Consider the following 110,934-nt stretch of genomic DNA (forward strand, 5'->3'; position numbering starts at 1 on the left):
GACGAGGCGCCGCGATCCCGCCGGATGACGATCGCACTGTCCGATGTGGAACTGCACGTCGTGCACACCGCGCTGGTGCTGGCGCCGCGGATCGTGACTTCCGAGGAGGCGTTCCACATTCGGACAGGGGCCTTCAAGGAACAGATGTCGTCCTTGGCCGACGGCCTCATCGCCGGCCTGCACGCCGCCGAGGTCGGATAGCCACGGCCACGGCGTCCGTTGTGAGGAACATGATCGTCTTGCGACGCCCGGAACTTGACGCCACCGGTCATCCGGACCGCTCGTCCCGGATTCGCCGCGGCTCGGTGAGACGGTCGGCAGATCGACGGGCACTCGCCAGCGGAGCGTCGTCCCGTCGCACCTTCAACCCTGGAATCGTGGAGCGTGGGTGTGATCGGAAAATAGAAACAAACAAAGTGTCGGACGACGAAATCTTCTGTCGAGTCGTGCGCGTTTCCGGGTCTGACGTTGCAGCGATCAAAACCGATATTCGGCGCCCGTTGTCGGCGGTCCGTCACCTGTTCGGGCCAACCGTCGTTGACGGTCGCAGGCGAGTCGGGAAAGCTGGCTCGAAGCCATAGAAGGAAAGGGGGGTGGTGTGGACCCGGTTTCGATGATCGTCGCTGCGCTGGTCGGCGGAGCGTCCGAGGTGGCTGGTCAAGCCGTGAAGGACGCCTACCAAGGACTCAAGGCCTTGCTGACGCACAAGTTCGCGGGCCGGCCGACCGCGGAAGTGGCGCTGGCCGAGCACGAGAAACAGCCGGAGATCTGGCGGGAACCGCTGAAGGATCAGCTGACCGCGACCGCAGCCGACCAGGACGAGGCGATAGTCGACGCGGCCCGGAAGGTGCTGGAACTGGTGGAGTCGGCAACCGGCGGCGGAGGTAAGTACAACACCACCATCGGCGACAACGCGCAAGGTGTGATCGTCGGTGACAAGGCCAAGCAGAAGAACTACTTCGGACCTGCGCCGGAATAGCCATCCAGTGGCCAGACTGACTACGGACCTGCTCGCCGAAGTTGCCACAGCAGTCTACGCCAGGTTGGGGCCGGTCCCGGACGGCGCCGGCACGGATCGCTTGTCTTTCGAAGTCGCGCTGGCTCGTGCTGCCAACGCGTTCGCCCGCAACCATCCGCGGCTGGCACCCGCGCTGCTGGACCCGGAGTTTCTGACCGGTCAGGCCGTACCCGTGTTCGCGGACAGCCTGCGCCAGCACGCTACCCCGGACCCTGTCGCGCTCGCGGCGGCGTGGCCGGATGACGACGATCCCGGCCGAAAGGTCCGGGCGGCGGCCGACTTTCTCCGCTGGCTGGACGCCGAACTGCGGTCCGAGCCGGCACCGGGCGACCTGCCTGACGTCCTGGCGCAAGCCCAGAAGTACGACGTCACGATCGAGCGCGCGCAAGGCATCGCCATCGGCGACAACGCGAGGGTCCACAACGTCTTCAACACCTACTTCGACAGCGACTACGCCACCCTGGCGGAGTACTACCTGCCGCCGGAGGAAGTGTTCGAACGCGTCCAGGTGTCGGAGTTCGTGGGCCGGGCGAACCTGCTCGCGGATCTCGACGAATTCCTCGACACAGCAGACCGTGGCGTCTGGTTGCTGGTCGGCGAGGCGGGAGTGGGCAAGTCGACGTTCCTCGCCCACCTGGTCAGTGAGCGAGGGTATCTGCATTTCTTCGCCGAACAGGCGCCGGGCGCAACGAATGTGAATCGCGCTGTTCATTCGTTGGCGGCCCAGCTGATCAGCCGATTCCGGATCGCCCCGTACGCCCAGCGGGACACCGTCCCCGGCCTGCTGGCCGCCTATCCGGACTTCCTGCGCAGGCTGCTGTCGGCCGCCGCGGCCGAGCTGGTGCACGGAGAACGCCTGGTCATTGTGCTTGATGCGCTGGACGAAGCCGGCGAAGTCCCCGGTCAGAACGTCCTCGGCCTGCCCCGTCACCTGCCCCAAGGTGTCTACCTGGTGCTGTCGCAGCGGGACGAGAACGTCCCGCTGGTCATCGAGCCGGCGCCCCGGCGTGTCGACCTGCGTGCCCATGACGCCGCCAACCAGGACGACATGGTCGTATACCTGCGTCGGCAGAGTCGTGTACCGGCCATCGCCCAGCAACTGCGTGCCCGCAACTACACCACGGACGAGTTCATCCGGGTGCTGCTCGAGAACAGCGCCGGCAACTGGATCTACCTGCACTACGTGCTCCAGGAAATCATCGATGGCCAACGTGCCCCGCTCGACCTGGACGCACTGCCGGACGACCTGGCGACCTACTACATCGCCAACTGGGCGCGCTGGCGGGATACCCCGGAATGGGACACCATCTACGCGCCTCTGCTCGTGACGCTGGGAGCAGCCTTCGAGCCGCTTCCCCTGTCGACGCTGAAGCAGTGGTCGGGTGTGGACGCCGGCGACTACTTGCTGCGTCGTGTCCTACGGGACAAGTGGGGTGCGTTCGTCTACGAGGTCGCGGGTAGCGAGCGCCGATATCGCCTGTACCACGCAAGCCTGAACGACTTCCTGGCCGGCGAGCTCGTGCCGGACAAGTACTCTCCCTACGCCGAGAACCTCCTTACCGAACTGGCGGAGCGGACAGTTCAGGCTCACACGGACGTGGTGGCGGAGCTGAGATCGCGATGTGGCGGGAATTGGCCGGATCTTGCGAGCAACGACTATGCTCGCCGCTTCCTCACCGCGCACCTACGCCTCTCGGGCGATCTGGACGCCCTGTTCGAACTCGTGCAGAGCGTCGCGTGGTACGAGATGCAGATGTCAGCCGATTCCAGCGGCATCGCCTTCATCAACGACGTGGATCAAGCGTGGATCGCGGCAGAGTCGCACAACCACTCCGCCCTCGCCGACGGTCACCCGGCTCCTCTGGTCGCCGACGAGATTCGATGCGCCTTGGCAGCCGCGCGCACCGGCGACATATCGGCCAACATCCCGGTTTCCCTGTTGGTCGCTCTGGTCGCCGGTGGTTCTTGGTCTCCCGCGCAAGCTCTCGCGGCAGCGAATCTGCAGCCGGACGATACTCAGCGCCGCCAGTCGCTCGCGGAACTCGTGACTTGCTTCGGGGAGTGCGGCTTCTTCTCCGACGCTCTCGAAACGGTCACCTTGATCGACGACGTGTCGGAGCAAGCTCGTTTGCTGGCCGAAATCACGCCCCATCTGCCGCCGACGTCAATGCGCCAAGCTCTGGCCACCGCATTGCGCATACCCAACGGAGCCTACATCGCGAGAGCTCTCGAGGCGCTTGCCCCGCGGTTGTCTTCGCCACTTCTTCACGAAGCCAGAGAACGCGCCGCGCTCATCGATGAGCCCCTCGACCGGCAGTGGGCGCTTGGCGCGCTGCTCCCCCTCTTGCCGGAGAGCGAGCAGGCCGACGCGTGGCTGGAAGTGCTGACCGCGGTTCGGCAGATAGCAGGGCCGTCCACCCGGTGCCGGATGTTCGCCGCGATGGCGGCCCATCTGGATGAGGCACGAAAGGCCGCGGAATTGTCGGACCTTCTCGCCATGACCGGGAACGTAGCCGATCCGCATGAGCAGGCGTCCTGCTGGCTGGCTCTGCTGCCGATGCTGCCCGAACCGGAGCGCATGGCGGTGCGCGACAACGTCATCCTGCTCACCGAACGGATCCAGGAGGCCCGCGAACGAATCAGCACGGCGCTGGCGGCCATCGCGGAAATGGCCGACGACCGGCGTGCGCCCGTTCTCGCCGACCTCGTCGACCTCGTCGAGGCGGAGGCCGACGGCTCGGAACGACGTGACCTGCTGAACACCCTTGCCCATTACACCGGGTGGTACCACATCGAACTGCCGCTTTCCCTGCGGGTACGGGTTTTCCGTGCGGCAGCGAGTATCTCGGATAACTCCCACCGGCTGGAAGCATTCGGTGACGTGCTCGATGCGGGACTCGCTCCACCGCTCGACGAGCCCATCCTGTGGGACCTCGTCCGGTCCGTGGTAGAGGAGATGAGCGCGGAATTCTATGTCGTATTCGAAGCCATCAAACTGCTTCAGCGGCTTGCCCCGCTGATGTCGGAGGCGATGTATGCGGAGTTGCTTTCCAGCGCCAAGTCCATCGCCTCACCATACAATCGCCGAGAGGTACTTGACGCGGTCAGCGCTCATGTGCCCCCGTCAGTCCACCACATCTGGCGGGAACTGACCCGTTCCGAGGAGCAGGACCAGCCCGCCACGCCGCCGGAGCCTGATGACGCTTCCACGCCAGTGGAACGTCATCCCGTCTCACCCACCGACATGTTGACCGCCATCTGGAGCACCCAAGCCGACGACGGGTACCACCTGGCCGCGGTACGTGCCGTCGCACCCCACGCGCCATCGGAGATGCTGCCGAGGATCATCGACACAGCGATGCGTCTGCAGAATCCCGGCCTTCGCGCCCGGGCCTTGGCGTCCCTGGCCGGCCGCCACCTCCCCGAGGAGGTCACCCGTCAGGCGCTGTCGCTGGCTTCCTGCGTCGGCGGGGACTACTACAGGGCGAGCGTATTGGTGTCCCTGGTTCCAGTCCTGCCTCCGGATTCGCTGGCGGACGCCGTCACTGTCGCAACGGCAATCGAGCATCCCTACAACCGCGTCCGCTCCCTGACCCACCTGGCTCGCCGTCTTGCCGGCCCTCTCCGGCATGAGCTGATCGAACACTGCGTGTCGTTCGTGATGACCAGCAGGTATCTCCTGCAGCGAGCCGAAGTGCTGGCTTTGCTTGCTCCGAGCCTCGACGATCGGCATCGACGGGATCTGTGCGAGCATGTATTGGCGGCCATCGACTCGACAGATGAACGCCGTTCCCGGCCGGACGCGCTCGGTTACCTCCTCCCGTTGCTCCCCGACTCCCTGATGCCTCGGGTATCGGCGATCGCCACGGCCACCTCCGACGTCGAGGAACGCATCCGGATGGTCGCGGTGCTGGCCGACCGGCTCCCAGCGGTTGAACGCGAAGACCGGCTCGCCGACGCGCTGGCCGAGGTGCTGGCAACGGCAGACGCGTTCCGCCGCGTGCAAAATTTCACCGCGATCCTGCCTCACCTGCCGGAACGGCTGAAAACATCAGACCATCTCGAGATGATCTTTGCCGACGCTCAGGAGCTGGCCACCGCCGGCATTTTCCTCGAAGGCATCAACCTGGCGGAGATCGTGCCTCACGTGGACTGGTCTTACCAGCTGCAACTGCTCCCCGAGGCACTTGCCGACGTCGCTCGGCTGGCAAAGCTCGACACCGAACGCGAGCGCGGGTTCCACCGCCTCTTGCCCATCATGACAACGCTGCCGCCTGCTGACCTGTATCCGCTGTGGAACAACACCCTCCTCGTCTGCGCACGTGGCTCGGCTGCGAGCCTGGTGCAAGACATCAGCTCACTGTGGCCGGTGCTCAGTTTGCTCGGCGGTCAAGACGCTCCGGCAGCGGTTGCACAGGTCATCCTTGACAATCTCTGACCTTTTCGCGTCTACGGCCAAGGGTGGTTCAGGTTCCCGCAGGCGATCGGAGTAACCGCCGTCGAAGTCGGTAGGGGTGGGATTCTCCGGGGCTGCGCATCGCTGGTGGCAAATCGCTTTTCTGGCCGGGGTGCTCTTCTTCGGCTTGGCCGCGTTCGGCGGTGCGGCCTGGTTGTCTACGCGCGAGGGACCGGCGGCGCGCCCTCTGGCCGACGACCACGGGCTCTGGCTGCCGGCGGCGACCGAGCGTGACAGTCAGGGGATGGTCGACTGTCCGCGCGGTGCTGGGGGGACGAGCGACCCCCGGACGCCGGCCGGGCCGAAGCGGCGAACTGACGCTGACGACCGCGAGGCGAGCCAGGGCGGGCCGTCCGGGAACGGCCCGCCCCGTGAACTCAGCCGTGCGCCGCGGTGGCCGGCGGCATCAGTTTCGGGTACTCCTTCTGGAACTTCTCGATCATCGTGGCGGACGGGATGATCCGGTTCGGGTTCGCCTGGCTCGTCGCCTGCTTCTCGCCCCAGGCGCCCGCGGCCTTGCGCTGGTCCGGGGTGCCGTGGCTGTGGTAGCAGTCGCCGATGGAGGCGTCCAGGTAGGTGACCTCCTGCTGGGTGCGGGCGTTCCACGCGAAGCCCTTGGCGTGCGCGACGAAGTAGCCGCCGTAGGCGTCGGGGCCCATCTCGGACGACTCGTTGCGCGGGTAGTTCTCGTGGGCGAAGTCGACCTGGTGGCCGTACTCGTGCCCGACCACGGACTCCACCGAGACGTCGTCGAACCCGAGGACGTCGACGGTGTCGAGCAGGCCGTCGCCGAGCGCGACGCGCTTGCCGCCGAGGCTGCCGGCCGGAGCGGAGAACGCGTTCAGGGTGAGCAGCGGGTTGCGGCCGCCCTGCATCGCCGGGACTTCGTAGAGCACCTTGGTGGCGAGCGCGGCGGCGGTCTTCACCTTCGTCGGCGCGAGACCGAGGCCGAAGGTCTGCGCCATCTTCGCCTGGCTGCCCAGATCGGTGCCCTTCCAGGCGACGAGCTGGATGTTCCAGCTCTCGATGTCCCAGAAGCCACGCAGTTTGTCGATCGTGGCCGTGGCCCGCGGCGTGTACTGACCGTCGGTGCCGAAGACCTGCGGGGTCTTGTCGGACGCGACGCCTTGGACGTAGAGCTGGCTCAGCCCGGACAGCGCGTCGAGCGCCTTGCCTTCGACCGGGGTGAGCTGGGCCGCGAGCTTGTTCGCGTACGTCAGCAGCGAACCCGCGGTGCAGCCCGGGATCGGGCCGTCCGCGGCCTGGCTCTGCGGGCCGATCCGCGGAATGGGTGACTCGATGAGCCGGTCGACCCCGCGCAGCGCGTCCGCGGGCAGGCCGTTGTAGAGATCGATGACGTATTGGTAGAGCTGTGCGACGTCCTGCTCGACGCCGGTCGGTTCGGCCGCGGCGGCCGGAACGGCCGTGGCGAGCGCCAGAGCGGCCGCGGTGCCCGCCGCCGCGAGTGTCCTGCCGAGAAATCTTGTCCGTTCGGGCAAAGCCGGTTCCCCTCTTTCCGTTTCAAGATCACCAAGCACCGCCACAGTAGGGCGGTGTTTGGCGGCGAAACCGGCGCCGGATCAAGAACCCCGGAATGGCTCACGTCTTTCGAAGGGTTCCGGGGCTGCGGACCTCGGCCGAAAGTACTAGACGCCCGGTTTCGAAGACCTGGCGCACGACGCCGATCCACCACACGAACGTCAGCGCGATGACCGTCGGATTCTTCAGGAACAGCAGAACGGCCAAATAGGTCTGGCGGGCGGACTCGGGCAGCAGTTTCGCCAGGACGTCTTCGGCCAGGACCTCGAAGACCAGGAAGGCCGCGCCCAGGAACGCGCCCTGCCACAACAAGCTGCGCCAGTGGTTCCGCGCGAACGTCCGGCCGGCGCTCAGCCGGAGGGTCCGGCCGCGCACGGCGATCCGCCAGATCGCGACGACCAGCGCGACCCGGGCGGCCAGCACGACGACCTCGGAGGCGAGGGCGACGCCGTGGGGGATCCGCGCGGTCCAGTTGACGACGATCAGGCGCTGGATCGACGCGACCGACGACAGCCCGAGGATCAGCCCGGGGTGCTCGGTGTAGCACCGCCAGGTCCATCTCGGGACCTCGAGCGCCAGCTTCAGTTCACTCATGCCGTAACTCCTTCATTGGGTGAATAATTTAGTTCAGTGTACTGAAATATCGAGCGAGGTAAAGTGACGGTATGGAAGGTCGGGACGCCGGACGTGAGCTGAGCACCGCGGTGGTGGCGTTCCACGAGGCGGTGGGAGCGAGCCTGGGCGTGACCGCGGTCGATCAGCGCGCCCTGGCGCTGATCGCGGGCGCCGGGTCGCTGTCGGCGGGCGAGCTGGCCACGGAGATCGGCTTGACCCCGGGCGCGGTGACGGGCGTGGTCGACCGCCTCGAGCGCGCGGGCTTGGCCCGCCGGGCCCCGGACCCGGCCGATCGCCGCCGCCTCGTGATCACGGCGGTGCCCGGAGCGTTCGGCCGGGTGTTCGCCGGTCTCGACGCGGCGATGGCGAAGCTGATGGCCGGTTATTCGCCGGACGAGCAGGCGATGATCGCGGACTGGGTCACGAACACGGTCGGCATCCTGCGTGAACAGACCCGCCTGCTGGCGAAGCGGTAGCCGGCGCCGGTCACCTCACCCAGCGGCGGAACCCACCTTCGGCGTTGATGACCTGGCCGGTGATCCACGCGCTGTCGTCCGAGGCCAGCCAGCGGACCACGCGGGCCACCTCGGCCGGGGTGCCCCACCGTCCGGCCGGCAGGGCGCGGCCGACGCGTTCGGTGAGGTCCGGGCTCGCCCATCCGGTGTCGACCGGGCCGGGGTTGAGCGCGTTGACCGTGATCCCGCGATCGATCAGCGCGTCGGACAGGCTGAGCGTCATCTGGTGGATCGCGCCCTTGCTGATCGCGTACGGCAGTTCCTGGCTCATCGGGGCCAGGTGCTGACCGGAGGTGAACAGGATGATCCGGCCGCCCGGGCGCTGGTCGTCGTGGGCGGCGGCGAACGCCTGGGCCAGCAGCACGCTCGCGCGGGCGTTCACCGCCCAGGTCAGGTCCAGCTCGGCGGCCGTCACCTCGGCGAGGCTTTGCTCCGAGCTCCGGGCGTGGTTGGCGACCACCACGTCGAGCGCGCCGAACGCATCCACCGCGGCGGCCACCACCTGCCCGGGCGCCTGCGGGTCCGCGAAATCGGCGGCGACGTGCCGCAGCCGGTCGCCTTCGCCGCCCAGGAGCTCCACGATTCCGGCGTCGCCCGCGGGATCGGGGCCCCACGGCTGTTCCGCGTCGTGCGGGGACCAGGCCTGCACGAGTACCGAGGCCCCGGCCGCCAGGAGTTGCTCGGCCACGGCGAAGCCGATCCCGGCCCGGCGGCTGACGCCGGTCACCACCGCGACCCGGCCCTCGAGCGACGCACTCACGCCGTGCACCTTATCCACACGAGACGCCGCAGCCGGTCGGCGTGGAAAACTTCCTCCGGACCCGTGTCGATCCGCGAGCCGCCCGTTCGACCTGAAGGCGCACGGGCCCCGAAGCGGCCCGCCGGACGAGGAGGCTCAAATGGCGAAGTACCTGCTGATCATGCGGGGCACCGACGCGTCGAACGCGGCCATGATGGCGAACATCGACGAGATGATGGCCACCAGCCGTCAGTTCATCGAGGACCTGTTCAAGGCCGGTGTCTACGTGGCCGCCGAAGGGCTCGACGATCCCGCCAAGGGCGTGGTCGTCGACTTCAGCGGGGACACGCCCGTGGTCACGGACGGGCCCTACGGCGAAACCAAGGAACTCTTCGGGGGTTTCTTCCTGATCGACGTCGCCTCCAAGGAAGAGGCCGTCGAGTGGGCGACGCGGGTGCCCGCCGCGCCCGGGGCGAAGGTCGAGGTGCGGCGGGTGCCCGGCAGCGACGAGACCCCGAACTGATGGGCACCCCCGACGTCGAAGCCGTCTGGCGGATCGAGTCGGCGCGGATCGTGGCCGCGCTGACCCGGTTCACCGGGGATTTCGGGCTGGCCGAGGACGCCGCCCAGGAAGCGGTGGCCGAGGCGCTCGTCTCGTGGCCGCGCACGCCGCCCGCCGATCCGGCCGGCTGGCTGATGGCCACCGCGCGGCGGCGAGCGATCGACACCATCCGCCGCCGGGTAGCCTTGCGGGACAAGTACGCCGAGCTGGCGGCCGGCGAGGTCGTCCACGAAGAGATCGATCCGGACCGGATCGACGACGACGTGCTCGCCCTGATGTTCGTCAGCTGCCACCCGGTGCTCTCGCCCGAGGCCCGCGTCGCCCTGACGCTGCGGGTCGTCGCCGGCCTGTCCAGCCAGGAGATCGCCCGGGCGTTCCTGGTCTCCGTGCCGACCGTGCAGGCCCGCATCACCCGCGGCAAGAAGACGATCGCCGCGGCCGGGGTGCCGTTCGAGCTGCCGCCGCCCGCCGAACGCCGGGACCGGCTGGGCGGCGTGCTCAGCGTCCTCTACGTCATCTTCACCGAGGGAGCCACGGCCACGTCGGGCACCCAGCTCGTCCGGCCCGACGTGGCGTACGAGGCGATCCGGCTGGCCCGGACGCTCGCCGCGCTGCTGCCGGACGAGCCGGAGGTGCACGGCCTGCTCGCGCTGTTCGAGCTGACCGCCGCGCGCTTCCCGGCCCGGACCACCCCGGACGGCTCGCCGGTCCTGCTCGAGGACCAGGACCGGCGGCGGTGGGACGTCTCGGCGATCCACCGCGGGCTGGCCGCGCTGGCCAAGGCCTCCGCGGGCGGCCTCGGGCCGTACGGCCTGCAGGCCGCGATCGCCGCCACGCACGCGGCGGCGCCCTCGGTCGAGGCGACCGACTGGGACAAGATCGTGGTGCTCTACGAGGCACTGGCCCGGGTCGCGCCCTCGCCGATCGTCGAGCTCAACCGGGCGGTGGCCATCGCCATGTCCTCGGGGCCCGCGGAGGCGCTGGCGATCGTGGACGACCTCGTCGTCTCCGACCGGCTCTCCGGTTCGCACCTCGTCCCGACCGTGCGCGGCGAGCTGCTGACCCGCCTCGGCCGTCGCCCGGAGGCGCGCGCCGAGCTGGAGCTCGCGGCGCGGTTGTGCGCCAACGAGCGGGAACGTTCGGTCCTGCTGCGGAAGGTGGCCGAGCTGGACTGAGCGCCTCAGGTGCGGGGGCCCTCGCGCAGCACGCCCCGGACGTGGTCGGCGGACAGCGATTCGGGGTCGAAGCCGGTCAAGATCCACGTCGCGCCCGCTGCCGCGTACGGAGACGTGTCCTCACCGGGCTCGACCTCCGCGACGTAATCGAACGGCCCGTGTCCCTCGCGCAACGCCTCGACCTGGGCCACGGCTTCGGCGAAGCGGTCGGCGGAGCCGAGGTTCACCGGGAAGTAGCCGTCGAGGCGCGCGGCCCGGCGCATCGGGCGGAGCTTGCCGGGGAAACCCGCCGCCCAGACCGGGATCCGGCGCACCGGCGTGGGCAGGAACCGGATGCCGTCCACCGTGTAGTGCTCGCCGTGGTGCCGTACGACGTCGCCGGACCAGGCGGCGGCGAGGATCTCCAGTGCTTCGTCGAGCATGCGCGCCCGCACCCGGTCGTCGCACTCCTCGCCGGTGCGGGAGAACTCCTCGCCGAACCGGTCGCCGCCGAGGCCGACGCCGAGGGTGAGCCGGCCGCCGCCGAGGCGGTCGAGGGTGGCGGTCTCGCGGGCGAGCTTGGCGGGGCGGCGGCGGGTGATCGCGCTGACCATCGGCCCGAAGCGCAGCTCCGACGTCGTGGCGGCGATCGCGGCCAGGGTGATCCACGGATCGGCCACCGCGGTCACCGGCTCGCGCCAGCGGAGGTGGTCCCACACGAAGAGACCGTGCCAGCCGGCCTCCTCGGCTTCGGCGGCGAGGCGGGCGACGAGCGCCGGGTCGGCCAGGGCGTCGAAGAGCGGGAGCCAAAGCGCGTGCTGTGGGGTCATGCCGGTAACGCTACGGACCGGTTCCCATCGGGAAAAGCAATGAAAACTGCTCAACTCGATAAGGGTTGCCGATGTTCGGTCGTGTAGCGGAACCCGCGCAGGGTCACGGTTCCGCCGAGGACGCGCACGCCGATCATGCGGCCGGTGAAGCCGGCCGCGACCTCGGTGGAGAGGTACCGGCCGTCGAAGGAGCCCAGGACTTCCGCCCGGCCGCCGGCGTCCAGGACGGCGAGCTCGACGAGGTCCGGCTCGGTGATCTCCCGGAACGGGCCCGAAACCGGCGGCTCGAGCGCGCGGATCCGCAGGGACACCACGGAACCGGCCGCGACGGAGGTGACGGTCTGGACCGCCGGACCGATCGCCACCGTCGCCGTCACCGTGGTGCCGTCCGCTGTGAGGCCGTACCAGTGGCGGTCGTCGATGCGGACGACGAAGGCCGCCGTGCCGCGGGAAACGTCGAGGTCCGCCACCGCGGTCCAGTACTCGTCCAGGGCCCGGGTCAGCAAGAATCCACTGAGGACCAGTCCGTCCGGACCGGCCTGGTGCACGACGGGACTCGCGCCCGGAGCCACCCAGCGCGGGTGCAGCTCGGCGAAGCCGTCCGTGAAGCTGTTGTCCGCCGGGGCAACCGTGAACCGGGTTTCGTCGACGACGGGCCAGCCGTCCACCCAGTCCACCCCGGCCAGGAACGTCTCGCGGCCGTTGACGTGGAACTGCGGTGTCTTGCCGCGCGGCCGGACGCCCAGGTAGACCATCGCCCAGCTGCCGTCGGCGCACTCGACCAGGTCGGCGTGCCCCGTGTTCTGCACCGGGTGCGTGGTGCTGCGGTGGGTCAGGATCGGGTTCGCCGGCCCGGGCTCGTACGGGCCCTCCAGCGTGCGGGCGCGCGCGATGGTGACGGCGTGGCCGCGTTCGGTGCCGCCTTCGGCGAGCAGCAGGTACCACCAGCCGTCGACCCGGTACAGGTGCGGGCCCTCCGGTGCGGCGAGGCCGGTGCCGTTCCACAGGAGCCGCGGCTCGGCGAGCATCGCTCCGGTTCCGACGTCGATCGGGACGCTCGCGATGCCCGGCAGGTCCGGCCGGAACGAGGCCCACGTGAGGTGGCAGCCGCCGTCGTCGTCCCAGCAGAGGTCCGGGTCGATGCCGGTGGTGCCGGGCACGTGGACCGGGTCCGACCAGGGGCCGGCCGGGTCCTCCGCCGTCACGATCAGGTGGCCGCGGCCGTCGAGGACGTTCGTGGTGACCAGGTGGAACCGGCCGTCGTGGTGGCGCAGGGTCGGCGCGTAGATCCCCGTGTTCGCGGCGCCGTCGGACGGCGGCAGCTGGCTCGGCCGGGTCAGTGCGTGCCCGACGAGCTCCCAGGAGACGAGGTCCGTGCTGCGCCGGATCGGGACGCCCGGCACGTACTCGAAGCTCGAATTCGCCAGGTAGTACCGGTCGCCGACCCGGCAGATCGACGGGTCGGGGTGGAATCCCGGAACGATCGGGACCGTCATCGGTGGCTCCTCACGGGTGCCCGCCGCCGTCCGCGGCGGGCACCCGCGCGGGTCAGGCGGTGCAGGTCTTGTTGCGGTTGATGCAGTTGACGACCTGGTTCATGATGCTCTGCGACATCACGTTCGCGAAGTCGTCGTGGTCGGACAACGGGTTGTGCTCCTCGGACGGGAACGAGTCCACTTTGTACTGCTTCTTGACCTGGACGTCGTGCGGGATGTCGTAGACCAGCGTGATCCGCAGCTCCGGCACCGCCTTGAACCCGGCGGCGCAACGCCCGGCCGCGTCCGGGAACACGATGTGCGTGCGGTGGTTGGCGCTGTCGGTGTTCTTGCCGTCCCAGCAGCTCGGGAAGTCGTGGATCCGCTCGACCTTGCTGCCCTGCGGGCAGATCGGGTACTTGTCGGTCAGCCGGTTTTCGAAGCCGGTGCAGGTCCACGCGGCCCGGGTGTTCTTCGTGCCGTTGATGGACGGCTTGGCGTCACCGGACAGCGCGCGCAGGAACTTCGGCATCGCGACGACCTTGCCGGCCGCGCTGCCGCGGAAGGTGATGCCGACCTTCGCCGGGCGCTGGATCTGGCCGTCGTTGTCCGGCAGCTCGTTGTTGGCGTCCGGGCCGGGCAGCGGCGGTGTCGCCGTTGCGCCACCGTTGTTGCCGCCCTGGCCGAGCGTGCAGGGGGCGAGCGCGTCGAGGCCCTGCGGCTTGGCCGCGGTGCGGCCGATCGCGATGGCCATGCGGTCGATGGTGGCGACGCGCTTGTCCTTGAGCGGGCCGAGGATGGCGTTCTGGACGAAGTTGGGGCCGCCCTGGCCCTGGGTGCTGACCAGGCGCTGGTTCGCCTCCTGGAGCTGGGTGTTCAGCAGCTGCAGGTTGCGGTCCACTTCGGCCTTGGCCGACGCCGGGACGGCGGGGAGCTTGCTCGCGACGTCCGGGCAGGTGATCTGCTGCGCCGCGCCGCCGGGGGCGCCGCCGCCGTTGCTCGCGGGGTTGCCGCCGGTGCCCGCCTGCTCCTTCAGCGTGCAGGGGGCGAGCGCGTCGAGGCCCTGCGGCTTGGCCGCGGTGCGGCCGATCGCGATCGCGATGCGGTCGATGGTGGCGACGCGCTTGTCCTTGAGCGGGCCGAGGATGGCGTTCTGGACGAAGTTGGGGCCGCCCTGGCCGCGTGTGCTGACCAGCCGCCTGTTGGCCTCGTCGATCTGCGTGTCCAGCAGGTCGAGATTGCGGTTGACCTCGGCCATCGCCGAGTCGGGGACGTCGGGCAGCCGGCTGGCGACGTCCGGGCAGGTGATCGCCGGGGAAGCGGCGTCCTGGGCGGCCTGGTCGCGGTCGCCGTCCGCGGGCTTCGCGGGCGGGTTCTTTTCTTCGTCCTCGGTGTCGATACGGACAACCGGCCAGAAATAGGCCGATTTGTCGCCGTTTTTGCACGTGGTACCGGCGGCTTCGAGGCTCTTGTTGTTCGAGTCCGCGTTCGACGAGAGGTTGCCGACGTAGTCGTGCAGGTGCTGGGCCCCGTTGCGGACCCCGGGCTGCGCGACGAAGTTGTCCGGGTTGAAGTGCTGGTTCTCGTTGCGGCCGCAGTCCACGGTGAAGGTGCCGGTGGACGCCCCGCGCGCCTTCGCGGGCTCCCGGTTGTTCGGCGGGACCTTGAGGATGTCGATGTAGAGCGACGGGTCGGCCGGGTCGGCGCTGGCCTGGCCGGGGGTGCCGAACGTCGTCGACACCGCGATGCCGCCGGCGGCGACGGCCAGCGCGAGGACACCGGTGGCGATCTTGGTGCGTCGGGAGATGCGGTGCTTTCCCGCGTTTCCGGGCATGAAGGGACTCCGATGGGTTCAAAGGGGAGAGAATCCACTGGCCCGACACCAGTGGCACGGTTCTCTGTTAGCGATAACAATGTCCACCTTGTGAAGAGCCAACCGATTCTTTCCGGGGACTCAACCGGGGGCGGGCACGGCGTAATCGTGACCCGCGGGCGCCCCGTTGTCCAGTGCTTTGTCGCGTGAGGAAAGAGTTCGGAAATGTGGTGAACCGCGGTGAACCGGGAGCCGTGTACCCAGGTGAGGCGTGGAGTGCGAGGTCAGCTGTCCAGCATGGTCAGGCTCGGTGTCTCGCCTGGTCCGACCGGGAAGTAGGCGAGGAAGGTGACGCCGTCGCCCTGGGGGTCGAACCGGGCGATCCACGCCGATTCGGGCTCGTGGAAGACGTCGCCGGGGGTCAGCACGGTTTCCGGCTCGCCCTCGATCTGGAAAACGGCGGACCCCGTTTCGATGCTGCCGAACACCGGTCCGTTGTGGACGTGGAGGCCGAGGTGCTCGCCCGGGGCGATGGTGATCCGGCGGATTTCGACGTGATCGATGACGCGCGGTGCCGGGAGCTGCTGGTCCAGCAGGAGCGTGCGGGTGAAGGCCGGGACGGTGGCGGGCTCGCCCTCGCCCGCCGGCTCGCCGATCTCGGTGGGGGTGCCGTCGGCGGGCAGTTCCTCGATCGCCAGGTGCGTCAGCGGCGTCGTGTCGGTGGCGCCGTGCCAGTGCCACTCCCCGGCGGCGACGCGGACCGTGTCGCCCGGCCGGATCAGCCGGGCCGGGCCGCCGCGGCGCTGGACGTAGCCGGTCCCGTCGGTGACGACCAGGACCTGGCCGAGCGGGTGCCGGTGCCAGTGCGTGCGAGCGCCGGGGGCGAACTGAACGCGGTCGACCCGGGTGCGGGACGGGCCTTCGGGGACGGCGAGCGAGGTGATCCACGCGCTGCCGGTGACCGCGTCGGCGGGGGCGGGGGTGCCGGCGGCCGGAACGTGACGGACGTCCACTTCGGTCCTCCTGGGGGTCAGTGGGCGGCGAGCAGGGCGAGCACGCCGGAAACGGCCTGGTCGAACGGTTCGGGGGAGCCGGCGGCGCGGGCGAGCACGTACCCGCCCTGCAGGACGGCGACGATCGTGGCGGCCAGCGCGGCGGTGTCCAGTGACGCGGGCAGTTCGCCGGAGTCGCGGCCCTCGTCGAGGACCTCGGCCAGCCGGGCGCGCACCAGCGTGAGGGTCTCGTCGACCGGCGCCCGCAGATCCGGGTCGGCGACGATGTCCGGGTCCTGCGTGAGCCGGCCGATGGGGCAGCCCTTGAGCACCTCGCGCTCGCGCCGCAGGTAGGCGGTGATGCGCTCGACGGCGGTGCCGGGCGTGCGCAGCTGCGCGTCGGCGGCGGCCAGCAGTTCCTCGGCACTGCGCCGCACGGCGGCCAGCGCGAGCTCCTTCTTGCCGGCGAAGTGGTGGTACATGCTGCCCTGGCCGGCGCCGGCGCGCTGCTGGATGGCCTTGGGGCTGGTGCCGACGTAGCCGCGTTCCCACAGCAGCTCGCGGGCGCTGTCGACGAGCTGGTCCCGGGTTCCCATGGGCCCCGACTGTACATACTAGTAGGTACAGAAGCAACGCTGTCACAAACTCCCGCTGGGCGGTGTCTTGAGGCCGATCAGGAATGGAGAACGTCATGGACCTAGCACTGGGGATCGCCGCCGGTCTGCTCGCCGTCGTGGGCTTGACCGGAGGCGTCACCAAAGTGTTCGTAGCCAAGGAGAAACTGGCGGGCATCCGTGGCGGCGAATGGACCGCCGGCGCCGCTCCCGGGTTCGTCAAGAGTCTCGGAGTGCTCGAGCTGCTCGCCGCGCTCGGCCTGGTCCTGCCCGCGGTGACCGGGATCGCGCCGGTGCTGGTGCCGATGACCGCCGCCTGCTGGGTCCTGCTGATGGTGGGTGCGATGATCACCCACGTCCGGCACGGCAGTGCCGGCTTCGTCGTGGTGAACCTGGCCTACCTGGCCGTCGCGGCGTTCGTCGCCTGGGGCCGGTTCCCGGGATGAGGGGAGCAGACGTGATGACCGAGGCCTTCGTCGCCCACCGGAACCTGCTGTTCACCGTCGCCTACGAGATGCTCGGCTCGGCGGCCGACGCGGAGGACGTTCTTCAGGAGACGTGGCTGCGCTGGGCCGAGGTCGACCTCGCCGAGGTGCGTGACGAGCGCGCGTACCTGGTCCGCATCACGACCCGGCTGGCGCTCAACCGCCTGCGCACGATGCAGCGCCGCAAGGAGGCGTACGTCGGGCCGTGGCTGCCGGAGCCGCTGCTGACGACGCCGGACGTGGCAGAGGACGTCGAGCTCGCGGAAAGCGTGTCGATGGCGTTGATGCTGGTGTTGGAGACGCTGGCGCCGACCGAGCGCGCGGTGTTCGTGCTGCGCGAGGTGTTCGACGTGGGCTACGACGAAATCGCCGAGGCGGTGGGGAAGAGCCCGGCGGCGGTCCGGCAGATCGCGCACCGCGCGCGCCGCCACGTGGACGCGCGCCGCCCGCGCGAGGTGGTGTCGGCACGCGAGACGAGGGCGGTGCTGGAGTCGTTTCAGCGGGCGATCGAGGGCCGAGACCTGCAGGGGCTGCTCGATCTCCTCGCGCCGAACGTGGTCCTGCTGAGCGACGGCGGCGGCGTGAAGCAGGCGGCCCTGCGCCCGGTTTCGGGCGCGGGCAAGGTGGGCCGCTTCATCATCGGAGGTATCGGCAAGACGGAGATCGAACTGACCGGCCTCCCGGTAACGGTGAACGGGAACCCGGCCCTGGCCATGCACGTGGACGGCGCGTTCGACGGAATCATGGCGATCCGCGTGGAGGGCGGCCGGATCAGCGGGCTTTATTTCGTGAGGAACCCGGAGAAGCTGACCCGGGTGGCCGCCGAGACACCGTTGACCCTGCGGTGACGGGAGCGCCGGCTGTTCACAAGGAGGGAGCTGGGTGGTCATCCCGTCGCCTGAGGCCGTGAAAATCGCTTTGAGCCGGGCCCGCAACCCACCGCGCAGAGCGGGCCGACGACGCAAGCTTGCGGGCCCGGCTCAAAGTGATAGGCCTCGATTCAGGCGACGGGATGGCCACCCCGCGGCCCACCTCCCCAGGGTGGGCTGACAGCGGTAGTCGGTGGTCATCCCGGAGCCTGCCTGTCCGGCGAGGACGCTTTTCTTTTCTGCCGTGGTTTGGGCGGGTCCGACCTCCCCCGCCCCTCCGGTGGGAGTGTCAGTCGTCGCCCGGGTGTGTCAAGGCGGGAAAGCGTGCCTTGACACACCCGGTCGCCGACTGAAGGGATGGCTGGGATGAGGGGCGGGGGAGGTCTGGTGACGTCGTTGGCCGGGTTGCGCTCCCGGCCGCCGGTCCGCGTGTGGTTATGCCGTGGCCGGCTCGCGCTCCCGGCCGCCACTCCGCAGCGCCCCAGCCCGGCTCGCGCCCCCGGCCGGCGGTTCGCGTGTGGTTATGCCCTGGCTGCCTTGCGCTCCCGGCCGCCGGTTGGCAAGTGGCCTAGGACGGCACCCGCGCGCCCGGCCGCCGGTTCGCACGTGGCCCGTGGACAACCGCCGGCCGACGCAGCGGAGGGCGCCGAACTTGTCGGTGCCCTCCGCTGGCGTGGAAATCGCGGCCCCTGCTCAGGCCAGCCGCTTGTCCCAGTCGGTGAAAGCGTCCACCAGATCCGCCGGCGCGCCGGAATCCCGCAGGCGCTCGGCTTCCGCCTCGATGTAGTACCGGTACAGCGGCACCAGCCCCGCCGCCAGTTCCGGCTCCACCTCGGCCGGCTCCAGTGGGTGACCCGCGCGGACCTTGCGGGCCAAGCTCACCAGCGATGCCGCCGGGGCGTCCGGCTGGCGCAGGTACCAGTCGATCGCTTCGTCGTTGTTCGCCGCCCGGCCGGTCGGGGTTGTTCCCGAATACAGGAACCTGACCGGGAACAGCACCGCCTTCGTGAACCACACCTTGTCCACCAGCAGCCGCTTCGGCGACCGGAACTCGGCCGTCACCTCGTCCGTCGCCAGCACCGCGATCGCGAAGCGCGCGCTCTCCAGCAGCAGCTCCGACGCCTCCGGGCGGGCCACCTCCGCGCGGACGTCCTCGCCCACCAGCACCCGGCCGTCGTCGGCCAGCTGCAAGCGGTCCAGTGCCGGGAAGCGGCCGTCGTCGCGGCCTTCGCGCAACGCCGGCAACGATGCCCAGAACACCGAAAGCTTGCGGTGCAACGGGCTTCGCTGCTGCAGCTTCTCTGTTGTGCTCTGGACCGAAGCGGGGTCGCCGGCGTCGGTGAGGACCAGAGCCAGGTCGATGTCGCTTGCGGCCGCGGAATAGCCACCGTAGGCCAGGCTTCCCAGCAGGTACGCGCCGATCAGGCGCTCTCCCAACGCTTCCTGGTAGGCCTGAGCGGCTTCGACGGCGATTTCGCGGGCCGCGTCGGCCGGTTCGGTGGTCGTCATGCGGCCACCGTATCGCGGACGGCGCACTCCGCGATGCGGTCGGAAACCACGCCGATCACCTGCCACGCCCGGTCCAGCACGGTGATCGCCGCCTCCGGGGTCCAGTCCGCGCGCCGGCGCAGGACTTCGTAGCCCATCTCGAGGTGCTCGACGTCCGCTTCGTCGTGCAGCTCGAAGTATTCGTCGTCGGGGAACGCCTTCGTGCCCGCCTGGCTGAACACCAGGCTGCCCGCCTCGAGGGCCAGGTGCGCCAGGACGGCGCGCTGCACGCCGGGCAGGATCGCGAACTGGTCGACGAACCAGGACGCGCCCATCTCGATGACCGGGTCCCAGACCAGTTCCCGGTCGTCCGCGCGGCTGCGGGCCAGGATCTTGTCGTGGCCGACCTCTTCGGCCTGGTGCTCGCACGCGAGCGCGCGCAGCTCCGGGTCGCTCTCGAAGGTCACCCGGGCGCTGATCATCCGCTGGAAGGCGTTCGACCACGGCTGCAGGTACGTGAGCACCGCCTTCTTCGTCTCCGCCGTGGTGCTCTCGTCGGTCAGCAGCCGGATCAGGGCCGACCCCTCGTACTCCCGCTGCCGCTGTTCGTTGTGGCGGGCGACCCGCTCGACGTCCTGCTCGGTCACGATCTGCTCCTTCTGCTGGGCTATCCGAGATCGACGGGCGAAAGGGGGGAGGGGGGCGGCCGGTCGAAGACCGGGAACCGGAAGTACGTGGTCACGTCGCCGTGCCGGCCCGCGGCGCGGAAGCTCACCAGTTCCAGCACCCGTGCTCCGGGGCCACTCAACGGCCCGGGGGCGAGCGCGGCGGCGAGCGTGCGGAACGGGCCGGGGTCGACGCCTTGGTCGTGCAGCAGCTCGGCCGTGCGCTCCACGGCTTCGCCGTCGTCCGGCGTGAGTGCGGGCAGCCGCAGGTACGTCGTGGACTCGGCGGCACGGTCCACGCCGGACCGGAACGCCAGGCAGCTCAACGCCGCCTCGCCGGCGTTGCCGTCCTGGCCGGCCAGCGTCCGGTAAGCGGCGCGGGCCTGGGCGGAGTCGTGGTGCAGGGCCACCGCGGCGACGCGCTCGACCTCGGCGAGGCCGGCGTCGTGGTTGCGGTAGTAGATCTTCACGCGGGCTTGCGCTTCGTCGGTCAGGTCGACGGCGAAGAACTCGATTTCGCGGTTGCCTTCGACAGTTTCGACACGACGTCGGGTGTCGGCCCAGGCCTCGCCGAGGCCGAGCCGCGCCATCGCCTCGGCCACCGCGGCCTCGCGCTGGGCGTGCGGCCACGAATACAGCCCGAAGTACGTCTTGTGCACCACTCCGGACGGGGGCCGCCAGGCGATCGAATGCCACAGCGGCGCCGGCGACGGCCGGCCCGCGCGCGGGGTGAACGTCTCGTGGACGTGGTCGAGGCGGCGGGTGCGGAAAACGCTGTCACCAGGCCAAACCACGTCGTGGCCGAGGCTGTCGAACAGCACTCGCAGCTCCGGCCGCGCACCGGACCAGTTGACCGACATCTCGGCCGGGAACCCGTCGTCCGCCACATAGGACGGCGGGTCGGGAGCCGGCCCGATCCGCTCGTGCGCCCACGGCGGCAGCAGCGCCCGCAGCATCCGGGTGGTCCGGACGGACTGCTCCAAGGGGACGTCCAGCGCTTCGCACGCGGTGGACCACAGCCCACCCAGAAAGTCACCGAAGAGACGACCCTGAGCCGGATAGTTTTCCCTTATATATTCAGGAAACTCCGGCACGCGACTCGTCACGAGCGGATGCTATCAGTTGGATGCTTGCTCAACTAAAAGTCTGCACCCGGGTGGTCCAGTCAATTGCGCCATGTGGGTACGCCGGTGCCCGCCGCGGCCACGGAGGGCCACAACGGACACCGGCGCTGTCCAGTCAGGACAAAACCGGACAACGCGCAGGTCTCAGACCCGCGCGGGCACCACGGTCATCGCGTGCTTGACGAGCCGGATCAGCGCGAGCTTGCTGGAGTCACGGTCGCGTGCGTCACACATGACGATCGGCACACGATCCGGGACCACCAGCGCCTCACGGATCTCGTCGGCGGTGTAGCGCGGCGCGTTGTCGAAGCAGTTCACCGCGACGACGAACGGGATCTTCCGGCGCTCGAAGAAGTCGATCGCGGCGAAGCTGGTCTCCAGCCGCCGGGTGTCGACCAGCACCACCGTCCCGATCGCCCCGCGGGCCAGGTCGTCCCACATGAACCAGAAGCGCGCCTGGCCCGGCGTTCCGAACAGGTACAGCACGTGCCGCGGCGAGATGGTGATCCGGCCGAAGTCGAGCGCGACCGTCGTGGTCGTCTTGCGCTCGACGCCGGACAGGTCGTCGACGCCGGCGCTCGCCTCGGTGAGCACCTCTTCGGTGGTCAGCGGCGGGATCTCGCTGACCGAACCGACCATCGTGGTCTTCCCGGCACCGAAACCGCCGGCGATGATGATCTTGACCGGGGTGGGGACCAGCTCGGCCCCGGTGCCGTCAGTACTTGATGAGGCCATCGAGAACCGCCTGGAGTGTTTCGAGGTCCGGCGACTGTGCCGGGTTATGGGTGGGCGAGCGCGTGATGACGAGGCCGCGTTCGATCAGGTCGCCGACGAGCACCCGCACGACCCCCAGCGGGATCTTGACGTAGACGGCGATCTCGGCGACCGACACCGGGTGGCGGCACAGCTGCACGATCGCCACGTGCTCCGGGCCCAGCCCGGTCGGCTCCTGCTCCGAGCGCAGGGTCATCACCTGCGTGGACAGGTCCAGCCGCGCGGTGCCGGCCGGCGTCCGGCCGCTCGTGATCGTGTAGGGCCGGACCAGCGGCCCGGCGGCTTCGTCGTACCAGCCGTCTTCGGCACTCATGTGGCCTCCCGCAGCACCGACGCCGCTTCTCGCGGCGCGGACGCCATGTAGTCGCCGACGCGCTTGACGAGCCGGCTCATCTCGTAGGCGATCATCTCGACGTCGACGTTGTCCGCGGCCAGCACGGCGAGGCACGCCCCCTGGCCCGCCGCGGAGACGAACAGGTAACCGCGCTCCATTTCGATCATGTTCTGCAGCACCGGGCCGCGGTTGAACTGCTTGCTCACCCCCTTGGCGAGGCTCTGCAGGCTGGAGGCGATGGCCGAAAGCTGGTCCGAGTCGTCCTTGCTCATCCCGGCCGACTTGCCGATCAGCAGCCCGTCGGCGGACAGCACGATGGCGTTCTGCGCGCCGACCACGCGGTTCACCATATCGTCGAGCAGCCAGTTGAGATCGGGTTTGGGGCTCCCGTACTCGTTCATTCGACTTCAGACCCTGACTTTCCTGTGTGGACTTGACGTGTGTGTGGCCGGGGATTACGAGTCGTCGTCCGGTCCGCCGCGCCCGCGGCGGGTGCCCTTGTGGAACGCCGCGAGCGTGCGCGCGGTGCCTTCGCCCGGCGCCACGACTTCGTCCTCGCTGTCGTCGGGTTCGTTCTCGAGCTGGGCGACGAGGTTCTGCTGCGGCTCCCGCCGGGGCAGCCGGGGCCGGTCGTCGGTCGGCTTCACGTCTGTCGCCGGGGTGATCGGCGCCGGCTCCGGCGCCGCCGCCGGCACGGAGGGCAGCGGGTCGGGCGGGGTGAGGGCGCGTGCCGGGTACGGCCTCGGCTTGGTGTCTCGCTTCATCGGGATCTGGCCGCTGAACGAGCTGGGCGTGTCCATCGTGCGGAGCGGGCTTTCTGCTGCCTGCGGTGCCGGGGCGCCCACCGGCGCGAGGACCGCGGTGGTCTCGGCCGGCGAGGATTCCACGGCCGCGGCCGGGTCCCCGTCCTCGCCGGCCAGGTGCTGGGTGGGGATCAGGACGGTGGCGCGCAGGCCGCCGTAGCGGGACGGGTCGAAGGTGACGGTGATCCCGAGCCGGGCCGCCAGGCGCGCGACCACGAAGAGGCCGAGGCTGGAGTCGGCCCGCAGCGCCATCGCGTCGAACTCGGGGGCTTCGGCCATCATCGCGTTCGCCCACTCGCGGACGCCGTCCTTCATGCCGAGCCCCTGGTCCGAGACGTCGACGACGACGCCGCGCGCGACCATCCGGCTGGTCACCTCGACCGGCGAGCCGGGTGGCGAGAACGACGTCGCGTTGTCGACCAGCTCGGCGACGAGGTGGATCGTGTCGGCCACCGCGGCCCCGACGATCGCGACGTCGGGCACCTGCTCGACCTGGACCCGCGCGTACTGCTCGGTTTCCGAGACGGCCGCGCGCAGGACCTCCATCAGCGGCACCGGCTTGCGCCAGCGGCGGCCGGGCTGCTTGCCGCCGAGGATGATCAGGTTCTCGGTGGTGCGGCGGGCGCGGGCGGCGAGGTGGTCGAGCTGGAACAGCGACGCCAGCTGCGTCGAGTCGTCCTCGCGCGCTTCCATCTCGTCGAGGATCTGCAGCTGCTGGTGGACCAGGACCTGGTTGCGGTGCGCGATGCCGAGGAACACGTTGTGCACACCGCTGCGGGCCTTGGCCTCGCTCGCCGCGGCGTTGACGGCGGTCAGCTGGGCGACGTTGAACGCCTCGGCCACCTGCCCGATCTCGTCGCGGCCGTGGTCGAGCCGGGGGAGTTCTTCCTTCAGGTCGACGGGTTCGCCGCTCTTCAGCCGCTCCACGATGTCCGGCAGCCGGTTGCGGGCGAGGTCGAGGGAGTCGTTGCGCAGCCGCGCGAGACGGGTCATCAGGGCGCGGTCGACGAGCGAGCGGGACACCCGCACCGCGACGATGATCGCCGCCAGCGAGGCGAGCAGGGCGACGATGGAGCCGATGATGACGTTGCGCAGCTGGGCGTCACCGGCGTCGATCGCGGCCGCGGAAACCTTGTCCGCCTGGGTGATCGCGAGGTCGTTCAGGCCCTGGGCGACCTGGTTCGTCGCGTTCTGCCAGTCCGTTTCGGACACCGGCACGGAGTTCTGCTCGCCCGCCGACCACGGGCCGTGCTTGACGAGCGCTTCTTCGGCCGTCGCCAGCTGGCGCCAGGCCGTGCTGGTGGTCAGCGCCTGGTACTTCTGGCGGACGCCCGGGTCGAGGAACGGCGCCACCTGTTCCAGCTGTGTCCGGTAGAGCCCCGACAGCTGGGCGAACTGGGCGAAGTCGCCGGGCGCGAACGTCCCGGCGGAGTAGGCCGTCGAGACCAGCGACGTCTCGCGCGACATCATGTCGCCGGCGCGGAACACCGAGGTCGCCGTGATGCCGCCGGTCGCGGCCTCGGCGTCGGGGACGACCCGGGCCTGGGTGTCGAAGAGGTTGGACGCGGTGTCCATCACGCCGTTGTAGTAGGCGTTGACCTGACCGCGGTCGATGCTGCGGAAGCTGATCTGCGAGCGCAGCACGGGCAGCTGGTCGAACTGGGCCTTCAGGGCGTTCACCTTGGACGCGATCTCGTCCGGCGCGTTGGAGATCGTCGCGGCGAACGCGTCCTTCAGCGCGACGAGCTTTTCGTCGGTGGCCTTCTGCTGCTGCTGGAGCCGGGCCGGGCCGAGCGCGGGGTCGTCCAGGTACTGCAGCGCCGTCTGGCGTTCCTTCTGGAACTCGGCCAGCGCGGTGGCGGCGGGGATGGAGACCTCACGCACGGAGGCCGCGACCAACCGGACGTAAACGCCGTTGAAGAGGAAGTAGGACGAGACCGCGATCCACAGCACCAGCAGCGTCACGCTGGGAATGAGAACGGTCCTGGTCAGCCTTTTGCGGATCGACTTGTCGTACGGCTTGTCCGACTCGTCCCGGGGGTCTTTGTTCAGCACGGCGGTTCACGAACTCCTGAGTGACGGTCGGCGAGGAATGGGGACCCGGACGAGGAAGCGGACACGACGATGGGATACAGCTGCCGCCGTCACCTCGTCTTCGCCTCACCCTCCGTGTTGCCGCGGAATCGATCAGGGTCCGTTTTTTACCACGAACCCCTGACACCCGGTCGGTGCGACCCGGCTTGCGGACACTCGTCCGGCTGGTGGCGAACGGTGTTTACTGTCTGCTCCGGAGCGATTACCGGCATTTCCTCTGGTTATGGCGCTGCGAGCTAATTCGGGCTCTCGATCACTGGGCCGAACGGGTGAAACTGAATTCCGCCGGTTCGCCGTCTGCGGTGCTTCGCGGCCGAGGAAGAAAGGGAACGGGAGGTGCCTGGAAGTGCCCGCCGGGGCGCCGTCCGCACCGTCGGGCGCAGGCGAGCGCGACGCTGCGTAGCTTTACATCTGATCAGTGCTTGTCAAGCTACCTCGACATCGGCTACCTTCATGTCCACTCAGCGCCAAGGAGGGTGTGATGAGCGAAGCGACCGGAACCCTGCCCGCCGGCTCGACCGAGGTGTGGCGCGACCGCAAGCGGTACCTGTGGCTGATCGGCCTCGTCGTGCCCTCCTTGGCGTTCCTCGCCATCGGGCTGCACGCCGCCACCGGGTGGGGCGGCTGGTTCTGGATCGGGCCGGTCGTGATCCTGGTGATCGTCCCCCTGATCGACCTCGTCGCCGGGCTCGACCGGAGCAACCCGCCCGACGACGTCATCGCCCGGCTGGAGAACGACCGCTACTACCGCTGGATCACCTTCGCCTTCCTGCCCGTCCAGTACCTCGGCTTCGCGGCCGCGTTCTGGCTGATCGCGCGCGGCGACCTCACCGTGGCGGACAAGATCGGCCTCGCCGTGTCGATCGGGTGCGTCGGCGGGATCGGCATCAACACCGCGCACGAACTGGGCCACAAGAAGGAAAGCCACGAGCGCTGGCTGTCGAAGATCGCGCTGGCGCAGAGCTGGTACGGCCACTTCTACATCGAGCACAACCGCGGCCACCACGTCCGCGTGGCGACCCCGGAAGACCCGGCGAGCAGCCGCGTCGGCGAAAGCTTCTACCGCTTCTGGCCGCGGACGGTCTTCGGCTCGCTGAAGTCGGCGTGGCGCCTGGAGCGCAAGCGCTACGCCCGGCGCAACCGCCACCCGTACCGGCTCGGCAACGACGTCGTCAACGCCTGGCTGATGTCCGCGGTCCTGTGGGCGGCGCTGGTCGCCTGGCTCGGCACCGGTGTCCTGCCCTACCTGGTGATCCAGGCCGTCGTCGGGTTTTCGCTGCTGGAGGTCGTCAACTACATGGAGCACTACGGGATGCTGCGGCAGCGCGTCGGCGCGCCCGGGCGGCGCCGGTACGAGCGCGTCGATCCCAGCCACAGCTGGAACTCCAACAACATCGCCACGAACGTCCTGCTCTACCACCTGCAGCGGCACAGCGACCACCACGCCAACCCGACCCGGCGCTATCAGACGCTGCGCGACTTCGCCGAGTCGCCGGTGCTGCCCACCGGGTACGCCGGGATGATCGTGCTCGCGCTGATCCCGCCGCTGTGGCGCCGGGTGATGGACCCGCGCGTGCTCGCCCACTTCGACGGCGACATCTCGCGCGCCAACATCCAGCCCGGCAAGCGGGCGAAAGTCCTGGCCCGGTACGGAACCCGCGTCACGGCGGCCGCCCCCGAGCTCGCCGACACCCGCGGCGACGCCACCGAAGGCGGCAGGTGTCCCGGCTGCGGGTACGTCTACGACGAGCAGCGTGGCGACCCGCGGGAAGGCTTCCCGGCCGGCACGCCGTGGGCGGCGATCCCGGACTCCTGGTGCTGCCCGGACTGCGGCGTGCGCGAGAAGGTGGACTTCGTCGCACCGGGACGGGTGGACCGGGCCGGGGCCTAGAATGCCGATCATGAGCAGGGCGGTCCAGGTGCCGGCCGAAGGTGGGCAGCACCGGCGGCCGATCATCGCCGCGGCGATCGAGCTGACGGCGCGCTCCGGCTGGCAGGCCGTCACGATGGCGCGGCTGGCCGAGCTGGCCGGGGTCAGCCGCCAGACCGTGTACAACGAGATCGGGTCCAAGCCCGCGCTGGCCGAAGCGATGGTCGCGCACGAGCTCGACCGGTTCCTCTCGGTCGTCCGTGCGGCCTTCGACCGCCACCCGGACGACCTGGTCGAGGCGATCTACGACGCCGTCCGCGCGGTCCTCGAACTCGCCGACGACAACACCCTGCTGCGCGCGATCGTCTCGGCGACGCACGGCACCGCCCCCGAACTCCTCCCACTGCTGACCACCGACTCGGGCGCGCTGCTCGCCCAGGCGAAGGCGGTGGTGGCCGGCCGCGTGGCGGCCTACCACCCACCGCTGGCCGGCGACCAGGTCGACGTGGTGATCGACCTGATCGTCCGCACGGTCCTCAGCCACGTGATGCAGCCGTCGGACACGCCGGCCCGCACGGCCGACGGCTTGGCCTGGGTGGCCGCGCGTGTCCTCGGCGTGACGGCGAATCCGCCGCTGCGGCACACCTAACGCAGGCCGTGCCGGTCCAGCCAGCCCGCGACTTCCGCGGCGATCTCCTTCGGCCGGTCCTCCTGGGCGTGGTGCCCGGCCTCCCCGCACGCGACGACGTCGAGCGCGGCGATGTGCTCCGAACACCACTGCGCCATCTTCTCGCCGATGAGCAGCGTCGGTGAGCCCTCGAAGGTCAGGAGCAGCTTCGGTGTGGCGTCGCTGCCCGCGAGCCACTCGTCGTAGGCCTCGATGCGCTCGACGAGCTCGGCCGGGTCGCCGCCGAGGGGCAGCTGGCGGGCCCACGCCAGCACCGGGCGACGGCTTTCGGGGGTCGGGAACGGGGCGAGGAATGCCGCCAGGTCGTCGTCGGCGACCGGGGTGCGCACTCCGCCGGTGTACGCCTGGCGGATGAACAGGTCCTGCGTCAGCACCATGTCCTCGCCGACACCGGGGGTGCGGATCTTCCGCGAGCGCTCGGCGGCCTGCGGGGTCAGGTCGTCCCAGGCCATCGGCTTGACGATGGTTTCGAAGAACGCGAGCCCGCGGACGCGGCCGGGGTGCCGGGCGGCGAAGTCGAAGGCGAGCGCGCCGCCCCAGTCGTGTCCGACGAGGACGACGTCGTCCAGGCCGAGAGCGTCGAACCACCGGTCGAGGTGGCCGGCGTGGTCGGCGAAGGTGTAGGCGATGTCCGGCTTGGGCGAGCGGCCCATGCCGATGAGGTCGGGGGCCAGCAGCCGTCCGCCGCCGACGTGCGGAAGGACGTTGCGCCAGCTGTGCGACGAGCCGGGGTTGCCGTGCAGGAAGACGATCGGCGCGCCGGTGCCCGTTTCTTCGTGGTGCAGCATGGTTTCAGGACTCCAATGGGGTTTCGAGGAGGAGGGTGAGCTCGCGGGCCAGCGCCGCGGTGCGGTCGCCGTGCCGGCCGCCGAGCGGGGCGAGGAGCCGGTCGAGCAGCTCGCCTACGGTGGCGATCGCCGGTTCGGTCACCTCGCGCCCGCGGGCGGTGAGGCGCAGCCGGACGGTCCGGGTGTCGGCCGGGTCACGGGTGCGCTCGACGAAACCGTCGGCGTCGAGCGTGCGGGCGAGCTTGGAGACGTAGAGCGCTTCCAAGCCGGTGTGGTCGGCCAGTTCGCGCTGGCTCGGGCTCGTTCCGGCCCGCTCCAGGCCGGACAGCGAGGAGAGGAAGACGTACTGCGCGTGCGTCAGCCCGAGGGGAGCGAGGGCGCGGTCGACGGCGACCCGCCACTTCGTGGAAAGCCGCCAGACGAGGTGGCCGGGAGTGCTCATGCCAGATAGCGTACATGGCTACTAAATACATGGCTACTATTTTTGGCGTCGCTGGTCCGGACCTGTGCCGGACCGGTCAGCCGGCGAGCTCGCGGATGCGCTCCATCGCCCGCCGGACCTCGGCGAAGCCGGTGGTGAGCGGGCTCAGCCCGATGCGGATGCCGTCCGGGCGGCGGAAGTCGATGAGCACGCCGTGCTCGATGAGGACGCGGGAAAGCCGTTCGGCGTCCGGGTGGCGGAGGGTGACGTGCCCGGCGCGGCGGTCGTCGTCGCGCGGTGAGGCGACCGTGAAGCCGAGCGGGACGAGCCAGGCGTCGGCGAGGGCGAGCACCCACCGGCCCAGTGCCACTGCCTTGGCCCGCACGCGGTCGAGGCCCGCTTCCGCCAGCAGCGCCACGCCTTCCTGGACGCCCACCATGCCGAGCACCGGCGGGGTGCCGGAGAGCGCCCGCCGGATGCCCGGTGCGGGGACGTACTCCGCGGCCATGCCGAAGGTGTCGGCGGCGCCCATCCAGCCGGTGATGGGCTGGCCGAACGCGGCGTGGTGGCGCGCGTTGACGTAGAGGAACGCGGGCGCGCCGGGCCCGGCGTTGAGGAACTTGTAGGTGCAGCCGACGGCGAAGTCGGCGCCGGCCGCGTCGAGTGCGACCGGGATCGAGCCGACGCTGTGGCAGAGGTCCCAGACGACGAGCCCGCCGCGCTCGTGCACCAGCCGCGTGACGGCGGCGAGGTCGGTGATCGCCGCCGTCCGGTAGTCCACATGGGACAGGGTGACGACCGCGGTCCGTGGCCCGGCGATCGCGGCGACGTCGTCGCTCTCGGCCCACCGGACGGTGAGCCCGAGCTCGGCGGCGACGCTCTCGACGAGGAACCGGTCGGTGGGGAAGTTCGCGGTGTCGGTGACGATCTCGTCCCGGCCCGGCCGCAGCGCGACGGCGGCCCGGAGCGTCTTGTAGAGGCACACGGACGTCGAGTCGGCGACGATGGTCTGCCCCGGTGCGGCGCCGAGCGCGACGCGGCCGAGCTCGTCCCCGATCTCTTCGGGCAGCGTGAGCCAGCGTTCGTCCCAGGACCGGATCAGCCGGCCACCCCACTCGTGGGTGACGAGCTCCTGCAGCCGCTCCGCGGTGGCGCGCAAGGGGCGGCCCAGGGAGTTCCCGTCGAGGTAGGCGACGACGCCGGGATCGCCGATCGGGACGAACCGCTCGCGGAACGCGGCGAGCTCGTCTTCGGCGTCGAGGCGGTCCGCGGCCTCGGCCGAGAGGTCGGCGGCGGTCAGCGGTTCTGTTCCTTCACCCGCACGGCTTCCTTGCGGACCTCGGCCTGGGTGGCGCGCTCGCGGACCAGCCAGTCGGGGTTTTCCGCCTTCAGGGCGTCGATCTGCTCGGTGGTGAGCGGCTCGGTGATGCCGCCGCGGGTGAGGCCGCCGATGGAGACGCCCAGCTTCGCCGCGACCACCGGGCGGGGGTGCGGGCCCGTGCGGCGCAGTTCCCGCAGCCACTCCGGCGGGTCGGCCTGCAGCGCGTTCAGCTCGTCGCGCGTCACGACGCCCTCCCGGAACTCCGCGGGGGTGGCTTCGAGGTACACACCCAGCTTCTTCGCCGCCGTCGCGGGCTTCATCGTCTGGGTGGTCTTGTGCGACGTCATGCCGTCCAGGGTAGCCAGCGTCACTCCCGGTAACCTGACCCGGTGACCTCTTTCAAGCTCGCGTACGTCCCGGGAGCGACCCCCGCCAAGTGGGTGCGGACCTGGGGCGAGCGGGTGCCGGAGGTGCCGCTGACCCTGGTCCCGGTGGAGGCCGCCGACGCGACCGGCCTGCTGCGCGCCCGGGACGCCGACGCGGCGCTGCTGCGGTCGCCGATCGACCGGGACGGCCTGCACGCGATCCCGCTCTACACCGAGACGACGGTCGTCGTGGTGCCGAAAGACCACTTGATCGCGGCGGCGGACGAAGTGTCCACTGAGGACTTGGCGGACGAGGTCGTGCTGCACCCGGTCGACGACACGCTTTCGTGGGAGACGTGGCCGGGACGTCCGGCGGTCTCCCGGCCCGAGACGACGGCGGACGCCATCGAGCTGGTCGCGGCCGGCGTCGGGGTGCTCGTCGTCCCGCAGTCGCTCGCCCGGCTGCACCACCGCCGGGACCTCACCTACCGGCCGGTCGGGGACGCGCCGCAGTCGAGCGTCGCGCTGTCGTGGCTGGAGGAGGAGACGACGGACCTGATGGAGCAGTTCATCGGGATCGTCCGCGGCCGGACGGTGAACAGCACACGCGGGCGCCCGCAGGCGCCCGCCGAGCGCAAGCGCCCGGAACGCAAGCCCGCCGCGGCCAAGCCGGCGCGGCGGGGTGGCGGGGCCGCGGGGAAGCGGCGCCGGCGGGGCTGAGCCGCTACGACGTCGTGCAGACGCAGTTGCCGTCGGCGCGGTCGGGCAGGTCCGGGTCGTCGAACCAGTGGCCGCCCTCGCCGAGGTAGCGGAACTGCAGGACCGTTCCCGGCGTCACGTCGACCGACGCCGAGCGGCGGCCGTTGGAGCGCGGCGTGAGGTGGTGCCGCCCTGGCGTCCAGTCGTTGAACGAGCCCACGACGCTCACCCGGCCGGGCGGCGCGCCGATCGGCAGGCTGAAGGTGACGCGCTGGGTGCCGGCCCGGCTCTTGCTGATCTTGATCACTCGTCGGGGGCCTTTCACGGGAAGGGTTCGGGAGGGCGTGCTCGGCACTGAGCGCCGACATGATCGCACAGCTGTGACGATTCGGTCACGCCCAGTGCCCGATTGGGTTACGGGGCCGCTCAACGGCCCGCCACTGACCGGGTGATGCTGGGGTGAACCATGATCATCCGGGGGTTGCTTCCCCGTGGCGGTGGGAAACTGACAGCCGTGACCGTCGCCGCTGATCGTCAAGTCAAGGACCCGTGTGCCTGGCTCAGCGCCGTCACCCACGAGCTCGCCGACGCCCACCCGGCCGACACGCGAGCGGTGCTCATGACGGTGTGGGACGGGCTGGTCGCCGCCCGCCTGGTCGGGCTGTACGCCGCGGCCGCTTCGCCCCGCTGGCGGGCGAGACAGCGTCACGCCGAAGCCGTCGAGTTCGATCTCGCCGTGCAGCTGGCGCGCAACTGCACCGTCGGCACCGGCCTGGCCATCCCGGCCCGGCTCCCCGGAGCCGCGGTCGCCTGGCCCGCCGAACGCGCCGACGCGGCGATCGCGGCGGTGGTTTCCTTCTGCGGCACGGCGGAAGCGATGCTGCGCCGCGCGGGCGAGCTGACGCCGGTGTGGGAGGACAGCCTCCTCGGGCCGGTCGCGCTGACCCGCTGGCTGGCGGACTGCTGGACGGGCCGCCACACCGGCGGCTGCCCCCTGCAGCTCCCGGTGCCCCCGCCGCCGTGGTGGCGCTGAGGGGCGGCCATCGGTGGTCGCCAGGGCTCCGGCGGCCGGCCGCCCGGTTGCCGTGGGGGCGCCAAGAGGCGGCCGCTCGCTGCTGCGGGGCCGCTGAGGTCGGCCGCCGGCTGTCGCGGGGCCGTTAGTGGACTGCCGCCGGCTGTTGCGGGGCGCCGAGGTCGCGAATGAGTCATTCGCGACCTCTGGTGCCGCGAATGAGTCATTCGCGACGTTCGGTGCCGCGGGTATGTCGCGGCGAGGTGCCGGCGGGCGTGTCCGTCAGGTGAAGTCTGGTGCCGGCGAGAGGAGGCCGAGGGTGACCGACCCGTGTTCGAGACTCCCGGAGGCGACCCGCGCTGCGGTGCGCGCGCTCCTGCTGGCCGAGCTGACGGCAGCCGGCCACCGCGCCCGCGCGGCGGGCTGCACCCCCGAAACCCTGACCGCCGTGTTCGAAGCCCGCCGCCGTTCGCTCGAAGACGGCTGACGGCTTTCCCGGGAGCGGGGTCAGCGGCCCAGGATGGCCAGGGCCGTCGTCACGATCCCCTCCACTCGCTCCCGGTCCGCCAACGCCACCGCCAGCCAGTCGTCGTGGGGTGTGCCCTGTGGGGCCTGCTCGCCGAACACCGCGCGGACCACCGCCGGCACCGCCGAGGCCGCCGCCTCGCCACGGTCCAACCGGAGTTCGATCGCCCGCAGCGCCCGCTCGGCCAGGTCCGCGAGCCGGGCGTCCGCCAGCTCGTGCGGAGCGACCAGCTCCAGCGGTGGCGACTCCGCCGGCATCGGGGCGACCGGAGCCTGCTTGTGCCCCAGTGGCCTCTCGACGTGCTCCGCGTGCCACGCCGGGCGGGTGCGCATCGCGGCCAGGACCCGGTCCACCTCGCGGTCGAGCGTGTCGCGGGCGGGCGGGGGCTCGCCCGTCACCTCCGTCCGCCGGGCCGCCCAGCCGTCCAGGGGCCACAGTTCCGCTCCCGCCGTGGCTGGGACGCCGACCCAGACCAGGATCTGCACCGCCAGCTCGCACAGCCACGGGTCGTCGCCGAGGGCACCGGCCAGCCACGCCGGGAGGCGCGGCCGCTGCAACGCCCCGATTTCGCCGCGGCGGCGCCGGTGCGCGTCGACCGTGGCCGGGGTGAGGCGGGTGGCCAGCCAGCCTTCGAGGTTGTCGATCGGGCCGGTCGCGCGCCGCAGGGCGTGGTCGACCACCGCCTCGACGTCGTCGTGGAAGCGGTCGAGGCAGTCGGGCCGCAGCCACTCGAGGCCGCGGGCGCAGTCGGCGTGGCGGCGCCGGTGTTCCAGCGGCTTGGTGATCCGCGTGAAGACCAGCGGCCACGCCACCGTGTAGACCCCGCCGCGCAGCCGGGCCAGTGCGCGGGGCCGGGCGTCCGCCGCCGAGCCGGCGAGCAGGCCGTCGCGGGCCAGCCGCCGGACGCCGGCGACGTCGGCCGGTCCGGTAGTGTCCAGCACCCTTCCTCCCCGATGCCGACGCCGGAAGTCGACGGGGAAATGGTCGGGCAGCCGCGGAGGCGGAAAAGGCCGCGAGCGGGCCGAAATCGCGGGGAACTGGCCAATCCCTGGCCACCGGGGAATCACCTGATCGGCGCAGCAGCGGCCGCCGATCGCCGCGAAGTGCCCGTGGTTCAATGGAAATCCCATGGCACACGAGGACGGGCTGCTCCGGGAACTCACCACGTTGCGGCGCGGCTGGGGATTGGAGGCCGACCGGTTGCGCAGCCGGCTCGGGCCGCTCGTTTCCGGCTGGTGTGAAATCCACCGGACGACGAGCGACCGCGATGCGCGCCGCGTTCTGCGGGAAGCGATTTCGGCCGCGATCGCGGAATTCCCGGCCGACGACAAACTGGCGGTGAACGTCGCGCTCGGCATCGCCCCCGGCGCCCAGCACGCCCTGCTGAGCGACCGGATCGGCGTCCTCGCGGATCAGCTGCGCGTCTCGGAACGCACGGCCCGCCGCCGCGTCGACCGGTCGTTCGCCCGGCTCGCCGCGGAGATCGAAGCCGGCGCGCGGCCGGGCAACGGCGTCCCCGACCCGGACGACGGCTGGTTCGTCAAGCGGCTCAAGGTGCTCGTCCGGCTCGACACCGGCGAGCCGGAGGTCACCGAGGAACGGCTGATCGTGGCAACCCGTGACGCGCTCGCCCGGATCTCCGCGCAGTTCACCGTGCCCCGCACCGAAGACGGCCGGGACGGCGAGCGCGACGTCGCCGCGGACGCCCGGCACGGCGTCCGGATCAGCGAAGGCACCCGCGACGGCCAGCGGCACTTTCGCTGGCTGCTGGACCTGCCGCGGGCCCTGTGCCGCGGCGACAGCCACACGTATTCGCTGGTGTACCGCATCCGGGACGGCCTGCCGATCCGGCCGTCGTACGTGTTCGTGCCGCTGGTGACGTGCGAATCGTTCGAGGTCCGCGTGCGCTTCGACCCGCGGAATCCGCCGCGGGTGGTGTGGCGGCTGGACCGCGTCCCGCCGTCGGTGCTCGCCGACCCGCCGCAGCCGGGCGAGCCGCTGCCGCTGGACGGCGCCTGCGAGGTCGCGCAGGAGTTCGCCGCGCCGCAGCTGGGGTACGCCTACGGGCTGCGCTGGCTACCCCGCCAAGATATTCCTTGACCTGAATATTCTTCTGTGTGAATACTGGGTCCCATGGACCGGATCGCTGCAGCACTGGGGGACGCCGCCCGGTGGCGCATCGTCGAACTGCTCGCCGAGCGCCCCCGCTCGGTGGGCGAACTCGCCGAGCTGACCGGGCTGCGGCAACCGCAGACCACCAAGCACCTCCAGACTCTCGCCCGGGCCGGCCTGGTCACCGTCTTCCCGCTCGGCCAGCGCCGCGTCCACGCCCTCGAAGCCGGGCCCCTGGCCGCCTTCGCGGGGCGGCTGCGGGAGCTGGCCGACGCGACCGAGGCGCACGCGGACGAGCGGGACGCCGTGGCGCGGTACCGCGCGGCCGTCGAGGTGGAGACGGCGGCCGCGGACCGGGACCGGTGGGCGGACGGGCGCGCGTTCGCGTTCGACCGCCTGCTGCCCGCGCCGGCCGCCGACGTCTGGCGGCACTGGACGGACGCGGACCTGCTGGCGAGCTGGTGGGTTCCGCCGTCGATGACGGTCACCGCCTGCACCCTCGAGCCGCGGCCGGGCGGCCGGGTGGTGCTCGGTTACCGCGACGCCGACGGCGAGTACCGCGCCGAAGGCCGGGTGCGGGTCGCGGACGAACCCGGCCGCCTCGGCTTCGACCTCGCGGTGACCGGCCCCGCCTCCTTCACCGGCCACTACGACCTCGAGCTCCACCCGGACCCGGCCGGCACCCGGCTGCGGCTGGACCTGCGCATCACCGCCACGACGGTCGAGGCCGTCCCCTTCATCGCCGGCATCGAAACCGGCTGGGGCCAGATGCTCGACCACCTCACCGACGTGCTCACCGAACGAAAGGACCGAACACCGTGACCGAGCCGACCGGCCGCCGGGTGACCGCCAACCTCAGCCTCACCCTCGACGGGCGCTACCACGGCCCCGCCGGGCCCGCCGACATGGGCGCGATCCTCCCGTACGCCACCACCGAAGTCGCGCGGCGCCACCTCGGCCGCATCTGGGAAAGCGCGACGACGGCGGTGCTGGGCCGGCGCAATGCGGAGGGGTTCCTCGGGTTCTGGCCCACCGTCGCCGCCGACGAAACCGCCGACCCGCGCGACCGCGGCTACGCGAAATGGCTGGTGGACGCGGAAAAGGTGGTCTTCTCGACCACGCTGTCCGACGCCCCGTGGGAGCGCACCCGGCTGGTGAACGCCCCGGCCGCGGACGTCGTCGCCGAGCTGAAGGCCACCGGCGGCGGCGACATCCTGGTCAACAGCAGCGCGAGCGTCATCAAGCCGCTGCTCGCGGCGGACCTGCTCGACCGGCTGTACCTCATGGTCTGCCCGGAGATCGCGGGCGGCGGGCCCCGGCTGTTCGACGACGGCCTGCCCGCGTCGCGGTGGCGGCTCACCCACCACGAAACCGGCGAGCTGGGGGAGACGGCGGTGGTCTACGACCGCGTGCGCTGACCGGCGGCGCGAGGAATACCAAGTGAGGGGATGCCCGGCCGGGGGCCGGCTGGCTACCGTTCCCGAGCCGCCGGCCCGCTGGAAGCCGTGCGGATCACCGGTATTCACCCGTGCCCGGAGGGTTCCGCATGGCCGAAGCAGATTCCGTCGACCGGCGCACCTTCCTCACCGCCGCGGGCGTCGTCGCGGGGGCGGCCTTGGCCGGTCCCAGTGCCCCGCGGACGGCGTCGGCGGCCACCGCGCCGCCGGTGGCGCCCCACTTCGGGCTCACCAAGTTCCTCGACCCGCTGCGGGTCCCGCCGGTGATCCAGGCGCATTCGCGGCGGTACCAGGGTGACCTCACGGTCACCATGACCACCGCGCGGACGCGGCTGCACTCCCAGCTGCCGGAGAGCACACTGTGGACCTACGAGGGCCATTTTCCCGGCCCGACCATCGAAGTCCGCAGCGGGAAGCGGCTGCGCGTCGCGTGGGCGAACGAACTGCGGGGCACGGTCCCGCTCGTGGCGGTGCGGGCGCCGTACGCCGTGCCGACGCCCGCGAACCAGCCCGGCTACCGCGCCGCGGACGGCAGCCTGCCCGCCGGGGTGGAGCTGATCGAGGGCGTCGCCGAGCTGCCGCCGTGGAACGTCGTGCACCTGCACGGGGCGCTGACGAACGCCGGTAACGACGGCTGGGCGCACAACGGTATTTCGCCGGGGCACACACAGCTCACCGAGTACCCGAACCACCAGGCCGCCACCGCGCTCTGGTACCACGACCACGCGATGGCCGTGACGCGCTTCAACGTCCACTCCGGACTCGCGGGCCTGTACCTGATCCGCGACGACGAGGAGGACCGGCTGCGCCTGCCCGGTGGTGACCACGAAATCCCGCTGGTGCTCGCCGACCGCAACTTCGACACCGACCCGGCGACCGGCGCGCTGACCGGCCGGCTGCTGTTCAAGTTCCAGTACCTGCCCGCGTCCGGCACGACGGCTCCGGCGACCGGCCCGTTCACCTTGGTCAACGGCGGCATCTGGCCGCACTTGGACGTCGACGCGCGCTGGTACCGCTTCCGGGTGCTGAACACGGCGAACGGCCGGTACTTCCGGCTGGACCTGGTCGACGAGGCGGGGGTGGTGCACAACGACGCGGTCCGGATCGCCGGTACGGACGCGGGGCTGCTGCCCGCGCCGGCGGCGGTGCCGGCGGGTGGGCTGACCCTGACCCCGGCCGAGCGCGCCGACCTGCTGATCGACTTCAGCCGGTTTCCGGGGCAGCGGTTGCGGCTGGTCAACACGGGGGCCTCGATCGAGCCGGACATCATGGAGTTCCGGGTCGAGAGCCGGCGTCGCCCGGAGCCGTTCCGGGTGCCGGCGCGGCTGTCCGCTTCGTACGCCCGGGTGGAGCGGGTGCCGGAGGATCACGACGAGGTGTTCGTGGCGACGACGCCGCCCGGGGTGGCGGGCCGGCCGCACCCGGAGATGTGGGAGCTGAAGGAGATCACCGATCCGGCGGAGTTGCCGGCGCGGTTCCCGGCGGAGGGTGTCCTGCAGGTCACCGATCCGGTGCTGGGGCGGGTGCGGACGTTCCGCAGGGTGGCGCGCATGTTCGACGACGCGACGACGATTTTCGTCGACCGCGGCCGTTGGGTGGTGTGGAACTTCTTCCAGCTCGGTGGTGCGCCGCACCCGATGCACATCCACATGGCGCGCTTGCAGCTGCTGACCAGGAGCAAGTTCGCCGACCTGAGTGCGTTCGACATCGCGGCGGGCGGAACGGCCCGTCCCCTGCCGGCCCCGGCGGCGGGCCGGCCGGTCGAGAGGCACGAGGAGGGCTGGAAGGACACGTTCGACGTGTGGGCGGGCGACTGGATCCGGGTGGCGGGCAGGTTCGAGGGGGCAACGGGCTCATTCATGTACCACTGCCACATCCTCGACCACGAGGACGAGGGGATGATGCGCCCGTTCGTAGTCCACCCACCCGAGATAAGCCGCTTCCACATGCACCCGGCCACCCCAGGCCACCACCCCGGCCACGAAGGCCACTAGCCCCACCAAACGGCCCACCCACCCAACCGGCGACCCCTCCCCGCCCGGACGACCGCCCGCTCACGTTTCGCCCCAGACCGAATGGTGGGCGCACGCACCCGGCCGAGGTCGGCTACGAGGCCCCGAAGGAAGATCACAACGCAAACCAGCCACGACGGGGGTCCGGGGGCAGAGCCCCCGGGCGGGGTCTGGGGGTTGCACCCCCAGAGAACACAACGAAGCGAGAGAGCCCACCGAAGGCGCGAAGCGCCGAAGGAGGGCTCACGAGAGTAGGGCGGGCGGGGCTCGAACCCGCGGCCAAGGGATTATGAGTCCCCTGCTCTAACCAACTGAGCTACCGCCCCTCGTTCCGGCGTGCACAGGCAGCCCGAGGTTTGCATGTGCACAGAACACCCAGTTCGCTTCAAGTTATCACAGCGGCCATCCGGGCAGATCCGGTAGGCCAAACAGGTTGTAGTGGCCGCCGAGCGGCGCAGGCTCGTCTAGGTTGCAAGGGCGTCACCGCTGACCGGAACGGCGGGAGTGAGAATGGGCTCTGCCACCTCGAGTTCCTGGGCCGCCCGGCTGGCGTTGCTGGACGCATTCGCCGCGGGGGCCGGCCTGGGTTACCTCGCCAACGTGTACCGGGAGGTCGTCTTGGCGAACCCCGGGGTGATCGGTGTGACGCTGCTGCTCGTGTTCGTTTCGGGTTACTTGGTCCGCGTGGCCGTGCGGGCGTTGCGGCGCGCGGGTTCGCGGGTCGACGCGATTTTCGCGGAGGAACTGGGAAAGAAGCCTTCGCCCCGCCCGCGGTGACGGAAATTCCCCGCGGGCCGGACGAAAACCGCGGATTCCGTTCAGCTTCCGCCGCCGCTGGGGGTGGGCGTCGGGAAACCCGAAGTCGGCGGGAGGGTCGTGCTGGGCGTGGGTGTGCGCGTCGGAGTCGAAGTGGTTTTCGGCGTCGAGGTGACCGGCGGTGTCGAGGTCGGTGCTCCCGTCGGTGCGTAGGCCGCATAGCCGAACCGAACCTGGCTGATTATCTGTGGCATGTCCGTGAAGGCCATCACCCGCACCCGGAACGTGGTGGCGGTGTAGGAACCCTGCACGGTGCTCAGCATGAAGCCGTTGGCGCCCTCCGGTGTGATCTGGGAGAGCAGGACCACCTCCGGTGTCACGCCGAGGCTGTGCGAGACCGTGCAGTAGCCGGCGTCGTCGGTCGTGCAGGTGGCCTGCGCCGTTTGGACGAGCGGTGCCGCTGACGGGCCGGCGGCGGCCGACGCGCCCGCGAACGCGACGGCGCCCGCCGTGACCGCCGCGGCTCCGGCCAGTGCGGCGAGTGCGGTTCGTGCTTTGTTCCCCATGAGGTGTCCTCCAGAGTGGTGATGCAGCGCCATCGCTGCACCGCACTCTGCCGTTACCGCGTACATCGGGCTTGTACGACGTCTGTACGCGGCCGATGGACGCTCTCGCCGACGTTCGGACCAGGAGGCGAGCCGTGTCCCAGAACCCCGTCCCGTGCATCACTTCGAGAGCGCTCTTCCAGGGTTACACGATCCTCGGCAGCAGTCTGTACACATTGGACGGATCGGGGCATGCCGACGCCGCCGACATCGACTCCTACGTGACGCGCATCGACACGAACACCGGCACGGTGCAGGACCGCGACCTCACCCGGGCCGTCGGTTTCGGTTCGCGCAGCAGCATGGACAACGTCAACCGCTACGCGAACCTGTTCTGCAAGAACGTCTTGGTGGGGTGATCCGGCCACCACGGGATCACGCCGGAACGAGCTCCCGGTCCTCCGCGGCCGCGTACCGCCGGGCCAGGGTGGCGCAGACGATCAGCTGGATCTGGTGGAACAGCATCAGCGGCAGCACGATCAACCCGACCTGCGCGTGCCCGAACAGCACCGTCGCCATCGGGAGGCCGCTGGCCAGGCTCTTCTTCGACCCGCAGAACACGATGGTGATCCGGTCCGCCCGCGCGAAGCCCAGCAACCGGGCGGTCCAGCCCGTCGCGCCGAGGACCGCCGCCAGCAGCACGCCGCACACCACGAGCAGCACCAGGAGGTGACCCACGTCGAGCCGGTGCCAGATGCCCTCCGTCATGCCCGCGCTGAACGCCGTGTAGACCACCAGGAGGATCGAGCCGCGGTCGACGAGCTTCAGCGGTGCGGCGTGGCGGGTGATCCAGCCGCCGATCCACCGGCGGGCCAGCTGGCCCGCCACGAACGGGGCCAGCAGCTGCAGCACGATCCCGAGCACGGCCGAACCGTCGACGCCCGCGCCGTCGCCGGCCAGCAGGAGGGCCACCAGCAGCGGCGTCAGCACGATGCCGGCCAGGTTGGACAGCGAGGCGCTGCAGATCGCGGCCGCGACGTTGCCGCGGGCGATCGAGGTGAACGCGATCGACGACTGCACCGTCGAGGGCAGCACCGCCAGGAACAGCACGCCGGCCGCCAGCTGGTCCGGCAGCACCGACGGCGGCAGCAGGAACAGCGCCAGGCCAAGCAGCGGGAACAGGACGAACGTCGCCGCGAGCACCACCGCGTGCAGCCGCCAGTGCCGCAGCCCGTCGAGGGCTTCCTGCGTCGAAAGGCGGGCGCCGTACAGGAAGAACAGCAGGCCGACGGCGATGGTGGTGGCGATGCCGAAGCCGTCGGCCACCGCGCCCGAGGCGGGCAGCAGGGTGGCGACGCCGACGGTGGCGAGAATCGCGAGGACGAACGGGTCGAGACGTAACCGGGACATGGATCTCCTTCCGCAGCAATTCTCGGCGCCCTCGCGTTCATTGTGAACCACGATGACCGAACTGACTGTAATCGCGAATCGCGATAGGCTGGCCCGGTGCTGGACCCCCGCCTGTGCCGTTCGTTCCTCGCCGTCGCCGAGACGCGCAGCTTCACCGCGGCCGCGCGGCGGCTCGGCGTCGGCCAGCCGACGGTCAGCCAGCACGTGCGGCGGCTCGAGCGCGACTCCGGCGGCCTGCTGTTCGCCCGGGACACCCACACGGTGGAACTCACCGCGCGCGGGCAGGCGATGCTCGGGTTCGCGCAGACGATCGTCGACACCGAAGAGCGCGCGGAGCGGCACTTCCGCGGCGCCGAGCTGCGCGGCCGGGTGCGCTTCGGCGTCTCCGAGGACTTCGCGCTCGGCGAGCTGCCGGAGATCCTGCACCGGCTGCGCCGCAGTCACCCGCTGGTGGACGTCGAGCTGACCGTCGAGCTGTCGGACGTCCTGGCGCAGCGGCTGCGCGCCGGGCAGCTGGACCTGGTGCTGGGCAAGCGCCGCCCCGGTGCGCACCACGGCCGGCTGCTGTGGCGGGAGCCGCTGGTCTGGATCGGGTCGGCGGCCACCGTGCTGGAGCCGGGCCAGCCGGTGCCGCTGGTGCAGTACCCGATGCCGTCGATCACGCGCCAGCTGGCGGTGGAGGTCCTCGAACGCGCCGGGCTGGAGTGGCGCGCGGCGTGCCAGACGTCGAGCTTGACGGGCCTGCGCGCCGCGGCGGCGGCCGGTCTGGGGGTGACCCTGCACGCGCGCAGCCTGGTGCCGGCGGACCTGACCGAGCTCGACGGGCTCCCGGAACCCGGGGACATCGAGTTCATGCTGCTGGCCCGCGAGTCCATGGAGGGCCCGGCGGCGGCGTTGGCGGAGTTCGTATTGGAGCGGGTGCGGCGTTAGGACTCTTCACCGGTGAGCAAGCGCCGAAGCCGGCCCAAGGCGCGGTGCTGCGCGACGCGGACCGCCCCCGGCGTGGAGCCCACCGCGGCGGCCGTCTCTTCCGCCGACAACCCGACCACCACCCGCAGCACGACGATCTCCCGCTGCTTCGCGGGCAGGACGTCCAGCAGCCGGGCCAGGCGCTCGTTCAGCTCGAACCGCAGCGCCCGCTGCTCCGGCCCGGCCACTTCGCTCACCCCGTCCGGGACCTCGGGGACCGGGTCGCTGCGGTTGCGGGCCGCGGCGCGGTGGGCGTCCGCCACCTTGTGCTGGGCGATGCCGTAGACGAACGCCAGGAACGGGCGGCCCTGGTCGTGGTAGGACGGCAGCGCCGTCAGCACGGCGAGGCAGACCTCCTGGGCGACGTCGTCCGCCGAAGCGAACGAGCGCTCGTGGCGGCCGACGCGGGCGCGGCAGTAGCGCACCACCAGGGGCCGGATCGTGGCGAGCAGGCGCGCGGTCGCGACGTCGTCGCCCGCGATCGCGGCGGCGACCGGCTCGTCGTGGCGGCGCCAGTGCGGGGGGAACGCTTCGGCGGGCTGCGCCGCGGCGATCTCCCGGACGAGCGCCCGGCTGCGCACCCGCAGCAGGGTGCCCTCCACGTCAAGCCCGGCGCGCAGCGAGTCGTGCAGGGCGGCGTTGGACTCCCGGAGCTGCTCGGTGATCGCCCGATCCCCGTACTCGGTTGCCGGCATTTCCCCTCACCTTTCCCTGTCCCGCTGGTCGCCGGGCCGGGCGGCCCGGACTCGCCTGAGGCGTTCCCGCACGTGGCGGAGGGTGGACCGGACGGTCGCGGGGGCGATCCGGAGCGCGTCCGCGATCTGTGACGGCGTGAACCCGTCGAGCGACCACGCCAGGACCATCCGCTGCTTGCCCGGGAGGGCGGCGAGCAGGTCGATCAGCCCCGCGTGCTGCTCGACCAGCCCCGCGAGCTCCTCGTCGTCCCGCGGGTCGCCGGCCAGGGTCCAGTCCGCCCGCGCGTCGCCCGGGGCCTCGATCAGCCGCCCGGCCACCCGGCGCACCCAGGCCCGCGGGTCTTCGGCGGTCGGCCACGCCTCCAGCGCGTGCAGCATCGCCTCGGCGGCGACGTCGCGCGCGGTCTCGACCTCGAACCCGGCCTTGCAGAGGAACGCCACGAGGGCCGGGAAGTCGGCGCGGAAGAACGTGTCGAACTCGTCGTGACCGCACACCTGACCCCACCACCCCTCGCCCTCACAAGGACAGGTGCAGTGAGTCGCCCGCTACGTGTAACGATCCGATCAAGACTCCTCGGTAGGAGTAATGGACCGCGTTGTCTCGGTGACGGCTGGTGACGAACGCCCCGGCCGCCCCTCCGCGCCCGGCGACGTCCGGGCCCGCGAACGGCGGGTTCCGGACAGCGGGCACCGCGATCGCCCATCGCCGCGTTTCGATCACGCCGAGCCGGAAACCCCTACCGGACAACGCAGAAGCGGACCGGCGGCGGCCGGTCCGGAGTCGCCTGACGGCGTGCGGAGTTCGCCGATCGGGTGACGTGATCGACATCGAGATCCCGGGAAGAAGGGCGTACTCTCATGTGTTGCAGTCTTGGTTGCCCGGAGGGTGAGCCGGGAACCGAAGCCAAAACCTCCTTGACTCAGGTGGATACGCTCGCGCGTCCGCCGAAGTTAAGTCGGTTGACGCGCCCCAACAATGGGAAGCAGTAAGAGAAGGAGGTGAACGAAGGAAATGGAAGCCACGATGACGGGCTGGGCGGAACTCGCGGCCTGCAAGGACGAGGACCCGGAACTGTTCTTCCCGATCTCCGAGGTCGGCCCCGGCGCCCGGCAGACGGCGCAGGCGAAGGCCGTGTGCGCGCGCTGCCCCGTGCGCGCCGAATGCCTCGGCTACGCGCTCGACAACGGCCTTGACCACGGCGTCTTCGGCGGCACCACCGCGGACGAACGCCGCCGGCTGGTGCGCACCGCGCCTGAGCGGCACCGAGTGGCCTGACCGCCGCCCGGTGACCTCTCCCGGCGGCCTCGAGCACCACACCGAATCCGGAAGAAATCCGATTCCGGCCGTGTGCGCGCCCGGGTGGGTGATTCCCCGTGAATCACCCACCCGGGCTCTTTTTTACGCGGGATATCTATGCGCCGCTTTGCATCTTTCCGGCCGGTCCGGGGTCGTCGCGCCACGTCTCCGGCAGGCCCCACGCCGCCGCCGTGGCCGACTCGAACGCGGCCATCGCCGTGATCGACCCGGCCTCCACGGTGAACAGGGTGACCCCGAACCACCGGTGATCGTGCTCTCCCTGGCGTTTCAGGTAGGTCGCCACCGCGGGCTGGCGGTTGGCCCGCACCGGCCGCATCCGGAACCGCCCCACGCAGTCCGGCGACGCCGGGTCCAGCGAGAACGAGAGCGCCCGGACGATCGAGGCGCGGTTGCCGAACCACAACGTGTACGGCGGCATGATCGCTTGGGCGTCTTCGTGCAGCAGCCGGGCCACCGCCGACACGTCGCCGGCTTCGTACGCGGCGATGAACCGCTTCAGCAGCGCCGCTTCCTCGGCGGTCGGGTCGCCGACCGTCCACTCTGTACGCCGCGGGGGCAGTCGTTCACGCAGCGTCGCCCGGGCTCGCTGGAGTGCGCTGTTCGCCGAAGCCACGCTCGTTTCCAGCGACGCCGCCGTCTCCTTCGCCGACCAGCCCAGCACGTCCCGCAGGATCAGCGCCGCCCGCTGCCGCGGCGGCAGGTACTGGACGGCGGCCAGGTAGGCCAGCTCGATGGTCTCCCGGTCGACGACGGCGTCGTCCGGGCCCGCGCCGTCGAGCAGCCGGTCCGGGTACGGCTCGAGCCACGGCAGGTCGGCGGCCGCGATCGGGCCGTCCGGCTCCCCGGCCGGGCCGAGCTGGTCGGGCAGCACCCGCCGCGGACGGCGGGCGAGGACGTCGAGGCAGGCGTTCGTCGCGATCCGGTAGAGCCAGGTGCGCACGCTCGCCCGGCCCTCGAACCCGTCGCGGGCCTTCCAGGCGCGCAGGAACGTCTCCTGCGTGAGGTCTTCGGCATCGGCCAGGGAGCCGAGCATCCGGTAGCAGTGCACCTGGATTTCCCGGCGGTGCCGTTCGACGAGCGTCTCGAAGTCCTGACCCACCCGAGAACGCTAGCGCACCCCGGCTGGGAAACTGCTGCCATGAGCGGAACGGTATTGGTGCTCGGCGGACGCAGCGAGATCGGACTGGCCGTGGCGAAACGCCTGGTCAGCGGGGACACCCGGCGGTTCGTGCTGGCCGCGCGGCCGGGTGCGGACCTGACCGCGGAGGTCGCCGCGCTGCGCGAGGCCGGCGCCGAGACGGTGGAAACGGCCGAGTTCGACGCCGACGACCTCGCCGCGCAGGGCCCGTTCCTCGACAAGGTGGCGGCCGCGCACGGGCCGCTCGAGACCGTCGTGCTCGCCTTCGGCATCCTCGGCGACCAGGCGCGCGCCGAACAGGACGCCACGCACGCCGCCGCGATCGTGCAGACCGACTACGTCGCCCAGGTCGGCGTGCTGACCCACGCCGCGAACCTGCTGCGCGCGCAGGGGCACGGCCGGCTCGTCGTGTTCTCGTCGGTCGCCGGGGTGCGGGTGCGCCGCGCGAACTACGTCTACGGCTCGGCCAAGGCCGGTCTCGACGGCTTCGCGAGCGGACTCGCCGACGCCCTGCACGGCTCGGGTGTCCACTTGCTCCTCGTGCGCCCCGGTTTCGTGATCGGCCGGATGACCGAAGGCATGACGCCGGCGCCGTTCTCCAGCACCCCGGACCAGGTGGCCGAAGCGACCGTCGCGGCGTTGCGGCGGGGCCGCGGGGTCGTCTGGGTGCCCGGAATGCTCCGTCCGGTCTTCTTCCTGATGCGCCTTCTGCCGCGCGCGATCTGGCGCAAGTTGCCGCGGTGACGCGATAGCGGGGACCATTGTGGCCGGTGCCACAGCGCATGTGTGTGCACACTTCCTCACCGTGCGTCGCAAAACCGGCCGAGAGGCCCGAATCCGCTCGGCCGATCGGGCAGCGTCACAGCTTTCCGACAACTTTCTCAGCTGATTCCCAGCTAACGCGGTGATCCTCGAAGGAGGGGAAGTCGCCAGAGGGAAGCAAGGGGAAAGCCGTGCTGTTGTCGTCGCGGGGGCGCCGCATCGGCGGCCGGGTCGCGCTCGGCGTTGTCTCGACGGTCGTGCTCGGCGCCACCGGCTACCTGTGGACGCAGTTGAGTTCCCTGGACTCCGGCATCGTCACCGCCGACGTCATCCCGCCGGCCGCGCAGCTCGACACCGAGGACACCCCGCCCGGCGAGCCGCTGGCGGTCGCCCAGAACATCCTGCTCGTCGGAATCGACGCCCGCACCGACGCGTACGGCAACCCGTTGCCGCAGAACGTGCTCGACGCGCTCCACGCCGGTGGCGGCGACGACGGCGGCGACACCACCGACACGATGATCGTCGTCCACATCCCGGCGGGCGGCGCCGCGGCCACCGCCATCTCGATCCCGCGTGACTCCTATGTGGACATCGCGGGCGGCTACGGCAAGCACAAGATCAACTCGGCCTACAGCCGCGGCAAGAACGCTTCGATGTCCGGTTTGCGCGCCCAGGGGCTCTCCGGCGCGCAGCTGGAGGTGGCGGCGAACGAAGCGGGCGCGAAGACGGCGATCCAGACGGTCGAGAAGTTCACCGGGCTGACCATCAACCACTACGCGGCGATCAACCTCGCGGGCTTCGACGCGCTGTCGCAGGCCGTCGGCGGCGTCGACGTCTGCCTCAAGGCACCGGTGCACGACAGCTACTCCGGCGCGGACTTCCCGGCCGGGACGCAGACCCTGTCCGGGGCGCAGGCGCTCGCCTTCGTCCGGCAGCGTCACGGGCTCCTCAACGGCGACCTCGACCGCATCGCGCGGCAGCAGGCGTTCCTGTCCGGAATGGCGAAGAAGGTGCTCAGCGCCGGCACGTTCACCGAACCGTCGAAGCTGAGCTCGCTGGTCAGCGCGGTGCAGGGCTCGGTGGTGCTGGACCGGGGCTGGGACATCCTGAGCTTCGCGCAGCAGCTGCGGGGGATGACCTCGGGCGCGATCGCGTTCGCCACCATCCCGGTGCAGAGCCTGTCGCTGGCGACGCCGTACGACGGTGACGCGGTCAAGGTCGACCCCGCGCAGGTCCAGCAGTTCGTCCGGACGGCGATCAGCACCGCGGCGGTGCAGGCCTCGGGCGACGACACGACCGGCGGCGTGAAGCCGGTGGCCGCCACCGGGACCAAGGCGCCGGCTCCTCCTTCGTCGGACACGAAGCAGCCGGCGACCAATACGGCCGCCGGCTGCGTGAACTGAGACCTCACACGAAGGCGCTCTGCCCGGTGATCGCCTTGCCGACGATCAGGGTGTTCATCTCGCGCGTGCCCTCGAAGGAGTAGATCGCCTCGGCGTCGGCGAAGAACCGCGCGACGTCGTACTCGAGCACGATCCCGTTGCCGCCGAAGATCTCCCGGCTCCAGGCGACGACCTCGCGCATCCGCGCGGTGACGAACGCCTTCGCCAGCGACGAGTGCTCGTCCTGGAAGATCCCCGCGTCCTGCAGACGGGCCAGCTGCACCAGCATGCCCCAGGAGGCGGTGATGTTGCCGAGGCTCTTCACGAGCAGGTCCTGCACCAGTTGGAAGCGCGCGATCGGCCGGCCGAACTGCTTGCGCTCCTTGGCGTAGTCCAGCGCGAGCTCGTAGGCGCCGACCATCACACCCAGCGCCTGCCAGGCCACGCCGCCGCGGGTGGCGCGCAGGATCTCGGCGACGTCGCGGAAGGAGTTGATGCCCTGCAGGCGGTTCTCCTCCGGCACCCGCACGTCGGTCAGGGTGATTTCGGCGTTTTCGACGATCCGGAAGGCGGTCTTGCCCTGGATCTTCTCCGCCACGAACCCCGGCGTGCCCTTCTCGACGACGAAACCCTTGACGTTGTTGTCGTCGAGGTCCCGCGCCCACACCACGACGTAGTCGGCGAAGGTCGCGTTGCCGATCCACTTCTTGGCGCCGTTGAGGACCCAGGTGTCACCGTCTCGCTTGGCGGTGGTGCGCATGCCGCCGGCGACGTCCGAACCACCGAGCGGCTCGGTCATCGCGAACGCGCCGATCTTGTCCATCGCGGCGAGCTCGGGGAGCCACCGGTCGCGCTGCTCCTGGCTGCCGCCGGAATGGATCGAGTACATCGCGAGTCCGTTGTGGACACCGAAGAACGTGGCGACCGAAGCGTCCGTGCGGCTCATCTCCATCGCCATCATGCCGGTGAGCAGGTGGCTGACCGCCGGCTTGTGCTCGCCGTAGCCTTCGTAGGGCAGGCCCGCGAGACCGCTCTCGCGGAACATCCCGATGAGCTCCTTCGGGAAGGTGCCGGCCTCCCAGTTCTCGTTCACCAGCGGCTTGACGTCGGTGCGCATGAAGTCACGGGCCTGGACCAGCAGCTTGCGCTCTTCGTCGCTCAGCAGCGTCTCGTAGTTGTAGAAGTCGGCGGTCAGCTGGTCTTCGAGTCGTTCCATGCTCATGTCAGTTCTCCTCCACTGCGGTCAGGACGGCGAGCTGCTTGCGGTCGCGCGTCTCGGCGAGTTCCGAGTACGTGGAGGAGCCGTAAGCCTTTTCGACGGCTTCGATGAGCCGTTCCTGCTCTTCGGGGCTCTGGCTCGGGTTGCCCAGGCCGGCCCACATCTGCTTCATGGACTTGCCGATGTGCTCGGCCATGTGCCGGTAGCCGCCGGGGCCACCGCCGAGGTGCGAGCCGAGGAACGGCCCGACCGTGGCCCAGCGGATGCCGAGCGAATTCGTCATCACCTTGTCGAGGTCCTCGGGGGTGACGACGCCCTGCTCGACGAGGTAGATCGCCTCGCGGCTGAGCGCGTTCTGCAGCCGGTTGCCGACGAACCCGGGGATCTCCTTGCGCTCCACGACCGGGGTGCGGCCGAGGAAGGTGTAGAAGTCGACGGCCTGCTGCACGGCCTCGGCACTGGTGCGCTCGCCGGGGACGACCTCGACCAGGGGGATCAGGTGCGGCGGGTTGAACGGGTGTCCGATGAGGACCCGGCTGCCGTCGATTCCGCCGGTGAACGCCGTCGAGGGGATGGCGCTCGACGAGCTGAGCAGCAGCGCGTGCTTCGGCGCCTCTTCGACGAGCTGCCTGAAGAGGTCCTTCTTGAACTCGACGTTCTCCGGGCCGTTCTCCTGCACGACATCCGCGTCCCGCACGGCTTCGGTGACGTCGGCGGCGATCCGCACGCGGCTCGCCAGCTCGCCGGCGGTCGTGCCGAGGTGCGGGGCGAACCGGGCCAGCGCGGTTTCGACGGCCTCGGCGAGGTCGGGGCGGGGGTCGGTGACCCGGACGGTCAGGCCGTGGTGGGCGAACAGCGCCGTCCAGGACAGGCCGATGGTGCCGGCGCCGATGACTGCGGCGTTCTTCATGCCTGGGCTCCCTTCAAGTAGTCGAAGACCGGCTTGACCGGGGCGAGCGTCAGGTCGGTGAGAACGTGGCTCGCGGAGACGACCTCCAGCACCGGCAGGTCGGCCAGCGGGGCCAGGACGTGCTGGAACAGCTGGAGCCGGGCGGGGGCGGTGTAGGCCTCCTTGACCACGACGTCGGTGATCTCGGTGCGGACCAGCTCCTGGACGCGCGGGGCGCCGTCGTAGCCGGGGATGGTCTTGAGCATGAACGTCGGGACGGTGATCTGGCGTTCGGCCTCGCGGGCGTCCAGTTCGTGGTGTTTGTAGCCCATGGTCGCGGTGGCCACCCGCAGCGTCCCGTAGTCCAAGGTGCCCACGAGGACGCCGTTGTCGACATAGAGGTTCGGCGACCCGGCGGTCTTCGGGTACGCGCTGACCTCGCGGCCGGACGCGGTGGCCGGGAAGTTGTCGAGGTACATCGCGTGCAGGTACTCGCCGCGCTCGCCGTCGAAGCTGACCTCGATCGCCTGGCCGGACTCGGTGTACGGGCCGTAGCCGGAGACGTCGCCCATCTTCATGACCTCGAAGCGCACCAGCGGTTCTTCGACCCGCAGTGGCTCCGGGACGACCGCGCGCAGGGCGTCGGCGTCGGTGCGGTAGACGATGTTGAGGTACTCGCGGTTCGTGAACCGCGGGACGACGGGCGCGAACGCCGGGGCGGTCAGCGGGGTCGTCACGTGCCGGCGGACTTCTTCGATCTTCATTCGCCTGTCCACTTCGGAGCGCGGCGTTCGGCGAAGGCGGTCATGCCCTCGCGGACGTCCTTGGACTGCATCAGGTTCTTGATCTCTGCGCGTTCCGCGGCTTTGGGGTCCGCGGCGCGCACGATCTTCTTGACGGCGGCGAGCGCGAGAGGCGCGTTCTCCGCCAGCTTCTCGGCCAGGCCGACGGCGACGGCGGCGGCGTCACCGGGCGCGGTCACGCGGTTGACCAGCCCGAGTTCGCCGGCGCGGCGGCCGGTGACGGGCTCACCGGTGAGCAGGAACTCCATCGCCAGGTGGTGCGGGATCCGCTGGGGCAGCCGGACCACGCCGCCGCCCGCGGCGATCAGGCCGCGCTTGACCTCGGGCAGGCCGAACTCGGCGTCTTCGGCGGCGACGATGAGGTCGCAGCCCAGGGCGAGTTCGAACCCACCGCCCATGGCGAACCCTTCGACGGCGGCGATCAGCGGCTTGGTGAGCTCGGCTTCGGTCAGGCCGCCGAACCCGCGGCCGGGGATCTCCGGGGACTCGCCCTTGAGCGCGGCCTTGAGGTCCATGCCCGCGCTGAAGGTGCCGTCGGCGCCGGTGAGGACGCCGGCCCGGAGCGTGGGGTCGCTCTCGAGGTCGTCGAGGGCGGCGGCCAGCCGAGTCGCGACGGCGGCGTTGACCGCGTTGCGGGCCTGGGGCCGGTCGATCGTGATCAGCAGGGTGCTGCCGATCCGTTCGGTGCGTACTTCACTCATGACTCTTGCTTCTTTCAGAGTTCCGCGAGGACTTCGGCGGTGTCCTGGCCGGCCAGCGGGGCCAGGCGGCGGATCGAGCCGGGCGTCGCGGAGAACTTCACCGGGATGCCGACCGTGCGGATGGTGCCCTCGCTCGGGTGCTCGACGGTGTCCAGCAGGTGGCCGTCGCGGACGTACGGGTCCTCGTGGGCCCGGTCCAGCTCCAGCACCGGCGCCATCGGGATGCTGTGCTTCGCGCAGACTTCGGCCCACTCCTCGGTGGTCAGCGCCGGGGCGCACGCGGCGATCTGCTCGGTCAGCCACTCGTTGTCGGCGCGGTTGATGGCGTCGCCGTTCACGCGCGGGTCCTCGGCGAGGTCGGGGCGCTCGGCCGCGGCGAAGAAGTCGCGGAAGTTCTTCGGGTTGTAGGGGATGACGCAGGCGAGGCCGTCCTTGGTGCGGACCGCGGCGTGGCCCTTCGTCATCGACAGCGCGAAGCCGGTGGGGCTTTCGGCCGGTTCGAAGGTGTGCCCGGCGAGGTGCTCGACCAGGTTGAACGCGATCAGCGTGTCGGTCATCGGGATCTCGATCTGCTGGCCCTGGCCGGTCTTGTCGCGGTGGACCAGCGCGGCGAGCACGCTGTAGGCGATGGTCAGCGACGAGACCTTGTCGCCGATGATCGTCGGCAGGTAGACCGGCTCGCCCAGGGCCCGGTTGGCCACGTCGACCAGGCCGGAGGAGGCCTGCACGGTCTCGTCGTAGGCGGCGTTGCCGGCTTGGGGGGAGTCGCTGCGGAAGCCCTGCGCGTGGGCGTACACCAGGCGGGGGTTGCGCTCGGCGACGTCGGCGTAGTTCAGGCCGAGGCGGCTCAGCGCGCCGGGGCGCATGTTGGTGATCAGCACGTCGGCGGTGTCGATCAGCTCGAGGGCCTGCGCGCGCTCGGTCTCGTCCTTGAGGTTGAGGGCTACGCTGCGCTTGTTGCGGTTGACGTTGAGGTTCAGCGCGGTCATGCCGGGCGTGGTGCGGTACTCGCCCACCCGCACGGTGTCCGCGGGGGACTCGATCTTGATCACGTCGGCGCCCAGGTCGCCGAGGATCTGGGCCGCGTACGGGCCCATCACCACGGTCGAGAGGTCGATCACGCGCACGCCGTCCAGCGGTCCGGTCGTCATGTGTTTCCGTCCTTTCGCGCCTTGCTGCTTCGCTCTACTTACGAACGTAGGCGCGTCCGGCGGGAAAGGGAATGATCATGATGCGAACAATGGTATGACTCTGGTGGTCATACCATTGTTTCAGCTGCTGAGCGGTTCGGCGAAGATCTCTTTTGCGGCGTCGACGAGGTCTCGCAGGTCGCCGTCGGTGCGGTCGCGCCGCCAGAGCAGGCCGGTGTCCAGCTGGGGGCGGAAATCCGTGAAGGGCAGCACGGTGACGTTGTCGAGCCGGTAGCCGTGCATCGGGGACTTGGCGTCGAGCATGGAAATGGAAAAGGCTTCGCCGCTGGAGATGATTTCCGACGTCCCGCCGTAACCGGTGTTGGTCAGTCGGATGCGTTTCTTGACACCGAGTTCGTTCAATTGGTGATCGAGCTGGTCGAAATAGGCGGGGACGATTTCCCCTGGTGAGGCGACGTACGGGAATTCGGTGAGCTCGGCCAGGCTGACGGACTCCCGGCCGGCGAACAGGTCGGCCGGGACGACGGCGCCGAGCCGTTCGGTCATCACGGGCAGCTGTTCCAGCGCGGGATCGGTGACCGGCAGGCGGGCGAGGGTGAGGGCCAGCTTGCCGTCGTGCACGCCCTGGACGAGGTCGGCGGTCGTACCGGGCCACCGCTTGAGCTCGTATTTCTCCCGTACGCGCTCGGCGAGCGCGTTGACGCGTTCCCGCAGATCGGGGTGCACGCCGGCGGGCATGCCGAGGAAGAGCGTGCTGCGCTGCGGCTTGGTGGCTTCGGCGAGTTTCCACGGAATGGCGCTGACCTGCTCGAGAACGTCCCGCGCGAGCGGAAGAAGGGCGGCCCCGGCGTCGGTGAGGGTGACGTGGTGCGTGCTGCGGTCGAACAGCTGCTGCCCGAGTTCGTGCTCGAGATCCTTGATCCGCTGGCTGAGCGGCGACGCGGCCATGTGCAGCTTCCGCGCGGCCGCGGAGAAGTTCAGTTCCTCGGCGACCGCGACGAAGTAGCGCAGGTGCAGCATCTCCATGCCCCGACCCTACGGCCCACCCGTGTCGACCCTCCAATCACGAGTGATGACCCTCCAATCACGCGAGTTGCGCCCTCAATCACGCGAGTCCCACGTACCGGACCGGCGAACTCGCGTACCCAGGCGGACGACTCGCGTACCTGGATGGACGACTCGTGTGATCCGGCGCGCATCTCGCGTGATTGGGGAGCCATCTCGCGTGATTGGAGGGTCAACACGGTCAGGAGGCGAGGGGGAGGGTGAGGGTGAAGGCGGCGCCGCCCTCGGGGGCGGGGCCGGCGGTCATGGTTCCGCCCATGCGGGTGACCAGGGCGTGGACCAGGGCCAGGCCGATGCCGGAGCCGACCGGGCGGCGGTCGCGGTAGCGGGCGTTCAGGACGCCTCGCTCGAACGCCACCGGGTAGTCCTCCGGGGCCAGGCCCGGGCCGCCGTCGCGGACCGACAGCGACGCCGAGACCCCGTCGGAAGCGAGCCAGAACACCATCGGGGCGCCGGCGGGGGTGACGCGCAGGGCGTTCTCGGCCAGCCCGTCGACGACCTGGCGGAGCCGGCGGGCGTCCGCGAGCACCGGCACCGGCGACGGCGGCACCGAGACGGACAGCCGGACGTCCTGGGCCAGGCACCGCAATTGCCACACCTCCGCGCAATCACGAACCAACGACGCCAGGTCCAGCGAAGCCATGTCCAGCCGGAACTCGTCCGCGCCCAGCCGGGCCAGCTCCAGCAGGTCCTCGACCAGCCGCGAAAGCCGCGCGGCCTCCCGCTGGATCGTCTCGCCCGCGCGCACCGCGTCGGGGCCCGAAGCGACGCCGTCCGCGATCGCCTCGGCGAAGCCCGTCACCGCCGTCAGCGGCGTCCGCAGCTCGTGCGACACCGACAGCAGGAACTCCCGCTGCCGCGCCTCGCTCACCGCCAGCGCGTCGGCCAGCGAATTGAGCGACCCGGCCACCTCCGCCACCTCGCGCGGTCCCTGCACCGGCACGCGCACGTCCCGCCGGCCCGCCCGCAGCGAGCCCGCCGCCAGCGCGGCCCGGCGCAGCGGACGGCCCAGCAGCCGTCCGGAGACGAACCCCGCCACGGCCGCCACCGCCAGGCCGATGCCCAGCGCCAGCAGGATGTTGCGCACCAGCGCCCGTTGCGTCGCCTGGGCGTTGCGCGTGGGCAGGACCAGCGCGAACGCCGCCCCGCGCGACCCGACCACCCGCGTCTCGACCAGGTACTGCGACCCGGCCACGGTGACGCGCTGCGACTTGTCCGCACCCAGACCGGCTTTGACGGCGGCCTGGACGGCGACGGCGTCCCCGAGCGCCTGCCCGCCCGCCCGGCGGACCACCACCGAAATGCCCTGCCCGCGCACGACGTCGGCCACCTTGCCGACCCCCAGCCGATTGCCGATGCCCGTTTCGTCCAGTTGCGACGCGACGACGTCGGCCTGCGCGGCCAGCGTCGACTGCAGCACGTTGTCCGCCGTCGTCCGGATCAGCCGGGACGCGACCAGCCCCGCCACGATCACCGCGACCCCGGCGACGGCCAGGCACACCAGCGTGATCCGCCCGGCCAGGGACCCCCGGAACTTCATGCCGGATCCGCCGCGTACCCGATGCCCCGGACCGTCCGGATCGGACTCGACGCACCGAGTTTCGCCCGCAGCTGCGCCACGTGGACGTCCACCGTGCGCGTCCCCGCCGCCGCGGCGTACCCCCAGACGGCGCTCAGCAGCTGGTCGCGCGAAAGCACCTGCCCCGGGTGCCGGAGCAGGTGCATCAGCAGGTCGAACTCCGTGGACGTCAGGAACACCTCGGCGTCGCCCGCCCAGGCGCGGCGGCTGGTGAGGTCCACCCGCGCCCCGCCGACGGTCAGCACCGAGGCGACCGGCGTCGCCCCGGAGGCCCGCCGCAGCACCGTCCGGACCCGGGCGGCCAGCTCGCGTGGGCTGAACGGCTTGGTGAGGTAGTCGTCCGCGCCGATCTCCAGGCCCAGCAGCCGGTCGAGCTCGTCGTCGCGGGCGGTGACGAACAGCACCGGCGTCCAGTCCCCGGCCGCGCGCAACGCCTTGCAGATCTCGATACCGTCCATTCCGGACAGTCCGATGTCGAGCACGATCGCCACCGGCTTGAGCCGCCGCACGGCGTCCAGCGCGCGGCCGCCGTCGGCCTCGACGTGCACGCCGAAGCCGTCGCGCTTGAGGTAGAGCGCCGCCAGCTCGGCGATCGCGGCCTCGTCCTCGACCACGAGGACGAGGCCGCGTCCCGGTGACCCCATGCCTGCTCCCGTCTCCGCCGTGTTCAGAGGGGAGACGCTAGCCGGTCAGGGCGAGCCATCGCTGTTCATGTCGGATTCGATGCCGTTCAGCGTCGACTCGATCCCGCTCAGCTCCGACGACGCCGGCGCGCTCCCGGAGTCCGGGGAGCCCATCAGGTTGTCGCGGCACGCCGAGCAGCCGAGCGCGATGAGCGCGGCGGCCCCGACCGCCGCCGCGACCCTCGCGCCCCTCACTTGGCCGGCTTGCAGTGCGCGGACGCGAACGCGTCGAGCTTCTGCTTGGCCGCGTCCAGCTCGCCGACGCGGCCCTGCCGCTTGGTGGCGCGCTGGTCCAGCTGGTCGGCCCGGGCGGTGTGCCCGGCGGCCCGCTGGTCGGCCGCGCGCGCCTTGAGGTTGGCGACCGAGCCCTTGACCTCGGCGCCGCCGTTGATCCGCTTCTTCAGGTTGTCGGCCCGCTTCTGCAGCTTCGGCACCCAGTCCGAACAGACCTGCTGCGACTCCTCGGGGCTGAGCGTGATCGGTGCCACCGGCGTCGGTGTCTCGGCCGAAGCCAGCGGCGCCGCCACCAGCAGGCAGACCGCGCTCGCCCCGCCCGCCAGCGCCAGCCGCGTCCAGGTGGTTCCTCGCATCGTTTCTCCTCGTGATCGGGGGTACGAGGAAAACTCTGGCCGGGGCGTGTACGAAGGGCGTCCGCCTAGTGTTCGGGCTTTGTAAGGCCGACGGTGACCGACGTCCGCGCGAGGTCGAACGTCAGCGTGTCGCCGAAGTCCGGCAGCGCCGGGTCGAAGAGCAGCCCGTCGGTGCCGCCGAGGAGCAGCCCGAGCCGGTGCCCCGCCGGCACGACGTGGTCGAGCGCGGTGAGGCCGAACGTCATCGTGTAGGGCCGCCCGGGGACCAGCGGTTCGCCGTGCCGCAGCGACGCGTGGTGCCCGAGGTCGGCCCAGCCGGCGGCGACGATCCGGTGGCCGACGCGCACGACGTCGGCGACGGTGTCGAGGAAGCACGCGCTGTCGGCGCCGGTGCTCGAGCCCCAGCACGACCGCGTGGCCAGGTTCTTCACCCCGCTGCCGTACTCGGCGGTGTCGCGCAGGTCGGCCGGCCCGTAGTCGACGAGCGCGACCCCGAGCCGGGCGGCGGTCTTGTCCGACGACGCCGTGATCGTCACCGACGGCGACCCGGCGATCCGCACCGGCGCGGGCAGGGCCGGGCCGGTGAACTTCGCGGCCGACACCCCGGCCGCCCACTGCTCGCGCGTGACGGCGGGGTCGTCGACGACGCTCGCCGTCCCGGACCCGGTCGGCCCCAGCGTCCCGTCGGCCGACGGGCGCAACGTCGCCGGCAGCGTGGCGGGCGGCCAGCTCCGGACGTCGGTCCACCGGTCCGGGGCGGTTTCGAGGTGCACGGCGGGCTCGCGCTCGACGCCGTTGCGCAGCCCGAGCAGCCAGCGGTCGAACCAGCGGTGCAGCGTCTCGACCCACCGCGCCCGCTGCAGGTCGAAGGGGTCGGTGTGCCCGGCCTGGCTCAGCCACGCCTTGCGCGGGACACCGGCCCGGCCCAGCGCGTCCCAATAGCGGGCGAACTGGTTCGGCGCCACGACCCAGTCGCCGAAGCCCTGGGCGATGAGCACGCTCGCCTGCCCGGCGCGGGGGACGTAGTGCACGCTCTGCCAATAGGCGTTGTAGTCGCCGTTCGTGCCCGCGCGCGCCTTGAGGTCCGCCTCGAACGGCTTGCACAGCTCGGCGGCGCGCTCGTTGTAGGTGAAGGACGAGCCCGTGTTCTCCGGCGTGGCCAGGGGAGCGCCGTTCGCGATGACCTGGGCGTAGTTGTCCGCGACGCCTTCGATCGGCACGATCGTCTTCAGCCCGGCGACGCCCGAGGCGGCCATCCCGATCGCGGTCGCGCCGTCCTGGGACTTGCCGATCGCGCCGACGTTCCCGGCCGACCAACCGGCCTGCACCGGACGGCCGCCCTCCGGGGCGTCGAACGCCTTCGCCCGGCCGCCCAGCCAGTTCACGACCGCGTTGCCGGAGCCGACGTCGTCGAAGCAGCCGGACGACCGGTTCGTCCCGCCGACGTCGGCGAGCACGACGGCGTACCCGCGCGGCACGAAGTAGTTGTCCAGGAACAGCGGGAACTGCTGCGGCGTGCCGTCCGGAGCGTACGTCTTCTTCTGCATTTCGTTGCCGCGGCCGCAGCACGCGTAGTACGGGCTGACGTCGAGGATCACCGGGACGCGCCCGCGCGTGTCCGGCCGGATGACGTCGGCGGCGATGCGGTCGGGCTTGCCGTCGTGGTCATGGTCGGTGCCGGTCTCCACCCACGCCGTCTCGCGGATCGCGTCGGCGTAGGAGTAGGCCGGGCGGCTTTCCGCGGCGGCGGCCGGGGCAGCGAGCCCCGTTGTCGTGAGCGAAGCGGCCAAGAACCCCAGGATCAGTCGCATCAAGCCAGGGGATCACGGTTTTTCGTATCGGGCCAGGAACTTTTCCATCGCGGCGTCGACGGCTTCGCGGTCGCCGGTCGTGACGAGGTCGAGCAGCAGCCCGCGGGCCACGGCGAGCCCGAGCCGGGCGTGGGCGGGCCGGTCGGCCTCCGGGACGCCGAGCCGGGCGAGCCGGGCTTCGATGGGGCCGAGCCAGTCGTCGATCACGCCGTCGAGGAACTCCGCCGTGCCCGGGGTGCCGCCGAGGGCCTGGCCGTAGAGCTGGAAGAACAGCTTTTCGTTGGCGCGCAGGTCGTCATCGGTGAGCCGGCGCCAGAACTCCGAAGGGTCGAGGCCGGCGAGGGCGGCGCGCTGGCGGGCCTCCACCTCCCGCGCCACCGCCGTGAGCAGGCCTTCCTTCGAGCCGAAGTGGTAGATGAGCATGCGGTGGCTGGTGCCGAGGTCCGCGGCCAGCGCCCGGAGGCTCCGGTCGGCGCCGCCGTGGTGGGCGATGTGGTCGATCGCCGCGGCGAGGAGCTTCGCCCGCGGGCTTGCGTCGATCATGTACCAGATGGTACACGTACCAAATGGTACAACGCATTTCGGTGCGTGCCCGGTCCTCCGCGCCGGCCGACACCGTGTACGCCTTGCTGACGGACGGCGCGAGCTGGCCGAAGTGGTCGCCGCTGGGGTCGTTCGAGCTGGTCCGCGAAGGCGAGGGCGAGCCGGAGGGGCTCGGCGCGGTCCGGTTGTTCAAGACCAACGGCGTCAGCTCGTACGAGAAGATCGTCGCGCTGGAGCCCGGCCGCCGGTTCGGTTACGCGCTGGAGCGCGGCTTGCCGCTGCGGGACTACGTCGCCTACGTCGACCTCGCCCCGCGTGACGGCGGGACGGACATCCACTGGCACTCGACGTTCACGCCGAAGGTCCCCGGAACCGGCTGGTTCTACCGGTGGTTCCTCGGCTCCTTCATCAAGCGGGTGGCCGCGGGCTTGGCGCGCGCCACCGCCTGATCGGCGTGTTACTCTCCTCGGGAGAGTGAGGAGACGCGCCGTGGGTCCCGATCCGTACGACCGCAACTGCCCGACCCGCCAGCTGCTCGACCGCATCGGCGACCAGTGGACGGTCCTCATCGTCGGCGCCCTCTCGGGCGGACCGCTCCGCTTCACCGAACTCGGCCGCCGCGTGGACGGGATCTCCCAGAAGGTGCTGACGCAGACGCTGCGCAGCCTGGTCCGCGACGGCATCCTCACCCGCACGGCGTACCCGACGATCCCGCCCAAGGTCGAATACGAGCTGACGGCGTTGGGGCGGAATCTGTCGGAGCCGCTGGACATGCTGGACCGCTGGGCCCGGCAGCACATGGCCTCGGTCCAGGAAGCCCGGGACGCCTACGACGCGGAGCACACGCCCGCGTCCGCGTAGAGGCTGATCCGTCCGGGTGACCGGGCGGCCCGTCTTCTCGGCCCTCGAGGCGCGGATGGAACACTTTGCGGTTCGTCGAAGCCGTGAGTGGGGGTGCCGGTGCCAAGGTGGGGTTGGGTGGCGTTCGCGCTGCTCGCCGGGACGGCCGTGCTCGCGGTTCCGGCCGCGCTGAAAGCGGCGGGAGCCGGGAACTCCTGGTGGGCCGGTGCCGCCGCGGGGGCCGCGGTGCTCGTGACGCCGTTCGTCAAGGTGGCCGCCGACCGGATGCGCAGCCGGATTTCCCGCCGTGACGACGGCGACCTGTCGGTGGTGCACGGCTGCCTGGTGACCGCCCGCGGGAAGTTCCCGAAAGTGCGGCAGGTCGCCGATCCGCGGCGGCTGGGCGTGCACCCCGCCGCCCAGCTCGATCCCACCGGGCCCGGAGACGCCGCGGAGACGATGCCGGCGTACGTCCCGCGCGACGTCGACGAGCGGGTGCGGGCGCGGATCGCGCGCGGCGGATTCGTGCTGCTCGTCGGTGACTCGACCGCCGGGAAGTCGCGCACCGCGTTCGAGGCGATCCTGGCGACCGTCCCGGATCACGTGCTGGTGGCCCCGCAGGACCGCGGCGCGGTGAAACCCGCGCTGGAGCGCGCCGTGCGGGCCGGGAACTGCGTGGTCTGGCTGGACGACGTGGAGCACTACCTGGGACCCGCGGGCCTCACCCGCGAGGTGCTGGGCCGGCTGCTGGCCGGATCGCGGCACACCGTGGTCGTGGGCACGATCCGGGCGCTCGAGCGCGCCCGGTTCGCCGATTCCGGCGGCTTGGACGAAGCGACCCGGGAGATGTACCGCGCGGCGCGCGAGACGCTGGCCCTCGTCGATGACGAGGTCCGCGTCGAGCGGCTGCTGAGCAGCGCGGAAGCCGGGCGCGCCGCCGGCTTGGCGTGGGACCCGCGGATCGCCGACGCGATGGACCACGTCGGGGAGTACGGGCTGGCCGAATACCTCGCCGCCGGCCCCGAGCTGCTGCGGGCGTGGCACGACGGGTGGGACGTCGGGGCCCACCCCCGGGGCGCGGCGTTCGTGACCGCCGCGGTGGACGTGCGCCGGGCCGGCCTCGAGCCGCCGCTTTCCGGCCGGTTGCTGGAAGAACTGGCCGACGACTGCCTGCGCCGGCGCGGCGGTGACCGGCTGCGTCCCGAATCGACGGCGGCGGCCTGGGAATGGGCGTTGCGGGCCCGGCGGGCGACGACGTCACTGATGACGGGGTCCGCCAGGACCGGCTACGACGTGTTCGACTACCTGGTCGACGAGGCCCAGCACGTCGGCGGTCCGGAAGGGTACGTGCCGGAGCCGACCCTGCGCGCGGTGCTCGACATCTCCGACGGCTCCGAGGCGATGGCCATCGGGGCCACCTGCACCAGGCAGGGGCACTACGCGCTGGCGCTCGAGGCGTTTTCCCGCGCCACGCGGCGGCTGACGAGCGAACTCGGGCCCGAGCACCCCGATGCCCTGACGAGCCGGGCCAGTCTGGCCAGTGCGTTCCACGCGATGGGGCGCTTCGCGGAGGCGGAGCGGGAGACCCGCGAGGTCCTGGAAGTCCGCACGCGGGCGCTGGGGGCGGAACACCTCGACACGCTGGCCTGCCGCAACAACCTCGCCACCGCGCTCAGTGACCTGGGCAGGCTGGCTGAGGCCGAACACGAGCAGCGGGCGACGCTGGAGGTGCTCCTGCGTCTGGTCGGCACCGAGAGCTGGTACACGTTGACCGTCCGCGGCAATCTCGCCGTCATCAGCGAACGACAGGGGCGCTGGGCGGAGGCCGAGCGCGAACACCGCGCCACGCTCGACGGCATGATCCTCCTGTTCGGCGCGGAAAGCCCCGAGACCCTCAACTACCGTCACGATCTCGCGCGCGTGTTCTGCAGCTTGGGCCGCTGGGAAGAAGCAGAGCGGGAGCACCGCGCCGTCCTCGAAGCCCGCGTCCGCACTTTGGGCGCGGAGCACCCTGAGACGTTGACCAGCCGCAGCAACTTCGCGCTGGCGCTGTGCCGGCTGGGGCGGCTGGCGGAGGCCGAGCACGAAGACCGCGTCACGCTCGAAGCGCGTCGCAAGGTTTTCGGCCCGGAACATCCGGATACGTTGACCAGCCGCAACAACCTCGCGGCCGTGCTGAGCGGCCTCGGCCGGTACGAAGAAGCCGAACGCGACCACCTCGCCGTCCTCGAGGACCGCGTCCGGATCCTCGGGGCGGAGCACCCCGACACCCTGTACAGCCGCAGCAACCGCGCGTTCGACCTGTACCACCTGGGGCGGCTGGAGGAAGCCGAGCAGGAGGGCCGGGCCACGCTGGAAGCGCGGACCCGGGTGCTCGGGGCGGAACACCCCGACACGCTGACGAGCCGGAACAACCTGGCGATCGTCCTGGGTGAGCTGCTCCGGTTCACGGAGGCCGAGCGCGAACAGCGCACGGTGGTCGAAGCGCGAACCCGGCTTCTCGGTGCCGAGCACCCGTACACCCGGGGCAGCCGCCGCCACCACGCAACGGTCCTCCAGGGGCTCGGGCGGTGGGAGGAGGCCGTGGCCGGGCACCGGGCCGTGCTCGAAGTGACCGGCCGCGTCCTGGGGCCGGACCACCCGGACACCCTGTTCGAGCGGGACCTGCTCGCCACCGCCCTCCGCGACTCCCACCGGACGGAAGAGGCCGAGCGCGAATACCGGATCCAGGTCGAAAGCCGGACCCGCACCCTCGGCCCGGACCACGCCGACACCCTGACCAGCCGGGCCAACCGGGCGATCGCGCTCGGCGAGCTGGGCCGGCTCGCGGAGGCCGAGCGGGAACACCGCGCGGTCCTCGATCTCCGCGAGCGCACCCTCGGCCCGGACGACCGCGGCACCTTGACCAGCCGCTACCACCTCGCCAAGGTGATCGGCAAGCTCGGCCGGCTCGGCGAGGCCGAGCGGGAACACCGGGCCGAGCTCGAGACGTGTTCGCGGGTCATGGGGCCGGATCATCGCGACACCCTGCACAGCCGGGACGCGCTCATCGCCACTTTGCTCGACCTGGGCCGGCTCGCGGAGGCCGAACACGAGTTCCGCGCCGCGCTGGAGACCCGCGTGCGGGTGCTCGGCCCCACCGGCCGCGACACCGTGGTCTGCCGGCTCAACCGGGCCGGGGTGCTGCTCAAGCTGGACCGGCGGGACGAAGCCGAGCGGGAATACCGGCTGGTGAGGGCGATCTGCCGGCGGATCTTCGGCCCGGACTTCGCCACCGTGCTGGCCGGTCCGGACGCTCAGTCGATCCTCCTGGACCGCCTGGCCGAGGCCGAAGCCGGCTGAAGCGCGGCACCGTCCAGTGGACAGCTCCTGGACAATCCGCCTCGGGACGGGTTCCGCGGCGCCGTCCGCAGGGACACTGTCGCCGTGCTCAACGAGACCGTGCCCGCGCCGGGCTGGGGAGTCGTTGCCCTCACCGCGTTGTTCGCCTTCGCGGTGTCGCTGACCTCGGTCGTCACGCCGCCCTCCGGCCGGCGGAGCTTCCTGCGCAACGCCAACGTCCTGGCCACGCTGTTCCACGAAGGCGGCCACGCCCTGGTCAGTCTGCTGACCGGCGGTGACGTCACTCGGGTCGCCATCACGAGTCCGGGAGGTGGCTTCACCAACTGGAGGCAAGCGCCGGGCCTGGGCGTCGTCCTGGCCACCGCCGCCGGGTACGCGATGCCACCCCTGGCGGGGCTGGGGGCGGCGGTCCTCCTGCACCAGGGCCGCGTGACGGCCGTGCTCGTCCTGACCCTCGTCGCGCTGGTGTTCATCGTCCTGTTCACCCGGGACCTGCGCACCTTGGCCGTGGTCGTCGCGGTGGGAGCGGTGGTGTACTCGGCCCTGCGCTATGCGCCTGGATGGCTGCGCACTGCCACCGCCTACACCGAAGCCTGGCTGCTGCTGATCAGTGAGCTCGGCGGCGTGCAGGTCCTCGTCTCGAACCGCCGCGAACATGGGTTCCGCGGCCACACCGACGATGCCGCCAAGCTGGCCAAGCAGACCAAGATGCCGTCGCCGCTGTGGATCGGCGGGTGGTTCCTGCTCAACGGCTGGGCGATCTGGCACGCCGCACCCTTGCTCTTCCCCTAACGGGCCACCAGACCCGCCTCGTGCGCGAGCAAGCCCGCCTGGGTCCGGTTCGCGCAGTCCAGCTTCACCAGCATCCGGGAGACGTAGCTCTTCACCGTCGCCTCGGCCAGGTGCAGCCGGGCGGCTATGTCCGCATTGGACAGTCCGGAACCCAGGCAGGCCAGCACGTCCCGCTCCCGCTCGGTGAGTCCCGCCGTCCGGCGTCGCGCGTCTTCGCCGCGTTCGCGGCTGTCCGACGACAGCGCCACCAGGCGGCGCGCGGCTGACGGCGAGAGCACCGTGTGGCCGTCCGCCGCCACGCGGACCAGGCCGATCAGGTCCTCCGGGGGCGTCGACTTCACCAGGAAGCCCGCCGCGCCCGCGCGCAGGGCGCGGATCACGTACGTGTCCGCGTCGAACGTCGTCAGGGCCACCACCGCCGGTGGGTCCGGCATGGCCGTGATGCGGGCGATCGCGGTCAGGCCGTCCACGCCCGGCATCCGCAGGTCCATCAGCACCACGCGCGGCCGGTGCCGGACCACGGCTTCGACGGCTTCGGCGCCGTCGGCGGCCTGGGCGACCACCTCGATGTCGTCGGCCGAACCCAGGATCGTGCGCAGGTGCGCGCAGACCATCGGCTCGTCATCGACCACGAGCACCGGGATCACAGTGCGTGCCTTCCGCCGTCGGGACGTAGGCGGGCAGTATCGCACCGACCCGGAACCCGCCGCCGGGCCGCGGGCCCGCGTCGAACCGCCCGCCGACCAGTTCGACGCGCTGCCGCAGGCCGGCCAGCCCCGCGCCGGAACCGCTGCCCGCCAGCGCCGGGTCGGGCGGCTGCCGCGCCGCCGTGCTGTCGACCGAGACGTCCAGGCCACCCGGGTGGTAGCGCAGGGACACCGCCGCCGACGCGCCCGGCGCGTGCTTGCGCACGTTCGTCAGCGCCTCCTGCACGAGCCGGTACGCGGTGCGCGCGACGGTCGGCGACACCTGCGCCGGGTCGCCGTCCACCACCAGGTCCGTCGTCACCCCGACCGACCGGGACTCCTCGACCAGCCGCGCCGGGTCGCCGGGCTCCTCCGGGCTGAGCGTCCGCGGCCCGGCCTCGGCGCCGTTGCGCAGGACGCCGACCAGGTCGCGCAGTTCGTCCAGGGCCAGCGCCCCTTCGCGGCGGATGTCCTCGGCCGCCGCCCGCGCGGCCGGGTCGGCCGACGTCACGCCGAGCGCGCCGGCGTGCAGCACCATCAGGCTGAGCCGGTGGGTGACGACGTCGTGCATCTCGCCCGCGAGCCGCCGCCGTTCCGCGGCCCGGGCCTGCTCGGCGAGCAGGTGCTGTTCGCGCTCGGCGCGTTCCGCGCGGTCGCGCAGGGATTGGAGCAGCTGCTTGCGGGCTTCGAAGTACAGCGAGGCGAGCGCCGGCAGCGCGGTGCTGAGCAGGCCGAACGGCGTGGTCGCCCAGCTCGGCGTCCACGGCCGCGCGGCGATCACGGCCAGGATGCCGGCCACCCACAGCACGGTCCGCTTGTCCAGCACCCGGGCCGCCTGCGACAGGATCACCGAGGTGATCGTCGGGACGGTCGTCAGGGCGAGCGGGTGCGGCGGCACGAGCAGGCCGGGCGCGAAGGTGTCGGCCGCGAGCATCGCGACCGCCGCCGCGATGACGAACGCGCACACCGGGCCGGGGAACCGGAACAGCAGGATCAGGGTGAGGTCGCAGGCGATCTGCAGGACCAGCCCGGCGGCCGGGCCCCACGCGCCGGTCGTCCGGTCGCCGAGGACGTAGAGGAGCGTGTTCATCCCGGCGAAGGCGAGGGCCGCGAAGATCAGCCAGTAGCCGTCGGAGCGGCTCGGCCACAGCGGCCGCCGGGCGGTGGTCACGCGGTCACGGTAACCGCTGTTCCGGGCCGCCGCCCGGGCGTGCAACTTTGGTTGCGCCCGGGTTCCCCCGTTCGTCTTCGCGATCACCTCCGTCGTCCGGTTTCGCCCCGTGGTCCGGCGAGGTGGACTGGGGGCCGGAGACGAGGGAGGGAAACGGGGATGAGCGAGCTGTCCTTGCCGGCCCGGGCGTACCTGCTGGCCTGCGACACCGCCCGCGACCGGCTGCCGGACCGCGAGCGGGTGGCGCTGCTGGTGCGCGCGGCGGCGTTGACGGACTTGGTGCTGCGCGGCCGGATCACCGACGACGGCGGCCGTCCGGTGGTCTCGGACGCCGGCGGCACCGGGCACCTGGTGCTCGACGACCTCCTCGCCGAGCTCGCCGCCGACCCGCACCGGAAGTGGCGCGCCCGGGTCCGCCGCGGGGCGCGTGAGACGTTGCGGTCCCTGGAAGCCCAGCTCGCCGCGGCGGGGGTGATTTCGCTGCGGACGTCCCGGGTCCTGGGGCTGTTCCCGCGCCGGCGTCCGGTGGTCCGCGAGCCGGCCTCGGCGGCCGCGCTCCGCGACTCGGTGCGGACGGCGTTGCGGAGTGACGCGCCGGTGTCCGCGGACATCGCGGCCCTGACGTCGCTGGCCGCGGCGGTCGAGCTGGGCGCGGTACTGCCGCGCAGCGACCGCCGACGTCACCGCGATCGCCTGGCCCGGCTGGAGGAGCAGGCCGGGGCCGCGGTCCCGGCCCTGCGCAAGGTGATCCGCGAAGCCCGGGCCGCCCGCACGGCCGCGATCTCCGCGGCCTCCGGCGGCGGAGGCGGCTGATGCCGTGTCGACCCTTCAATCACGCGTGTCGACCCCGGGATCACGCGCGTCGACCTTTCCCGCACACGTCGTTCGTGCTCGAAGGGTCGACACGCGTGATTGAGGAGTCGACACGCGTGATTGGCGGGTCGACACGGTCAGGGGGTGAAGAGGCGGTCGAGGTAGTAGTCCACTGTGGAGATCGCCTGGGCCGGGGTGCGGTGGCCCATCAGGATTTCCGAGCCCTGGGAGTCGGCGATCGCCCAGAGGAGGGCGGCCTCGGTCGCGGGGTCGGCCGACGCCGGGACGTCGCCCGCCTGCTGGGCCTCGCGGACCTGGCCGGCGAAGAAGTCCAGGAGTTCCGGCATGCCTTCGCCGAAGGCCTTCGCCATCGCCGGGTCCGCGATGGCCCGGATGAAGTAGGCGACGCCGATGAGGAAGTCGGCTTCGCTGTCGGGGTCGCGCGGGAGGATCTCGACCAGGCACGCGCGCAGGATCGAGCGCGGGGTCGGCGGGCCTTCGGCCAGCACCTTCGCGGTGATCCGCTCGCTGCGGAGCTTGTGCCGGTGCTCGAGGGCGTAGCGCAGCATTTCGTCCTTGGTCTTGAAGTAGTGCTGCACCGAGCCCATCGACATGCCGGCTTCGGCGGCGACCTGGCGCAGGCTGACGCCTTCCAGGCCGGCGCGCGTGGTCAGCCGTTGCAGCGCCTCGGCGATCTGCACCCGGCGCTGCTCGTGGTCCACCTGTTTCGGCACGTCCGCTCCCGTTGTCATGCGATCGCATTGCGAAAACGCGGGCTCCGCCGTTACGATGCGGTCGCATTGTAAAACAATCCCGGGGGGTGTCCGGTGGAGACCGGAAAACTACGGCTGCGGCCACCGCGTCACGCACTCGACCGCCGCGCGATCGCCTGGTGGCGTACGCAGGGGGCGCTGACGTTCGGGCCGGTGGTGCTCGTGCTCGCGGTCCTCGGCCTGCTGATCCCGCCGGCCGCGTTCTGGCTGCTGGCGCCGGCGGCGGTGGTCGCCGTGCTGGGGGTGGCGTGGTGCGCGGTCCTGCCGCGGTGGTGGTTCGGCCTGCACCGCTGGGAGGTGACCGACACGGCGGTGTACGTGCGCTCGGGGTTCCTGTGGCAGGAGTGGCGGGTGGCGCCGCTGTCGCGGGTGCAGACGGTGGACACGCTGCGCGGCCCGCTCCAGCAGCGCTTCGGCCTCGCGACGGTCACGGTGACGACGGCCTCGGCGCGCGGAGCGGTCCGGCTTCGCGGGCTGGACGCGCAGGTCGCGGCGGACGTGGCGGAGCGGCTGACGGAACGCACGGACGCCACGCCGGGGGACGCGACATGAGCGGCGAGCACGAAGCCGGCTGGCGTCGTCTCGACCGGCGCACCCTCGGGGTCACCGCCGTCCTCATGGCCGGCGTCGCGATCTCCGCCGGCACCCCCGTCGCCATCGGCACCCGGTCCCTCTGGCTCCTCCCGGCCGCCGCGCTGCTCGTCGGCGCCGGCGTGCTCGTCGAATACGTCCGCTGGCGGTACACCCGCTTCCGCTGCACCGCCGAGCGCCTCGAAATCGAGTTCCGGTTCGCCGTCCACACCCGCAAATCCCTGCCGCGCGAGCGAATCCGCACCGCCGACCTGACCGCCAACCCGCTGCACCGCGCGTTCGGCGTCGCGACCCTCTCCATCGGCACCGGCCGGCAGGAGCGCATCGCCCTCTCCCCGCTCGCCAAGGCAGACGCCGAAGCGCTGCGCACCGAACTCCTGCACCGCGCACCGTCCACTCACGACGGTCCACTCGCGACACTCGACCCGCGCTGGATCCGGTACGCCCCGGTCTCCTTCGTCGCTCCGACGCTCGGGCTGGCCGCGTTCGGGTCCCTCTTCAAGGTCGCCGACTGGTTCGGGGCCGGCGGCGGCCTCCTCCGCTGGCTCCTCGACCTCTTCGGCGACCTGCCCCTCGCCGTGAGCATCCTGCTCCTGCTGGTTCTCGCGATGGTCATCGGCGTGGCCGGGGCGGTGGGCCTGTTCACCGAAATGTGGTGGCACTACCGGCTCGACCGCGAACCCGGCGGCACCCTGCGCGTCCGCCGCGGGCTGTTCACCACCCGGACGATCACCGTCGAGGAACGGCGCCTGCGCGGGGTCGAACTGGTCGAGCCGCTCGGTGCCCGGCTGGCCGGCGCCGCCCGCGTCGACGCCATCGCCACCGGGCTGGAACGGGACGACGACAAGACCGAGTCCAAGACCCTCCTGCCCGCCGCACCGAGAGCCGACGCGCACCGGGTCGCGGCGCGGGTCCTGGGCGACCACCTCGAGGCCGTCGAGCTGGTGCCGCACCCACCCGCGGCCCGCGGACGGCGGCTGCGCTGGGCCCTGCTCACCGCGTTCACGCCGGTGCTCGTCCTGCTGCTCCTCGGCGCGCTGCTCACCGACGTCCTGCTCGTGCTCGGCGTCGCCCTCGCCGTCGTCGCGCTGCCGGTGGCCGTCCTGCTCGCCCGGGACGCCTACCGCGGCCTCGGGCACGGCCTGCGCGGCCGCTACCTGGTGACGCGCGCGGGCACGGTCCGGCGCAGCACGGCCGTCCTGACGCGGGACGGCGTCATCGGCTGGACCGTCAAGCAGTCCGTGTTCCAGCGCCGTCGCGGGCTCGCGACGTTCACCGCGACCACCGCGGCGGGCTCCGGCGCCTACTCGATCCTCGACGCCGGCGCGGACGAAGGCCTGGAGTTCGCGGCGGACGCCGTCCCGGGGGTGCTGGCGCCGTTCCTCGAGAGTTCGGCGCCCGCCGAAGCGTCGCGGACCTAGGTTCGGGGCATGGACGACTTCCGTGCCCTGCACGTCCCCGGTTCCCCGCTGCTGCTGCCGAACGCGTGGGAGTTCGGCGTCGGCGCCTTCCTCGCCGCGCAGGGCTTCCGCGCCCTGGGCACCACCAGCCTCGGCGTCTCCGCGGCGGCGGGGGAGCCGGACGGCGCGCCCTCGACGCGCGCCGCGACCGTCGCCCTCGCCACCCGCCTGACCCGGCTGGACGTGCTGGTCAGCGTCGACCTCGCCGACGGCTTCAGCGCGGACCCGGCCGCGGTCGCCGACCTCGCGGCCGAGCTGGCGGACGCGGGCGTGGCCGGCGTCAACCTCGAGGACGGCCGGGCCGACGGCTCGCTCGCCCCGGTCGACGTCCAGTGCGCCCTGGTCACCGCGGTCAAGGAACGCGTGCCGGGTCTGTTCGTCAACGCCCGGACGGACACGCACTGGGCCGGCGACCGCTCGCTCGCCGAGGCCGAGCGGCGAGTCCGGGCGTACGCGGCGGCGGGTGCGGACGGCGTCTTCGTCCCCGGCCTCGCCGAGCCGGGGGACGTCGAACGGATCGTCGCCGTCGGCCTGCCGCTCAATTTGCTGTTCCTGCCCGGGAAGGTGACCGTGGCCGGGCTGGCCGGCCTGGGCGTCGCGCGGGTCAGCCTGGGCTCGCTGCCGTACCGGGTCGCGCTGGCCGCCGCGGCCGAAAGCGCACTCGCGGTGCGGGACGGCCGTGCCCTGCCGCTGAGCCCGCCGTCCTACGCCGACGTCCTGGCGCTGCTGCCGAAATCGGGGTGAACCGACCGGCCGGATCTGCGAGCGTGAGGGGTATGCGCGCCTTCGGAACCGACTTCGCCGCCCCGTCCGGATATCTGAACACGCCCAGCGTGGGCGTCCCGCCCGCACCGGTGGCCGAAGCCGTGGCCGAATCGGTGGAACGGTGGCGGACCGGCGCCACCAGGCCCGGGGAGTTCGACCAGTACGTGGCGCGTTCGCGGGCCGGGTTCGCGCGGCTGCTCGGCGTCGAACCGGAGCGCGTCGCGAGCGGAGCGTCGGTCTCGCAGCTCGTCGCCAACGTCGCCGCCGCGCTGCCCGCCGGCACCCGGGTGCTCGCCGCCGAAGGCGACTTCACCAGCGTGACGTTCCCCTTCGCGGTCAACCCCGGCGTCACGGTGACCGAGGTGCCCCTGGACGTGCTGCCGGAGCGGGTCGAAGGCCACGACGTCGTCGCGGTGAGCGTGGTCCAGTCCGCCGACGGCCGGATCGTGGACCTGGCGGCGCTGCGGGCCGCGGCCGAGGCCGCCGGGGCGGCGGTGCTGCTGGACGCGACGCAGGCGGTCGGCTGGCTGCCGCTGGACGTGGCCTGGGCGGACTGGGTGGTGGGCGCCGGGTACAAGTGGCTCTGCTCGCCACGGGGCACCGCGTGGCTCGCGGTGCGGCCGGACGCGCAGGAGCGCACCCGCGCGGTCGCGGCGAACTGGTACGCGGGGGAGGACCCGTGGGCCACGGTCTACGGCCTCCCGCTGCGCCTGGCCGGCGACGCCCGCGCGTTCGACCTCTCGCCGGTCTGGCTGGCCCAGGTCGGCTCGGCCGCGGCCCTGGAGTACTTCGCCGGCCTCGACCTCGCCCAGGTCAGGGCGCACAACGCCGGCCTCGCGGACACGCTGCTGGAGAAGCTCGGGCTGCCGCCGCGCCGGACCGCGATCGTGTCGCTGGACGCCGACCCGGCGCGAGTCGCCGAGGCGGGCGTCGTGTCCAGCGTCCGCGGTGGCCGGGTGCGGGTCGGCTTCCACCTCTACAACACGCTTGACGACGTCGAACGGGTTTTACGCGCGTTCGAGTGAACCGCCGGACGCCGGTGAACTACCGTATGGCCCCGTGGTTGGTGCGCATTTCACCCCAGGCCCGTCCGACACGGCCCCGCTGGGCGCGGTACCCCCGCAGCCCCGCCCGCCCGTGCCGGGCCCGCCGGCTCGTGACACCCGGTCCCTGCTGCTCAAGGGGGCCGGGCTGGTCGCGATCGCCGTCGTCTCCGGGCTGCTGTGGTTCCTGATCCGGCACGACTCGGCGCCGGACGAGCCGGTCGCGCAGCCGCCGGCGCAGAACACCGGGCAGTACAAGTTCACGCTGGTCGCCGGGCCGGCGAAGACGACGGACTGCGTCGAGAAGTCCTACGGCGATACGAAGGCGTTCTTCCAGGACAGCCCGTGCCAGTCGCTGGTGCGCGCGCTGTACACGACGGAGTCGGGCGGCGCGAAGGCACTGGTGTCGGTGGCGCTGGTGGGCATGCCGGACTCGTCGAAGGCGAAGGCGCTCAAGGCGCTGACCGAGCGGGACGGCACCGGTAACGTCACGGACCTGGTGAAGGACAAGACGTTCGCCGGCAGCGGCACCCCGAGCGTGAGCGGCAAGGACGCGGCGTACTCGTCGAAGGTCGACGGCACGAACACGACGATCGTGCTCGCCGACTTCTACGACAAGCACAAGGACGAGAAGCTGATCGAGAGCATCGCCGACGACGCCCTCCGCCTGTCGGCCGACCTCCACTCCTGACCCGGTCCGCCGCGGCCGGTCGTGAGTGTCAAGGCGGGTCAGAACCCGCCTTGACACTCACGACGGGGGTCAGCTCGTCCGGCCGGGCATGGCGATCGCGACCGGCTTCTCGCCCGCCTCGGAACGCCACGGCGTGCCGCGGCGGGAGGCGGCGACCAGTGCATGCAACGCCGTGGTCCGCAACCCCGCGTCGTCGGTGTGGTCGATCACCGCGTGCCAGGCCGACGCGCAGTCCGCCTCGGCCGTCGCCACCACCTGGGACGCCGACTTCGCGTCCGTCACCGGGTTCTTCGGCACGTACGCCGCCTCCGGGGCCACCGGGGTCGCCCCCGCTGCCGCCAGCGCCGTCTGCAGGAAGTCGCGGCGCAGGGCGTGCTCCGCCGCGCCGCTCTTCTCCGCGTCGCCGAACTCGCCCGGCAGGAACGCGCTGACCAGGCCGTACACCCACACCGCGGCGTGCTCGGCCGCCAGCGCCGCCTGCAGCGGGTCCACCGCCTCCGGCGGGATCGCCCCGGCCGGGGCGGTGCCCACCTTGGGCGCGTCCTCGCCCGGGCCCAGCGCCGGGGCGATGCGCTGCAGCGACGCGCAGCCCGCCGCCACCGCCGCGACCAGCCCGGCGCGGTAGCGCGGCAGCCCGCCGACGAGGTCTTCGGCCTGCTTGCGCGCAGCCGCCAGCCGGTCCTTCAGGTCACCCAGCGCGGCGGGCGCCGGCGGCGCGGCGGACGGCGACGGCGTGGGCCGGTTCAGCCGGTCCACTTCGGACTTGAGGGCGGCCGCGTGCGCCGCGCGCGCGTCGGCGAGCTGGCCGGCGGCGTCGGCGTCGGCCCCCTTCGCCAGCGCCCGCGCGGCGTCGGCGTCGGCCTGGGCGGCGGCGAGCAGCGGCTGCAGCGGGTCGGGGCTTTCGTCGTAGCCGGGCCCGCAGGCGGCGAGGGGAACGGCCAGTGCGGCCAGCGCTCCCGCGCGGAGGGCGGTACGACGGGTCAGCTCGGTCGGTCTTCCGGTCACGCCGCCCCATCCTGCCAGGCCCCGGGGCGGCCCCGCCGCTCGCGCGGGGTGAGCGGGCGACCGGATAAGCTGGTCCACCACCGACCCGACCACCCAGCCCGAGCAAGGAGACCCCCACGTGCCAGGAGAACTCGCCAGCCGGCTTCAGCCGATAGTGGCCGAAGCCGTCACCGCCGCGGGTTTCGACCTCGATTCGTTCGAGGTGCAGCAGGCCGGCCGGCGCCAGCTGGTCAAGGTCGTCGTCGACGCCGACGACGGGGTCGGGCTGGACGAGGTCGCCGAGGTCAGCCGCAAGGTCTCGGCGGCGCTCGACGAGAACGACCACGTGCTGGCGAGCGCCTACACGCTGGAGGTCACCTCGCCGGGGCTCGACCGCCCGCTCACCCAGGCGCGGCACTGGCGGCGCGCGCGGTTCCGGCTGGTCAAGGTCACCCCGAACGACGGCGCGGCGTTCATCGGCCGGGTCGGCCACGCGGGCGAACACGCCGCCCGCGTCCTCGAAGGCGGCAAGATCCGCGACGTCCGCTACGCCGACGTGGCGAAGGCGGTCGTGGAGATCGAGTTCAAGCAGCCGCCCGCCGAGGACCTGAAACTGCTCGAAGACGACGCGTCCGGCTCGATCGCGGCCGAGACGGAGAAGGGGTCGAAGTGAACGTCGACATCGCCGCGCTGCGGGCGATCGAACGGGACAAGGACATCCCCTTCGAAACGGTGATCGAGGCCATCGAGACGGCCTTGCTCACCGCGTACAAGCACACCGAGGGCCACCAGCCGCACGCCCGCATCGACATCGACCGCAAGACGGGCCTGGTGCGCGTGCTCGCGCACACGCTGACCCACGACGGCCAGGTCGACGAGGAGTGGGACGACACCCCGGAGGGGTTCGGCCGGATCGCCGCCACCACCGCGCGCCAGGTCATCCTGCAGCGGCTGCGCGACGCCGAGCACGAGAAGACCTTCGGCGAGTTCTCCACCAAGGAGGGCGAGATCGTCGCCGGCGTCATCCAGCGCGACGCCCGCGCGAACGCGCGCGGCATGGTCGTGGTCCAGGTGGGTGACACCGAGGGCGTGCTGCCGTCCGGCGAGCAGGTCGCCGGGGAGTCCTACGAGCACGGCAGCCGGATCAAGGCGTACGTGGTCACGGTCTCGCGCAGCAACCGCGGCCCGCAGATCACGCTCTCGCGCTCGCACCCGAACCTGGTGCGCAAGCTGTTCGCGCTCGAGGTGCCGGAAATCGCCGACGGGACGGTCGAGATCGCCGCCGTCGCGCGCGAGCCGGGACACCGCACGAAGATCGCGGTCAAGTCCACCGTGCCGGGCGTCAACGCCAAGGGCGCCTGCATCGGCCCGGTCGGCGCGCGCGTGCGCAACGTGATGAGCGAGCTGGCCGGTGAGAAGATCGACATCATCGACTACTCCGAGGACCCCGCTCGCTTCGTCGGGAATGCGCTGTCGCCCGCGAAGGTTGTCTCGGTACGAGTCGTGGACGAGCGGGCGAAGACGGCCCGTGTCGTGGTGCCGGACTTCCAGCTGTCGCTGGCGATCGGCAAGGAGGGCCAGAACGCCCGCCTCGCCGCCCGCCTGACCGGCTGGCGGATCGACATCCGCAGCGACGCCGCACCGGCGGACGACGAGGGTGATCAAGACCACGCCCGTCCGCCGCGGCCCGCCGCGACAACCGGTTCGGCTGAGTGAAGGTCGAAGCGCTAGACTCAGGAGTGGTTCGAAGCCCGCGGCGGGTAGCCGAGCACCAGCCCCACCGGAATTCCCCGGTGCGGACTTGTGTCGGCTGCAAGCGGCGGGCATTGATCGGTGAGCTGCTGCGCGTGGTCGCGGTGGCCGGGCGGGTGGTCGTCGACGAGCGTCGGCGGCTGCCGGGCCGGGGGGCTTGGCTGCACCCCGACCCGGACTGCCTGGCCAAGGCCGAACGGCGGCGAGCCTTCCCGAGGGCCCTGCGGGCTCCCGGGGCGGCCGACGCCTCGGAGGTCCGCGAGCACGTCGGGCGCACCACCCCGCACCACGAACCCGGGATGTCCCCGGGGTCGCGAGGAAGCAAGGAAGCAGGTCGACCCGTCATGAGTCAGCCGTGAAGCTGAAGCCATGAGCGTCAGACAATAAGGACGAGGTCAGCGGGTTTTCCGCCTGGCCTCCCCTAGATGAGGAGAGTTGTGCCAGGCAAGGCCCGCGTACACGAGCTCGCGAAGGAGCTCGGCATCACCAGCAAGGACGTGCTCGCGAAGTTGAAGGAACAGGGCGAGTTCGTCAAGTCCGCGTCGTCCACGGTCGAGGCGCCCGTCGCCCGCCGTCTCCGGGACGCGTACGCCCCCAAGGGCGCCAAGAAGCCCACGCCCACCCCCGGCCCGTCGGCGCGCCCCGGCCCGCCGGCCGCGAAGCCCGGACCCGCTGCCCCGAAGCCCCCCGCGCCTGCCCAGCAGGCTCCGGCGGCCCAGGCGGCGCCCGCTCCGGCCGCGTCGGCTCCGGCGGCACCCCAGCAGCAGGCGCCCGCGGCGTCGAAGCCGGCCACCCCGGGGCAGCGCCCCGGCCCCCGGCCCGGCCCGCGCCCGGCTCCGGCCGCACCCCAGCAGCAGGTCCCGGCCGCCAAAGCCGAGACTCCGGCTGCGCCCAAGCAGGACACCCCGGCCGCGCCCGCGCAGGGCACCGGTTCGGTCGTCCCGCCGAAGCCGCAGGGCCCCAAGCCCGGCGGTCCCAAGCCCGGCCCGCGCACGCCGCGCGTCGGCAACAACCCGTTCGGCGTCGGTTCCGGCGCCCCGGCCCCGCGTCCGCAGGCTCCGCGCCCCGGTGGCGGCCAGGGCGGCGACAACCGGCCCCCGCGTCCCGGCGGTGGCGCCGGCGGTGACCGTCCGGCCCCGCGGCCGGGTGGTGGCGCCGGTGGCAACCGGCCGAGCCCGGGCAACATGCCCCCGCGGCCGAACCCCGGCATGATGCCGGGCCGCACGCAGCGTCCCGCCGGTCCCGGCGGCGGCGCCCGCGGTGGCCCCGGCGGCGGCGCCCGTGGCGGCCCCGGTGGCGGCGGTCGTCCCGGTGGCGGCGGCGGTTTCCGCGGCGGTCCCGGTGGTGGCGGCGGCGGTGGCTTCCGCGGCGGTCCCGGTGGCGGCGGCGGTGGCGGCGGCTTCCGCCCGGGTGGCGGCGGTCCCGGTGGGGGCGGTGCCCCGGCCGGTGGCGGCGGCTTCCGCGGCGGCGGCGGCGGTCGTGGCGGCCCCGGTGGCCGTGGCGGTACCGCGGGTGCCTTCGGGCGTCCCGGTGGTCCCTCGCGCAAGGGCCGCAAGTCGAAGCGGCAGAAGCGCCAGGAGTACATGGACAACATGCAGGCGCCCAGCGTCGGCGGCGTCCGCCTGCCCAAGGGCAGTGGCGAGACGATCCGGCTGCCGCGCGGTGCCTCGCTGACCGACTTCGCCGAGAAGATCGACGCCAACCCGGCTTCGCTGGTGCAGGTGCTCTTCCACCTCGGCGAGATGGTCACCGCGACGCAGTCCGTGTCGGACGACATCCTCGAGCTGCTCGGCGGCGAAATGAACTACAACGTTCAGGTCGTCAGCCCCGAGGAGGAGGACCGCGAGCTCCTGGAGACCTTCGACATCACGTATGGCGAAGACTCCGGCGAGGAAGAGGACCTGCAGGTCCGGCCGCCCGTCGTGACCATCATGGGTCACGTCGACCACGGTAAGACCCGCCTGCTCGACACGATCCGGAAGACGAAGGTCCGCGAGAGCGAGGCCGGCGGCATCACGCAGCACATCGGTGCGTACCAGATCGAGACCGAGCTCGAGGGCAACCCGCGCCTGATCACCTTCATCGACACCCCGGGTCACGAGGCGTTCACCGCCATGCGTGCCCGTGGCGCGAACTCGACCGACATCGCGGTGATCGTGGTGGCGGCCGACGACGGTGTGATGCCGCAGACGGTCGAGGCGATCAACCACGCGCAGGCCGCCAAGGCCCCGATCGTGGTCGCGATCAACAAGATCGACAAGGAAGGTGCGAACCCGGACAAGATCCGGCAGCAGCTGACCGAGTACGGCCTGGTCGCCGAGGAGTACGGCGGCGACACGATGTTCGTCGAGATCTCCGCGCGGCAGAACATCAACATCGACGGCCTGCTCGAGGCGATCCTGCTGACCGCCGACGCCGCTCTGGACCTCCGGGCCAACCCGGACATGGAGGCCCAGGGTGTCGCGATCGAGGCGCACCTCGACCGCGGCCGCGGCCCGGTGGCCACCGTCCTGGTCCAGCGCGGCACGCTGCGCGTCGGCGACTCGGTCGTGGCGGGTGACGCCTACGGCCGCGTCCGCCGGATGGTCGACGAGCACAACGTCGACGTCACCGAGGCGCTGCCGTCGCGGCCCGTCCAGGTCATCGGGTTCACCTCGGTGCCGGGCGCGGGCGACACCTTCCTGGTGGTCGACGAGGACCGCGTCGCCCGGCAGATCGCCGAGCGCCGCTCCGCTCGTACGCGCAACGCGCTCAACGCGTCGCGCCGCAAGCGGGTCAGCCTCGAGGACCTCGACTCCGCCTTGAAGGAGACGAACAGCCTCAACCTGATCATCAAGGGTGACAACTCGGGTACGGTCGAGGCCCTCGAAGCCTCGCTGCTCCAGCTGGACGTCGGTGACGAGGTCGAGCTGAACGTGGTCCACCGCGGTGTCGGTGGCGTGACCGAGTCGGACATCGACCTGGCGACCGCGTCCGACGCGATCGTCCTCGGGTTCAACGTCCGGGCCCAGGGCAAGGCGACCGAGCGGGCCACCCGCGAGGGCGTCGACGTCCGGTACTACACGGTCATCTACCAGGCGATCGACGAGATCGAGCAGGCCCTCAAGGGCATGCTCAAGCCGGAGTACGAAGAGGTCGAGCTGGGCCGCGCGGAGGTCCGCGAGGTCTTCAAGTCCTCCAAGATCGGCACGATCGCGGGTTGCCTGGTCATGTCCGGCGAGATCCGGCGCAACGCCCGGGCGCGTCTGCTCCGCGACGGCACCGTCGTGGCGGAGAACCTGCCGATCAGCTCGCTGCGGCGGTTCAAGGACGACGTGGTCGAGGTCCGCGAGGGCTACGAGTGCGGTCTGACGCTCGGTTCGTACGGTGACATCAAGGTCGACGACATCATCGAGACCTACGAGCAGCGCGAGAAGCCTCGCGCGTAAGGATGTCCGGCACCGGGTGTGCGCTTCCCGCGCACACCCGGTGCTTCCCTACTACACCACCAAAACTGCCTATGTTCGTCGGAGCTCTCGAGCTCGACATCCTGCTCGGCGACGTCCATTCGCTGAAGCAGAAGCGATCCGTGGTCCGTCCGGTGCTGGCCGAGGTGCGCAAGCGCTTCGCCGTGTCGGTGGCCGAAGCCGGGCACACCGACCTGCACCGCCGGACTCTCATCGGGGTGGCCGTGGTCGCCGAAGGTGGCGAGCACGTCCGGGACGTGCTCGACTCGTGTGAGCGGTACGTGGCGAGCCGGCCGGAGTTCGAACTGCTTTCCGCGCGCCGCCGGCTGCTCGGTCCGGACGATTAGCACTTTCTAGGAGAACGACATGGCCGATCCTGCTCGGGCTCGCAAGCTCGCCAAGCGGATCTCGCAGATCGTCGCGTCGGCGATCGAACACGAGGTCAAGGACGCCCGCCTGGACTACGTGACCATCACGGACACGAAGGTCACCGGCGACCTGCACGACGCCACGGTGTACTACACGGTGCTCGGCGAGAAGCTGGACTCCGTGCCGGACTTCGCCGGCGCGGCCGCCGCGCTCGAATCGGCGCGCGGGATGCTGCGCACCAAGGTCGGGCAGGGCACCGGCGTCCGCTACACGCCGACGCTGACGTTCGTCGCCGACACGATTCCCGAGGAGTCGAAGCGGATCGAGGACCTGCTGGCCAAGGCCCGTGAGGCCGACGCCGAGGTGGCGCGGCGCGCGGCCGAAGCCCAGCACGCGGGCGACGCCGACCCGTACAAGGCCCCTCGCGAGGCCGAAGACGCCGAAGACGACGAGTTCGCGGAGGAGGAGAGCCGGGGCTGACCCGTGCTCTCCCGCCGCGGCCTGCTCGCCGGCAGCGCACTGGCGCTGCTGGCGGGCTGCTCGTCTTCCCCCGCCGGTCCGCCGCCCGGACCACCCGCGGTGCCGCAGCCGACCGGCCCGGCGCCGTTGCGTGACCCGGTGACGGTCCAGCGCATGCCCTCGGCGGCCCGCGGCACCGACGTCGACCTGGTGCTGATCACCCCGTCCGGGGTGCCGGCCGCGGGGTTGCCGGTCTGCCTCGCCCTGCACGGCCGCGGTGCTCAGGCGCGGACGTTCCTCTCCCTCGGCGTCCCCGACGTCCTGACGGCGGCTGTCCGCGCCGGAACCCCGCCGTTCGCGATCGCGGCCGTCGACGGTGACCACTATTGGGTGAATGTCGGCGGCGGTGACGACCCGCAGCGCATGCTCACCGACGAAGTCCCCGCCTGGCTGGCGGCTCGCGACCTGCGTCCGCCGTCGGCGGTGTTCGGCATCTCGATGGGCGGCTTCGGGGCGTTGCGGTTCGCCCGGGCCCACCCGGACGTGAAAGCGGTGGCGACGGCGAGCGCGGCGCTGTTCGTCAGCTGGCCGGATGCCCGCAGCCGCAAGGTGTTCGCGGACGAAAAGAACTGGCGCGCGGAGGAGCCCCTGCTGCACACTGCCGATCTGCGCCCCGCGGGCCTCGGCGTGTGGTGCGGCGAGTCGGACCCGTTCCTGGGCGCGGATCGCCGCTTGGTGAAGGCGGTTTCGCCGGAAGTGTCCCGGTTTTCGCCGGGCGAGCACAACGACGAGTACTGGCGGGGCGTGCTGCCGGAGATCGTGGAGTTCGTGGGGGAGCGCGTGGCATGACCGACCCGTCCGGCCTGTCCAAGGCGGTGTGGACCGACGCCGACTTCCCGCAGATGGGCTGGCACGACAGCCGCATCCACGCGATCGCCCTCACCGAGGACGACGACCTCCCGCCGGGCCGGCTCTCGCTGGACTTGGACTACCTCGTCCGCTGGGTCGAGCCGGCCCGCCGGCAGAAGCACTTCACGTTCTGGGTCGCCCCGGCCACCCTGGTGTTCGACCAGGCCTGGGACATCACCGGCGACGTCGGCCCCCTGTACGGCGGCTTGGAGGTCGCGGACCTCCACCGCCTCGACCCACCGGACGACCAGCCGTACCCCGCCTGGCACCTGGAGGGGCACGAGTTCGAGCTGAAGTTCCGGGCCCGCGGCTTCCGGCAGTACATCCGCCGGCCGCCGCAGCACGTCGACCGGCAGGTCCTGACCCTGCCCGAGCGCGGGGGACTCAGCTTCGCCGAGCAGGCGTTCGCCTAGGTCCGGGCGAACAGGATCGCCTGCGAAACCTCGGCCGCGGGGTCCAGCGCCCACTCCGCCTCGATCGTGAACCCGGCTTCCCGCACCCGCCGGGCCAGCCACCAGGGCTGCCGCAGGTGGACGTGGACGCGCATCGGGTGCCCGCCATACCCCGACGTCTTCAGCCGCGTGCCCACGCCGACGTGGTAGCCGATCGTCAGCAGCCCGCCCGGCCGCAGCACGCGGTGGAAGTGACTCAGCGTCACCGGCACCGCCTCGTCCGGGACGTGGATCAGCGACCAGGACGCCAGCACGCCCGCGACCGACGCGTCGGGCAGCGGGAGGTCCGTCATCGAGCCCACCTCGAACCGCAGCTCCGGGTGCGAGCGGCGGGCGAGGTCGATCATCCCCGGCGAGAGGTCGATGCCGGACGCGTCGACGCCCAGCGAAGCCAGGTACGCCGTGAAGTGGCCCGGGCCGCAGCCGACGTCCACCGCCGGCCCGTCGACCTGCGTGGCGAACAGCGTCAGCGCCGCCTTGAGGTACGGCTGCTTCTCGAGCGCGTCGGACACGAACTCGGCGTAGCTCGAAGCCACCGTGTCGTACGACGCGGCCGTGTCCGCGAGCCAGGTCATCGCGCGCGCAGACCGTCGAGGACCATGCCGAGCGCGCGCCGCCAGTCCGGGGTGGCGGTCGCGGCCGCGAACACGATCGCGAGGTCGGGCCCCCGGAAGTCCTTCCGCAACGCGCCGGCCTCCTGGGCGCGCGTGATGATCCGGTTCATCCGGGAACCATTGGCTTCCTTGGCTTTCTCCAGCCCCGACGCCGGGTCGAACGTCCGCGAGCACACCTCGGTGAAGCCGCGGTCGGAAACCTGCATCTGCACCGAACGTTCCAGGAACAGGACGAAACCGTCCCACGGGTCTTCGCGGGCGAGGGCCTCGTCCAGCACGGCCTCGGCTTCCTGCAGCGTCGGCAGGAAAGCGGCTTCGACGAGGTCCGCGCGCGTCGGGAACCGGTTGTACAGGGTGCCGATGGCGACCTCGGCGCGCCGGGCGATTTCGTCGAGCGGGGCGTCGACCCCCTTGGCGCCGAACACTTCCCGCGCCGCCGCGACCAGCGCCTCGCGGTTGCGCCGGGCGTCCGCGCGCAGGGGACGGTGCTCGACGCTCACGCTACGCAGTATAGCCGCGTACGCCCGGGCGGCCCGCCTGGTTGCCTTCTGATCGGAACCTCACAGTGTCCGCTTCGCGTGCCCGGCGGGAGCACAATGGTGCCAGCGGGGGACAACCCGCACCGAGACGGCCACCGAGGGGAGGTCGGCACCCGTGCACTCCGACCTTTCCCCGTCCGGCCGCACCGGAGTCCTCCTGGTCGGCACCCGCGGGCAGCGGGGCCCCGGGGAGGTGCTGATCAGGATCAGGGGCGGCCTGGAAACCTTCCTTGCCTGGTCCGACACGGAGCTGCCGAAGGGCACGACCGTCTTGGTCGTGGACACCCGGGGACGGCGCACGGTCGACGTCGTGGCGTGGGACGCCTCGGATCCCGCTTCTCCGTAGAACCAGAAGGACAGCCGATGTTCGGTTATCGCGTGCCTGCTCCCAACGAGGCGATGCTGATCTCCGGGGGAAAGAACAGCAAGGGCACGTCGCCGTTCCGGGTCGTCACCGGCCACGGTGCGTTCGTCATGCCGGTCTTCCGGAAGGTCCGGTTTCTCACGCTTTCCATGTGCGAGGCCGAAGTGACCGAAGTGTGCGTCACCAAGCAGGCCATCGCCCTGACGGTCCGGGCGGTGATCGCGTTCAAGGTCGGCAACGACACCGAGAGCATCGTCAACGCCGGCCAGCGGTTCCTCTCCGACCAGGACCAGATGTCGGTGCTGACCGGCCGGATCTTCGCCGGGCACCTGCGGTCCATCATCGGGTCGATGACCGTCGAGGAGATCATCACCGAGCGGCAGAAGCTCGCCACCGAGGTGCTGGACGGCTCGGCGGTGGAGATGGCGAAGATCGGCCTCACCGTGGACGCGCTGCAGATCCAGTCGATCGACGACATGAAGCTCGGCTACATCGCCGCGATGGCCGCGCCGCACAACGCCGCCATCCAGCGGGACGCGCAGATCGCCCAGGCGGTGGCGAACCAGACGGCCGCCGAAGCCGAGCAGAAGTCACAGCGGACCCAGGCCGAGTACGCCCGGCAGACGTCGATCGTGCAGGCGCAGTACCGGGCCGAGGTCGAGGCGGCGCAGGCCGAAGCCGCCCAGGCCGGCCCGCTCGCGCAGGCGAAGGCGCAGCAGGAGGTCATCGACGCACGCACCGAGCTGGCTCAGCGCGAGGCCGAGCTGCGGCAGCAGCAGCTGGTCGCCGAGGTGATCAAGCCCGCCGACGCCGAGGCCGAGCGGATCCGCATCCTGGCGGTCGCCGAGGCGGAGAAGATGCGCATCCAGGCGGAGGCGGCCGCGTCGCACAACCGGGTCGCGCTCGACCGGATGCTGATCGACCAGCTGCCGCAGATCGTCAAGGAAGCCGGGCGGGGGTTGTCGGGGGCGAACGTCAACATCCTCAACGGCGCCGACGGCCTCGGCGAGATGGCCGCGGGGCTCGTCGGCCAGGGTCTGTCCATTCTGGACTCGGTCAAGCGCGGCCTGAGCACCCCGCCCGCGCCCGCCCCCGCGCCGGAATCGAACGGGCAGGTGGCCAAGCCCGAACTCACCCAGTAGCGCTTCAGGAAGCCGGTTTCACCGCGACGACCAGGTCGCGCAGGATGGCCTGGTCGACGCGGTGGGCGAACTCTTCCCACGGGCCGCCTTCACGGACGTCCAGCCCGGCCTTCCGGAGCACCTCGACCAGTTCTTCCCGCGGCAGCACGGTGGTGTTCCACGAAATCCCGAGCGCGCCGCCGGGCTTCAGCACCCGCGTCCACACCGGAACGGCGGCCGCGAGCAGGTCGCGGGGGCTGCGCTGGAGACCGGTCTCGCGGTGGCTGCCGTGCTGGACGCCGTACGGGGCGTCGGTGACGATCACGTCGCAGGAGTTCGCCCGCAGCACCTCGTCGGTGGTCAGGGTGTCGGCGTTGAAGTAGGTGAGCTTGCGCGTGTCGCCCGCTTTGTACGCTTCCTTGTCCAGGGCGTACTCGATGTCGAGCCGGCGGCCGAGCCGGGCCTTGTTGCGCCGCAGCTGGCCGGACTCCGCGGTGTGCTTCACGCGCTTGGTGCGCAGCCAGGTCTTGATGAACGCCTCGTAGGCCTCGAAGTCCTTGGCGTCGACGTCCAGGCCGGTCGCGTGCAGGCCGTACATCATCGCCTGGTTGAGCGTGGTGCCGCGGCCGCACAGCGGGTCGAGCAGGTACTTCGGCTTGGCCGAGAACGGGTCCGCCGTCGCCAGCAGGGTGACGTTCACCAGCAGCTTGGTGAACAGCTCGTTCGTCTTGCCGGCGTACTTCTGGATGGTCAGCAGGTCCGAGTCGGCCTTCGCCAGCGGCGTCACGGGCACCGGCCGGAGGACGCCCTCACCCAGCTCGAACAGCGCGTACAGGGACGAGACGTTCGACAGCAGCGCGAGGTCGCGCTCGCCGAGGGGCGCCGAGCTGGTGAAGCGCACGTAGCCGACGCCGCCGAGCTCGACCTCCTCGATCGCGGACAGCTCGGCCGCCAGGCCCGCGCCGAACACCGCCAGCTCGGCGCGCAGCAGCGCGGGGGAGGAGGCGGCGTAGACCCGGTTGGCCGACGGGTAGACCAGCATCGCGTACTCAGGCATCCCGCAGAGCGTAGCGTGACGCACCGTGACCTCTACTTCGGCTTCGGTGCAGGACATCCGGGACGCGGCGGCACTGCTCGCGTCGGCCGGCGACGTGACGATCCTCGGCCACGTGCGGCCGGACGCGGACGCGCTGGGCAGCGCACTGGCCCTCGGCCGGGCCCTGCGGCAGCGCGGTGCCCGCGTGCGCGTCTCCTTCGGCGAGCCCGACGAGGCCCCGGAGACGCTGCGCTGGCTCGACGAGGACGGCCTGCTCACCCACCCGGACGACCTCCCGGACTCCGAGGCGCTGCTCGTGTGTGTCGACACGCCGACACCGAAGCGGCTCGGCCGGCTCGCCGGGCGCGTCGAGCTCGCCGGCGCGGTGCTGGTGATCGACCACCACGCGACCAACACGTTCTACGGCACCTGCCACGTCGTCGACGAGAGCGCCGAGGCCAGCGCGGTCCTCGTGTTCCGCGTCCTGGAGGCACTGGGCGCCGAGCTGGACGAGCCGATCGCGCGCGGGCTGTACGCGGGGATCGTCACCGACACCAGCGGGTTCCGCCGGGCCAGCCCGGAGACGCACCGGATGGCGGCCCGGCTGCTGGAAGCGGGGGCCGACGCCGAGGCGATCGTGCGCCGGATCGTCGACGAGCGCCCGTTCGCCTGGCTGCCGATGCTGTCGTCGGTGCTGCGCGAGGCCCGGCTGGAGCCGGAAGCCGCGCAGGGCCGGGGTTTCGTGCACGCGGTGGTCGGCCTCGACGCGGCCCGCACGGTGCGCGGCGAGGAGGTCGAGTCGGTGATCGACGTGATCCGCTCGGTACGCGAGGCGGCCGTCGCGGCCGTGCTCAAACAGGACCCGGCGCAGCCCGGGCAATGGCAGATCTCGTTGCGCAGCATCGGCATCGACGTCTCGGCGGTGGCCGCGGAGTTCGGCGGCGGCGGGCACCGGCAGGCCGCGGGCTGCACGATCGCGGGCTCGGCGGCGGAGGTCGTCGCCGGTTTGCGGGAGGCGCTGGAGCGCGCGCCGCTGTTGTAGGCCCGTCGGACGGCGGGGCCGAAAAGTTCCCGGTTCCCGCCGGTCAGAACCGTCGGTGGTGGCGGTTAGAGTCCGGTTCGTGGCGAACGTGGAGGAGATCGAACGGGTCCCGGCGAAGCGCGTGCTCGGCCTGGCCGTGCCCGCGCTGGGCGTGCTGGCCGCCGAGCCGCTGTACGTCCTGGTGGACACCGCCGTCGTCGGCCACCTCGACGCGCTGTCGCTGGCCGGGCTCGCGCTCGGCGGCGTCGTGCTGGCCCAGGTGTCGAGCCAGCTGACGTTCCTGTCCTACGGCACGACGTCCCGCACCGCCCGGCTGCATGGCGCCGGCCGCCGGGCCGACGCGGTGCGCGAAGGCGTGCAGGCGACGTGGCTCGCGGTGTTCGTCGGGCTCGTCGTGCTGGTCGCCGGGCAGCTGCTGGCCTGGCCGATCGCGCGAGTGCTGTCGGGCAGTGACGAGATCGCCTCGGCCGCCGTGTCGTGGCTGCGGATCGCCTTGTTCGGGGCGCCACTGATCCTGGTCACCATGGCCGGCAACGGCTGGATGCGCGGGGTGCAGGACGCGGCGAAGCCGTTGCGGTACGTGCTGGCGGGCAACGGGATCTCGGCCGTGCTGTGCCCGGTGCTCGTGTATTGGGCCGGGCTCGGGCTGGAGGGCTCGGCGATCGCGAACGTCGCCGCCCAGGTGATTTCGGCGTCGCTGTTCGTCCTGGCGCTGGCCCGCGAGAAGGTCGGGCTGCGGCCGGACTTCGCGGTGATGCGCGCCCAGCTCGGCCTGGGCCGCGACCTGGTGCTGCGCAGCCTGGCGTTCCAGGCGTGCTTCGTCTCGGCGGCGGCCGTCGCGGCCCGGACGTCGACCGAAGCCGTCGGGGCGCACCAGGTGGTGCTGCAGCTGTGGACGTTCCTGGCCCTGGTGCTGGACTCGGTGGCGATCGCCGCGCAGTCGCTGGTCGGGGCGGCCCTGGGGGCGAACTCGGCGCGGCAGGCGCGCGGGGTCGCGGCGCAGATCACCGGGTACGGGCTGCTGCTCGGGTGCTTCCTGTGCGTGCTGTTCGCGGCGCTGTCGTGGGTGCTGCCGCACGCGTTCACGTCCGACCCGGGCGTGCTGGCGGAGATCCCGCACGCGTGGTGGTTCTTCGTGGCGCTCCAGCCGATCGCGGGGGTGGTCTTCGCCCTGGACGGCGTGCTCCTGGGCGCGGGCGACGCGGTCTTCCTCCGCAACGCGACGCTCGGCAGCGCGGCCCTCGGCTTCCTCCCGCTGATCTGGGCGTCCCTCGGCTTCGGCTGGGGCCTCACGGGCATCTGGACCGGCCTGTCCCTCTTCATGGTCCTCCGCCTGGCGGCGGTTCTGGCCCGCTGGCGCTCCGGAAACTGGGCGGTGACCGGCGCCACCCGCCCCGCCTGACGTGCGCCACCGGTCATCACGCGTGATTGGAGGGTCAGCTCGCGTGATTGAAGGGTCGACACGGCGGGGCCCGCACGCCGGCGTCGTGTCGGCTCTCCAATCACGCGTGTCGGCTCTCCAATCACGCGAGTAGACCCTTAAATCACGGGTGACGGGGGTTACCTGTGGGGAAAACCACCCGGGTCGCGGCTATGGTTCGTGGTTGCTTAGGCGATACAAGTAGTAGGGACGGCAGCGTGGGCGTCCTGCGCCCCGAATCGCCCCCCCCTTGGAGGAACCTGTGCCCGCCACCGGCCGTGCCACCGCCCGGTCCTGGCTGATCTGGCTCGCCGCCGTCACCGTCTACCTCCTCGCCGTCTTCCACCGGACGTCCTTCGGCGTCGCCGGGCTGCAGGCCGCCGAGCGCTTCGGCGTCGGTGCGGCCGCGCTCGGCACCTTCACCGTCCTGCAGGTCGGCGTCTACGCCGCGATGCAGATCCCGACCGGTGTCCTGGTCGACCGCTACGGCCCCCGCCGCGTCCTCACCGTCGCCGTGCTCGTCCTCGGCGCCGGCCAGCTCCTGCTCGGCTTCGCCCACTCCTACGGCCTCGGCCTGCTCGCCCGCGGCGTCCTCGGCCTCGGTGACGCGCTCACCTTCGTCAGCGTCCTGCGCCTGGTCGCGGCCCACTTCCCGGGCCGCCAGTACGCCCTCCTGACGTCGTTCACCGCGGCCGTCGGCTACATCGGCAACCTCGCCGCCACCGTCCCGCTCGCCCTGGTCCTCGACGGCGCCGGCTGGACCCCCACCTTCCTGGCCGTCGGCGCCATCACGGTGCTCTACACCGCCGTCGTCGCCCTCCGGGTCCGCGACGTCCCGGCCGGCGAACAGCCGCCGGTCCGCGAGGAAGTCCGCCCCCGCGAGCTCGCCCACCGGGTCGCCGAGGCCTGGCGGACGCCGGGGACGCGCCTGGGCTTCTGGGTCCACTTCAGCACGATGTTCGCCCCGAACGCCCTGACGCTGCTCTGGGGCGTCCCCTGGCTCGTCCAGGGCCAAGGCCAGTCGAAGGCCACGGCGAGTGCGCTGCTCACCGTGTTCGTCTTCGGCTCGATGGCGGGCGGCCCGGCGCTCGGCGGCCTGATCGGACGGCGCCCGTCGCTGCGGATGCCGCTGGTCGGCGGGTACATCGGCGGGGCCGCGCTCGTCTGGGCCGTGCTGCTGGGCTGGCCGGGCCAGGTGCCGCTGCCGGTGCTGGTGCCCGCCTTCGCCTTCCTCGCCCTCGGCGGCCCGGCGTCCATGATCGGCTTCGCCCTGGCACGCGACTACAACCCGCTCAGCCGCGTCGGCACGGCGACCGGCGTGGTCAACGTCGGCGGCTTCGTGGCGACGACGATCGCCGCGCTCGCGGTCGGCGTGCTCCTGCAGGTGACCAGCGGGAACTTTCGGCTGTCGCTGCTGGCGCTGGTCGCGGTGCTCGCCTTCGGCACCTTCCGGATGCTCGTGTGGTGGCGCCGGACCCGCACCCACCTGTTCCTCGCCGAGGCCCGCGGCGAGGAGCTGCCGGTGCGGATCACCCGCCGCCGCTGGGACGCCGCTCTGCCGGAGACGCCGATCGTCGCCGCCTGACCGGCGCCTGCAGCAGCTCCGGCGCCACCGCGAACCCGCGCCGCTCGTACGCGGGCACCGCGCGCGGGGACGAGTGCACGGTGACCCGCTCCAGGCCCAGCTCCCCGGCCAGCCGCAGGACACCCTCGATCAGCTGCCCGCCGAGGCCGGCGTCACGCGCTTCCGGCACGACGTACACGCTCTGCAGGTCCCCGGCGGCCCGGGACGGCGCCGCCGGGGTCGGCACCCGCGGCGTGATCGCCAGGAACGCCATCCCGAGCACCCGGCCTTCGCGGACCAGGACGAGGCAGCGGTGGGTGGCCGCGTTCTCCCGCGCCCAGGCGGCGAATCCCCGCACGAACGCGGCCCGGCCGTCGGCGGGCAGGCCGTCGCGCTCGGCCACCCAGCGCCACCGCAGCGAGGCGACTGCTTCCAGTTCCGCGGGCCGGACGGCCCGGACTTCGATCTCCGTCACGCCTCCATCGTGGCCGCCCGGCCGTCCTCCGATCCACGACGAGCGGCCGCTAGGGTTTGCCGCGTGTCGAGCCCGAAACCGCCCCGCCGTCCCGCCCCGCCTCCCGGCCTCCTCATCGTCGACAAGCCCGCCGGCATGACGTCCCACGACGTCGTCGCGCGCGCCCGGCGGATCATGGGGACCCGCAAGGTCGGGCACGCGGGGACGCTCGACCCGATGGCGACCGGCGTGCTCGTGCTCGGCATCGAGCGCGCCACCAAACTGCTCGGCCACCTGGCCCTGGACCGCAAGACCTACCTGGCCACCCTCAGCCTCGGCAGCAGCACCACGACCGACGACGCCGAGGGCGAAGTCCTCACCACCGCCGAGACCGCGACCGTGGCAGACGAAGACATCGCCGCCGGCGTCGCGAAACTGACCGGCGACATCCAGCAGGTGCCCAGCGCGGTCAGCGCGGTCAAGATCGACGGCAAACGCGCCTACGCCCGCGTCCGCGCCGGCGAGGACGTCGTCATCCCGGCCCGGCCGGTCACCGTCTACCGCTTCGACGTCCTCGCCGTCCGCCACGAGGACGACCACGTCGAGGTCGACGCCGTCGTCGAGTGCTCTTCCGGCACCTACGTCCGCGCGCTGGCCCGCGACCTCGGTGCCGACCTCGGCGTCGGCGGTCACCTGAAGGCGCTCCGGCGCACCACCGTCGGCCCCTTCACCCTCGCCAAGGCGAGGACCCTCGACCAGCTCGAAGAGCAGCCCGAACTGAGCCTCGACCTCGACGCCGCCGTCGCCGCCGCGTTCCCTCGCCGCGACCTCGACGCCGCCACGGCGAAAGCGGTCCGCCACGGCCAGCGCATCCCGGCGGCCGGGCTCGCGGGCACCTACGGGCTCTTCGGCCCCGACGGCCGGGTGCTCGCCCTGGCCGCCGACGAACAAGGCGTGTCCCGCGCGGTGGTCGTGTTGCTGCCCGCCTAGGGTGGGCTCGAGAGACGGGAGTGTGACGTGCTTCGGTGGCGTGGGCTGGGGGACCTTCCCGGCAGCTGGGGCCGGTGCGTGGTCACCATCGGCGTGTTCGACGGTGTCCACCGCGGGCACCAGGAGCTGATCAGCCGGACGGTGGCGGCGGCCGCCGAGCGCGGCCTGCCGAGCGTCATGGTGACGTTCGACCCGCACCCGTCGGAGGTGCTGCGCCCGGGCAGCCACCCGGCGCAGCTGACGACGTTGCGGCGCAAGGCCGAGATCGTCGAGGGCCTCGGCGTCGACGTCTTCTGCGTGCTGCCGTTCACCCTCGAGCTGTCCCGGCTGCAGCCGGAGGAGTTCGTGCACGAGGTGCTGGTCGACCGGCTGCACGCGGCCGCGGTGATCGTCGGCGACAACTTCACCTTCGGCGCCAAGGCGGCCGGCAACGTCGAGCTGCTGCGCACCCTCGGCCGCCGGTTCGGCTTCGCCGCGTACGGCGCCGAGCTGCAGGGCAAGGAACTGTCCGAAGAGGACCAGTCGGCCATCACCTTCTCCAGCACGTACGTCCGGTCGTGCATCGACGCCGGTGACGTGGTCGCCGCGGCCGAGGCGCTGGGCCGCCCGCACCGCCTCGAAGGCATCGTCGTCCGCGGCGACGGCCGGGGCCACGAGCTCGGCTACCCGACGGCGAACCTGTCGACCCCGCGCTTCGCCGCCGTCCCGGCCGACGGCGTCTACAGCGCGTGGTTCACCCGTTCGGCCGACCCGGCGCGCCGGCTGCGCGCCGCCGTCTCGGTCGGGACCAACCCGACGTTCTCCGGGCGCGAGCGGACGGTCGAGGCCTTCGTCCTCGACGTCGACGAGGACTTCTACGGCCAGCACGTGGCCATCGACTTCGTGACGCGGCTGCGCGACCAGGTGCGGTTCGCCGACTCGGCCGGGCTGGTCGCGCAGATCGACGACGACGTGGTCGAGACGAGAAAGGCACTCGAGCTGCCCCCGGACGCCCTGACCGGGGACGAATAGGGGATTCCGCGTCCATCTCCGTGACAGCGATGGCAAGATGCTCACGGACGGTGTGCGCGGCTGTGCTCGCGAAAAACAGGGGAGCGGGAGACTGGTGGAGGACCACAAGATCGTCCAGCGGAACATCGCGTTGCAGCGCGAGTGGTACGGGGAGCCGCTCGGTGACCGCGTGCGCCGGCTCGTCGTCGCGTTCGACGTTTCGCAGGCGTTCCTGGCCGAGGTCCTCGGGATCAGCGCCCCCATGCTCAGCCAGGTGATGAGCGGACGGCGGGCGAAGATCGGCAACCCGGTCGTGCTGGCCCGGATGATCATGCTCGAGCGCAAGATCCTGGTGCCCGAGGTCGCCGCCGGCAACCGCGACGCGATGCTGGCCGCGATGGAGGACGTCCGCGACTCCCGGCCCACCGTCGGCCGCGACAACATCCCGGTGGTCAACGAAGACCAGAAGGTCCTCGCCTACCTGCGCGACCTGGCCGAGGACGAGGACCTCGGCGAGGCCGCCAAGCGCCTCGACGACGACTTCCCGGCCATCGCCGACCTGCTCCGCCGGGCGGGCAACGGCGCCTGATGCCGGTCCTGTTCAGCGCCTTGCTCCCGCCGGAGGACGTCGTGGCCGGACTCGCCGCGGCCCTCGGCGAGACCGGCGACGGGCTGCGCTGGGAGCCGCCGGAGCGCTGGCACATCACCCTCGCCTACTACGGGCCGGACGACGTCGGCACGCGGGCCGCCTGGCTGGGGGAGCGGCTGACCGGCCGCCCGGCCGTCGACGTCCGGCTGGAAAAGGCCGCGACGTTCCCCGGGGTGCTGTGGTTGACTGTCGCCGGACCGGAGCTGACGCCGCTCGCGAACGCCGCGGGCGCCGGCGCCGAACCGAGGCCCTACCGGGCCCACCTGACGCTCGCGCGGTTCCCCCGGGAAGAACCGGGGCTCGCCGCGCGTTGGACCGAGCGTCTCGCGAACTTCACGAGCCGGCAGTGGCGCGCCGCGGAAGTGGCGCTGATGACCAGCGAGCGCGAGCGGGGTGGTCCCCGCTACTCCGTGGCCCGCTCCTTCGAGCTGGACCGCGGCTGAAGACGCAGTTCAGCGGGCTGGTAACCTCAACGATCGGGTCCGGCTGCAGTCCGTGGCGGCCGTGACCGTCTTCCCGGCGTGCAACCGGCGTCCGGGGTCGCACGGCACTGATTATTTCGAGGAGCAACACAAGTGGCGCTGTCCACCGAAGAGAAGAAGTCGATCCTGGCCGAGTACGGCGTGCACGACTCGGACACCGGATCCCCCGAGGCCCAGGTGGCGCTGCTCACCAAGCGCATCGTCGGCCTCACCGAGCACCTCAAGGCTCACAAGCACGACCACCACTCGCGTCGCGGGCTCCTGCTGCTGGTCGGCCGTCGCCGCCGGCTGCTGAACTACGTGATGAAGGTGGACATCGAGCGTTACCGTGCGCTGATCCAGCGCCTCGGCCTGCGCCGATAGCTTTACCCGAGGGGGAGTGGCCACGCGGTCGCTCCCCCTCGCCACAAACGGCGCGAGCGCGCACGAGGGTCCGTCCGCCGGTCCTCGGTAGTGGTTCCCGGGAAGCGTCCCGGGAGCTTCGATCGAAGACCGGCCTCATTCCTCGAGCGTCCTCAGGCGAAACGGGTCCCAGGGTGGGAGACTCGCGTCGTACGAAGGAACTAAAGAGGAGAAACACCCTATGACCGACTCCACCGGAGTCACCGTGCACGAGACCGAAGCCGTCATCGACAACGGCCGGTTCGGCACCCGCACCGTCCGCTTCGAGACGGGCCGCCTGGCCCGCCAGGCCGCCGGCGCCGTGGTCGCGTACCTCGACGAAGAGACCATGCTGCTCTCGGCGACGACCGCGTCGAAGCACCCGAAGGAGCACTTCGACTTCTTCCCGCTCACCGTCGACGTCGAAGAGCGCATGTACGCCGCGGGCCGCATCCCCGGCGCGTTCTTCCGCCGCGAGGGCCGCCCGTCGACCGACGCGATCCTCACCGCCCGCCTGATCGACCGCCCGCTGCGCCCGTCGTTCGCCGACGGTCTCCGCAACGAAATCCAGGTCGTCATCACCGTCCAGAGCCTCAACCCGGACGACCCGTACGACGTGCTGGCCATCAACGCCGCTTCGGCGTCGACCCAGATCGCCGGCCTGCCGTTCTCCGGCCCCGTCGGCGGCGTGCGCGTCGCGCTGATCGAGGACCAGTGGGTCGCGTTCCCGACCTGGTCGCAGCTGGAGAAGGCCACCTTCAACATGGTCGTCGCCGGTCGCATCGTCGGTGACGACGTCGCCATCATGATGGTCGAGGCCGAGGGCACCGAGCACACGCTCGACCTGATCGCCGCCGGCGGCAAGGCACCGGACGAGACCTCGGTCGCCGAGGGCCTCGAGGCCGCCAAGCCGTTCATCAAGGTGCTGTGCGAGGCGCAGCAGCGCCTGGCCGCCGACGCCGCCAAGCCGACCGGCGAGTTCCCGGTCTACCCGGCCTACCAGCCGGACGTCTACGAGGCCGTCGCCGCCATCGCGACCGACGACCTGTCCCGCGCGCTGCAGATCGCCGGCAAGCAGGACCGCGACGCCGCGACCGACGAGGTCAAGGCCGCCGTCATCGAGAAGATCGGCCTGGGCGAGGGCGAAGCCTTCGAAGGCCGTGACAAGGAGATCGGCGGGGCGTTCAAGGCCCTGACGAAGAAGATCATGCGCCAGCGCGTCCTCACGGAGAAGATCCGCATGGACGGCCGTGGCCTCACCGACATCCGGTCGCTCTCGGCCGAGGTCGCCGTGATCCCGCGGGCGCACGGCTCGGCGCTGTTCGAGCGCGGCGAAACCCAGATCCTGGGCGTCACCACGCTGAACATGCTGCGCATGGAGCAGCAGATCGACTCGCTCTCCCCGGAGACGACGAAGCGCTACCTGCACCACTACAACTTCCCGCCCTTCTCCACCGGTGAGACCGGCCGCGTCGGTTCGCCGAAGCGCCGCGAGATCGGCCACGGCATGCTCGCCGAGCGCGCCCTGGTGCCGGTGCTGCCGAAGCGCGACGAGTTCCCGTACGCGATCCGCCAGGTCTCCGAGGCGCTGGGCTCCAACGGCTCGACGTCGATGGGCTCGGTCTGCGCGTCCACCATGGCGCTGTACAACGCCGGCGTGCCGCTGAAGGCGCCGGTCGCGGGCATCGCGATGGGCCTGGTCTCCGACGAGGTCGACGGCGAGACCCGCTACGTCGCGCTGACCGACATCCTCGGTGCCGAGGACGCCCTGGGCGACATGGACTTCAAGGTCGCCGGCACCAAGGACATCATCACCGCGCTGCAGCTCGACACGAAGCTCGACGGCATCCCGTCGGAGGTCCTCGCGGCCGCGCTGAAGCAGGCGAAGGACGCCCGCAACACCATCCTCGAGGTCATCGCCGAGGCGATCGACGGCCCGGACGAGATGAGCCCGTTCGCGCCGCGCGTCACCTCCGTGAAGATCCCGGTCGACAAGATCGGCGAGGTCATCGGCCCGAAGGGCAAGATGATCAACTCGATCACCGAGGAGACCGGCGCCGACATCTCCATCGAGGACGACGGCACGATCTACGTGGGCGCGGCCGACGGCCCGTCGGCGGAGGCGGCGATCGACAAGATCAACGCCATCGCCAACCCGCAGCTGCCCAAGGTCGGCGAGCGCTTCCTCGGCACCGTGGTGAAGACGGCCGCGTTCGGCGCGTTCGTCTCGCTGCTGCCGGGCAAGGACGGCCTGGTGCACATCTCCAAGCTGGGCAACGGCAAGCGGATCGCCAAGGTCGAGGACGTGGTCAACGTGGGCGACAAGCTCCGCGTCGAGATCGCCGACATCGACAACCGCGGCAAGATCAGCCTCATCGTCGTCAAGGAAGACGAGGCCGCCAAGCCCGCCGAGGGTGACAAGCCGGCCGACGCCGAGAAGGCCGACGCCAAGTAAGACAGCTCGTTCCGGTTCGTGAAGGCCACCTCGGGATGTCCCGGGGTGGCCTTCACGGCAAGTTGAGTAAGGAACCCATGGCACGGCAGGTTTCCGGGCACGAGCAGCCCGTCGGCACCACCCGCACGCTGGAGTCCACCCCGGACGGTGCGGTCGTCAAGCGCAGCGTCCTGCCCGGCGGCCTGCGCGTGATCACCGAGCACGTCCCGGCGTCGCGCTCGGCCACGGTCGGGCTGTGGGTCGGCATCGGCTCCCGCGACGAGCCGGCCGCGGTCGCCGGCGCCGCGCACTACCTCGAGCACCTGCTGTTCAAGGGCACCAAGCACCGCGACGCCACGCAGATTGCCGAGGAGATCGACGCGGTCGGCGGCGAGTTCAACGCCTTCACGGCGAAGGAACACACCTGCTACTACGCGCAGGTGCTCGACGCCGACCTCCCGCTCGCCATGGACCTGGTCACCGACGTCGTCTTCGACGCGCTGTGCACCGACCGCGACATGGACATGGAACGCAGCGTCGTCCTCGAAGAGATCTCGATGCGCGACGACGACCCCGAGGACCTGCTGCACGAGACGTTCGTGACGGCCATCCTCGGCGACCACCCGCTCGGCCGCCCGGTGCTCGGCACCGAGAAGTCGATCATCGAGATGTCCCCGGCCGCGCTGCGGAACTTCTACAAGCGCCGCTACACGCTGCCGCGCATGGTCCTGTCCGTGGCCGGCAACATCGACCACAACCAGGTGCTGCGCCTGGTCCGCAAGGCGCTCGGCGAGCGCCTGGCCGGCACCGCGACGCCGATCGCGCCCCGCGAGGGCCGTGCCCGGATCAAGACCGTGCCGAAGCTGGCCCTGCACACCGACGACACCGAACAGGCGCACGTCATGCTCGGCCTGCGGTCGCTGTCGCGCCACGACGACCGCCGCTTTGCGCTGTCGGTGCTCAACGCGGCCCTCGGCGGCGGCATGTCGTCGCGGCTGTTCCAGGAGATCCGCGAGCAGCGCGGGCTCGCGTACCAGGTGTATTCGTCGGTGGCGAGCTACGCGGACACCGGGCACATGGCCGTCTACGCGGGTTGCCAGCCGGAGAAGCTCGGCGACGTCGCCGGCGTCATCCGCGAGGTGCTCGACAAGGTCGGCGTCGACGGCCTGACCGACGCCGAGGTGGCCCGCGCCAAGGGCCAGCTGCGCGGCGGCCTGGTGCTGGGCCTGGAGGACACGTCGTCGCGGATGTCGCGGATCGGCAAGAACGAGCTCAACTACGGGCGCTACCTGGGTGTCGACGACACGATCGCGCGCATCGACGCGGTGACCACCGAGGACGTGTGTGCGCTCGCTCGCACTTTGTTCGCGCGGCCCGGTGGCGTCTCGGCGGCGGCGGTCGTCGGCCCGTACGCTCACGCCGACGACCTTCCTGACGACCTGCACGAGGTGATCGCTTCATGACCATCAACGTCGGTGTGCTCGGTGCGCGCGGCCGGATGGGCGCGACGGTGGTGAACGCCGTCGAAGGCGCCGGGGACATGAAGCTGGTGGCCGCGCTGGACGCGGGCGACGACTTCGCGGCGCTGGCCGACGCCCAGGTGGTCGTCGACTTCACCCACCCCGACGCCGTCATGGGCAACCTCGAGTACCTGGTCGAGCACGACATCCACGCGGTCGTCGGCACCACGGGCTTCAGCGAAGACCGGCTGGCCTCGCTGCGTTCGTTGCTCGAGCCGAAGCCGTCGCTGGGCGTGCTGATCGCGCCGAACTTCGCCCTTGGCGCGGTTCTCGCGATGCGGTTCGCGGCCCAGGCGGCGAAGTTCTACGCCTCGGCCGAAATCATCGAGCTGCACCACAACCGCAAGGCCGACGCGCCTTCGGGCACCGCCGCGCACACCGCGCGGATGATCGCTGCCGCCCGCGCGGAAGCGGGCGTGGCACCGGGCCCGGACGCGACGACGGCAGAGCTCGACGGCGCCCGTGGTGCGACGGTCGAGGAGGTCCGCGTGCACTCGGTCCGCCTGCCGGGCCTGGTCGCGCACGAGGAGATCCTGTTCGGCGGCGAAGGGGAGACCCTCACCATCCGCCACGACTCCCTCGACCGGACGTCGTTCATGCCGGGCGTGCTGCTCGGGGTGCGTGAGGTGCTGCAGCGCCCCGGCCTGACGGTCGGCCTGGAAAACGTCCTCGACCTGTGAAAGCACGCAATGTGGCGCTGCTGCTGACGGCGGCGCTGGTCGTCTACCTGTTCCTGCTGGCGGACCGGGCGGTCGCCCTGTTCAAGACGGGCACGGGCGTCGGGATCGCGCTGGGGGCGGGGGTGCTGCTGCTGCCGGTCCTGGGCATCTGGGTCGTCGTCATGACCTGGCGCAACGGCCTGCAGATCCAGCGCCTGTCCCGGCGGCTGGACGCCGAAGGCGCGCTCCCGGACGTCTCCGACCTCCCGCGCCGCCCGTCGGGCCGGGTGGATCGCGACGCGGCCGACGCCTGGTTCGCGGAGCGCCGCGCGGAGGTCGAGGCCGACCAGGAGAACTGGCGGGCCTGGTACAAGCTCGCGTACGCCTACGACATCGCGGGCGACCGCCGCCGGGCGCGCGAGACGATGAAGAAGGCCGTCGAACTGGAAGCGGCCGACCGCTGACGCTGCTGCTGAAGCTCGTCCTGGCGCCGCTGCTGGTGGTCGCCTCGTCACTGGCCGGACGGCGCTGGGGACCCGGGCTGACGGGCCTGCTGGTCGCGATGCCGGTCGTCGCGGGGCCGATCCTGCTGATCACCTACCTGGAACACGGGCCGGCGTTCGTCGCGCGGGCCGCGTCGGCGTCCCTGCTGGGCCTGGTGTCGCTGGCCGCGTTCGCGGTGGTGTTCGCGCGGGTGTCGCGGGCGCGCGGCTGGCCGGGCACCCTCCTGGTCGGCTGGCTCGTGTGCCTGGCGCTGGATCTGGCGCTGTCCTTCGCGCCGGTGCCGGGGTGGGTGGCGCTCGGATTGGCCTTGGCGGCGGCCTGGGCGGGCATCCGGTTGCTGCCCGAGCCGGAGGCGGCCCGGCCGGTGGCGTTGCCGTGGTGGGACCTGCCGGCGCGCGCGGTGGCGACGGCCGTGCTCGTGGTGGTCCTGACGGCCGCGGCGGGCCGGCTCGGCCCCGATCTCACCGGCGTGCTCGCGCCCTTCCCGACTGGGACGAGCGTGGTGGCGGTGTTCGCTCTGGCACAAGGCGGCCCGGCGGCGGCCGCGGCGACCACGCGAGGTGTGCTGCGCGGGCTCGGCGGGTTCTCGGCGTTCTGCTTCCTGGTGGCGGTGTTCGCGGAGCCGATCGGCGGGTGGGCGTTCGCCGTCGCGGTCGCCGGGACCGTGGGGTGGCAGCTGCTCAGTGGTGCAGCCAGCCGGCGAACACCGCGGGAGAAGCCGCGATCAGGCTGAAGCGGATCCACCGTCCGGCCAGCCCCGTCGTCAGGAACATCACCAGCCGCATCCGGACCAGGCCGGCCAGCACGCTCGTCGCCATGAACGGGGGCAGGCCCACCAGGGAACTCACCCCGTACGTCCCGGCCATCCAGTGCGGGTGCCGGTGGCACCGCTCGCGCAGCCGGTCGACCCAGGCGCGCACCCGCTTGGTCCGCAGCTGCCAGCGCACCCGCCGGGGTGTCATCGGGCGCTCGCGGTGCAACCGGTCGTGCAGCGGCTTCGGCAGCTTGATCGTGCCGCGCGCGGCGAGGTAGTACAGCGTCTTCCCGGCGATCTGCCCGACCGCCACCGCCGCCCCGAGCCACAGCCAGTGCAGCCCCGGCTGGCTCGCGCACAGCCCGATCAGGAAGATCTCGGCGTTGACCAGCGGCACGATGGCCGAACCGAACGCGACGCCCAGCGTCAGCAGGATCCAGCTCATCGTGTCACCTCCTGAAATTCGCTCGCGTTCTTTCAAGTTATCAGTTCGAAATCTCTGCGCACTGGGGTTGGCCCCCCTGTTCGGCGGGTGGTCCGCACCAGAAGATCACCTGCCGGACGGCTGCCCGTCACCTCCCGTCGGAACACTGGCGGGGTGGCCGCCGAGCAATCCCGTACGCCCGCTGACCGATTCGGCGCCCTCTGCCGGGCCGTCGTGCACGTGCTGCCACTGGGTCTGTCGCGGATCGTGGCGCCGACGTTTCTCGGCTTCTGCCTCATCAACGGGTTCACGTTCGGCGTCGACCTCGCGCTGCTGACCGTGTTCCACGGGCTGCTCGGCTGGCCGGTGTGGCTGGGGATCACGCTGGCGTACGTCTGCGCGTTCGGGCTGAGCTTCGCGCTGAACCGGACGTTCAACTTCCATTCCCACGCCGCCGTCGGAATCCAGCTCGGGCTTTACATCGTGGCGATTGCTGTCAATTACGCGGCGTTCCTGCTGGGTGTGGGCGCGGGACTGACGGCGCTGGGCGTCGAATACCACGTCTCGCGGCTGCTCGCGGGCGCGTGCGAAGGCGTGTTCATGTACGCCGTGATGCGGTGGGTGATCTTCCGGGACTCAGCTCAGGGTGAGGTCGAGGGTGCCGGTGAGCCGGACCTCGCGGAGGGTGCGCTCGCCGGTGTCGAGGGTGCGGACGGTGCCGTCGGGGTTCCAGCCGGCCCGGCGGTAGAAGCCGAGGGTGGCGTGGTCGCCCTGGGCGACCCAGGCGATGCCGCGGGTGGCGCCGTCGGCCCGCAGCCCCGCGGCGGCCGTCGCGAGTAGCCGTCCGGCGTGGCCCCGGCGACCCCAGCGCGGTTCGACGAGCAGGGTGGCGATCAGCCCGGTCGTCTCGGCGTCTTCGGGCAGGCTCCCGTCGGCCTGGGCGACCTCGTCCTCGGGCGCGCGGCCGGCGACGCAGAAGCCGACGGTGAACTCGCCCTCGGTGGCGACGTAGACGAGGCTGCCGGGGTAGTCGATGGTCTCGGTCCAGGTGCCGGCGAGGTCGGTGGCGTCGAGCTGCGCGAGGGCCTGCTTGCCGAGCAGGTCCTCGTAGGCGGCGTGCCAGGTTTCGCGCTGGATGCGGGCGATCTCCGCGGCGTCGGACAGGTCGGCGGGACGGACGGCGGCGTCGCTCATGGTGCGTGAATCTATAGGTTGCCGTTTTTGTCGGTGGTGGGTGGCACCATGACGTCATCATGCAAACGATCAGCGTCTCGACGGCCCGGAAGACGTTCCTGGCCGCACAGGGTTTCACCGACCCGCGTCCGTCCGGCGTGCCTTCGCGGCAGCACCTGAAACGGGTGCTGTCGAGAGTCCAGCTGCTGCAGCTGGACTCGGTGAACGTCGCGGTCCGCGCGCACTACATGCCGGTGTTCTCCCGGCTGGGCGCGTACGACCCGGCCATGCTCGACGAAGCGGCGTGGGCGAACTCGGCGCGCCGCCCGCGGCTGCTGGTGGAGACGTGGGCGCACGAGGCGAGCCTGCTCCCGATCGAGGACTGGCCGCTGATCCGCTCGGGCGCCAAGCGCGACGGCTGGTGGCGGCACTACGGGCCGTTGATCGAGAAGTCGCCGGGCCTGGTCGACGAGATCCTGTCGGTGGTGAAGGAACTCGGCCCGATCGGCGCGGGCGGCATCGAGCGGGCGGTGGAGGCCGACGCGCAGCGGCGCGGGCCGGGCTCGTGGTGGGAGCGGTCGGAGGTCAAGCGCGTCTGCGAGTACCTGTTCGGCATCGGCCAGCTGACCACGGGCACGCGCCGGTCGTTCGAGCGGCTGTACGACCTGACCGAGCGGGTGGTTCCGCCGGAGATCCTGGCCCGCTCGGTGTCCGCGGAGGAGGGCGCGCGGGGCTTGATCTCGCGTTCGGCGCGGGCGCTGGGCGTGGCGACGGAGACGGACCTGCGCGACTACTACCGCCTCGGCCCGGCCCCGGCCCGCCAGGCGGTGGCGGAGCTGGTGGAGGCGGGCGAGCTGGAGCCGGTCACGGTCCGCGGCTGGAAGCAGGTGGCGTACCGGCACACCTCGGCCCGGACGCCGCGGAACGTGGCGGGCCGGGCGTTGCTGTGCCCGTTCGACCCGCTGATCTGGGAACGGGCCCGCACCGAGCGGCTGTTCGGCTTCCACTACCGGATCGAGATCTACGTGCCCGAGCCGAAGCGGGTGTACGGGTACTACGTGTTCCCGTTCCTGCTGGACGGGGAGCTGGTCGCCCGCGTGGACCTGAAGTCCGACCGCGCGGCGGGGGTGCTGCGGGTGCAGGGGGCGTTCGCGGAGGAGGGCGCGGACGTGGCCCGGGTCCTGCCGGAGCTGGCGGCCGAGTTGAAGCACATGGCGGAGTGGCTCGGGCTGCCGGGCGTGACCGTCGGCGCCCGCGGAGACCTGGCACGGCCGCTGGCGAAACTGGTCCACTAGCCCCGGTGGTGCAGAGCCGGCCCCACGGCAGCCCGCCCCGAGGTCGCGAATGACTCATTCGGGACCTCGGAGGTCGCGAATGAGTCATTCGCGACATCAGCGCGGCGGCGCACCACCCGCTCCGAGGTGGGCCGGATCGAGGCCCGTGGCCGGGGCCAGGGTGGTGCGGTCGATCCGCGGATCCGGCGAACACCCCGGCGCGCACAACCGCGAGGCTGCAGGGGAAGGGTGATCCGGATGTCCTGCGGCACGTACGCCGCGCCCGCGCGGAGCACGGCGAGGATGCCGACCACCATCGGGGTCGACCGCGTGAGGAACACCCACGTGGTGCCCGGGCGAGCGATGCACCCGAGTGCATCACGGCCACGGCGTCCGGACGGGCCCGCGCCTGCGCCAGAACGGCGTCGTGAATGCGGTCGACGGATTCACCCTTCGTTCGCCGTGTTCTGCGCACGCCTCTCTCTGGCATTTCGCGCGAACGGGCCGTTCCCGGCACCCCCGTACCGGGAACGGCCCGTTCCTCCCCCTTACTCAGCCCGCCGCGCGCGTCACCACGGCGTTGCCGGTGCCCGTGCGGGCTCGCACCTTCAGCTTCACGCCGCCCTCGGGGGCGGTGTCGGCGACGTCCAGCTCGCTGGAGACGCGGCCGCCGCTGGAGGTCAGGTCCACCTCGGCGGACGTGCCGCCGCGGATGCCGATCCGGACCTCGCCGGAGCCGGTGATCAGGTCGAGCGAGCCGGACCCGGCGTCGGCCACGGACAGGTCGCCGCTGCCGGTGCGGGCCATCACCTCGCCCGAAACCGCGCCCAGCCAGACGTCGCCGGTGCCGGTGGCCAGCGTCGCGGAGCCGGCGATCGACGACGCCTCGACGTGGCCGCTGCCGCTGCGCAGCTGCAGCCCGCCCAGCGTCGGGCCCAGCTTGACGGCGCCGCTGCCGGTGCGGATGGTCGCCGCGCCGTCGGCGCGGTCGAGCTTCACCTCGCCGGAGCCGGTCAGCAGGTCGACGCGGCCGGCCGAGCCGGTGACCGTGACGTCCGCCGCGCCCGCGCGCACCTCGACGTGCGAGCCCGCCGGCGCGTGCACCTTGACCGAGAGGGCGACGTTGCGCAGCTGCCACGCCTTCGGCGCGCTCACGACCAGGCGGTTGCCGAGCTTCTCGATCCGGCTCTGCCGGACGGCTTCGGCGGGGGAGCTCGCCGGGTCGACGCCCAGCTGGTCGCCGAAGCGCTCGCCGACCCAGGACAGCAGGCTGTTCACGCCCGCCACCCACGGCTGCTGCTCGCCCTGGTCGTGCCGCAATTCGACGCGCGCGCCGGAGTCGCCGTCGAGGACGACCTCGACGCGGCCGATCGTGACGCTGACGTCGAGCTCCAGCGGGCCGTCGGCCTCGAACTCGTCGATCCGGACCAGGTCGTCGTTCGGCTCTTCGGCCGGTGTGGTCTGTTCTTCACTCATCGTCTCGTCCCCTCAGCCTTCGACCCAGCCGTGCAGGTGCGAACCGCTCCCGCCGCTCTTGCCTTGGTGCTTGCGGCTCCCGCCCCCGCCGCCGAGCGCGCCGTGGCCCAGTGCGCCCTGGACCGCCTGCGACACGAACGTGTTCAGCGAGACGCCCTGGGCGGCGGCGGCCCGTTCGGCCTGCCCCTTGATCTGCTCGACCAGCCGGAGGGTGATCCGGCTGATGTCCCCGCCGTCGATCGGCGGCGGCGGGGGGGTGGTGTCACGTGGTGTCTCGCGTGACGTCGTCCCTTCGGCGTCGCCGGTGACGACCACGCGGACGTCCCGGCCGTCGAGCCGGACGTCCACCACCTGGCCCGGCAGCGCGGCCGTGACCTCGGCGGCGAGGTCGGCGAGCGCGTTCATCAGGGTCAGGCGGACGGCGGGTTCGAGGGCGGAAGACAGAAGCGCGGCCGCTCGCCGGGTCTGCTCGTCCCCGGCGGCAGCCGTGTTCGCGAGGTCCTCGCGAAGGTTGGCGATGTACGGCGTCAAGTCCATGACACCACTATGACGTCATCGATGGTGTCAGTCAAGGCGGCGGTGATGTCACGTGTCCCCCGGGAGTGACCGCCCTCACGCGGTTAGGCTGCGCGGGAACCGGGAGAAGGAGTGCTGACGTGACCGGAACCGTGTCACCCAGAGTGCAGCTGATCGCGAAGACGGAGTTCTTCCCGCCCGGGGACGTGCCGTGGTCGACCGACGCGGACGGCGGCGAAGCGCTCGCCGAGTTCGCCGGCCGCGCCTGCTACCAGTCGTGGAAGAAGCCGAACCCGGCCACCGCAACGAACGCCGGCTACCTCGAGCACATCATCGACGTCGGCCACCTTTCGGTGCTGGAGCACGGTTCGGTGACCTTCTACATCACCGGCATCTCCCGCTCGCTGACCCACGAGCTGATCCGGCACCGGCACTTCTCCTACTCCCAGCTGTCGCAGCGGTACGTCCCGGAGCGCGACGCCGAGTTCGTCGAGCCGGAGATCATCGCGAACGACCCGGTGCTGCACGAGAAGTTCCTCGCCGCGACCCGGGCGAGCGTCGACGCCTACACCGAGCTGCTGGCCGGGCTCGAGGAGAAGTTCGCCGACGTCCCGAGCGCGACCCTGCGCCGCAAGCAGGCCCGCCAGGCCGCCCGCGCGGTGCTGCCCAACGCGACCGAGACCCGCATCGTCGTCACCGGGAACTACCGGGCGTGGCGGCACTTCGTCGCGATGCGCGCCACCGAGCACGCGGACGTCGAAATCCGCGAGCTGGCCGTGGAATGCCTGCGGCAGCTGCAGAAGGCCGCGGCGAACGTGTTCGCGGACTTCACCATCTCGACGTTGCCGGACGGCACCGAGATCGCCACGAGCCCGAAGGTGCTGGAAGGCTGATGAAGCGACTTGCGATCGACGTCCGGCCCGGCGAGTACGCCGTCGTGCGGCTGCCCGCGGACGCCGCGGTGCCCGCCGAGCTCTTCGCACCCGGCGAAGCCCTGGTTTCGGTGACGCGGACACCCGGGGAACTGTCGGTGATCTGCCCGGCCGGCCGCGAGCCCGCTGGGGCCACGGCCGCCGAGGACGGCTGGCGGCTGCTCTCGGTCCGCGGCCCGCTGGAGTTCACCCTCACCGGCATCATCGCCGCGCTGGCCTCGGAGCTGGCCGCCGCCGGGGTGGCGTTGTTCTCGATCTCGACGTTCGACACCGACCACATCCTGGTCCGCGGGGGCGACCTCGACGACGCGGTCGCGGCCTTGCGCGAGGCCGGCCACGAGGTCGCCCACCCCTGACTTTTCGGGGGCGTTTCGCTGGGTACCCGGGTGCCGGGGTGGGAGCAGTCACCCTTGAAAAACAAAGTTTGGCACGCCTAAACTTCGGTTTAGGGTCCCCGACATCCGGTTTTCGAGAGGTGGGCGTCATGGCTGTGACCGAGGCTGTCCGGCCGAGACTGGCGACCCGGCTGCGCACCGGATCGGCCCTGCTCGGGCCGGCGTTCGTCGCCGCCATCGCCTACGTCGACCCGGGGAACGTCGCGTCCAACATCAGCGCCGGCGCCCGCTACGGCTACCTGCTGGTCTGGGTGATCGTCGCGGCGAACCTGATGGCCGTGCTGGTGCAGTACCTGTCGGCGAAGCTCGGGCTCGTCAGCGGGATGTCGCTGCCGGAGGCCCTGCGCGCCCGGCTGTCCCGGCCGGCCCGGCTGGCCTACTGGGCGCAGGCGGAGGTCGTCGCCATCGCCACCGACCTCGCCGAGGTGGTCGGCGGCGCGATCGCCCTCAACCTGCTGTTCGACCTCCCGCTCATCGTCGGTGGCCTGATCACCGGAGCGGTGTCGCTGACGCTGCTGGCGGTCCAGGACCGCGGCGGCCAGCGGACGTTCGAGCGGGTGGTGACCGGGCTCCTGCTGGTCATCGCCGTCGGGTTCCTGGCCAGCCTGTTCGTCGAGCCGCCGTCGGCCGCGTCGACGCTGGGAGGCCTGGTCCCGAAGTTCGACGGCGCGGGCAGCGTCCTCATCGCCGCGGCCATGCTCGGCGCGACGGTGATGCCCCACGCGGTCTACCTGCACTCGGGCCTGGTCCGCGACCGCCACGGCCGGCCCGACGGCGTCCGGCGCCGCCGCCTGCTGCGCGCGACCCGGGCCGACGTCGGCCTGGCGATGCTGCTGGCGGGCGCGGTGAACCTGGGCATGCTGCTGCTGGCCGCGACGAACCTGCAGGGCCAGGAGGGTGTGGACAGCATCGAGGGCGCGCACGGCGCGGTCGCGGGGGCGCTCGGCCCGGGCGTCGCGCTGCTGTTCGCGATCGGCCTGCTGGCCTCCGGCCTGGCTTCGACGTCGGTGGGCGCGTACGCGGGCGCGATGATCATGCAGGGGTTGCTGCACAAGCGGATCCCGCTGGTCCTGCGCCGCCTGGTGACGCTGACGCCGGCGATCGTGGTGCTGGCGCTGGGCGCCGACCCGAGTGCGGCGCTGGTCGTGTCGCAGGTGGTGCTGTCCTTCGGGATCCCGTTCGCGCTGGTGCCGCTGATCCGGCTGACGGCCGACCGTGATCTGATGGGGGCGGACGCGAACCGCCGGCTGACGACGGTCGCGGCCGCGGTGATCGCGGCGATCATCATCGCTCTCAACCTGGTGCTCATCTACCTCACGGTCACCGGTTGACCCACGGAACGGGGTAGCGGCCATGGCCTGGATCTTCGCCCTCAACGCCGAATGCGGGGAGCGCGAGACCCACGCCCGCGACCTCGCCCGCCACTTCGACGGCTGGCCGGCCGGCGTCTTCGAGAACGAAGGCGCCTGGTGGTGCGGAGTGGCCCCCGAAGGCCTCAGCCGTATCGGCCCACAGTCGGCCGAAGAGGCGGCGGCGATGACCGCGGCCGGACGCCGGCTCTACTGGCTGCTCCGGACCGCACCACCGGTCTACCGCTACGCCCTCGCCGGCGTCGAAACCGACCTGTTCCGCACGTACGACGAGCTCGTGGCGGAGAAGGACCTGACGATCTTCCCGGGGCTGGTCGTCGCCGAGGAGATCTGGGCCCGCACGGGCCGGCGCGCTGAGTTCAGCGACTTCGCCCCGGGCTACCGCTGGCTGCCCTACCGCGGCGAGACCCACCGCTGACCGACCCTCCGAGTACGCGTGTCGTCCGTCCAGGTGCGCGTGTCGTCCGTTGAGGTACGCGTGTCGTCCGTTCCGCATCACGAATTCCGCGGAACCCGCGGCGCTCCGCGGTGGTCCGACTAGCATCTGCGCGACCGCCGCCAAAAGGAGCACCGTGACCGACGAACAGACCCGGCCCTATCCGCCGCAGGCACCCGTCACGCCTGGTCAGCGGGTCGTCGCGGGCCGCTATCTCCTGCTCGGCGAACTCGGCCGGGGCGGCATGGGTGTCGTGTGGCGGGCGCAGGACCAGGTCATCGGACGGCAGGTCGCGGTCAAGGAACTGCGGCTGCCTGACGCCGAGTCCGCCGCCGTCTTCTCCGAACGCGCGCTCCGCGAAGTGCGCACCGGCGGGCGGCTCAACGACCCGGCGATCGTCACCGTCTACGACGTCATCACCGACGGCGGGACCACCTTCATCGTCATGGAGCTCGTCGAAGCGCCGTCGCTGGCCGACCTGGTGCGCCAGCGCGGCCCGATGCCCGCCGCGCGGGCCGCGCAGCTGGGGGAGCGGGTGCTCGCCGCGCTGCAGGCGGCCCACGCCGCCGGGATCGTGCACCGGGACGTCAAGCCCGCGAACATCCTGGTCGCGCCGGACGGCCGCGTGAAGCTCACCGACTTCGGCATCGCCCACGCCGTCGACGACCCGCGCCTGACCACCAGCGGCATGATCGTCGGCTCGCCCGCGTTCATGGCGCCTGAGCGCGTCGAGGGCCGCGAAGCGCTGCCCGCGTCCGACCTGTGGTCCCTCGGCGCGACGCTGTTCTTCGCCGTCGAAGGCTCCATCCCGTTCGAGCGCGCGACCACCGCCGCGACGCTGCACGCGATCATGACCGAGATCCCGTACCTCACCCGCGGCCAGGGCCCGATCGCCGCGGCCATCCTCGGCCTGCTCGTCACCAACCCGGACGCGCGGCTGACCGCGGCCCAGGCCCAGAACCTGCTGACCACGGCGCAGGGCATCCGGCCGACTCCGCCCCACGGCACCGCGATGCTCGGCGCCGCCGCGCCGCAGCCGCCGCAGCGGAAGTCCCACCGCGCCCTGTGGCTCGCCGCCGCCGCGGTGCTGGTCGTGGCGGCGCTGATCGGCGGCTTCTTCGCCGGCAAGGCCTACGAGACGCCCGCCGTGGACGCCCAGAAGCTGCCGACCATGACCTTCGGTGTCGGCGGCCAGCTCCGCACCGACATCGGCGGCTACTACCGGTGCTTCAACACCCCGGTGCAGGACGGCTCGATCATCAGCGAGGAAGACAACAGGACCGATTGCGACAAGAGCCACACGCTGGAGGTCTACGAAATCGGAAACCTGCTCTCGGTCGAGAACTGGAGCACCGACGACGCCAAGGTCGCGGCCTACCCGGGCCTGCCCGCGGTGACGGCGAGTGCCGAAGCGGCGTGCGCGACCGCGTTCCGGTCGTCGATCGTGCCCGAGCCGAACCGCGCGGACCTCACCTTCCGAGCGCTCGTGCCCACCGAGACCGAGTGGCGCCGGGCTCCTGCGAAGCAGGGTGACGAGCCCAGCCGCGAGTTCTACTGCGTGCTGGCCCGCGCCGACGGCGGCCCCATCACCGCCCCGATCGTGACCAAGGTCAAGTAGAAGTTCCGCGACGAGCGGCCGGCTCCGGGAAATCCTCCTGGTGACCAGGTCGACGCGGTTTTCGTCGGACCGGCGAGGTACCGTCTCCCCATGTCCAACCCACCTACCGCAGCGCCCGGACGGCCGTTCGGGCGCGTGCTCACCGCGATGGCCACCCCGTTCGACGCCGACGGCGCGCTGGACCTGAAGCGGGCGCAGGAGCTGGCCGAGCACCTCGTGGAGCTGGGGAACGACGGCCTCGTGGTGAACGGCACCACCGGCGAGAGCCCGACCACGAGCGACGCGGAGAAGCAGGACCTGATCCGCGCCGTGGTCGAGGCCGTCGGCGACCGCGCAGCCGTCGTGGCCGGCGCGGGCACCAACAACACCGCGCACAGCATCGAGCAGGCCAAGCAGGCCGAGGCGGCCGGGGCGCACGGCCTGCTGGTCGTCACGCCGTACTACTCGCGGCCCAGCCAGGCCGGGCTGTTCGCGCACTTCACCACGGTCGCCGACAGCACCGGGCTGCCCGTGCTGCTCTACGACATCCCGCCGCGCTCGGTCGTCCCGATCGAGGTCGACACGCTGCTGCGGCTGGCCGAGCACCCGCGGATCGTCGCGGTCAAGGACGCCAAGGGCGACCTGATCGCCGGCTCCGAGGTCATCGCCAACACCCACCTCGCCTACTACTCCGGCGACGACGGCCTGAACCTGCCGTGGATCTCCGTCGGCGGCGTCGGCGTGGTGAGTGTGATCGGTCACGTCGTCGCGGGCCGGATCCGCGCGATGATCGACGCCTACGAGAACGGCGACACCTCGACGGCGCGCACCAACCACCGCGGCATGCTGCCGGTGCTGCGCGCGATGTCGCGGGTCGGCGGGGTCGCTTTCAGCAAGGCGGCGCTGCGGCTGCGCGGGTTCGACATCGGTGACCCGCGGCTGCCGATCGTCGCGCCGACCCCCGAGCAGACGGCCCTGATCGCCGCTGATCTTGCCCAGGGCGGCGTGCCGCTGGGCGACACGGCGGCCCAGGACTGGCATGGTGAGCGGGTGGCACAAGCAGATTCGCGAGCGGCCTACGTCGCGCCGACCTCGCACACCAGCGTTGGGACCCTGCCTCGGTGAGCTCACTTCCCCCTGGTCCAGGCCCCACCAACGCCCCGCCCGCACTGCCCGAGGGTGCCTTGCGCGTCGTCGCGCTCGGCGGCATCGGCGAGGTCGGGCGCAACATGACCGTCTTCGAGTTCGGCGGCCGCCTGCTCATCGTCGACTGTGGGGTGCTCTTCCCCGAGGACGACCAGCCCGGCGTCGACCTGATCCTGCCCGACTTCCGCGCGATCGAGGACCGCCTCGACGACATCGACGGCCTGGTGCTCACCCACGGGCACGAAGACCACATCGGTGCCGTCCCGTTCCTCCTGCGGCTGCGGCCGGACCTGCCGATCTACGGCTCGAAGTTCACCAACGCCCTGCTCGCGGCCAAGGCCAAGGAGCACCGGCAGCGGCCGAACCTCATCCAGGTCCGCGAGGGCGAGCGCCGCGACGTCGGCGTGTTCAACCTCGAGTTCTTCGCGGTCAACCACTCCATCCCGGACGCGCTCGCGGTGGCGATCCGCACCCCGGCTGGCGTGGTCCTGCACACCGGCGACATCAAGCTCGACCAGCTCCCGCTGGACGGGCGCCTCACCGACCTGGCCGGCTTCTCCCGGCTCGGCGACGAGGGTGTCGACCTGTTCTGCGTCGACTCGACCAACGCCGAGGTGCCCGGGTTCGTCATGCCCGAGCGCGACATCGGCCCGGTGCTCGACGACGTCGTCCGGCGCGTGGACCAGCGGGTGATCGTGGCGTGCTTCGCCAGCCACGTCCACCGCGTCCAGCAGGTCCTCGACGCCGCCGAGCGGCACGGCCGCCGGATCGCGTTCGTCGGCCGGTCGATGGTCCGCAACATGGGGATCGCGGCCGAGCTGGGCCTGCTGAACGTGCCGGACGGCCTGCTCGTCGACCTCGACCAGGCGAGCACGCTGCCGGAGAGCAAGGTCCTGTTCGTCTCGACGGGGTCGCAGGGCGAGCCGCTCTCGGCGCTGTCGCGGATGGCGCGCGGCGAGCACCGGCAGATCTCGATCCGCGCGGGCGACACGGTGGTGCTGGCCAGCTCGATGATCCCGGGCAACGAGACAGCGGTGTTCGGCGTGGTCAACGGCCTCACCCGGCTCGGCGCGAACGTCGTCCACCAGGGCAACGCGAAGGTCCACGTGTCCGGCCACGCGTCGGCGGGCGAGCTGCTGTACCTGTACAACGCGGTGCGCCCGAGCAACGTGATGCCGGTCCACGGCGAGTGGAAGCACCTGCGGGCGAACGGCGAGCTGGCCATCCGCACGGGGGTCGCGCCGGAGAACGTGGTCATCGCCGAGGACGGCGTGGTCGTGGACCTCGTGGACGGCAAAGCGTCCCGCACCGGCCGCGTCGAGGTCGGGCACGTGTACGTGGACGGTCTGTCGGTCGGCGACGTCGGGGAGTCGACGCTGTCGGATCGGCTGGTCCTCGGCGAGGGCGGGTTCATCGCGATCACGGTCGCGGTGGACTCCAGCACCGGCCGCGCGGTCAGCAGCCCGACGGTGTCCGGTCGCGGCTTCTCCGACGACCCGAAGGCGCTCGCCGCCGTCGTGCCGCTGGTGGAGATGGAGCTGGCGCGCACGGAGGCCGAGGGCATCACCGACACGCACCGGATCGCGCAGGCGGTGCGCCGGGTGGTGGGCCGCTGGGTGGCCGACACCTACCGCCGCCGCCCGATGATCGTCCCGACGGTCATCCCGGTCTAGATCCGACCCACCGTGCAGGCCGCATCGAGGGACTCCCTCGGTGCGGCCTGCACGCTTGTTAGGCCGTCCGGCCCATGAGCCGCCGCTTTGCCGCGGGATAACCTTGATCCCACCCCGCCTCGCGCAGAGAGGCCGCGCCGATGGGACGTCATTCGGACGGCAGACGACGCCGGCTGCTCGTGCCCGCCCTCGCGACCGGCGTCGTGCTCGTCCTCGGAGCCGGTGCGTGGGTGACGGTGACGACCGTGCGTGCCCGGCCGTCGTGCGAGCAGCCCACGAAGGTCCTCGTCACCGCTTCGCCGGACATCGCGCCCGCGCTTTCGCTCGTCGTGCAGGGTCTCGACCTGAAGTGCGGCAGCATCGAGATCCAGACGCGGGAGGCGACACAGGCGGCCGAGCGGCTCGCCATGTCGGACGGCAGCCCGCGGCCGCAGGTCTGGGTGCCGGACTCCACGCTCGCGCTGCGCCGCGCCCACCAGCTCGGCGCGGCCGACGTCCCCGAAACCGGGGCATCGGTGGCGAGCTCGCCGGTGGTGCTGGCGGTCGCCGCGGACGTCGTCAAGGGCCTCGGCTGGCCCGACCACGTGCCGACCTGGGCGGAAGCGCTCGCCGCGCCGGGCGTGGTGCCGGGCATGTCCGACCCGGCGCGCGATCCGGTCGGCGCGCTGGCGTTGCTCGGTCTGCGCGACAGCGTCAAGACGGCCCCCGAGCCGTCGGGCGCGTACGTGGCGACGCTGCGGCGCTTCTCGGCCAACACCCTCGGCGCGGAGACGGAGCTGATCGCCCGGCTGCCGGGCTCGAGCGACGGCGGGGGCGCGGCCGCGGTGACGGCGTTCCCCGCGTCGGAGAATTCGTTGCTGCGCCACAACGTCGAGGACTCGAAGTCCCCGCTCGTCGCCGTCTACTCGACGGCGGTGCCGACGTTGGACTACCCGTTCGCGGAGCTGGGCCGGATCACGCCGCAGCAGCGCCCGCTCGTCGACGCGCTGCGCGACGCGGTCCTCGGCGACACGGGGTCGGACGCGATCGCCCGCACCGGCCTGCGCGCGGCGGGCGGCCAGGCCCTGCGCGACCACACCGACGACCCGAGGGTGCAGCCGCAGGGCATCCGGGCGGCGAACCTCCCGTCCGGCCCGGAGGTCGACGAGCTGCTCAACCAGTGGGCGGGCATCAACCTGAGCGCGCGCGTGCAGGTGCTGATCGACGTGTCGGGTTCGATGAACGCGCAGGTCCCGGGAACCGGCCTGAACCGCATGCAGGTGACGATGCAGGCGGCGGCCAAGGCGATGCGCCTGTTCAAGCCGGCGACGCAGCTGCGCATGCTGGCGTTCTCGACCCGCCTGGACGGCGACAAGGACTACCGCGAGCTGCTCCCGATGGCGTCGGTCGCCCAGCACCTGGCCGGCGGAGCGCTGGAGAAGCTGGGCCA

Annotated in this window: 115 protein-coding genes, 1 tRNA gene and 1 pseudogene (2 of these 117 running past the window's edge); 66 read left to right on the plus strand and 51 right to left on the minus strand. The window is 71.7% G+C overall.

The genetic code is table 11. The annotated features are described in order from the left end of the window. From H5965_RS24100 to H5965_RS24110, 3 genes are all read left to right on the plus strand, one after another. Nucleotides 1–201, plus strand: partial view of a hypothetical protein gene (locus H5965_RS24100; RefSeq protein WP_310972492.1) — the 3' portion only. It extends 102 nt beyond the left edge of the window; only the last 201 of its 303 coding nucleotides appear in the window; its start codon lies off the left edge, out of view; it ends in the stop codon at nucleotides 199–201. Between the two features lie 397 nt (nucleotides 202–598). After that, nucleotides 599–979 carry a hypothetical protein gene (locus H5965_RS24105; RefSeq protein ID WP_310972493.1) on the plus strand — a complete coding sequence of 127 codons (381 nt, stop codon included), beginning with the start codon at nucleotides 599–601 and terminating at the stop codon, nucleotides 977–979. Nucleotides 980–986: 7 nt separating this feature from the next. Continuing rightward, nucleotides 987–5,456, plus strand: a complete 4,470-nt coding sequence (locus H5965_RS24110; protein WP_310972494.1) for an ATP-binding protein — start codon at nucleotides 987–989, stop codon at nucleotides 5,454–5,456. 395 nt (nucleotides 5,457–5,851) lie between these two features. On the opposite strand, the gene H5965_RS24115 is transcribed toward H5965_RS24110, so the two are convergent. Both H5965_RS24115 and H5965_RS24120 read right to left on the minus strand, forming a co-directional pair. After that, a complete protein-coding gene (locus H5965_RS24115) occupies nucleotides 5,852–6,973 on the minus strand; it encodes a hypothetical protein (RefSeq protein ID WP_310972496.1) in 1,122 nt (373 codons plus the stop codon). Nucleotides 6,974–7,073: 100 nt separating this feature from the next. Then, nucleotides 7,074–7,607: a hypothetical protein gene (locus H5965_RS24120; RefSeq protein ID WP_310972497.1), complete on the minus strand. Its 534-nt coding sequence runs from the start codon at nucleotides 7,605–7,607 to the stop codon at nucleotides 7,074–7,076. A 71-nt stretch (nucleotides 7,608–7,678) separates the two neighbouring features. On the opposite strand from H5965_RS24120, the gene H5965_RS24125 reads away from it, so the two are divergent. After that, complete coding sequence (locus H5965_RS24125) at nucleotides 7,679–8,104, plus strand: MarR family transcriptional regulator (RefSeq protein WP_310972499.1); 426 nt, start codon at nucleotides 7,679–7,681, stop codon at nucleotides 8,102–8,104. A 10-nt stretch (nucleotides 8,105–8,114) separates the two neighbouring features. On the opposite strand, the gene H5965_RS24130 is transcribed toward H5965_RS24125, so the two are convergent. Then, nucleotides 8,115–8,903, minus strand: coding sequence for an SDR family oxidoreductase (locus H5965_RS24130; RefSeq protein ID WP_310972501.1), 789 nt, complete (start codon nucleotides 8,901–8,903; stop codon nucleotides 8,115–8,117). 139 nt (nucleotides 8,904–9,042) lie between these two features. Here H5965_RS24130 and H5965_RS24135 point away from each other — a divergent pair, with 139 nt between their 5' ends. Then, nucleotides 9,043–9,405 carry a YciI family protein gene (locus H5965_RS24135; RefSeq protein WP_310972502.1) on the plus strand — a complete coding sequence of 121 codons (363 nt, stop codon included), beginning with the start codon at nucleotides 9,043–9,045 and terminating at the stop codon, nucleotides 9,403–9,405. Beyond that, on the plus strand, nucleotides 9,405–10,619 hold the full coding sequence (locus tag H5965_RS24140; RefSeq protein ID WP_310972503.1) for a sigma-70 family RNA polymerase sigma factor: 1,215 nt from the start codon (nucleotides 9,405–9,407) through the stop codon (nucleotides 10,617–10,619). Before H5965_RS24135 ends, H5965_RS24140 begins: the two co-directional genes overlap by 1 nt. Nucleotides 10,620–10,624: 5 nt before the next feature. On the opposite strand, the gene H5965_RS24145 is transcribed toward H5965_RS24140, so the two are convergent. The 5 genes from H5965_RS24145 to H5965_RS24165 all read right to left on the minus strand — a co-directional run bounded on the left by H5965_RS24145 (nucleotide 10,625) and on the right by H5965_RS24165 (nucleotide 16,304). Continuing rightward, on the minus strand, nucleotides 10,625–11,428 hold the full coding sequence (locus H5965_RS24145) for an LLM class flavin-dependent oxidoreductase (protein ID WP_310972504.1): 804 nt from the start codon (nucleotides 11,426–11,428) through the stop codon (nucleotides 10,625–10,627). A gap of 50 nt (nucleotides 11,429–11,478) precedes the next feature. Next, a complete protein-coding gene (locus H5965_RS24150; protein ID WP_310972505.1) occupies nucleotides 11,479–12,924 on the minus strand; it encodes a family 43 glycosylhydrolase in 1,446 nt (481 codons plus the stop codon). A 52-nt stretch (nucleotides 12,925–12,976) separates the two neighbouring features. Further along, the gene (locus H5965_RS24155) at nucleotides 12,977–14,737 is read right to left on the minus strand and encodes a DUF1996 domain-containing protein (RefSeq protein ID WP_310972506.1); all 1,761 of its coding nucleotides are present in this window, start codon (nucleotides 14,735–14,737) and stop codon (nucleotides 12,977–12,979) included. A 263-nt stretch (nucleotides 14,738–15,000) separates the two neighbouring features. Further along, complete coding sequence (locus tag H5965_RS24160; RefSeq protein ID WP_310972507.1) at nucleotides 15,001–15,729, minus strand: cupin domain-containing protein; 729 nt, start codon at nucleotides 15,727–15,729, stop codon at nucleotides 15,001–15,003. A 17-nt stretch (nucleotides 15,730–15,746) separates the two neighbouring features. Beyond that, complete coding sequence (locus H5965_RS24165) at nucleotides 15,747–16,304, minus strand: TetR/AcrR family transcriptional regulator (RefSeq protein ID WP_310972508.1); 558 nt, start codon at nucleotides 16,302–16,304, stop codon at nucleotides 15,747–15,749. A 95-nt stretch (nucleotides 16,305–16,399) separates the two neighbouring features. Between H5965_RS24165 and H5965_RS24170 the strand changes: the two genes are divergently transcribed. Both H5965_RS24170 and H5965_RS24175 read left to right on the plus strand, forming a co-directional pair. After that, on the plus strand, nucleotides 16,400–16,768 hold the full coding sequence (locus H5965_RS24170) for a DoxX family protein (RefSeq protein WP_310972509.1): 369 nt from the start codon (nucleotides 16,400–16,402) through the stop codon (nucleotides 16,766–16,768). 14 nt (nucleotides 16,769–16,782) lie between these two features. Beyond that, complete coding sequence (locus tag H5965_RS24175) at nucleotides 16,783–17,655, plus strand: RNA polymerase sigma-70 factor (protein WP_310972510.1); 873 nt, start codon at nucleotides 16,783–16,785, stop codon at nucleotides 17,653–17,655. A gap of 714 nt (nucleotides 17,656–18,369) precedes the next feature. On the opposite strand, the gene H5965_RS24180 is transcribed toward H5965_RS24175, so the two are convergent. The 7 genes from H5965_RS24180 to H5965_RS24210 all read right to left on the minus strand — a co-directional run bounded on the left by H5965_RS24180 (nucleotide 18,370) and on the right by H5965_RS24210 (nucleotide 24,919). After that, nucleotides 18,370–19,185, minus strand: a complete 816-nt coding sequence (locus H5965_RS24180; protein WP_310972511.1) for a hypothetical protein — start codon at nucleotides 19,183–19,185, stop codon at nucleotides 18,370–18,372. Next, on the minus strand, nucleotides 19,182–19,811 hold the full coding sequence (locus tag H5965_RS24185; protein ID WP_310972512.1) for a hypothetical protein: 630 nt from the start codon (nucleotides 19,809–19,811) through the stop codon (nucleotides 19,182–19,184). The genes H5965_RS24180 and H5965_RS24185 overlap by 4 nt, the downstream gene beginning before the upstream one ends. 20 nt (nucleotides 19,812–19,831) lie before the next feature. Then, the gene (locus H5965_RS24190; protein ID WP_310972513.1) at nucleotides 19,832–20,812 is read right to left on the minus strand and encodes a hypothetical protein; all 981 of its coding nucleotides are present in this window, start codon (nucleotides 20,810–20,812) and stop codon (nucleotides 19,832–19,834) included. A 285-nt stretch (nucleotides 20,813–21,097) separates the two neighbouring features. Next, the gene (locus tag H5965_RS24195; protein ID WP_310972514.1) at nucleotides 21,098–21,688 is read right to left on the minus strand and encodes an ATP/GTP-binding protein; all 591 of its coding nucleotides are present in this window, start codon (nucleotides 21,686–21,688) and stop codon (nucleotides 21,098–21,100) included. Continuing rightward, the gene (locus H5965_RS24200) at nucleotides 21,669–22,040 is read right to left on the minus strand and encodes a DUF742 domain-containing protein (protein ID WP_310972515.1); all 372 of its coding nucleotides are present in this window, start codon (nucleotides 22,038–22,040) and stop codon (nucleotides 21,669–21,671) included. The genes H5965_RS24195 and H5965_RS24200 overlap by 20 nt, the downstream gene beginning before the upstream one ends. Then, entirely contained in the window at nucleotides 22,037–22,462 is a 426-nt protein-coding gene (locus H5965_RS24205; RefSeq protein ID WP_013228184.1) for a roadblock/LC7 domain-containing protein, read from the minus strand. The genes H5965_RS24200 and H5965_RS24205 overlap by 4 nt, the downstream gene beginning before the upstream one ends. A 54-nt stretch (nucleotides 22,463–22,516) precedes the next feature. Beyond that, nucleotides 22,517–24,919 carry an ATP-binding protein gene (locus H5965_RS24210; RefSeq protein ID WP_310972516.1) on the minus strand — a complete coding sequence of 801 codons (2,403 nt, stop codon included), beginning with the start codon at nucleotides 24,917–24,919 and terminating at the stop codon, nucleotides 22,517–22,519. Nucleotides 24,920–25,439: 520 nt separating this feature from the next. Here H5965_RS24210 and H5965_RS24215 point away from each other — a divergent pair. Both H5965_RS24215 and H5965_RS24220 read left to right on the plus strand, forming a co-directional pair. Then, complete coding sequence (locus tag H5965_RS24215) at nucleotides 25,440–26,849, plus strand: fatty acid desaturase (RefSeq protein WP_310972517.1); 1,410 nt, start codon at nucleotides 25,440–25,442, stop codon at nucleotides 26,847–26,849. A 1-nt stretch (nucleotide 26,850) separates the two neighbouring features. After that, the gene (locus H5965_RS24220) at nucleotides 26,851–27,477 is read left to right on the plus strand and encodes a TetR family transcriptional regulator (RefSeq protein WP_310972518.1); all 627 of its coding nucleotides are present in this window, start codon (nucleotides 26,851–26,853) and stop codon (nucleotides 27,475–27,477) included. Here the strand turns inward: H5965_RS24220 and H5965_RS24225 are convergent. The 4 genes from H5965_RS24225 to H5965_RS24240 all read right to left on the minus strand — a co-directional run bounded on the left by H5965_RS24225 (nucleotide 27,474) and on the right by H5965_RS24240 (nucleotide 30,393). Further along, a complete protein-coding gene (locus H5965_RS24225) occupies nucleotides 27,474–28,304 on the minus strand; it encodes a haloalkane dehalogenase (RefSeq protein ID WP_310972519.1) in 831 nt (276 codons plus the stop codon). The two genes, H5965_RS24220 and H5965_RS24225, sit on opposite strands and share 4 nt — an antisense overlap. A gap of 4 nt (nucleotides 28,305–28,308) precedes the next feature. Then, nucleotides 28,309–28,746 carry a MarR family transcriptional regulator gene (locus tag H5965_RS24230; protein ID WP_310972520.1) on the minus strand — a complete coding sequence of 146 codons (438 nt, stop codon included), beginning with the start codon at nucleotides 28,744–28,746 and terminating at the stop codon, nucleotides 28,309–28,311. A gap of 76 nt (nucleotides 28,747–28,822) precedes the next feature. After that, on the minus strand, nucleotides 28,823–30,025 hold the full coding sequence (locus H5965_RS24235; protein WP_310972677.1) for an aminotransferase class V-fold PLP-dependent enzyme: 1,203 nt from the start codon (nucleotides 30,023–30,025) through the stop codon (nucleotides 28,823–28,825). Further along, nucleotides 30,022–30,393 carry a DUF5997 family protein gene (locus tag H5965_RS24240; protein ID WP_310972678.1) on the minus strand — a complete coding sequence of 124 codons (372 nt, stop codon included), beginning with the start codon at nucleotides 30,391–30,393 and terminating at the stop codon, nucleotides 30,022–30,024. Before H5965_RS24240 ends, H5965_RS24235 begins: the two co-directional genes overlap by 4 nt. A gap of 42 nt (nucleotides 30,394–30,435) precedes the next feature. Between H5965_RS24240 and H5965_RS24245 the strand changes: the two genes are divergently transcribed. After that, the gene (locus tag H5965_RS24245; protein WP_310972521.1) at nucleotides 30,436–31,131 is read left to right on the plus strand and encodes a substrate-binding domain-containing protein; all 696 of its coding nucleotides are present in this window, start codon (nucleotides 30,436–30,438) and stop codon (nucleotides 31,129–31,131) included. A gap of 4 nt (nucleotides 31,132–31,135) precedes the next feature. Here H5965_RS24245 and H5965_RS24250 read toward each other — a convergent pair whose 3' ends face one another. Then, nucleotides 31,136–31,417, minus strand: coding sequence for an isoamylase (locus H5965_RS24250; protein ID WP_310972522.1), 282 nt, complete (start codon nucleotides 31,415–31,417; stop codon nucleotides 31,136–31,138). Nucleotides 31,418–31,624: 207 nt separating this feature from the next. On the opposite strand from H5965_RS24250, the gene H5965_RS24255 reads away from it, so the two are divergent. Both H5965_RS24255 and H5965_RS24260 read left to right on the plus strand, forming a co-directional pair. Then, nucleotides 31,625–32,143 (plus strand): hypothetical protein, encoded by a 519-nt coding sequence (locus tag H5965_RS24255; RefSeq protein ID WP_310972523.1) that lies wholly within the window; start codon nucleotides 31,625–31,627, stop codon nucleotides 32,141–32,143. Between the two features lie 298 nt (nucleotides 32,144–32,441). Continuing rightward, nucleotides 32,442–32,609 carry a hypothetical protein gene (locus H5965_RS24260; RefSeq protein ID WP_310972524.1) on the plus strand — a complete coding sequence of 56 codons (168 nt, stop codon included), beginning with the start codon at nucleotides 32,442–32,444 and terminating at the stop codon, nucleotides 32,607–32,609. A gap of 20 nt (nucleotides 32,610–32,629) precedes the next feature. Here H5965_RS24260 and H5965_RS24265 read toward each other — a convergent pair whose 3' ends face one another. Continuing rightward, nucleotides 32,630–33,589 (minus strand): hypothetical protein, encoded by a 960-nt coding sequence (locus tag H5965_RS24265; RefSeq protein WP_310972525.1) that lies wholly within the window; start codon nucleotides 33,587–33,589, stop codon nucleotides 32,630–32,632. A gap of 187 nt (nucleotides 33,590–33,776) precedes the next feature. Between H5965_RS24265 and H5965_RS24270 the strand changes: the two genes are divergently transcribed. From H5965_RS24270 to H5965_RS24285, 4 genes are all read left to right on the plus strand, one after another. Then, nucleotides 33,777–34,748: a hypothetical protein gene (locus H5965_RS24270; protein WP_310972526.1), complete on the plus strand. Its 972-nt coding sequence runs from the start codon at nucleotides 33,777–33,779 to the stop codon at nucleotides 34,746–34,748. Nucleotides 34,749–34,781: 33 nt separating this feature from the next. Then, the gene (locus H5965_RS24275) at nucleotides 34,782–35,582 is read left to right on the plus strand and encodes a metalloregulator ArsR/SmtB family transcription factor (protein ID WP_310972527.1); all 801 of its coding nucleotides are present in this window, start codon (nucleotides 34,782–34,784) and stop codon (nucleotides 35,580–35,582) included. Continuing rightward, nucleotides 35,579–36,178 carry a dihydrofolate reductase family protein gene (locus tag H5965_RS24280; protein ID WP_310972528.1) on the plus strand — a complete coding sequence of 200 codons (600 nt, stop codon included), beginning with the start codon at nucleotides 35,579–35,581 and terminating at the stop codon, nucleotides 36,176–36,178. Before H5965_RS24275 ends, H5965_RS24280 begins: the two co-directional genes overlap by 4 nt. Nucleotides 36,179–36,306: 128 nt before the next feature. Next, entirely contained in the window at nucleotides 36,307–38,211 is a 1,905-nt protein-coding gene (locus tag H5965_RS24285) for a multicopper oxidase domain-containing protein (protein ID WP_310972529.1), read from the plus strand. Between the two features lie 270 nt (nucleotides 38,212–38,481). Here the strand turns inward: H5965_RS24285 and H5965_RS24290 are convergent. Continuing rightward, a tRNA-Ile gene (locus H5965_RS24290) sits at nucleotides 38,482–38,555 on the minus strand. 184 nt (nucleotides 38,556–38,739) lie between these two features. Here H5965_RS24290 and H5965_RS24295 point away from each other — a divergent pair. Further along, nucleotides 38,740–39,006 carry a hypothetical protein gene (locus H5965_RS24295; RefSeq protein ID WP_310972530.1) on the plus strand — a complete coding sequence of 89 codons (267 nt, stop codon included), beginning with the start codon at nucleotides 38,740–38,742 and terminating at the stop codon, nucleotides 39,004–39,006. 41 nt (nucleotides 39,007–39,047) lie between these two features. Here H5965_RS24295 and H5965_RS24300 read toward each other — a convergent pair whose 3' ends face one another. After that, a complete protein-coding gene (locus H5965_RS24300; protein ID WP_310972531.1) occupies nucleotides 39,048–39,551 on the minus strand; it encodes a hypothetical protein in 504 nt (167 codons plus the stop codon). A gap of 134 nt (nucleotides 39,552–39,685) precedes the next feature. Here H5965_RS24300 and H5965_RS24305 point away from each other — a divergent pair, with 134 nt between their 5' ends. Further along, the gene (locus tag H5965_RS24305) at nucleotides 39,686–39,949 is read left to right on the plus strand and encodes a hypothetical protein (protein ID WP_310972532.1); all 264 of its coding nucleotides are present in this window, start codon (nucleotides 39,686–39,688) and stop codon (nucleotides 39,947–39,949) included. A gap of 16 nt (nucleotides 39,950–39,965) precedes the next feature. Here the strand turns inward: H5965_RS24305 and H5965_RS24310 are convergent, their stop codons facing one another. Further along, entirely contained in the window at nucleotides 39,966–40,940 is a 975-nt protein-coding gene (locus H5965_RS24310) for a bile acid:sodium symporter family protein (protein WP_310972533.1), read from the minus strand. A 96-nt stretch (nucleotides 40,941–41,036) separates the two neighbouring features. On the opposite strand from H5965_RS24310, the gene H5965_RS24315 reads away from it, so the two are divergent. Further along, nucleotides 41,037–41,870, plus strand: coding sequence for a LysR substrate-binding domain-containing protein (locus H5965_RS24315; RefSeq protein ID WP_310972534.1), 834 nt, complete (start codon nucleotides 41,037–41,039; stop codon nucleotides 41,868–41,870). Here H5965_RS24315 and H5965_RS24320 read toward each other — a convergent pair. Then, entirely contained in the window at nucleotides 41,867–42,463 is a 597-nt protein-coding gene (locus tag H5965_RS24320) for a sigma-70 family RNA polymerase sigma factor (RefSeq protein WP_310972679.1), read from the minus strand. The genes H5965_RS24315 and H5965_RS24320 overlap by 4 nt on opposite strands. Nucleotides 42,464–42,610: 147 nt before the next feature. Continuing rightward, nucleotides 42,611–43,099, minus strand: a complete 489-nt coding sequence (locus H5965_RS24325) for a sigma-70 family RNA polymerase sigma factor (protein WP_310972535.1) — start codon at nucleotides 43,097–43,099, stop codon at nucleotides 42,611–42,613. Nucleotides 43,100–43,616: 517 nt separating this feature from the next. Here H5965_RS24325 and H5965_RS24330 point away from each other — a divergent pair. Beyond that, a complete protein-coding gene (locus H5965_RS24330; RefSeq protein ID WP_310972536.1) occupies nucleotides 43,617–43,880 on the plus strand; it encodes a WhiB family transcriptional regulator in 264 nt (87 codons plus the stop codon). Between the two features lie 136 nt (nucleotides 43,881–44,016). On the opposite strand, the gene H5965_RS24335 is transcribed toward H5965_RS24330, so the two are convergent. Next, nucleotides 44,017–45,021 (minus strand): RNA polymerase subunit sigma-70, encoded by a 1,005-nt coding sequence (locus H5965_RS24335; RefSeq protein WP_310972537.1) that lies wholly within the window; start codon nucleotides 45,019–45,021, stop codon nucleotides 44,017–44,019. Nucleotides 45,022–45,060: 39 nt separating this feature from the next. On the opposite strand from H5965_RS24335, the gene H5965_RS24340 reads away from it, so the two are divergent. Together H5965_RS24340 and H5965_RS24345 are read left to right on the plus strand one after the other, a co-directional pair. Next, the gene (locus tag H5965_RS24340; RefSeq protein ID WP_310972538.1) at nucleotides 45,061–45,804 is read left to right on the plus strand and encodes an SDR family NAD(P)-dependent oxidoreductase; all 744 of its coding nucleotides are present in this window, start codon (nucleotides 45,061–45,063) and stop codon (nucleotides 45,802–45,804) included. A 209-nt stretch (nucleotides 45,805–46,013) separates the two neighbouring features. Beyond that, on the plus strand, nucleotides 46,014–47,225 hold the full coding sequence (locus tag H5965_RS24345; protein ID WP_310972539.1) for an LCP family protein: 1,212 nt from the start codon (nucleotides 46,014–46,016) through the stop codon (nucleotides 47,223–47,225). A gap of 4 nt (nucleotides 47,226–47,229) precedes the next feature. Here the strand turns inward: H5965_RS24345 and H5965_RS24350 are convergent, their stop codons facing one another. The 12 genes from H5965_RS24350 to H5965_RS24405 form a co-directional block, all read right to left on the minus strand. Then, nucleotides 47,230–48,426 (minus strand): acyl-CoA dehydrogenase family protein, encoded by a 1,197-nt coding sequence (locus H5965_RS24350; RefSeq protein WP_310972540.1) that lies wholly within the window; start codon nucleotides 48,424–48,426, stop codon nucleotides 47,230–47,232. A gap of 1 nt (nucleotide 48,427) precedes the next feature. Continuing rightward, nucleotides 48,428–49,333, minus strand: a complete 906-nt coding sequence (locus H5965_RS24355) for a 3-hydroxyacyl-CoA dehydrogenase NAD-binding domain-containing protein (protein WP_310972541.1) — start codon at nucleotides 49,331–49,333, stop codon at nucleotides 48,428–48,430. Next, nucleotides 49,330–50,076, minus strand: coding sequence for an acetoacetate decarboxylase (locus H5965_RS24360; protein WP_310972542.1), 747 nt, complete (start codon nucleotides 50,074–50,076; stop codon nucleotides 49,330–49,332). Before H5965_RS24360 ends, H5965_RS24355 begins: the two co-directional genes overlap by 4 nt. Beyond that, nucleotides 50,073–50,816 carry a crotonase/enoyl-CoA hydratase family protein gene (locus tag H5965_RS24365; protein WP_310972543.1) on the minus strand — a complete coding sequence of 248 codons (744 nt, stop codon included), beginning with the start codon at nucleotides 50,814–50,816 and terminating at the stop codon, nucleotides 50,073–50,075. Before H5965_RS24365 ends, H5965_RS24360 begins: the two co-directional genes overlap by 4 nt. Nucleotides 50,817–50,830: 14 nt before the next feature. Beyond that, on the minus strand, nucleotides 50,831–51,967 hold the full coding sequence (locus H5965_RS24370) for a CoA transferase (RefSeq protein WP_310972544.1): 1,137 nt from the start codon (nucleotides 51,965–51,967) through the stop codon (nucleotides 50,831–50,833). A gap of 120 nt (nucleotides 51,968–52,087) precedes the next feature. Further along, entirely contained in the window at nucleotides 52,088–52,993 is a 906-nt protein-coding gene (locus H5965_RS24375; RefSeq protein ID WP_310972545.1) for a LysR family transcriptional regulator, read from the minus strand. Nucleotides 52,994–53,213: 220 nt separating this feature from the next. Next, a complete protein-coding gene (locus tag H5965_RS24380; protein WP_310972546.1) occupies nucleotides 53,214–54,572 on the minus strand; it encodes a HAMP domain-containing sensor histidine kinase in 1,359 nt (452 codons plus the stop codon). Continuing rightward, the gene (locus H5965_RS24385) at nucleotides 54,569–55,255 is read right to left on the minus strand and encodes a response regulator transcription factor (protein WP_310972547.1); all 687 of its coding nucleotides are present in this window, start codon (nucleotides 55,253–55,255) and stop codon (nucleotides 54,569–54,571) included. Before H5965_RS24385 ends, H5965_RS24380 begins: the two co-directional genes overlap by 4 nt. A 45-nt stretch (nucleotides 55,256–55,300) precedes the next feature. Then, a complete protein-coding gene (locus H5965_RS24390; protein ID WP_310972548.1) occupies nucleotides 55,301–55,489 on the minus strand; it encodes a hypothetical protein in 189 nt (62 codons plus the stop codon). Continuing rightward, complete coding sequence (locus H5965_RS24395) at nucleotides 55,486–55,884, minus strand: hypothetical protein (RefSeq protein ID WP_310972549.1); 399 nt, start codon at nucleotides 55,882–55,884, stop codon at nucleotides 55,486–55,488. Before H5965_RS24395 ends, H5965_RS24390 begins: the two co-directional genes overlap by 4 nt. Before the next feature lie 65 nt (nucleotides 55,885–55,949). After that, nucleotides 55,950–57,695 carry a CocE/NonD family hydrolase gene (locus tag H5965_RS24400; protein WP_310972550.1) on the minus strand — a complete coding sequence of 582 codons (1,746 nt, stop codon included), beginning with the start codon at nucleotides 57,693–57,695 and terminating at the stop codon, nucleotides 55,950–55,952. Nucleotides 57,696–57,707: 12 nt separating this feature from the next. Then, nucleotides 57,708–58,238, minus strand: a complete 531-nt coding sequence (locus H5965_RS24405; protein ID WP_310972551.1) for a TetR/AcrR family transcriptional regulator — start codon at nucleotides 58,236–58,238, stop codon at nucleotides 57,708–57,710. 23 nt (nucleotides 58,239–58,261) lie between these two features. Between H5965_RS24405 and H5965_RS24410 the strand changes: the two genes are divergently transcribed. From H5965_RS24410 to H5965_RS24425, 4 genes are all read left to right on the plus strand, one after another. Beyond that, the gene (locus H5965_RS24410) at nucleotides 58,262–58,687 is read left to right on the plus strand and encodes an SRPBCC family protein (protein WP_310972552.1); all 426 of its coding nucleotides are present in this window, start codon (nucleotides 58,262–58,264) and stop codon (nucleotides 58,685–58,687) included. A 40-nt stretch (nucleotides 58,688–58,727) separates the two neighbouring features. Then, entirely contained in the window at nucleotides 58,728–59,099 is a 372-nt protein-coding gene (locus tag H5965_RS24415) for a helix-turn-helix domain-containing protein (RefSeq protein WP_310972553.1), read from the plus strand. A gap of 117 nt (nucleotides 59,100–59,216) precedes the next feature. Continuing rightward, nucleotides 59,217–62,420 carry a tetratricopeptide repeat protein gene (locus H5965_RS24420; protein WP_310972554.1) on the plus strand — a complete coding sequence of 1,068 codons (3,204 nt, stop codon included), beginning with the start codon at nucleotides 59,217–59,219 and terminating at the stop codon, nucleotides 62,418–62,420. An 84-nt stretch (nucleotides 62,421–62,504) separates the two neighbouring features. Beyond that, the gene (locus tag H5965_RS24425; protein WP_310972555.1) at nucleotides 62,505–63,212 is read left to right on the plus strand and encodes a M50 family metallopeptidase; all 708 of its coding nucleotides are present in this window, start codon (nucleotides 62,505–62,507) and stop codon (nucleotides 63,210–63,212) included. Here the strand turns inward: H5965_RS24425 and H5965_RS24430 are convergent. Both H5965_RS24430 and H5965_RS24435 read right to left on the minus strand, forming a co-directional pair. Next, on the minus strand, nucleotides 63,209–63,859 hold the full coding sequence (locus tag H5965_RS24430) for a response regulator transcription factor (RefSeq protein WP_310972556.1): 651 nt from the start codon (nucleotides 63,857–63,859) through the stop codon (nucleotides 63,209–63,211). The genes H5965_RS24425 and H5965_RS24430 overlap by 4 nt on opposite strands. Further along, complete coding sequence (locus H5965_RS24435) at nucleotides 63,834–65,069, minus strand: histidine kinase (RefSeq protein ID WP_310972557.1); 1,236 nt, start codon at nucleotides 65,067–65,069, stop codon at nucleotides 63,834–63,836. The genes H5965_RS24430 and H5965_RS24435 overlap by 26 nt, the downstream gene beginning before the upstream one ends. Before the next feature lie 159 nt (nucleotides 65,070–65,228). On the opposite strand from H5965_RS24435, the gene H5965_RS24440 reads away from it, so the two are divergent. Next, nucleotides 65,229–65,882, plus strand: a complete 654-nt coding sequence (locus H5965_RS24440; RefSeq protein ID WP_310972558.1) for a GPP34 family phosphoprotein — start codon at nucleotides 65,229–65,231, stop codon at nucleotides 65,880–65,882. Between the two features lie 137 nt (nucleotides 65,883–66,019). On the opposite strand, the gene H5965_RS24445 is transcribed toward H5965_RS24440, so the two are convergent. Continuing rightward, nucleotides 66,020–66,616 carry a TetR/AcrR family transcriptional regulator gene (locus tag H5965_RS24445; RefSeq protein WP_310972559.1) on the minus strand — a complete coding sequence of 199 codons (597 nt, stop codon included), beginning with the start codon at nucleotides 66,614–66,616 and terminating at the stop codon, nucleotides 66,020–66,022. A gap of 93 nt (nucleotides 66,617–66,709) precedes the next feature. On the opposite strand from H5965_RS24445, the gene H5965_RS24450 reads away from it, so the two are divergent. From H5965_RS24450 to H5965_RS24470, 5 genes are all read left to right on the plus strand, one after another. After that, nucleotides 66,710–67,207, plus strand: coding sequence for a PH domain-containing protein (locus H5965_RS24450; protein ID WP_310972560.1), 498 nt, complete (start codon nucleotides 66,710–66,712; stop codon nucleotides 67,205–67,207). Further along, nucleotides 67,204–68,667: a PH domain-containing protein gene (locus H5965_RS24455; protein WP_310972561.1), complete on the plus strand. Its 1,464-nt coding sequence runs from the start codon at nucleotides 67,204–67,206 to the stop codon at nucleotides 68,665–68,667. The genes H5965_RS24450 and H5965_RS24455 overlap by 4 nt, the downstream gene beginning before the upstream one ends. Before the next feature lie 9 nt (nucleotides 68,668–68,676). Continuing rightward, nucleotides 68,677–69,450, plus strand: a complete 774-nt coding sequence (locus H5965_RS24460) for an isocitrate lyase/phosphoenolpyruvate mutase family protein (protein ID WP_310972562.1) — start codon at nucleotides 68,677–68,679, stop codon at nucleotides 69,448–69,450. A gap of 32 nt (nucleotides 69,451–69,482) precedes the next feature. Further along, the gene (locus tag H5965_RS24465) at nucleotides 69,483–70,496 is read left to right on the plus strand and encodes an aminotransferase class V-fold PLP-dependent enzyme (RefSeq protein ID WP_310972563.1); all 1,014 of its coding nucleotides are present in this window, start codon (nucleotides 69,483–69,485) and stop codon (nucleotides 70,494–70,496) included. 112 nt (nucleotides 70,497–70,608) lie between these two features. Next, nucleotides 70,609–71,205 carry a hypothetical protein gene (locus tag H5965_RS24470; protein ID WP_310972680.1) on the plus strand — a complete coding sequence of 199 codons (597 nt, stop codon included), beginning with the start codon at nucleotides 70,609–70,611 and terminating at the stop codon, nucleotides 71,203–71,205. Between the two features lie 69 nt (nucleotides 71,206–71,274). Here H5965_RS24470 and H5965_RS24475 read toward each other — a convergent pair whose 3' ends face one another. Beyond that, nucleotides 71,275–72,210, minus strand: coding sequence for a ferritin-like domain-containing protein (locus tag H5965_RS24475; protein ID WP_310972564.1), 936 nt, complete (start codon nucleotides 72,208–72,210; stop codon nucleotides 71,275–71,277). A gap of 118 nt (nucleotides 72,211–72,328) precedes the next feature. Between H5965_RS24475 and rimP the strand changes: the two genes are divergently transcribed. The 8 genes from rimP (at nucleotide 72,329) to H5965_RS24515 (ending at nucleotide 79,537) form a co-directional block, all read left to right on the plus strand. Further along, nucleotides 72,329–72,862, plus strand: a complete 534-nt coding sequence (gene rimP / locus H5965_RS24480) for a ribosome maturation factor RimP (RefSeq protein WP_310972565.1) — start codon at nucleotides 72,329–72,331, stop codon at nucleotides 72,860–72,862. After that, complete coding sequence (gene nusA / locus H5965_RS24485) at nucleotides 72,859–73,905, plus strand: transcription termination factor NusA (protein WP_043785288.1); 1,047 nt, start codon at nucleotides 72,859–72,861, stop codon at nucleotides 73,903–73,905. Before rimP ends, nusA begins: the two co-directional genes overlap by 4 nt. A 77-nt stretch (nucleotides 73,906–73,982) precedes the next feature. Then, nucleotides 73,983–74,300, plus strand: a complete 318-nt coding sequence (locus tag H5965_RS24490) for a YlxR family protein (protein ID WP_310972566.1) — start codon at nucleotides 73,983–73,985, stop codon at nucleotides 74,298–74,300. Nucleotides 74,301–74,378: 78 nt separating this feature from the next. Then, complete coding sequence (infB, locus tag H5965_RS24495) at nucleotides 74,379–77,369, plus strand: translation initiation factor IF-2 (protein WP_310972681.1); 2,991 nt, start codon at nucleotides 74,379–74,381, stop codon at nucleotides 77,367–77,369. Between the two features lie 71 nt (nucleotides 77,370–77,440). Beyond that, complete coding sequence (locus tag H5965_RS24500) at nucleotides 77,441–77,734, plus strand: DUF503 domain-containing protein (protein ID WP_003083991.1); 294 nt, start codon at nucleotides 77,441–77,443, stop codon at nucleotides 77,732–77,734. A gap of 19 nt (nucleotides 77,735–77,753) precedes the next feature. Further along, the gene (gene rbfA, locus H5965_RS24505; protein WP_310972567.1) at nucleotides 77,754–78,236 is read left to right on the plus strand and encodes a 30S ribosome-binding factor RbfA; all 483 of its coding nucleotides are present in this window, start codon (nucleotides 77,754–77,756) and stop codon (nucleotides 78,234–78,236) included. A gap of 3 nt (nucleotides 78,237–78,239) precedes the next feature. Then, nucleotides 78,240–79,064, plus strand: coding sequence for an alpha/beta hydrolase-fold protein (locus tag H5965_RS24510; RefSeq protein ID WP_310972568.1), 825 nt, complete (start codon nucleotides 78,240–78,242; stop codon nucleotides 79,062–79,064). Beyond that, the gene (locus H5965_RS24515; RefSeq protein ID WP_310972569.1) at nucleotides 79,061–79,537 is read left to right on the plus strand and encodes a hypothetical protein; all 477 of its coding nucleotides are present in this window, start codon (nucleotides 79,061–79,063) and stop codon (nucleotides 79,535–79,537) included. Before H5965_RS24510 ends, H5965_RS24515 begins: the two co-directional genes overlap by 4 nt. On the opposite strand, the gene H5965_RS24520 is transcribed toward H5965_RS24515, so the two are convergent. Together H5965_RS24520 and H5965_RS24525 are read right to left on the minus strand one after the other, a co-directional pair. Continuing rightward, on the minus strand, nucleotides 79,534–80,151 hold the full coding sequence (locus H5965_RS24520) for a class I SAM-dependent methyltransferase (RefSeq protein ID WP_310972570.1): 618 nt from the start codon (nucleotides 80,149–80,151) through the stop codon (nucleotides 79,534–79,536). The two genes, H5965_RS24515 and H5965_RS24520, sit on opposite strands and share 4 nt — an antisense overlap. After that, nucleotides 80,148–80,690: a helix-turn-helix domain-containing protein gene (locus H5965_RS24525; RefSeq protein WP_310972571.1), complete on the minus strand. Its 543-nt coding sequence runs from the start codon at nucleotides 80,688–80,690 to the stop codon at nucleotides 80,148–80,150. The genes H5965_RS24520 and H5965_RS24525 overlap by 4 nt, the downstream gene beginning before the upstream one ends. A gap of 154 nt (nucleotides 80,691–80,844) precedes the next feature. Between H5965_RS24525 and H5965_RS24530 the strand changes: the two genes are divergently transcribed. Both H5965_RS24530 and H5965_RS24535 read left to right on the plus strand, forming a co-directional pair. Continuing rightward, nucleotides 80,845–81,075, plus strand: coding sequence for a hypothetical protein (locus tag H5965_RS24530; RefSeq protein ID WP_310972572.1), 231 nt, complete (start codon nucleotides 80,845–80,847; stop codon nucleotides 81,073–81,075). Between the two features lie 32 nt (nucleotides 81,076–81,107). Continuing rightward, the gene (locus H5965_RS24535) at nucleotides 81,108–82,235 is read left to right on the plus strand and encodes an SPFH domain-containing protein (RefSeq protein WP_310972573.1); all 1,128 of its coding nucleotides are present in this window, start codon (nucleotides 81,108–81,110) and stop codon (nucleotides 82,233–82,235) included. A gap of 4 nt (nucleotides 82,236–82,239) precedes the next feature. Here the strand turns inward: H5965_RS24535 and H5965_RS24540 are convergent, their stop codons facing one another. After that, nucleotides 82,240–83,271 (minus strand): SAM-dependent methyltransferase, encoded by a 1,032-nt coding sequence (locus H5965_RS24540; protein ID WP_310972574.1) that lies wholly within the window; start codon nucleotides 83,269–83,271, stop codon nucleotides 82,240–82,242. A 25-nt stretch (nucleotides 83,272–83,296) separates the two neighbouring features. Here H5965_RS24540 and H5965_RS24545 point away from each other — a divergent pair, with 25 nt between their 5' ends. The 3 genes from H5965_RS24545 (at nucleotide 83,297) to H5965_RS24555 (ending at nucleotide 87,297) form a co-directional block, all read left to right on the plus strand. After that, the gene (locus tag H5965_RS24545; RefSeq protein ID WP_396136935.1) at nucleotides 83,297–84,292 is read left to right on the plus strand and encodes a bifunctional oligoribonuclease/PAP phosphatase NrnA; all 996 of its coding nucleotides are present in this window, start codon (nucleotides 83,297–83,299) and stop codon (nucleotides 84,290–84,292) included. Between the two features lie 79 nt (nucleotides 84,293–84,371). Then, nucleotides 84,372–85,694, plus strand: a complete 1,323-nt coding sequence (locus H5965_RS24550) for an MATE family efflux transporter (RefSeq protein ID WP_310972575.1) — start codon at nucleotides 84,372–84,374, stop codon at nucleotides 85,692–85,694. A gap of 280 nt (nucleotides 85,695–85,974) precedes the next feature. Then, complete coding sequence (locus H5965_RS24555) at nucleotides 85,975–87,297, plus strand: MFS transporter (RefSeq protein WP_310972576.1); 1,323 nt, start codon at nucleotides 85,975–85,977, stop codon at nucleotides 87,295–87,297. Here H5965_RS24555 and H5965_RS24560 read toward each other — a convergent pair. Then, nucleotides 87,242–87,751 (minus strand): GNAT family N-acetyltransferase, encoded by a 510-nt coding sequence (locus H5965_RS24560; RefSeq protein ID WP_310972577.1) that lies wholly within the window; start codon nucleotides 87,749–87,751, stop codon nucleotides 87,242–87,244. The genes H5965_RS24555 and H5965_RS24560 overlap by 56 nt on opposite strands. Nucleotides 87,752–87,814: 63 nt before the next feature. On the opposite strand from H5965_RS24560, the gene truB reads away from it, so the two are divergent. The 10 genes from truB (at nucleotide 87,815) to H5965_RS24610 (ending at nucleotide 97,072) form a co-directional block, all read left to right on the plus strand. Next, on the plus strand, nucleotides 87,815–88,720 hold the full coding sequence (gene truB / locus H5965_RS24565) for a tRNA pseudouridine(55) synthase TruB (protein ID WP_310972578.1): 906 nt from the start codon (nucleotides 87,815–87,817) through the stop codon (nucleotides 88,718–88,720). A 27-nt stretch (nucleotides 88,721–88,747) separates the two neighbouring features. Beyond that, a complete protein-coding gene (locus H5965_RS24570; protein ID WP_310972579.1) occupies nucleotides 88,748–89,731 on the plus strand; it encodes a bifunctional riboflavin kinase/FAD synthetase in 984 nt (327 codons plus the stop codon). A gap of 94 nt (nucleotides 89,732–89,825) precedes the next feature. Further along, complete coding sequence (locus H5965_RS24575) at nucleotides 89,826–90,299, plus strand: helix-turn-helix transcriptional regulator (protein ID WP_310972580.1); 474 nt, start codon at nucleotides 89,826–89,828, stop codon at nucleotides 90,297–90,299. Next, nucleotides 90,299–90,802: an RNA 2',3'-cyclic phosphodiesterase gene (gene thpR, locus H5965_RS24580; RefSeq protein ID WP_310972581.1), complete on the plus strand. Its 504-nt coding sequence runs from the start codon at nucleotides 90,299–90,301 to the stop codon at nucleotides 90,800–90,802. Before H5965_RS24575 ends, thpR begins: the two co-directional genes overlap by 1 nt. Before the next feature lie 132 nt (nucleotides 90,803–90,934). Beyond that, on the plus strand, nucleotides 90,935–91,204 hold the full coding sequence (gene rpsO / locus H5965_RS24585) for a 30S ribosomal protein S15 (protein WP_003084034.1): 270 nt from the start codon (nucleotides 90,935–90,937) through the stop codon (nucleotides 91,202–91,204). Nucleotides 91,205–91,424: 220 nt separating this feature from the next. After that, complete coding sequence (locus tag H5965_RS24590; protein WP_310972582.1) at nucleotides 91,425–93,677, plus strand: polyribonucleotide nucleotidyltransferase; 2,253 nt, start codon at nucleotides 91,425–91,427, stop codon at nucleotides 93,675–93,677. A gap of 77 nt (nucleotides 93,678–93,754) precedes the next feature. Then, nucleotides 93,755–95,119, plus strand: coding sequence for a pitrilysin family protein (locus H5965_RS24595; protein ID WP_310972583.1), 1,365 nt, complete (start codon nucleotides 93,755–93,757; stop codon nucleotides 95,117–95,119). Beyond that, a complete protein-coding gene (dapB, locus tag H5965_RS24600) occupies nucleotides 95,116–95,856 on the plus strand; it encodes a 4-hydroxy-tetrahydrodipicolinate reductase (protein WP_310972584.1) in 741 nt (246 codons plus the stop codon). The genes H5965_RS24595 and dapB overlap by 4 nt, the downstream gene beginning before the upstream one ends. After that, entirely contained in the window at nucleotides 95,853–96,299 is a 447-nt protein-coding gene (locus tag H5965_RS24605) for a tetratricopeptide repeat protein (RefSeq protein WP_310972585.1), read from the plus strand. Before dapB ends, H5965_RS24605 begins: the two co-directional genes overlap by 4 nt. 35 nt (nucleotides 96,300–96,334) lie before the next feature. After that, the gene (locus tag H5965_RS24610; RefSeq protein ID WP_310972586.1) at nucleotides 96,335–97,072 is read left to right on the plus strand and encodes a hypothetical protein; all 738 of its coding nucleotides are present in this window, start codon (nucleotides 96,335–96,337) and stop codon (nucleotides 97,070–97,072) included. On the opposite strand, the gene H5965_RS24615 is transcribed toward H5965_RS24610, so the two are convergent. Beyond that, nucleotides 97,020–97,538, minus strand: coding sequence for a hypothetical protein (locus H5965_RS24615; RefSeq protein ID WP_310972587.1), 519 nt, complete (start codon nucleotides 97,536–97,538; stop codon nucleotides 97,020–97,022). The two genes, H5965_RS24610 and H5965_RS24615, sit on opposite strands and share 53 nt — an antisense overlap. 318 nt (nucleotides 97,539–97,856) lie before the next feature. On the opposite strand from H5965_RS24615, the pseudogene H5965_RS24620 reads away from it, so the two are divergent. After that, a pseudogene (locus H5965_RS24620) lies at nucleotides 97,857–98,087 on the plus strand (GtrA family protein); the annotation flags it as partial. Nucleotides 98,088–98,153: 66 nt separating this feature from the next. On the opposite strand, the gene H5965_RS24625 reads toward H5965_RS24620, so the two are convergent. After that, the gene (locus H5965_RS24625) at nucleotides 98,154–98,711 is read right to left on the minus strand and encodes a GNAT family N-acetyltransferase (protein WP_310972588.1); all 558 of its coding nucleotides are present in this window, start codon (nucleotides 98,709–98,711) and stop codon (nucleotides 98,154–98,156) included. A 59-nt stretch (nucleotides 98,712–98,770) separates the two neighbouring features. On the opposite strand from H5965_RS24625, the gene H5965_RS24630 reads away from it, so the two are divergent. Further along, nucleotides 98,771–99,985, plus strand: a complete 1,215-nt coding sequence (locus H5965_RS24630) for a DNA glycosylase AlkZ-like family protein (RefSeq protein WP_310972589.1) — start codon at nucleotides 98,771–98,773, stop codon at nucleotides 99,983–99,985. 531 nt (nucleotides 99,986–100,516) lie between these two features. Here H5965_RS24630 and H5965_RS24635 read toward each other — a convergent pair. Both H5965_RS24635 and H5965_RS24640 read right to left on the minus strand, forming a co-directional pair. Further along, complete coding sequence (locus H5965_RS24635) at nucleotides 100,517–101,440, minus strand: DUF4097 family beta strand repeat-containing protein (protein ID WP_310972590.1); 924 nt, start codon at nucleotides 101,438–101,440, stop codon at nucleotides 100,517–100,519. A 12-nt stretch (nucleotides 101,441–101,452) separates the two neighbouring features. Beyond that, nucleotides 101,453–101,977, minus strand: a complete 525-nt coding sequence (locus tag H5965_RS24640; RefSeq protein ID WP_310972591.1) for a toxin-antitoxin system HicB family antitoxin — start codon at nucleotides 101,975–101,977, stop codon at nucleotides 101,453–101,455. Between the two features lie 119 nt (nucleotides 101,978–102,096). Here H5965_RS24640 and thyX point away from each other — a divergent pair, with 119 nt between their 5' ends. The 8 genes from thyX to H5965_RS24680 all read left to right on the plus strand — a co-directional run. Then, a complete protein-coding gene (gene thyX / locus H5965_RS24645; protein ID WP_086848783.1) occupies nucleotides 102,097–102,849 on the plus strand; it encodes an FAD-dependent thymidylate synthase in 753 nt (250 codons plus the stop codon). Further along, entirely contained in the window at nucleotides 102,849–103,244 is a 396-nt protein-coding gene (locus H5965_RS24650) for an ACT domain-containing protein (protein ID WP_310972592.1), read from the plus strand. The genes thyX and H5965_RS24650 overlap by 1 nt, the downstream gene beginning before the upstream one ends. A gap of 128 nt (nucleotides 103,245–103,372) precedes the next feature. Then, nucleotides 103,373–104,614, plus strand: coding sequence for an Nramp family divalent metal transporter (locus H5965_RS24655; protein WP_310972593.1), 1,242 nt, complete (start codon nucleotides 103,373–103,375; stop codon nucleotides 104,612–104,614). A gap of 22 nt (nucleotides 104,615–104,636) precedes the next feature. Continuing rightward, nucleotides 104,637–105,071 (plus strand): hypothetical protein, encoded by a 435-nt coding sequence (locus H5965_RS24660; RefSeq protein ID WP_310972594.1) that lies wholly within the window; start codon nucleotides 104,637–104,639, stop codon nucleotides 105,069–105,071. A gap of 154 nt (nucleotides 105,072–105,225) precedes the next feature. After that, a complete protein-coding gene (locus H5965_RS24665) occupies nucleotides 105,226–106,707 on the plus strand; it encodes a serine/threonine-protein kinase (RefSeq protein WP_310972595.1) in 1,482 nt (493 codons plus the stop codon). Nucleotides 106,708–106,797: 90 nt separating this feature from the next. Then, nucleotides 106,798–107,811: a 4-hydroxy-tetrahydrodipicolinate synthase gene (dapA, locus tag H5965_RS24670; protein WP_310972596.1), complete on the plus strand. Its 1,014-nt coding sequence runs from the start codon at nucleotides 106,798–106,800 to the stop codon at nucleotides 107,809–107,811. After that, nucleotides 107,808–109,505, plus strand: coding sequence for a ribonuclease J (locus H5965_RS24675; RefSeq protein ID WP_310972597.1), 1,698 nt, complete (start codon nucleotides 107,808–107,810; stop codon nucleotides 109,503–109,505). Before dapA ends, H5965_RS24675 begins: the two co-directional genes overlap by 4 nt. Before the next feature lie 140 nt (nucleotides 109,506–109,645). Continuing rightward, nucleotides 109,646–110,934, plus strand: the 5' portion of a protein-coding gene (locus tag H5965_RS24680; RefSeq protein WP_310972598.1) for a substrate-binding domain-containing protein. Its footprint extends 355 nt past the window's final position; the window shows 1,289 of its 1,644 coding nt (coding positions 1–1,289); it begins with the start codon at nucleotides 109,646–109,648; the stop codon falls past the right edge of the window.

Origin of the sequence: Amycolatopsis sp. 505, from assembly GCF_031625235.1 — a bacterium.
Lineage (GTDB): Bacteria > Actinomycetota > Actinomycetes > Mycobacteriales > Pseudonocardiaceae > Amycolatopsis.

What these genes read in the sequence shown, in the direction of transcription:
- H5965_RS24650 (WP_310972592.1), top strand. Translation starts at nt 102,849, where the DNA reads ATGAAGCGACTTGCGATCGACGTCCGGCCCGGCGAGTACGCCGTCGTG.
- H5965_RS24225 (WP_310972519.1), bottom strand. Translation starts at nt 28,304, where the DNA reads ATGCTGCACCACGAAGAAACGGGCACCGGCGCGCCGATCGTCTTCCTG.
- H5965_RS24330 (WP_310972536.1), top strand. Translation starts at nt 43,617, where the DNA reads ATGGAAGCCACGATGACGGGCTGGGCGGAACTCGCGGCCTGCAAGGAC.
- rbfA (WP_310972567.1), top strand. Translation starts at nt 77,754, where the DNA reads ATGGCCGATCCTGCTCGGGCTCGCAAGCTCGCCAAGCGGATCTCGCAG.
- H5965_RS24355 (WP_310972541.1), bottom strand. Translation starts at nt 49,333, where the DNA reads ATGAAGAACGCCGCAGTCATCGGCGCCGGCACCATCGGCCTGTCCTGG.
- H5965_RS24655 (WP_310972593.1), top strand. Translation starts at nt 103,373, where the DNA reads ATGGCTGTGACCGAGGCTGTCCGGCCGAGACTGGCGACCCGGCTGCGC.
- H5965_RS24295 (WP_310972530.1), top strand. Translation starts at nt 38,740, where the DNA reads ATGGGCTCTGCCACCTCGAGTTCCTGGGCCGCCCGGCTGGCGTTGCTG.
- H5965_RS24465 (WP_310972563.1), top strand. Translation starts at nt 69,483, where the DNA reads ATGCGCGCCTTCGGAACCGACTTCGCCGCCCCGTCCGGATATCTGAAC.
- H5965_RS24135 (WP_310972502.1), top strand. Translation starts at nt 9,043, where the DNA reads ATGGCGAAGTACCTGCTGATCATGCGGGGCACCGACGCGTCGAACGCG.
- H5965_RS24360 (WP_310972542.1), bottom strand. Translation starts at nt 50,076, where the DNA reads ATGAAGATCGAAGAAGTCCGCCGGCACGTGACGACCCCGCTGACCGCC.
- H5965_RS24660 (WP_310972594.1), top strand. Translation starts at nt 104,637, where the DNA reads ATGGCCTGGATCTTCGCCCTCAACGCCGAATGCGGGGAGCGCGAGACC.
- H5965_RS24285 (WP_310972529.1), top strand. Translation starts at nt 36,307, where the DNA reads ATGGCCGAAGCAGATTCCGTCGACCGGCGCACCTTCCTCACCGCCGCG.
- H5965_RS24270 (WP_310972526.1), top strand. Translation starts at nt 33,777, where the DNA reads ATGGCACACGAGGACGGGCTGCTCCGGGAACTCACCACGTTGCGGCGC.
- H5965_RS24640 (WP_310972591.1), bottom strand. Translation starts at nt 101,977, where the DNA reads ATGGACTTGACGCCGTACATCGCCAACCTTCGCGAGGACCTCGCGAAC.
- H5965_RS24165 (WP_310972508.1), bottom strand. Translation starts at nt 16,304, where the DNA reads ATGGGAACCCGGGACCAGCTCGTCGACAGCGCCCGCGAGCTGCTGTGG.
- H5965_RS24175 (WP_310972510.1), top strand. Translation starts at nt 16,783, where the DNA reads ATGACCGAGGCCTTCGTCGCCCACCGGAACCTGCTGTTCACCGTCGCC.
- H5965_RS24275 (WP_310972527.1), top strand. Translation starts at nt 34,782, where the DNA reads ATGGACCGGATCGCTGCAGCACTGGGGGACGCCGCCCGGTGGCGCATC.
- H5965_RS24155 (WP_310972506.1), bottom strand. Translation starts at nt 14,737, where the DNA reads ATGCCCGGAAACGCGGGAAAGCACCGCATCTCCCGACGCACCAAGATC.
- H5965_RS24400 (WP_310972550.1), bottom strand. Translation starts at nt 57,695, where the DNA reads ATGCGACTGATCCTGGGGTTCTTGGCCGCTTCGCTCACGACAACGGGG.
- H5965_RS24125 (WP_310972499.1), top strand. Translation starts at nt 7,679, where the DNA reads ATGGAAGGTCGGGACGCCGGACGTGAGCTGAGCACCGCGGTGGTGGCG.
- dapB (WP_310972584.1), top strand. Translation starts at nt 95,116, where the DNA reads ATGACCATCAACGTCGGTGTGCTCGGTGCGCGCGGCCGGATGGGCGCG.
- H5965_RS24200 (WP_310972515.1), bottom strand. Translation starts at nt 22,040, where the DNA reads ATGAGTGCCGAAGACGGCTGGTACGACGAAGCCGCCGGGCCGCTGGTC.
- H5965_RS24440 (WP_310972558.1), top strand. Translation starts at nt 65,229, where the DNA reads ATGAGCGAGCTGTCCTTGCCGGCCCGGGCGTACCTGCTGGCCTGCGAC.
- H5965_RS24595 (WP_310972583.1), top strand. Translation starts at nt 93,755, where the DNA reads ATGGCACGGCAGGTTTCCGGGCACGAGCAGCCCGTCGGCACCACCCGC.
- H5965_RS24460 (WP_310972562.1), top strand. Translation starts at nt 68,677, where the DNA reads ATGGACGACTTCCGTGCCCTGCACGTCCCCGGTTCCCCGCTGCTGCTG.
- H5965_RS24410 (WP_310972552.1), top strand. Translation starts at nt 58,262, where the DNA reads ATGGTACAACGCATTTCGGTGCGTGCCCGGTCCTCCGCGCCGGCCGAC.
- H5965_RS24230 (WP_310972520.1), bottom strand. Translation starts at nt 28,746, where the DNA reads ATGAGCACTCCCGGCCACCTCGTCTGGCGGCTTTCCACGAAGTGGCGG.
- H5965_RS24180 (WP_310972511.1), bottom strand. Translation starts at nt 19,185, where the DNA reads ATGACGACCACCGAACCGGCCGACGCGGCCCGCGAAATCGCCGTCGAA.
- H5965_RS24635 (WP_310972590.1), bottom strand. Translation starts at nt 101,440, where the DNA reads ATGAGTGAAGAACAGACCACACCGGCCGAAGAGCCGAACGACGACCTG.
- H5965_RS24195 (WP_310972514.1), bottom strand. Translation starts at nt 21,688, where the DNA reads ATGGCCTCATCAAGTACTGACGGCACCGGGGCCGAGCTGGTCCCCACC.
- H5965_RS24540 (WP_310972574.1), bottom strand. Translation starts at nt 83,271, where the DNA reads ATGCCTGAGTACGCGATGCTGGTCTACCCGTCGGCCAACCGGGTCTAC.
- H5965_RS24350 (WP_310972540.1), bottom strand. Translation starts at nt 48,426, where the DNA reads ATGAGCATGGAACGACTCGAAGACCAGCTGACCGCCGACTTCTACAAC.
- H5965_RS24215 (WP_310972517.1), top strand. Translation starts at nt 25,440, where the DNA reads ATGAGCGAAGCGACCGGAACCCTGCCCGCCGGCTCGACCGAGGTGTGG.
- H5965_RS24220 (WP_310972518.1), top strand. Translation starts at nt 26,851, where the DNA reads ATGCCGATCATGAGCAGGGCGGTCCAGGTGCCGGCCGAAGGTGGGCAG.
- H5965_RS24240 (WP_310972678.1), bottom strand. Translation starts at nt 30,393, where the DNA reads ATGACGTCGCACAAGACCACCCAGACGATGAAGCCCGCGACGGCGGCG.
- H5965_RS24120 (WP_310972497.1), bottom strand. Translation starts at nt 7,607, where the DNA reads ATGAGTGAACTGAAGCTGGCGCTCGAGGTCCCGAGATGGACCTGGCGG.
- H5965_RS24370 (WP_310972544.1), bottom strand. Translation starts at nt 51,967, where the DNA reads ATGACGACCGGACCGCTGGACGGCGTGCGCGTGATCGACCTCTCGACC.
- H5965_RS24340 (WP_310972538.1), top strand. Translation starts at nt 45,061, where the DNA reads ATGAGCGGAACGGTATTGGTGCTCGGCGGACGCAGCGAGATCGGACTG.
- H5965_RS24630 (WP_310972589.1), top strand. Translation starts at nt 98,771, where the DNA reads ATGCAAACGATCAGCGTCTCGACGGCCCGGAAGACGTTCCTGGCCGCA.
- H5965_RS24625 (WP_310972588.1), bottom strand. Translation starts at nt 98,711, where the DNA reads ATGAGCGACGCCGCCGTCCGTCCCGCCGACCTGTCCGACGCCGCGGAG.
- H5965_RS24590 (WP_310972582.1), top strand. Translation starts at nt 91,425, where the DNA reads ATGACCGACTCCACCGGAGTCACCGTGCACGAGACCGAAGCCGTCATC.
- H5965_RS24375 (WP_310972545.1), bottom strand. Translation starts at nt 52,993, where the DNA reads ATGGAGATGCTGCACCTGCGCTACTTCGTCGCGGTCGCCGAGGAACTG.
- H5965_RS24405 (WP_310972551.1), bottom strand. Translation starts at nt 58,238, where the DNA reads ATGATCGACGCAAGCCCGCGGGCGAAGCTCCTCGCCGCGGCGATCGAC.
- H5965_RS24500 (WP_003083991.1), top strand. Translation starts at nt 77,441, where the DNA reads ATGTTCGTCGGAGCTCTCGAGCTCGACATCCTGCTCGGCGACGTCCAT.
- H5965_RS24365 (WP_310972543.1), bottom strand. Translation starts at nt 50,816, where the DNA reads ATGAGTGAAGTACGCACCGAACGGATCGGCAGCACCCTGCTGATCACG.
- H5965_RS24150 (WP_310972505.1), bottom strand. Translation starts at nt 12,924, where the DNA reads ATGACGGTCCCGATCGTTCCGGGATTCCACCCCGACCCGTCGATCTGC.
- H5965_RS24455 (WP_310972561.1), top strand. Translation starts at nt 67,204, where the DNA reads ATGAGCGGCGAGCACGAAGCCGGCTGGCGTCGTCTCGACCGGCGCACC.
- H5965_RS24520 (WP_310972570.1), bottom strand. Translation starts at nt 80,151, where the DNA reads ATGACCTGGCTCGCGGACACGGCCGCGTCGTACGACACGGTGGCTTCG.
- H5965_RS24145 (WP_310972504.1), bottom strand. Translation starts at nt 11,428, where the DNA reads ATGACCCCACAGCACGCGCTTTGGCTCCCGCTCTTCGACGCCCTGGCC.
- H5965_RS24170 (WP_310972509.1), top strand. Translation starts at nt 16,400, where the DNA reads ATGGACCTAGCACTGGGGATCGCCGCCGGTCTGCTCGCCGTCGTGGGC.
- H5965_RS24380 (WP_310972546.1), bottom strand. Translation starts at nt 54,572, where the DNA reads ATGAAGTTCCGGGGGTCCCTGGCCGGGCGGATCACGCTGGTGTGCCTG.
- H5965_RS24310 (WP_310972533.1), bottom strand. Translation starts at nt 40,940, where the DNA reads ATGTCCCGGTTACGTCTCGACCCGTTCGTCCTCGCGATTCTCGCCACC.
- thpR (WP_310972581.1), top strand. Translation starts at nt 90,299, where the DNA reads ATGCCGGTCCTGTTCAGCGCCTTGCTCCCGCCGGAGGACGTCGTGGCC.
- H5965_RS24385 (WP_310972547.1), bottom strand. Translation starts at nt 55,255, where the DNA reads ATGGGGTCACCGGGACGCGGCCTCGTCCTCGTGGTCGAGGACGAGGCC.
- H5965_RS24615 (WP_310972587.1), bottom strand. Translation starts at nt 97,538, where the DNA reads ATGAGCTGGATCCTGCTGACGCTGGGCGTCGCGTTCGGTTCGGCCATC.
- H5965_RS24515 (WP_310972569.1), top strand. Translation starts at nt 79,061, where the DNA reads ATGACCGACCCGTCCGGCCTGTCCAAGGCGGTGTGGACCGACGCCGAC.
- H5965_RS24300 (WP_310972531.1), bottom strand. Translation starts at nt 39,551, where the DNA reads ATGGGGAACAAAGCACGAACCGCACTCGCCGCACTGGCCGGAGCCGCG.
- H5965_RS24395 (WP_310972549.1), bottom strand. Translation starts at nt 55,884, where the DNA reads ATGCGAGGAACCACCTGGACGCGGCTGGCGCTGGCGGGCGGGGCGAGC.
- dapA (WP_310972596.1), top strand. Translation starts at nt 106,798, where the DNA reads ATGTCCAACCCACCTACCGCAGCGCCCGGACGGCCGTTCGGGCGCGTG.
- H5965_RS24205 (WP_013228184.1), bottom strand. Translation starts at nt 22,462, where the DNA reads ATGAACGAGTACGGGAGCCCCAAACCCGATCTCAACTGGCTGCTCGAC.
- H5965_RS24140 (WP_310972503.1), top strand. Translation starts at nt 9,405, where the DNA reads ATGGGCACCCCCGACGTCGAAGCCGTCTGGCGGATCGAGTCGGCGCGG.